This window comes from Leifsonia poae, assembly GCF_027921845.1.
Classification (GTDB): domain Bacteria; phylum Actinomycetota; class Actinomycetes; order Actinomycetales; family Microbacteriaceae; genus Leifsonia; species Leifsonia poae.
This window is the reverse complement of the sequence record NZ_BSEN01000012.1, coordinates 1-110358: the sequence shown is the minus strand read 5'-3', so window position 1 is coordinate 110358 and position 110358 is coordinate 1. Positions and strand designations below refer to the sequence as shown.

120 protein-coding genes are annotated in these 110358 nt (G+C 69.8%); 69 read left to right on the top strand and 51 right to left on the bottom strand.

What is annotated here, in order from left to right:
- Positions 1 to 27 precede the first annotated feature (27 nt).
- The 6 genes from PKE84_RS12485 to PKE84_RS12460 all read right to left on the bottom strand — a co-directional run bounded on the left by PKE84_RS12485 (position 28) and on the right by PKE84_RS12460 (position 3956).
- Positions 28 to 291 (bottom strand): DUF7218 family protein, encoded by a 264-nt coding sequence (locus PKE84_RS12485; protein ID WP_271177577.1) that lies wholly within the window; start codon positions 289 to 291, stop codon positions 28 to 30.
- A gap of 314 nt (positions 292 to 605) precedes the next feature.
- Positions 606 to 770 (bottom strand): cytochrome c-type biogenesis protein, encoded by a 165-nt coding sequence (locus PKE84_RS12480; RefSeq protein WP_271177576.1) that lies wholly within the window; start codon positions 768 to 770, stop codon positions 606 to 608.
- 165 nt (positions 771 to 935) lie between these two features.
- Positions 936 to 1604 (bottom strand): hypothetical protein, encoded by a 669-nt coding sequence (locus PKE84_RS12475; protein ID WP_271177575.1) that lies wholly within the window; start codon positions 1602 to 1604, stop codon positions 936 to 938.
- A gap of 69 nt (positions 1605 to 1673) precedes the next feature.
- Positions 1674 to 3194, bottom strand: a complete 1521-nt coding sequence (locus PKE84_RS12470; protein WP_271177574.1) for an FAD-dependent oxidoreductase — start codon at positions 3192 to 3194, stop codon at positions 1674 to 1676.
- Between the two features lie 4 nt (positions 3195 to 3198).
- Positions 3199 to 3474, bottom strand: a complete 276-nt coding sequence (locus PKE84_RS12465; protein WP_271177573.1) for a hypothetical protein — start codon at positions 3472 to 3474, stop codon at positions 3199 to 3201.
- Between the two features lie 143 nt (positions 3475 to 3617).
- Positions 3618 to 3956: a hypothetical protein gene (locus PKE84_RS12460; protein WP_271177676.1), complete on the bottom strand. Its 339-nt coding sequence runs from the start codon at positions 3954 to 3956 to the stop codon at positions 3618 to 3620.
- 119 nt (positions 3957 to 4075) lie between these two features.
- Here PKE84_RS12460 and PKE84_RS12455 point away from each other — a divergent pair, with 119 nt between their 5' ends.
- The 4 genes from PKE84_RS12455 to PKE84_RS12440 all read left to right on the top strand — a co-directional run bounded on the left by PKE84_RS12455 (position 4076) and on the right by PKE84_RS12440 (position 6964).
- Complete coding sequence (locus tag PKE84_RS12455) at positions 4076 to 4702, top strand: flavodoxin family protein (protein ID WP_271177572.1); 627 nt, start codon at positions 4076 to 4078, stop codon at positions 4700 to 4702.
- A 50-nt stretch (positions 4703 to 4752) separates the two neighbouring features.
- The gene (locus PKE84_RS12450) at positions 4753 to 5553 is read left to right on the top strand and encodes a putative protein N(5)-glutamine methyltransferase (protein ID WP_271177571.1); all 801 of its coding nucleotides are present in this window, start codon (positions 4753 to 4755) and stop codon (positions 5551 to 5553) included.
- Positions 5554 to 5564: 11 nt separating this feature from the next.
- Positions 5565 to 5945: a hypothetical protein gene (locus tag PKE84_RS12445; RefSeq protein ID WP_271177570.1), complete on the top strand. Its 381-nt coding sequence runs from the start codon at positions 5565 to 5567 to the stop codon at positions 5943 to 5945.
- Between the two features lie 95 nt (positions 5946 to 6040).
- A complete protein-coding gene (locus PKE84_RS12440; protein ID WP_271177569.1) occupies positions 6041 to 6964 on the top strand; it encodes an AEC family transporter in 924 nt (307 codons plus the stop codon).
- Positions 6965 to 7009: 45 nt separating this feature from the next.
- Here PKE84_RS12440 and PKE84_RS12435 read toward each other — a convergent pair whose 3' ends face one another.
- A complete protein-coding gene (locus PKE84_RS12435; protein ID WP_271177568.1) occupies positions 7010 to 7315 on the bottom strand; it encodes an NIPSNAP family protein in 306 nt (101 codons plus the stop codon).
- Positions 7316 to 7438: 123 nt separating this feature from the next.
- Here PKE84_RS12435 and PKE84_RS12430 point away from each other — a divergent pair, with 123 nt between their 5' ends.
- Positions 7439 to 8569, top strand: a complete 1131-nt coding sequence (locus PKE84_RS12430; protein ID WP_271177567.1) for an FAD-dependent oxidoreductase — start codon at positions 7439 to 7441, stop codon at positions 8567 to 8569.
- A gap of 49 nt (positions 8570 to 8618) precedes the next feature.
- On the opposite strand, the gene PKE84_RS12425 is transcribed toward PKE84_RS12430, so the two are convergent.
- Both PKE84_RS12425 and PKE84_RS12420 read right to left on the bottom strand, forming a co-directional pair.
- Positions 8619 to 9158: a tetratricopeptide repeat protein gene (locus PKE84_RS12425; RefSeq protein WP_271177566.1), complete on the bottom strand. Its 540-nt coding sequence runs from the start codon at positions 9156 to 9158 to the stop codon at positions 8619 to 8621.
- 4 nt (positions 9159 to 9162) lie between these two features.
- Positions 9163 to 9513, bottom strand: a complete 351-nt coding sequence (locus tag PKE84_RS12420) for an iron chaperone (protein ID WP_271177565.1) — start codon at positions 9511 to 9513, stop codon at positions 9163 to 9165.
- Between the two features lie 116 nt (positions 9514 to 9629).
- Between PKE84_RS12420 and PKE84_RS12415 the strand changes: the two genes are divergently transcribed.
- Complete coding sequence (locus PKE84_RS12415) at positions 9630 to 9944, top strand: ferritin family protein (protein WP_271177564.1); 315 nt, start codon at positions 9630 to 9632, stop codon at positions 9942 to 9944.
- A 111-nt stretch (positions 9945 to 10055) separates the two neighbouring features.
- Here the strand turns inward: PKE84_RS12415 and PKE84_RS12410 are convergent, their stop codons facing one another.
- From PKE84_RS12410 to PKE84_RS12395, 4 genes are all read right to left on the bottom strand, one after another.
- The gene (locus tag PKE84_RS12410; RefSeq protein WP_271177563.1) at positions 10056 to 10874 is read right to left on the bottom strand and encodes a COG4705 family protein; all 819 of its coding nucleotides are present in this window, start codon (positions 10872 to 10874) and stop codon (positions 10056 to 10058) included.
- Between the two features lie 121 nt (positions 10875 to 10995).
- Positions 10996 to 11319, bottom strand: a complete 324-nt coding sequence (locus PKE84_RS12405) for a GNAT family N-acetyltransferase (RefSeq protein WP_343881047.1) — start codon at positions 11317 to 11319, stop codon at positions 10996 to 10998.
- A 46-nt stretch (positions 11320 to 11365) separates the two neighbouring features.
- A complete protein-coding gene (locus tag PKE84_RS12400; RefSeq protein WP_271177562.1) occupies positions 11366 to 13657 on the bottom strand; it encodes an FUSC family protein in 2292 nt (763 codons plus the stop codon).
- Between the two features lie 78 nt (positions 13658 to 13735).
- Entirely contained in the window at positions 13736 to 14398 is a 663-nt protein-coding gene (locus PKE84_RS12395) for a TOPRIM nucleotidyl transferase/hydrolase domain-containing protein (RefSeq protein ID WP_271177561.1), read from the bottom strand.
- Positions 14399 to 14672: 274 nt separating this feature from the next.
- Between PKE84_RS12395 and PKE84_RS12390 the strand changes: the two genes are divergently transcribed.
- The 3 genes from PKE84_RS12390 (at position 14673) to PKE84_RS12380 (ending at position 20852) form a co-directional block, all read left to right on the top strand.
- On the top strand, positions 14673 to 15371 hold the full coding sequence (locus PKE84_RS12390) for a hypothetical protein (protein WP_271177560.1): 699 nt from the start codon (positions 14673 to 14675) through the stop codon (positions 15369 to 15371).
- 139 nt (positions 15372 to 15510) lie between these two features.
- A complete protein-coding gene (locus PKE84_RS12385; protein WP_271177559.1) occupies positions 15511 to 19488 on the top strand; it encodes a Pls/PosA family non-ribosomal peptide synthetase in 3978 nt (1325 codons plus the stop codon).
- The gene (locus PKE84_RS12380) at positions 19485 to 20852 is read left to right on the top strand and encodes a M1 family metallopeptidase (protein ID WP_271177558.1); all 1368 of its coding nucleotides are present in this window, start codon (positions 19485 to 19487) and stop codon (positions 20850 to 20852) included. The genes PKE84_RS12385 and PKE84_RS12380 overlap by 4 nt, the downstream gene beginning before the upstream one ends.
- Here the strand turns inward: PKE84_RS12380 and PKE84_RS12375 are convergent.
- Positions 20830 to 21420: a 4'-phosphopantetheinyl transferase family protein gene (locus PKE84_RS12375; RefSeq protein ID WP_271177557.1), complete on the bottom strand. Its 591-nt coding sequence runs from the start codon at positions 21418 to 21420 to the stop codon at positions 20830 to 20832. The genes PKE84_RS12380 and PKE84_RS12375 overlap by 23 nt on opposite strands.
- 221 nt (positions 21421 to 21641) lie before the next feature.
- On the opposite strand from PKE84_RS12375, the gene PKE84_RS12370 reads away from it, so the two are divergent.
- Positions 21642 to 21917, top strand: coding sequence for a hypothetical protein (locus tag PKE84_RS12370; RefSeq protein ID WP_271177556.1), 276 nt, complete (start codon positions 21642 to 21644; stop codon positions 21915 to 21917).
- A gap of 11 nt (positions 21918 to 21928) precedes the next feature.
- Here the strand turns inward: PKE84_RS12370 and PKE84_RS12365 are convergent, their stop codons facing one another.
- From PKE84_RS12365 to PKE84_RS12355, 3 genes are read right to left on the bottom strand one after another with little or no spacing between them, the layout of a single operon-like run.
- On the bottom strand, positions 21929 to 22507 hold the full coding sequence (locus PKE84_RS12365; RefSeq protein WP_271177555.1) for a hypothetical protein: 579 nt from the start codon (positions 22505 to 22507) through the stop codon (positions 21929 to 21931).
- Positions 22480 to 22842 (bottom strand): hypothetical protein, encoded by a 363-nt coding sequence (locus PKE84_RS12360; protein WP_271177554.1) that lies wholly within the window; start codon positions 22840 to 22842, stop codon positions 22480 to 22482. Before PKE84_RS12360 ends, PKE84_RS12365 begins: the two co-directional genes overlap by 28 nt.
- Before the next feature lie 50 nt (positions 22843 to 22892).
- On the bottom strand, positions 22893 to 23204 hold the full coding sequence (locus PKE84_RS12355) for a hypothetical protein (RefSeq protein ID WP_271177553.1): 312 nt from the start codon (positions 23202 to 23204) through the stop codon (positions 22893 to 22895).
- 140 nt (positions 23205 to 23344) lie between these two features.
- Between PKE84_RS12355 and PKE84_RS12350 the strand changes: the two genes are divergently transcribed.
- On the top strand, positions 23345 to 24274 hold the full coding sequence (locus tag PKE84_RS12350; protein ID WP_271177552.1) for an aldo/keto reductase: 930 nt from the start codon (positions 23345 to 23347) through the stop codon (positions 24272 to 24274).
- A gap of 16 nt (positions 24275 to 24290) precedes the next feature.
- Here the strand turns inward: PKE84_RS12350 and PKE84_RS12345 are convergent, their stop codons facing one another.
- The 5 genes from PKE84_RS12345 to PKE84_RS12325 all read right to left on the bottom strand — a co-directional run bounded on the left by PKE84_RS12345 (position 24291) and on the right by PKE84_RS12325 (position 29085).
- Positions 24291 to 24953 (bottom strand): DedA family protein, encoded by a 663-nt coding sequence (locus PKE84_RS12345; RefSeq protein WP_271177551.1) that lies wholly within the window; start codon positions 24951 to 24953, stop codon positions 24291 to 24293.
- Positions 24954 to 25015: 62 nt separating this feature from the next.
- The gene (locus tag PKE84_RS12340) at positions 25016 to 26569 is read right to left on the bottom strand and encodes a glycosyltransferase family 39 protein (RefSeq protein ID WP_271177550.1); all 1554 of its coding nucleotides are present in this window, start codon (positions 26567 to 26569) and stop codon (positions 25016 to 25018) included.
- 154 nt (positions 26570 to 26723) lie between these two features.
- On the bottom strand, positions 26724 to 27704 hold the full coding sequence (locus PKE84_RS12335) for a sensor histidine kinase (RefSeq protein ID WP_271177549.1): 981 nt from the start codon (positions 27702 to 27704) through the stop codon (positions 26724 to 26726).
- Complete coding sequence (locus PKE84_RS12330) at positions 27701 to 28363, bottom strand: response regulator transcription factor (protein WP_271177548.1); 663 nt, start codon at positions 28361 to 28363, stop codon at positions 27701 to 27703. Before PKE84_RS12330 ends, PKE84_RS12335 begins: the two co-directional genes overlap by 4 nt.
- Before the next feature lie 11 nt (positions 28364 to 28374).
- The gene (locus PKE84_RS12325; RefSeq protein ID WP_271177547.1) at positions 28375 to 29085 is read right to left on the bottom strand and encodes a phosphatase PAP2 family protein; all 711 of its coding nucleotides are present in this window, start codon (positions 29083 to 29085) and stop codon (positions 28375 to 28377) included.
- 113 nt (positions 29086 to 29198) lie between these two features.
- On the opposite strand from PKE84_RS12325, the gene PKE84_RS12320 reads away from it, so the two are divergent.
- A complete protein-coding gene (locus PKE84_RS12320; RefSeq protein ID WP_271177546.1) occupies positions 29199 to 29957 on the top strand; it encodes a COG4705 family protein in 759 nt (252 codons plus the stop codon).
- Between the two features lie 16 nt (positions 29958 to 29973).
- Here the strand turns inward: PKE84_RS12320 and PKE84_RS12315 are convergent, their stop codons facing one another.
- Both PKE84_RS12315 and PKE84_RS12310 read right to left on the bottom strand, forming a co-directional pair.
- Positions 29974 to 31365, bottom strand: coding sequence for a pyridoxal phosphate-dependent decarboxylase family protein (locus PKE84_RS12315; protein WP_271177545.1), 1392 nt, complete (start codon positions 31363 to 31365; stop codon positions 29974 to 29976).
- Positions 31366 to 31591: 226 nt separating this feature from the next.
- Positions 31592 to 33187, bottom strand: a complete 1596-nt coding sequence (locus PKE84_RS12310) for an MFS transporter (protein WP_271177544.1) — start codon at positions 33185 to 33187, stop codon at positions 31592 to 31594.
- 62 nt (positions 33188 to 33249) lie between these two features.
- Between PKE84_RS12310 and PKE84_RS12305 the strand changes: the two genes are divergently transcribed.
- A complete protein-coding gene (locus PKE84_RS12305; protein WP_271177543.1) occupies positions 33250 to 34098 on the top strand; it encodes an alpha/beta fold hydrolase in 849 nt (282 codons plus the stop codon).
- On the opposite strand, the gene PKE84_RS12300 is transcribed toward PKE84_RS12305, so the two are convergent.
- The 3 genes from PKE84_RS12300 to PKE84_RS12290 all read right to left on the bottom strand — a co-directional run bounded on the left by PKE84_RS12300 (position 34095) and on the right by PKE84_RS12290 (position 36331).
- On the bottom strand, positions 34095 to 34901 hold the full coding sequence (locus PKE84_RS12300) for an esterase/lipase family protein (protein ID WP_271177542.1): 807 nt from the start codon (positions 34899 to 34901) through the stop codon (positions 34095 to 34097). The two genes, PKE84_RS12305 and PKE84_RS12300, sit on opposite strands and share 4 nt — an antisense overlap.
- A 121-nt stretch (positions 34902 to 35022) precedes the next feature.
- Positions 35023 to 35379 (bottom strand): hypothetical protein, encoded by a 357-nt coding sequence (locus PKE84_RS12295; protein WP_271177541.1) that lies wholly within the window; start codon positions 35377 to 35379, stop codon positions 35023 to 35025.
- Between the two features lie 79 nt (positions 35380 to 35458).
- Positions 35459 to 36331 (bottom strand): serine/threonine-protein kinase, encoded by an 873-nt coding sequence (locus tag PKE84_RS12290; RefSeq protein ID WP_271177540.1) that lies wholly within the window; start codon positions 36329 to 36331, stop codon positions 35459 to 35461.
- A 236-nt stretch (positions 36332 to 36567) separates the two neighbouring features.
- Between PKE84_RS12290 and PKE84_RS12285 the strand changes: the two genes are divergently transcribed.
- Positions 36568 to 36741 (top strand): CsbD family protein, encoded by a 174-nt coding sequence (locus tag PKE84_RS12285; RefSeq protein WP_271177539.1) that lies wholly within the window; start codon positions 36568 to 36570, stop codon positions 36739 to 36741.
- Positions 36742 to 36860: 119 nt separating this feature from the next.
- On the opposite strand, the gene PKE84_RS12280 is transcribed toward PKE84_RS12285, so the two are convergent.
- On the bottom strand, positions 36861 to 37889 hold the full coding sequence (locus PKE84_RS12280) for a PHP domain-containing protein (protein WP_271177538.1): 1029 nt from the start codon (positions 37887 to 37889) through the stop codon (positions 36861 to 36863).
- 65 nt (positions 37890 to 37954) lie between these two features.
- Here PKE84_RS12280 and PKE84_RS12275 point away from each other — a divergent pair, with 65 nt between their 5' ends.
- Entirely contained in the window at positions 37955 to 38278 is a 324-nt protein-coding gene (locus PKE84_RS12275; protein WP_271177537.1) for a hypothetical protein, read from the top strand.
- Positions 38279 to 38316: 38 nt separating this feature from the next.
- Here the strand turns inward: PKE84_RS12275 and PKE84_RS12270 are convergent, their stop codons facing one another.
- Positions 38317 to 39618 carry a serine/threonine-protein kinase gene (locus PKE84_RS12270; RefSeq protein ID WP_271177536.1) on the bottom strand — a complete coding sequence of 434 codons (1302 nt, stop codon included), beginning with the start codon at positions 39616 to 39618 and terminating at the stop codon, positions 38317 to 38319.
- Positions 39619 to 39756: 138 nt separating this feature from the next.
- Here PKE84_RS12270 and PKE84_RS12265 point away from each other — a divergent pair, with 138 nt between their 5' ends.
- The 3 genes from PKE84_RS12265 to PKE84_RS12255 all read left to right on the top strand — a co-directional run bounded on the left by PKE84_RS12265 (position 39757) and on the right by PKE84_RS12255 (position 40851).
- Entirely contained in the window at positions 39757 to 40257 is a 501-nt protein-coding gene (locus tag PKE84_RS12265; RefSeq protein ID WP_271177535.1) for a MarR family winged helix-turn-helix transcriptional regulator, read from the top strand.
- Between the two features lie 126 nt (positions 40258 to 40383).
- Positions 40384 to 40548 (top strand): hypothetical protein, encoded by a 165-nt coding sequence (locus tag PKE84_RS12260; protein WP_271177534.1) that lies wholly within the window; start codon positions 40384 to 40386, stop codon positions 40546 to 40548.
- Between the two features lie 45 nt (positions 40549 to 40593).
- Positions 40594 to 40851 carry a DUF6458 family protein gene (locus PKE84_RS12255; RefSeq protein WP_271177533.1) on the top strand — a complete coding sequence of 86 codons (258 nt, stop codon included), beginning with the start codon at positions 40594 to 40596 and terminating at the stop codon, positions 40849 to 40851.
- A gap of 149 nt (positions 40852 to 41000) precedes the next feature.
- Here the strand turns inward: PKE84_RS12255 and PKE84_RS12250 are convergent, their stop codons facing one another.
- Positions 41001 to 42452, bottom strand: a complete 1452-nt coding sequence (locus PKE84_RS12250) for a basic amino acid/polyamine antiporter (protein WP_271177532.1) — start codon at positions 42450 to 42452, stop codon at positions 41001 to 41003.
- A gap of 211 nt (positions 42453 to 42663) precedes the next feature.
- Here PKE84_RS12250 and PKE84_RS12245 point away from each other — a divergent pair, with 211 nt between their 5' ends.
- Entirely contained in the window at positions 42664 to 43167 is a 504-nt protein-coding gene (locus tag PKE84_RS12245) for a hypothetical protein (RefSeq protein WP_271177531.1), read from the top strand.
- On the opposite strand, the gene PKE84_RS12240 is transcribed toward PKE84_RS12245, so the two are convergent.
- Positions 43168 to 43377 (bottom strand): hypothetical protein, encoded by a 210-nt coding sequence (locus PKE84_RS12240; RefSeq protein WP_271177530.1) that lies wholly within the window; start codon positions 43375 to 43377, stop codon positions 43168 to 43170.
- A 274-nt stretch (positions 43378 to 43651) separates the two neighbouring features.
- Between PKE84_RS12240 and PKE84_RS12235 the strand changes: the two genes are divergently transcribed.
- Complete coding sequence (locus PKE84_RS12235) at positions 43652 to 44128, top strand: aromatic ring-opening dioxygenase LigA (RefSeq protein ID WP_271177529.1); 477 nt, start codon at positions 43652 to 43654, stop codon at positions 44126 to 44128.
- Positions 44129 to 44224: 96 nt separating this feature from the next.
- On the opposite strand, the gene PKE84_RS12230 is transcribed toward PKE84_RS12235, so the two are convergent.
- Positions 44225 to 44824, bottom strand: a complete 600-nt coding sequence (locus tag PKE84_RS12230; protein ID WP_271177528.1) for a helix-turn-helix domain-containing protein — start codon at positions 44822 to 44824, stop codon at positions 44225 to 44227.
- Positions 44825 to 44907: 83 nt separating this feature from the next.
- On the opposite strand from PKE84_RS12230, the gene PKE84_RS12225 reads away from it, so the two are divergent.
- The gene (locus tag PKE84_RS12225) at positions 44908 to 45933 is read left to right on the top strand and encodes an NAD(P)/FAD-dependent oxidoreductase (protein WP_271177527.1); all 1026 of its coding nucleotides are present in this window, start codon (positions 44908 to 44910) and stop codon (positions 45931 to 45933) included.
- A 145-nt stretch (positions 45934 to 46078) separates the two neighbouring features.
- Complete coding sequence (locus PKE84_RS12220; protein WP_271177526.1) at positions 46079 to 46771, top strand: GntR family transcriptional regulator; 693 nt, start codon at positions 46079 to 46081, stop codon at positions 46769 to 46771.
- A 4-nt stretch (positions 46772 to 46775) separates the two neighbouring features.
- On the opposite strand, the gene PKE84_RS12215 is transcribed toward PKE84_RS12220, so the two are convergent.
- The 3 genes from PKE84_RS12215 to PKE84_RS12205 form a co-directional block, all read right to left on the bottom strand.
- Positions 46776 to 47636: a phosphotransferase gene (locus tag PKE84_RS12215; RefSeq protein ID WP_271177525.1), complete on the bottom strand. Its 861-nt coding sequence runs from the start codon at positions 47634 to 47636 to the stop codon at positions 46776 to 46778.
- Positions 47637 to 47761: 125 nt separating this feature from the next.
- Positions 47762 to 48496 (bottom strand): alpha/beta fold hydrolase, encoded by a 735-nt coding sequence (locus tag PKE84_RS12210; RefSeq protein WP_271177524.1) that lies wholly within the window; start codon positions 48494 to 48496, stop codon positions 47762 to 47764.
- The gene (locus PKE84_RS12205) at positions 48493 to 49668 is read right to left on the bottom strand and encodes an alcohol dehydrogenase catalytic domain-containing protein (protein WP_271177523.1); all 1176 of its coding nucleotides are present in this window, start codon (positions 49666 to 49668) and stop codon (positions 48493 to 48495) included. The genes PKE84_RS12210 and PKE84_RS12205 overlap by 4 nt, the downstream gene beginning before the upstream one ends.
- 151 nt (positions 49669 to 49819) lie before the next feature.
- On the opposite strand from PKE84_RS12205, the gene PKE84_RS12200 reads away from it, so the two are divergent.
- Positions 49820 to 50779 carry a S1C family serine protease gene (locus tag PKE84_RS12200; RefSeq protein ID WP_271177522.1) on the top strand — a complete coding sequence of 320 codons (960 nt, stop codon included), beginning with the start codon at positions 49820 to 49822 and terminating at the stop codon, positions 50777 to 50779.
- Positions 50780 to 50783: 4 nt separating this feature from the next.
- On the opposite strand, the gene PKE84_RS12195 is transcribed toward PKE84_RS12200, so the two are convergent.
- Together PKE84_RS12195 and PKE84_RS12190 are read right to left on the bottom strand one after the other, a co-directional pair.
- Positions 50784 to 50993: a hypothetical protein gene (locus tag PKE84_RS12195; RefSeq protein ID WP_271177521.1), complete on the bottom strand. Its 210-nt coding sequence runs from the start codon at positions 50991 to 50993 to the stop codon at positions 50784 to 50786.
- Between the two features lie 115 nt (positions 50994 to 51108).
- Positions 51109 to 51675 carry a TetR/AcrR family transcriptional regulator gene (locus PKE84_RS12190; RefSeq protein ID WP_271177520.1) on the bottom strand — a complete coding sequence of 189 codons (567 nt, stop codon included), beginning with the start codon at positions 51673 to 51675 and terminating at the stop codon, positions 51109 to 51111.
- A gap of 105 nt (positions 51676 to 51780) precedes the next feature.
- On the opposite strand from PKE84_RS12190, the gene PKE84_RS12185 reads away from it, so the two are divergent.
- Positions 51781 to 52689: an SDR family oxidoreductase gene (locus PKE84_RS12185; protein ID WP_271177519.1), complete on the top strand. Its 909-nt coding sequence runs from the start codon at positions 51781 to 51783 to the stop codon at positions 52687 to 52689.
- Between the two features lie 4 nt (positions 52690 to 52693).
- Here PKE84_RS12185 and PKE84_RS12180 read toward each other — a convergent pair whose 3' ends face one another.
- Entirely contained in the window at positions 52694 to 52930 is a 237-nt protein-coding gene (locus PKE84_RS12180; RefSeq protein WP_271177518.1) for a CDGSH iron-sulfur domain-containing protein, read from the bottom strand.
- On the bottom strand, positions 52927 to 53964 hold the full coding sequence (locus PKE84_RS12175; protein WP_373877141.1) for an iron-containing redox enzyme family protein: 1038 nt from the start codon (positions 53962 to 53964) through the stop codon (positions 52927 to 52929). Before PKE84_RS12175 ends, PKE84_RS12180 begins: the two co-directional genes overlap by 4 nt.
- A gap of 97 nt (positions 53965 to 54061) precedes the next feature.
- Between PKE84_RS12175 and PKE84_RS12170 the strand changes: the two genes are divergently transcribed.
- From PKE84_RS12170 to PKE84_RS12155, 4 genes are all read left to right on the top strand, one after another.
- Positions 54062 to 55189 carry a carboxylate-amine ligase gene (locus PKE84_RS12170; RefSeq protein WP_271177517.1) on the top strand — a complete coding sequence of 376 codons (1128 nt, stop codon included), beginning with the start codon at positions 54062 to 54064 and terminating at the stop codon, positions 55187 to 55189.
- 11 nt (positions 55190 to 55200) lie between these two features.
- Positions 55201 to 55530, top strand: a complete 330-nt coding sequence (locus PKE84_RS12165) for a hypothetical protein (RefSeq protein WP_271177516.1) — start codon at positions 55201 to 55203, stop codon at positions 55528 to 55530.
- 101 nt (positions 55531 to 55631) lie between these two features.
- Entirely contained in the window at positions 55632 to 56051 is a 420-nt protein-coding gene (locus PKE84_RS12160) for a YciI family protein (protein WP_271177515.1), read from the top strand.
- A gap of 35 nt (positions 56052 to 56086) precedes the next feature.
- A complete protein-coding gene (locus PKE84_RS12155) occupies positions 56087 to 57295 on the top strand; it encodes an RNA polymerase sigma factor (RefSeq protein WP_271177673.1) in 1209 nt (402 codons plus the stop codon).
- A gap of 25 nt (positions 57296 to 57320) precedes the next feature.
- On the opposite strand, the gene PKE84_RS12150 is transcribed toward PKE84_RS12155, so the two are convergent.
- Together PKE84_RS12150 and PKE84_RS12145 are read right to left on the bottom strand one after the other, a co-directional pair.
- Complete coding sequence (locus PKE84_RS12150) at positions 57321 to 59909, bottom strand: S8 family peptidase (RefSeq protein ID WP_271177514.1); 2589 nt, start codon at positions 59907 to 59909, stop codon at positions 57321 to 57323.
- Between the two features lie 238 nt (positions 59910 to 60147).
- Positions 60148 to 60348, bottom strand: a complete 201-nt coding sequence (locus PKE84_RS12145) for a hypothetical protein (protein WP_271177513.1) — start codon at positions 60346 to 60348, stop codon at positions 60148 to 60150.
- Positions 60349 to 60462: 114 nt separating this feature from the next.
- Here PKE84_RS12145 and PKE84_RS12140 point away from each other — a divergent pair, with 114 nt between their 5' ends.
- From PKE84_RS12140 to PKE84_RS12120, 5 genes are all read left to right on the top strand, one after another.
- Complete coding sequence (locus PKE84_RS12140) at positions 60463 to 61239, top strand: isocitrate lyase/PEP mutase family protein (RefSeq protein ID WP_271177512.1); 777 nt, start codon at positions 60463 to 60465, stop codon at positions 61237 to 61239.
- A gap of 123 nt (positions 61240 to 61362) precedes the next feature.
- Positions 61363 to 61500 (top strand): hypothetical protein, encoded by a 138-nt coding sequence (locus PKE84_RS12135; protein ID WP_271177511.1) that lies wholly within the window; start codon positions 61363 to 61365, stop codon positions 61498 to 61500.
- 31 nt (positions 61501 to 61531) lie between these two features.
- Positions 61532 to 62488 carry an NAD-dependent epimerase/dehydratase family protein gene (locus PKE84_RS12130; protein WP_271177510.1) on the top strand — a complete coding sequence of 319 codons (957 nt, stop codon included), beginning with the start codon at positions 61532 to 61534 and terminating at the stop codon, positions 62486 to 62488.
- 100 nt (positions 62489 to 62588) lie between these two features.
- The gene (locus PKE84_RS12125; protein WP_271177509.1) at positions 62589 to 62720 is read left to right on the top strand and encodes a hypothetical protein; all 132 of its coding nucleotides are present in this window, start codon (positions 62589 to 62591) and stop codon (positions 62718 to 62720) included.
- A 282-nt stretch (positions 62721 to 63002) separates the two neighbouring features.
- Positions 63003 to 63278 carry a hypothetical protein gene (locus PKE84_RS12120; RefSeq protein ID WP_271177508.1) on the top strand — a complete coding sequence of 92 codons (276 nt, stop codon included), beginning with the start codon at positions 63003 to 63005 and terminating at the stop codon, positions 63276 to 63278.
- 10 nt (positions 63279 to 63288) lie between these two features.
- Here PKE84_RS12120 and PKE84_RS12115 read toward each other — a convergent pair whose 3' ends face one another.
- The 4 genes from PKE84_RS12115 to PKE84_RS12100 form a co-directional block, all read right to left on the bottom strand.
- Complete coding sequence (locus PKE84_RS12115) at positions 63289 to 64071, bottom strand: PspA/IM30 family protein (protein ID WP_271177507.1); 783 nt, start codon at positions 64069 to 64071, stop codon at positions 63289 to 63291.
- The gene (locus PKE84_RS12110; RefSeq protein ID WP_271177506.1) at positions 64068 to 64682 is read right to left on the bottom strand and encodes a hypothetical protein; all 615 of its coding nucleotides are present in this window, start codon (positions 64680 to 64682) and stop codon (positions 64068 to 64070) included. The genes PKE84_RS12115 and PKE84_RS12110 overlap by 4 nt, the downstream gene beginning before the upstream one ends.
- Before the next feature lie 109 nt (positions 64683 to 64791).
- Positions 64792 to 65589, bottom strand: coding sequence for a hydroxypyruvate isomerase family protein (locus tag PKE84_RS12105; RefSeq protein WP_271177505.1), 798 nt, complete (start codon positions 65587 to 65589; stop codon positions 64792 to 64794).
- A gap of 141 nt (positions 65590 to 65730) precedes the next feature.
- Positions 65731 to 66678 carry an aldo/keto reductase gene (locus PKE84_RS12100; RefSeq protein WP_271177504.1) on the bottom strand — a complete coding sequence of 316 codons (948 nt, stop codon included), beginning with the start codon at positions 66676 to 66678 and terminating at the stop codon, positions 65731 to 65733.
- Positions 66679 to 66730: 52 nt separating this feature from the next.
- Between PKE84_RS12100 and PKE84_RS12095 the strand changes: the two genes are divergently transcribed.
- Entirely contained in the window at positions 66731 to 67087 is a 357-nt protein-coding gene (locus PKE84_RS12095; RefSeq protein WP_271177503.1) for a MerR family transcriptional regulator, read from the top strand.
- Positions 67088 to 67181: 94 nt separating this feature from the next.
- Here the strand turns inward: PKE84_RS12095 and PKE84_RS12090 are convergent, their stop codons facing one another.
- Positions 67182 to 68705, bottom strand: coding sequence for an ATP-dependent DNA ligase (locus PKE84_RS12090; protein ID WP_271177502.1), 1524 nt, complete (start codon positions 68703 to 68705; stop codon positions 67182 to 67184).
- Between the two features lie 32 nt (positions 68706 to 68737).
- Positions 68738 to 68917: a hypothetical protein gene (locus PKE84_RS12085; protein WP_271177501.1), complete on the bottom strand. Its 180-nt coding sequence runs from the start codon at positions 68915 to 68917 to the stop codon at positions 68738 to 68740.
- A gap of 176 nt (positions 68918 to 69093) precedes the next feature.
- Between PKE84_RS12085 and PKE84_RS12080 the strand changes: the two genes are divergently transcribed.
- The 11 genes from PKE84_RS12080 to PKE84_RS12030 all read left to right on the top strand — a co-directional run bounded on the left by PKE84_RS12080 (position 69094) and on the right by PKE84_RS12030 (position 80370).
- Complete coding sequence (locus tag PKE84_RS12080; RefSeq protein ID WP_271177500.1) at positions 69094 to 70032, top strand: NAD-dependent epimerase/dehydratase family protein; 939 nt, start codon at positions 69094 to 69096, stop codon at positions 70030 to 70032.
- A gap of 104 nt (positions 70033 to 70136) precedes the next feature.
- Positions 70137 to 70907, top strand: a complete 771-nt coding sequence (locus PKE84_RS12075) for an SDR family oxidoreductase (RefSeq protein WP_271177499.1) — start codon at positions 70137 to 70139, stop codon at positions 70905 to 70907.
- A gap of 44 nt (positions 70908 to 70951) precedes the next feature.
- Entirely contained in the window at positions 70952 to 71851 is a 900-nt protein-coding gene (locus PKE84_RS12070) for an RNA polymerase sigma-70 factor (protein WP_271177498.1), read from the top strand.
- Positions 71852 to 71904: 53 nt separating this feature from the next.
- Entirely contained in the window at positions 71905 to 73281 is a 1377-nt protein-coding gene (locus PKE84_RS12065; protein ID WP_271177497.1) for an NAD(P)/FAD-dependent oxidoreductase, read from the top strand.
- The gene (qcrB, locus tag PKE84_RS12060; RefSeq protein WP_271177496.1) at positions 73271 to 74917 is read left to right on the top strand and encodes a cytochrome bc1 complex cytochrome b subunit; all 1647 of its coding nucleotides are present in this window, start codon (positions 73271 to 73273) and stop codon (positions 74915 to 74917) included. The genes PKE84_RS12065 and qcrB overlap by 11 nt, the downstream gene beginning before the upstream one ends.
- Positions 74898 to 75293: a sigma-70 family RNA polymerase sigma factor family protein gene (locus PKE84_RS12055; protein ID WP_271177495.1), complete on the top strand. Its 396-nt coding sequence runs from the start codon at positions 74898 to 74900 to the stop codon at positions 75291 to 75293. The genes qcrB and PKE84_RS12055 overlap by 20 nt, the downstream gene beginning before the upstream one ends.
- A 101-nt stretch (positions 75294 to 75394) precedes the next feature.
- The gene (locus PKE84_RS12050; protein WP_271177494.1) at positions 75395 to 76147 is read left to right on the top strand and encodes an SDR family oxidoreductase; all 753 of its coding nucleotides are present in this window, start codon (positions 75395 to 75397) and stop codon (positions 76145 to 76147) included.
- A 42-nt stretch (positions 76148 to 76189) separates the two neighbouring features.
- On the top strand, positions 76190 to 77926 hold the full coding sequence (locus PKE84_RS12045; protein WP_271177672.1) for an L-aspartate oxidase: 1737 nt from the start codon (positions 76190 to 76192) through the stop codon (positions 77924 to 77926).
- Positions 77927 to 78012: 86 nt separating this feature from the next.
- Positions 78013 to 78744, top strand: a complete 732-nt coding sequence (locus tag PKE84_RS12040) for an alpha/beta fold hydrolase (RefSeq protein ID WP_271177493.1) — start codon at positions 78013 to 78015, stop codon at positions 78742 to 78744.
- A 76-nt stretch (positions 78745 to 78820) separates the two neighbouring features.
- Positions 78821 to 79732 carry an alpha/beta fold hydrolase gene (locus PKE84_RS12035; protein WP_271177492.1) on the top strand — a complete coding sequence of 304 codons (912 nt, stop codon included), beginning with the start codon at positions 78821 to 78823 and terminating at the stop codon, positions 79730 to 79732.
- Positions 79729 to 80370, top strand: a complete 642-nt coding sequence (locus PKE84_RS12030; protein ID WP_271177491.1) for a hypothetical protein — start codon at positions 79729 to 79731, stop codon at positions 80368 to 80370. The genes PKE84_RS12035 and PKE84_RS12030 overlap by 4 nt, the downstream gene beginning before the upstream one ends.
- Before the next feature lie 106 nt (positions 80371 to 80476).
- Here the strand turns inward: PKE84_RS12030 and PKE84_RS12025 are convergent, their stop codons facing one another.
- Positions 80477 to 81661 (bottom strand): DUF5005 domain-containing protein, encoded by a 1185-nt coding sequence (locus PKE84_RS12025; protein WP_271177490.1) that lies wholly within the window; start codon positions 81659 to 81661, stop codon positions 80477 to 80479.
- 193 nt (positions 81662 to 81854) lie between these two features.
- On the opposite strand from PKE84_RS12025, the gene PKE84_RS12020 reads away from it, so the two are divergent.
- Entirely contained in the window at positions 81855 to 82886 is a 1032-nt protein-coding gene (locus tag PKE84_RS12020; protein WP_271177489.1) for a LacI family DNA-binding transcriptional regulator, read from the top strand.
- A gap of 842 nt (positions 82887 to 83728) precedes the next feature.
- Positions 83729 to 84184 (top strand): VanZ family protein, encoded by a 456-nt coding sequence (locus PKE84_RS12015; protein WP_271177488.1) that lies wholly within the window; start codon positions 83729 to 83731, stop codon positions 84182 to 84184.
- Positions 84185 to 84223: 39 nt separating this feature from the next.
- Here PKE84_RS12015 and PKE84_RS12010 read toward each other — a convergent pair whose 3' ends face one another.
- Positions 84224 to 85096: a sigma-70 family RNA polymerase sigma factor gene (locus tag PKE84_RS12010; protein WP_271177671.1), complete on the bottom strand. Its 873-nt coding sequence runs from the start codon at positions 85094 to 85096 to the stop codon at positions 84224 to 84226.
- A 79-nt stretch (positions 85097 to 85175) separates the two neighbouring features.
- Here PKE84_RS12010 and PKE84_RS12005 point away from each other — a divergent pair, with 79 nt between their 5' ends.
- Positions 85176 to 85556, top strand: a complete 381-nt coding sequence (locus tag PKE84_RS12005; RefSeq protein ID WP_271177487.1) for a DoxX family protein — start codon at positions 85176 to 85178, stop codon at positions 85554 to 85556.
- A 73-nt stretch (positions 85557 to 85629) separates the two neighbouring features.
- Here PKE84_RS12005 and PKE84_RS12000 read toward each other — a convergent pair whose 3' ends face one another.
- Positions 85630 to 86082: an anthrone oxygenase family protein gene (locus PKE84_RS12000; RefSeq protein ID WP_271177486.1), complete on the bottom strand. Its 453-nt coding sequence runs from the start codon at positions 86080 to 86082 to the stop codon at positions 85630 to 85632.
- Positions 86083 to 86169: 87 nt separating this feature from the next.
- Between PKE84_RS12000 and PKE84_RS11995 the strand changes: the two genes are divergently transcribed.
- From PKE84_RS11995 to PKE84_RS11960, 8 genes are all read left to right on the top strand, one after another.
- A complete protein-coding gene (locus PKE84_RS11995; RefSeq protein ID WP_271177485.1) occupies positions 86170 to 86742 on the top strand; it encodes a TetR/AcrR family transcriptional regulator in 573 nt (190 codons plus the stop codon).
- Positions 86743 to 86839: 97 nt separating this feature from the next.
- Positions 86840 to 87772 carry an ROK family protein gene (locus PKE84_RS11990; RefSeq protein WP_271177484.1) on the top strand — a complete coding sequence of 311 codons (933 nt, stop codon included), beginning with the start codon at positions 86840 to 86842 and terminating at the stop codon, positions 87770 to 87772.
- Entirely contained in the window at positions 87769 to 89544 is a 1776-nt protein-coding gene (locus PKE84_RS11985) for a class I mannose-6-phosphate isomerase (RefSeq protein ID WP_271177483.1), read from the top strand. The genes PKE84_RS11990 and PKE84_RS11985 overlap by 4 nt, the downstream gene beginning before the upstream one ends.
- A gap of 178 nt (positions 89545 to 89722) precedes the next feature.
- A complete protein-coding gene (locus PKE84_RS11980) occupies positions 89723 to 90982 on the top strand; it encodes an ABC transporter substrate-binding protein (protein WP_271177482.1) in 1260 nt (419 codons plus the stop codon).
- Entirely contained in the window at positions 90982 to 91857 is an 876-nt protein-coding gene (locus PKE84_RS11975; RefSeq protein WP_271177481.1) for a carbohydrate ABC transporter permease, read from the top strand. Before PKE84_RS11980 ends, PKE84_RS11975 begins: the two co-directional genes overlap by 1 nt.
- A gap of 9 nt (positions 91858 to 91866) precedes the next feature.
- Positions 91867 to 92691, top strand: coding sequence for a carbohydrate ABC transporter permease (locus PKE84_RS11970; protein ID WP_271177480.1), 825 nt, complete (start codon positions 91867 to 91869; stop codon positions 92689 to 92691).
- An 18-nt stretch (positions 92692 to 92709) separates the two neighbouring features.
- Positions 92710 to 94848, top strand: coding sequence for a glucosidase family protein (locus PKE84_RS11965; protein ID WP_271177479.1), 2139 nt, complete (start codon positions 92710 to 92712; stop codon positions 94846 to 94848).
- Positions 94845 to 96032 carry an SGNH/GDSL hydrolase family protein gene (locus tag PKE84_RS11960; RefSeq protein WP_271177478.1) on the top strand — a complete coding sequence of 396 codons (1188 nt, stop codon included), beginning with the start codon at positions 94845 to 94847 and terminating at the stop codon, positions 96030 to 96032. The genes PKE84_RS11965 and PKE84_RS11960 overlap by 4 nt, the downstream gene beginning before the upstream one ends.
- Positions 96033 to 96052: 20 nt before the next feature.
- Here the strand turns inward: PKE84_RS11960 and PKE84_RS11955 are convergent, their stop codons facing one another.
- Positions 96053 to 96589 carry a cupin domain-containing protein gene (locus tag PKE84_RS11955; RefSeq protein WP_271177477.1) on the bottom strand — a complete coding sequence of 179 codons (537 nt, stop codon included), beginning with the start codon at positions 96587 to 96589 and terminating at the stop codon, positions 96053 to 96055.
- 165 nt (positions 96590 to 96754) lie between these two features.
- On the opposite strand from PKE84_RS11955, the gene PKE84_RS11950 reads away from it, so the two are divergent.
- The 13 genes from PKE84_RS11950 to PKE84_RS11890 form a co-directional block, all read left to right on the top strand.
- Positions 96755 to 98350, top strand: a complete 1596-nt coding sequence (locus PKE84_RS11950) for an ABC transporter substrate-binding protein (protein WP_271177476.1) — start codon at positions 96755 to 96757, stop codon at positions 98348 to 98350.
- 124 nt (positions 98351 to 98474) lie between these two features.
- A complete protein-coding gene (locus tag PKE84_RS11945) occupies positions 98475 to 99497 on the top strand; it encodes an ABC transporter permease (RefSeq protein WP_271177475.1) in 1023 nt (340 codons plus the stop codon).
- Positions 99494 to 100399 carry an ABC transporter permease gene (locus PKE84_RS11940; RefSeq protein WP_271177474.1) on the top strand — a complete coding sequence of 302 codons (906 nt, stop codon included), beginning with the start codon at positions 99494 to 99496 and terminating at the stop codon, positions 100397 to 100399. The genes PKE84_RS11945 and PKE84_RS11940 overlap by 4 nt, the downstream gene beginning before the upstream one ends.
- 5 nt (positions 100400 to 100404) lie before the next feature.
- Complete coding sequence (locus PKE84_RS11935; protein ID WP_271177473.1) at positions 100405 to 101223, top strand: ABC transporter ATP-binding protein; 819 nt, start codon at positions 100405 to 100407, stop codon at positions 101221 to 101223.
- On the top strand, positions 101223 to 102056 hold the full coding sequence (locus PKE84_RS11930; RefSeq protein ID WP_271177472.1) for an ABC transporter ATP-binding protein: 834 nt from the start codon (positions 101223 to 101225) through the stop codon (positions 102054 to 102056). Before PKE84_RS11935 ends, PKE84_RS11930 begins: the two co-directional genes overlap by 1 nt.
- Positions 102046 to 103293 carry an amidohydrolase family protein gene (locus tag PKE84_RS11925; RefSeq protein ID WP_271177471.1) on the top strand — a complete coding sequence of 416 codons (1248 nt, stop codon included), beginning with the start codon at positions 102046 to 102048 and terminating at the stop codon, positions 103291 to 103293. Before PKE84_RS11930 ends, PKE84_RS11925 begins: the two co-directional genes overlap by 11 nt.
- Positions 103290 to 104984 (top strand): DUF885 domain-containing protein, encoded by a 1695-nt coding sequence (locus PKE84_RS11920; RefSeq protein WP_271177470.1) that lies wholly within the window; start codon positions 103290 to 103292, stop codon positions 104982 to 104984. Before PKE84_RS11925 ends, PKE84_RS11920 begins: the two co-directional genes overlap by 4 nt.
- Positions 104981 to 105439: a nuclear transport factor 2 family protein gene (locus tag PKE84_RS11915; RefSeq protein ID WP_271177469.1), complete on the top strand. Its 459-nt coding sequence runs from the start codon at positions 104981 to 104983 to the stop codon at positions 105437 to 105439. The genes PKE84_RS11920 and PKE84_RS11915 overlap by 4 nt, the downstream gene beginning before the upstream one ends.
- Complete coding sequence (locus PKE84_RS11910; RefSeq protein ID WP_271177468.1) at positions 105436 to 106368, top strand: dihydrodipicolinate synthase family protein; 933 nt, start codon at positions 105436 to 105438, stop codon at positions 106366 to 106368. Before PKE84_RS11915 ends, PKE84_RS11910 begins: the two co-directional genes overlap by 4 nt.
- Positions 106365 to 107567, top strand: coding sequence for an NAD(P)/FAD-dependent oxidoreductase (locus tag PKE84_RS11905; RefSeq protein WP_271177467.1), 1203 nt, complete (start codon positions 106365 to 106367; stop codon positions 107565 to 107567). The genes PKE84_RS11910 and PKE84_RS11905 overlap by 4 nt, the downstream gene beginning before the upstream one ends.
- Positions 107560 to 107841: a (2Fe-2S)-binding protein gene (locus PKE84_RS11900; RefSeq protein WP_271177466.1), complete on the top strand. Its 282-nt coding sequence runs from the start codon at positions 107560 to 107562 to the stop codon at positions 107839 to 107841. Before PKE84_RS11905 ends, PKE84_RS11900 begins: the two co-directional genes overlap by 8 nt.
- A 1-nt stretch (position 107842) precedes the next feature.
- Entirely contained in the window at positions 107843 to 109300 is a 1458-nt protein-coding gene (locus PKE84_RS11895; RefSeq protein ID WP_271177465.1) for an FAD-dependent oxidoreductase, read from the top strand.
- Positions 109301 to 109448: 148 nt separating this feature from the next.
- Positions 109449 to 110358: ABC transporter substrate-binding protein (locus PKE84_RS11890; RefSeq protein WP_271177464.1), on the top strand; the 910-nt coding region annotated here is incomplete at its 3' end.

Genomic DNA, 110358 nt, shown 5'->3' with positions numbered 1-110358 from the left:
GCGTGTGCGATGGTGCGGGGCCGGCCGTCAGTGGTTGCGCAGCGCCGTGATCAGCTGCGACTTGTTCTTCTTCGAGTAGCCGGTGAGCCCGATCTCTTTGGCGCGCTTCTTGAGGTCGGCGACGGTCCAGTCGTCGTACGATCCGGATTCGCCTCCCTTGCGTCCGACCGAGGAGCGCCCGCGGGCGGCGGCGGCGTTCGAGATGCGTGCCGACTTCTCTTTGGAGTTGCCCTCTTTTCGGAGGTCCTCGTACAGTTTCTGGTCCTTCAGCTGGGGTTCGCTCTGCGGCATCGCCGGCTCCTTCCGTCACTCGGGATCGCTGGGTCCGGGTGTCCGGGGTCCGGCGATCCGGCGATCCGGCGCGGACGGTACTCGCGCCTGCCCGGTGGTTCTACCCCGCGGCTCGGCGCGGCTGCCGGAAAGGCGGCTGCGTAACTCCGGAAGGTCGGCGGCGAGGACGGCGTGTCCGGGCGTAATTCCGGAACGTCGGGGCGGTAGCGCGCGGAGTTCCGGAGTTGCGGGCGGTGACTCCGAACGGCTGACCCCCTTAACGGCGAAACCCCCGGATGCACGAGCATCCGGGGGTTCGACGTTGCTGTCGGCGGTCAGACCGAGCGACGGCCGCTGATCATGCGTACCAGCCACACGATGACGGCGAACACCAGGAGGATGATTCCCACCCAGAGCAGCCAGTTGAGGGCCTGAACGAACCCACCGGTGAACAGGAGCACGATCGCGACGATCGCGATGATGATGAGCAGAATGTTCATTGCCGATACCTGCTTTCTACGTAGCGGGCCCACCTGGGGATCGGAGGACCGGAAGCGACATTAGGCGCATCGTCGAATCGGGTCGAGGCCTTGACCCGGCATCCCGCTCGTGGTTGGGTCCGCGCACGTAGCGCGCGGACCCAGCACGGGCAGGTCGTCCGTCGATCAGACGCGCGGCGCCTTGGAGGCCTTGACCGCGGCGAAGTAGGCCGAGGCCGGCTTCAGCCAGATCAGGATGGTCGCCACGATCGCGAGCACCACCTGCAGCGCACCGGCGCCGAAGCCCCAGGGCACGTTGATCAGCGAGAGCACCGTCAGGATCGTGAGGATGATCCGCGACCAGTTGGCGCCGCGGCGCATGAACCAGGCGAAGAGCACGAAGACGATGGCCCAGAAGATCAGCGTGATGATCGCGAGGGTCGTGCCGACCGCGATCGACGCGTCGGCGAGCTGGTCGATGGTCATGCCGTTCGTCTTCACGTTGCTGTTCTGCAGCGAGTCGATGGTCGACTGACGGCTCGAGCCGAGGATCACGACGGTGATGATGCCGCTGATCACGCTGAGCACGGCCGCACCGATGTAGAGCCAGAACGCGATGTTGACCTGGCTCGGCAGGGTCGTCGGAGCGGCGGCGGGCGCGGCGGGTGTGGCCGCATAGGAGGGGAAGGCGCCAGGAGCGGAAGCGGGCGGCGCGGGCGGATACGCGGCGTCGGGCGCCGGCGGGGCCGGCGGGACCGGGGCGGCGGGAGGAACGGACCCGGCGGCGTCGGGCGCCGGCACGGAGCCGTCCGAGGCGGGCTGGTCCGGCTTGCTGTCGTCGTTGGGAATAGTCATGCCGCGACCCTACTGCGGGACAGACCTTGCTGACCACCCCCCACGCGCTGGATGACGCACACCGGTATTTCAGTCGTCTTCGTCGATGGGTGCCAACGGCTTCGTGGCCGGTCCTTCGAGGTTGGTGCCGTCCGCAGCGAACCGGGATCCGTGCAGCGGGCAGTCCCACGAGAGTTCGGCGTCGTTCCAGCGCACGACGCCGCCGAGGTGCGTGCACACCGCCGACAGCGCGCACGTGCGCCCGTCGACCGTGGAGACGGCGACCGGAGCGGCCCCGCGATGTCCGACCACCCCGGTGCGCTCGGGCGGGGGCGTGGTGTGCGCGCCGAGTGACGGGCCGGTCTCCGCCGCAGCCCAGTGCGTCGCCGCCTCCTTGCCGACCGCCGCATTGAAGCCGGCCCCGGTCGCAAGATCGACCGGATGCGTCACCCGGTGGTGGAGGACACGCGCCCACTCCGGCTCTTCGTCATCCGTGAGGCTCGCGCTGAGGCTGATGGCGGCCGCGATCGCGTTCGTCAGTCCCCACTTGTTGTAGCCCGTCGCGAGGTAGAGCCGGCCGCGGCCGCGGGGCAGCCAGCCCACGAACGGCACCTGGTTCGCGGAGCGGTAGTCCTGCGCCGCCCACCAGTGCGTGCGCTCCGCGCCGGGGAAATGCTCCTGCGCCCACAGTGTCAGGTCGGCGAGCAGTTCGGCCGGCGAGTCGGCGCGCCCGGCCGGATGCCCGTTGCCGCCGACGAGGAGCAGTTCGCGGCCATCCAGGGCCGCCACCGCAGCCGGCGCCGTGGCGGTACGGAGCGAACGCGTCGGCGCATCCGCCGACAGGTACATCCCGGCCGGGATGTCGCCGGGCACCGTGAACGCCGTGAGGTAGGAACGCAACGGTTCGAGCTTGGCGAAGTACAGTCCGCGGTCGAGGATCGGCGTGCCCGTCGCGAGCAGCACCCTGCCCGCGCGCGTGCGTCCGGAGGTGCTGGTGACAACGGCGGGATCGGAGGCGGAGACATCCGTCACCCGCTCGCCCTCCACGATCACGCCGCCGAGCGCCCGTACGTCTTCTGCCATCGCGCGCAGAACCGCCACCGGGTCGAACTGCGCCTGATCCGCGAGACGCACGGAGGCCGTCACGGTGAAGGGCAGGTCTCCCGGCTCATCGTCGACGGGAAGGCCGGCGATGAGGGCCGCCTCGGCCTCGGCCCGGATGGCCCTGGCGCCGTCGTCGGTGGTCGCGTAAGTGAACGCATCCCGCACGTCGTAGGGCACGCCGCGGTCCTGCAGGTAGTCGAGCAGCCAGCCCTGGCCGTCGGTGTTGCCGTCGACATAGGCGCTGAGCACGCGGTCTGAGGCGTGGCGCTTGATCTGCGACAGCACGGTGCCCTGCAGCAGGCTGAGCTTTCCGGTCGTGTTCCCGGTCGTCACCGCGCCCACCGTGCGTGCCTCGAGCACGGCGACCCGCGCCCCGCGACGGGCGGTCATCAGGGCGGTCGCGAGTCCGGTGATCCCGGCGCCGACGATGACGACGTCGTACTGCCCGTCGTCCTCGAACGGATCGGTCGGGATCGGGGCGGTGGCGTCCAGCCAGAGGGAGGTCATTTCGTTACGACAGGGAATCGAAGTCGAACCAGAACGCGTCGTCGTCCTCGTCCCCTTCGCCGGTCCCGGCGGACTCGCGTGGGATGCTCGCCGTCTCGATGCGAATCTTCGTGGCGCTGGTCACGAAAACCTCGCTGGGCGGACGGCTCGACTGCGTGATGGGCACGAACGCACCGGCGGCCCGGCTCGCTTCGACGACGCGCTCCTTCAACTGCTCGACAGGAGCTCGATCGACGAAAGTGAACCGCAGGTCGTCGATGTAGACATGGTACACCTGCATGCCCTCTCCCCGTTTGCTATCTGGTGCGGGATAGTACGCGCGCCACGCGATCGCACCAGGGGGTCGGGCCGAAGTGATCGGTTCCGCTCAGCGATCCCAGGGCTTCTGAGGCGCGTTCTCGGCGTCTTCTCGGCGCTTTCCGCTCAGAGGTAATCGAGGTCGAGCCCCGCTGTCTCGTCGGTTCCGTCGGCGACGTACTCGGCCCGCCGCGGGCCCAGCGCCCGGATCTCCTTCTCGCACGCGGCGACGAAATCGGCATCGACGATCTCCGGATGCTCGGATGCCTCCTCTTCGGCGAGCATCTGACTCGCCGGCCCCAGCAGGAGGAGAACAGGCTTCACGAGTCCGTCGTCCGCGAGAGCCGGTGCGCGCACCTCCGCCGCGGACTCGTTCGTCGCGAGTACGGCTGCGTAGCGGAGCAGGACCTCGGCTATAGCGTCGCCGGTCAACAGCGAGCCGCTGGCGTAGTGGATGCGTTTCATCACCCAGTCATACGAGGGTGTCGGCCCGTGGTCAAGGGCGCACGGCTGCGTGTTTGCGGAACTGCAAGCTCTCACGCAAGCCCCTTGCGCGCTCCGGAGGCCGGGCGTTCACTGCCCCCATGACCGATTCGACAACGAGCACCGCTCCGCTCAGCGCCATCGCCCTCGTCTGCACGCTCAAGCCCTCTCCGGCGGAATCCAGCAGCCAATTGCTCGCGACGCAGATCCTCGACGAGTTGGCGGCGAACGAGGTCACCGGCACCGCGGTGCGCCTCGCCGACTACGACGTGAAGGCCGGTGTTGAACTCGACGAGGGCGACGGTGACGCATGGCCGCGCATCCGGGAGCAGATCATCGCCTCCGACATCCTGGTCATCGTCACACCGACGTGGATGGGTCACCTGTCGAGCATCGCCCAGCGGGCGCTCGAACGACTGGATGCCGAACTGTCCGAGACCGACGACAAGGGCAGGCCACTGGTCGAGGGCAAGGTGGCGGTCGTCGGTGTCGTGGGCAACGAGGACGGAGCGCACGCGATCGCCGCGGACCTGTTCCAGGGGCTCAACGATGTCGGGTTCAGTATTCCGTCGCAGGCATCCACCTATTGGAACGGCGAGGCGATGGGGAGCGTGGACTACAAAGACCTGGACGAGACCCCCGAGTCCGTCGCGAGCACGACGGCCTCGATGGCGAAGAACGCGGCGCACCTGGCGCGGGTGCTGCGCGCACAGCCCTACCAGCACTGAGGTCACGGCGCTAAGGTCCCGACCCGGTCGCGGGGATAGCATGAGGCCTCGTGACCGATCCCGATCCCACGCTCGTGGCGCGGCTGCGCGCAGCCGGATGCGTCTTCGCTGAAGACGAGGCGCTGCTGCTCGCAGAGGCGGCCGACTCGCCCGAACGGCTCGAGGAACTGGTCTCGCTGCGCGTCGCCGGGCATCCCCTCGAGACGTTGCTCGGGTGGGCCGAGTTCTGCGGACTCCGGATCGTCGTCGAACCGGGCGTGTTCGTCCCGCGCCAGCGCACCGAGTTCCTCGTCGATCTCGCCGTCGGTCTGGGCACGCCGGAGTCGGTGGTGCTCGATCTCTGCTGCGGAGCCGGGGCGATCGGCGCGGCCATCGCATCCCGGCTGGGTTCGGGAGTCGAGCTCGTCGCCGCCGACATCGAGCCCGCCGCCGTGCGGTGCGCGCGGGCGAACATCGAGCCGGCCGGGCGCGTGTTCGAGGGGGACCTCTACGATGCGCTGCCGCCGGAGCTGCAGGGGCGTGTGGACCTGCTCGCCGTCAACGCGCCCTACGTGCCGACGGACTCCATCCGGATGATGCCCCCGGAGGCGCGCGACTACGAGCCGGCGATCGCGCTCGACGGCGGCGCCGACGGCCTGGACGTGCAGCGCCGCGTGGCCGCGGGTGCGCCGACCTGGCTGGCGCCGGGCGGCTCTCTGCTCATCGAGACGAGCATGCCGCAGGCCGAGCGGTCGGCCGCGCTCTTCGCGGCTGCGGGGCTGGAGAGCCGGATCGAGCACTCGGACGATTTCGATGCGACGGTGGTCGTCGCCACCAGGCGCCGGCTCGGCGACACCGCGCGGCGCGGCTAGGCTCAGTCTCCATGGCATCCGGTCACGAGTTCTTCAGTAATGCCTCTCCCGAGCAGGTGCGTTCGGTGGTGGCGCAGGCCCTCACCGAACGCGGGTTCACGCTCGAGTCGACGCCAGCGGGCGGGTTCGTCGCGAAGCGCGGCAGCGTGCTGATGACGGTGCTGTTCGGAGGCCTCTCCGGCCGCCAGCTCGCCATGTCGTTCACCGTGCAGATCATGCACCTCGACGGTCAGATCGTCACGCGGCTCGGACGGGTCGCAGCCGGCGCCGTCGCAACGGGCGGAGCGCTCGGGGCCACGAAGACCGACACGGTGTTCAAGGAGACCGCCAATGCCATCGGCGCCGCGCTCGCTGCCGCCGGCATCCTGGCGTCGTCCCGCCAGGTCTCCTAGCGCGGCAGCCTTCCTTACGGGCGGAGTCTTCCGCCCGTCGTGGCAACGGCCGCGGCAACGTCTCGGCGCCGTTCGATTCGCCCTAGGCTGGGCGGATGGGCGGTGTGGTGGTCGGATTCGCGATCATCGCGTTCGTCATCGTCGTCGGTTACTTCGCGGGGCGATTCGGCATCGGCGGCCCGCAGGCGGCGTTCGTGCTCAACCGCATCGCCTTCTTCATCACCAACCCGGCGCTGCTCTTCGTCACCCTGGCCAAGGCCGACCTGCACGTGGTGTTCTCTACGCAGGTGGTCGTCGCTGCGGTCGCGGCCCTCGTCGCCGTCGGAGCGTTCGTGCTGCTGTCGCGGCTGTTCTTCCGTCGCGGCGCCGCCGAGACGACGATCGGCGCGCTGGGCGCCGGCTACGTGAATGCGAACAACATCGGTCTCCCGGTCGCGGTCTACGTGCTCGGCAACGCCTCGTACGTCGCGCCGGTGCTGCTCCTCCAGCTGATCGTCTTCGCCCCGATCGCCCTCACGGTGCTCGACGTGTCGTCCCGCGGAAGCGTGTCCCTGCGCTCGATCCTGACGCAGCCCATCCGCAACCCGATGATCATCGCGTCGGTGGCCGGCATCCTGGTCGATCTGAGCGGCCTGACGATCCCGGATGCCGTCTTCCAGCCGTTCGTGCTGCTGGGCGGCGCCGCCGTGCCGCTCGTGCTGATGGCGTTCGGGATGTCGCTCTACGGCTCGCGTCCGCTGCGCGCCGACCAGGGGCGAGTCGAGATCATCACGGCGGCCGTGCTCAAATCGGCGGTGATGCCGCTGGTCGCGTTCCTGGTCGCCTCGCTCGTCTTCGGGCTGCACGGACAGAGCCTGTTCGCCGCGGTCGCGCTCGCGGCGCTGCCGACGGCGCAGAACGTCTACAACTTCGCGGCGCGCTACGAGCGGGGCGTGGCGATCGCCCGCGACACGGTGCTGCTCACGACGGTGCTGGCGATCCCGGCGCTGCTGCTGATCGCGGCGCTCCTGGCCCCGTGACCGGGCTGCCCGCACCTGCGTTCCGTCGCAAATGAGGGGTCCCGGCTACTCGAAGACGGGGGTGACGAAGCGCCGCTCGTAGCGACGGATGCAGCCGGTGTCGCGAGCCAACTGCAACGCCGCCTGGCACTCCGGATCCGTGGTGGCCGCCGTGCGGTAGCGCTCGTACTCGGCGAGCGACGGGAAGGTGAACAGCGCGAACGCCTCGTCGCTGTCGCCCTCGCTCGGCATGAAGTAGCCGTGGTGGTTTCCGCCGAGCTTCTCGACGAGCCGGATCCAGCGCTTGCCGTACTCGGTGAAGTCCGCCAGCTTGTCGGCGTCGATCTCATAGCGGAGGTGCACGGTGATCACGATCGATCTCTCTTTCGTCGTCCAGTCGGTGTGATCTCATCCTGGCAGGCGGTGGCGACAGCGCGCCGTCACGATGCGTCACGGGTGCGTGCCTGGGCGATGCGCATCGCCTAACCTCGACGCATGTCGTACGACCAGATCGTCATCGGCGCCGGAGTCGTCGGCGCCGCGACCGCGCACGCACTCGCCGAGGCGGGAGCATCCGTGCTGCTGCTGGAGGCCTTCGAACGAGGGCACGACCGGGGATCGTCCCACGGCGGCTCCCGTATATTCCGTCACGGGTATGCGGAGCAGGACTACATCGAGCTCTCCCTGCGAGCCCGTGACGGATGGCGCGCGCTCGAGACCGCGACGGGCGGGAGCATCCTGCAGCTGAACGGGGCGATCGATCACGGCGACCCCGAGTCGGTCGGCGCCGTCGAGGCCGCGCTCGGCCGGGCCGGCATTCCGACCGAACATCTCACGGCTGCCGAGGCGGCGGCGCGCTGGCCGGGGCTGCACTTCGAGACCGATGTGCTGTTCGCGCCCTCCGGCGGTCGACTGCTGGCGGATGTCGCGATCGAGGCGCTGCTGACAGAGGCCGAACGGGCCGGTGCCGAGCTGCGGTTCGAATCGCCGGTCGACGGCATCGAGGTCACCGACGGAGGCGTGGTCGTCAGCGTCGCCGGGCAGCGTCTCGAGGCAGCGGGGGTGGTGATCGCGGCGGGGTCGTGGACGCCCGGGTTGATCGGCGACTGGCTCGCCGCGCAGGGATCGCCGCTGCCGCCGGTGCGCGTGACCGAGGAGCAGCCGGCGCACTTCCCGCCGCTGCAGCCTGACTCCGCGGATGACAGCGCGTGGCCGAGCTTCGTGCACCACCGCCTTCCCGATGCGAACGGCGTGCGTCCTCCCGGCGTCTACGGACTGCTCACGCCAGGCGAGGGCGTCAAGGTCGGGCTGCACGGAACGGGACCGACCGTGGATCCGGCACGACGCGACCGCACCATCGACCCGAACCGGCTCGCCGACCTCACGGCGTACGTCGCCGAGTGGCTGCCCGGCGTCGACGCCACTGCGCCAACGCCGATCAGCTGCCTCTACGACAACACGGACACCGAGGACTTCGTGCTGGACCGGGTCGGTCCGGTCACCGTCGCCACCGGGTTCTCGGGCCACGGTTTCAAGTTCGGGCCGGCCCTCGGCGACATCCTGGCCGGGCTGGCGCTGCACGGAACGCCGGCGGCCGCGCGGTTCCGGCTGCCACGGAACGCCTGAGGAACGGGAACGCGCCGGCGAGGCCGCGCCACGCGGTGGGTTCGCGCGCTCAGCTCTGGGCGGATGAGGTCGGTGACGCGTCGAGCCCCCACAGGTACTCCGCATTTCCGCGAACAGCCGCCTCGTACCGCAGCAGATCTTCCGTGCGGATCTCGTCGACCGCCAGCTCCATGAGCGCAGCCACGGCCGCGTCGCTGCGTCCGGCCGCGTGCAGGGAGAGCGCGTGCCACATCCGCACCGACTCCGACTGCGGGTAGAGCTCCAGAGCCCGGTCGAGCGCCGCCAGCGAGTCGTCGTAGCGCGCGAGGTTGCGCAGCGTGCTGCCGTACTGCAGCAGGCAGCGCCGCAGGGTGTCGCCCGAGAGGCCGGCCGCCATCGCCCGCTCGTAGTAGCCGAGAGCGGTCTCCTCCTCGCCGGCGGTGTCGTACGAACCACCCACGTCGTAGAGCACATACGCGTTGTCCGGATGCTCGGCGAGCACGTCGAGGAAGGCGTCGATCGTCGGCTGCATGTGAGTGCGGTCGCGTCCCTCGAAGATCGTGCGGAGCCGCTGCTCGAGTTCGGGCGTGATGTGGGCGCTGTCGGTCATCCTGTCAGCTTGCCGTAGCGGCCAGGGCCCTCGCCACCTCGCCGACCAGCTCGAACGGGATGGGCGCGGCCAGCGGGAACTTCACGGTCGAGGTCGTCGTGCGGAACGGCCGGATCCGCTCCTCGAGCTCGGGCTCCAGGCGCGACACCGGATACATGCCGACGTGACGCTTCCACGCGGCGAAATGCAGCCAGTGCTTCTCAGCCACGGCGATCGCCGGCATGTCGTAGCGGACCTTCTCCGGAGCATCCGGCACCGCGGCGTGGATGGTCTCGCGCAGCCGCGTCAACGCCTCTCGGGCGGAGGGGTCGGCCGCGGCGATGTACTCGTCGACGGTCTCGAAGGTTCGCGCCATCCGGTCCTCCTCGGGCGGGATCGCTCGGGATGCCCCACGATACGTCAGGCGTACAGTCGCGGGCGACTGCGAAGCAGCGAGCAGAAGAAGCAGCAGAAGAGCGAGAGGAGCATCCCATGTCCACCGACCAGTATCACGAGCCGCCGGCCGAGCTCAGCGAGGAGACCCGGACGTTTGCGCGCATGTGCGCGAGCCTGTCCGAGGAGGCGGAGGCGATCGGCTGGTACGAGCAGCGCATCGCCGTCGAGAAGGACGAGGTCGCGAAGGCGATCATGCTCGACTCGCTCGGCGAGGAGTACAAGCACTTCAGCATGGAGCTCGAGTTCTTGCTGCGCGCGAAGCCGAAGTGGCGCGAGACCGCGCAGGGCATCCTGTTCACGAGCGGCGACATCGTCGAGCACGGCGAGGCCGCCGAGGAGGCCGCCTCCTGACGCGATCTTTCCGAGGCGACCTCCTGACGCGAGAGGTGCGCAATGTCGCTCATTCCGGTCGAATGGCCGACATCTCGCACCTCTCGGCGAACCGGGCCGACGGCGGCAGGGTCAGCGCTCGACGGATTCGTATCCGGCCGAGGTCTCGAGCAGCAGGGCGTCGGCCGCCGCACGGCGCTGGCGCACCGTGAGATACACGACCAGCGCGAGGATCAGCGCCAGGAACAGGGCGCTCGTTCCGATCGTGCCGATTCCGAGACCACCGTCGGCTCGCGGCTGCGACAGGAAGTCGCCGAGCGAGGCCCCGAGCGGTCGGGTGAGCACGTACGCGATCCAGAAGGCGACCACCCCGTTGAGCTTCAGCACGAAATGGGCGAATGCGGTGAGCCCGATGGCGGCGCCGAAGATCGCGGCCGAGAGCAGGTAGCCGAGGTTCAGCTGCTCGGCGATGAGGTCTCCTGCGGCCGTTCCCAGGGCGAACGTGAACAGGATGGCCAGCCAGTAGAAGGTCTCCCGGCGTCGTGTATCGATCTCGTGGATCGAAAGGGTGCGCTCCGAGGCGAACCAGGCGATGAACGTGGCTGCAAGCGCCGCCGCGAACACCGACGTCGTAACGACCAGGCTGATCCCGAGGTTGTCCGTGAGGTTGTCGGTGATCAGCGTTCCCACGACGCTGATCAGCACCACGGTCAACCAGTAGATCGAGGGACGGTAGCAGGTCGCCCGGAATTGGGCGACAAGGGCGATGATGAACACGCCCGCCATCACGACGGTGGTTCCCGTGAGCCCGAGATGCAGGGTCGAATCGAGGAAATCGGCTGCGGTCTCGCCGACGGTGGTGGCCAGGATCTTGATGATCCAGAAGGTGGCGGTTGGTTCGGGGACCTTGTTGCGGGTGCGGCTGGACAGCGTGAGTGTCGCATCGCTCATGGATGTGCTCCGGACGATCGGTGGATACGGTCGTGCCGACGCTATAGAGAGCGCTCTAAGCGATCGCTAAGGACATCCGGAGGGGCTGGCTCGCGCGAGGCTGGCTCGCGCGAGCGGGCCGTCAGACCGCCTTGGAGGGGACCCCGGGATACGCGGCGTCGACCACATCGGCGTAGTCCGGATGGTGGTCGACGAATGTCCGCACCGACGGGCAGATGATGGTGGCCGTCGCCCCCTCGTCGCGGATCGTCTGGAGCACCCCGCCGATCAGTCGATTGCCGATCCCGTGGTGCTGGTACTCGGGGAGGACGGCCGCGTGGGTGAGCAGGTAGCGCTGCCCGTTCCTCTCGTACACCACGACGCCGACGAGCTGGTCGCCGAGCCACGCCTCGAACTTGCCGTCGGCCTGGTCGTTGCGGATGTCGATCTGCGAGTCATCCGTCATGTCGTGCTCCTTATGAATGCGGCTGCCGGGAGCAGCCCGATAGCGGTCAGGCGACGGCCGCCCGCAGACGACTGCGGCGCCGCACCGGGAAGAGCCAGGCGTTCCGCGCCACCCCCATCTCGACGGCGGCCGACACCGCCGGCGCGATGTCCCGTGCGATGACGGCGGCGACGCGGATGTGGTGGTTGGTCCAGGCCAGTTTGAACGCGGTGAGCGCCTGGTCGGCATCCGGTACGCCGAGGTCGCGCCGGAACGCGTCGAGCAGCCGGCTGGCGGTCACTCCCGACCCGGCGGGCGGATCCGGGGCCGGTGCGTTCTGCGCCAGGGCCGCCGCCGCGTGGCGGTACCAGCCGACCACGACGGCCTGCGACAGGAGGATCTCGCTCCTCGCCGCCGTCTGCGGATCTCCGGCGCCCTCGTCGTCGCGCTCCCAGAGGTCGCAGATCGCCGTGGCGAGCCTGCGCACCGACGCGATGGCGACGACCAGGGACGTGAGCTCCGACAAGTCGATGCTCTTCGCGCCGCGCTCCGAGAGGAACTGGCGGAACGCGTCGTCGAGGCGGCGGGCGGAGTCGGCGGCGAACGCGCGGTCGTCGTCGGGCGGCGGCGTCAGCTCTGCCTCGCTGTACCCGCGGAGGAGCGCGAACTGCGTCGCCCCGCTCAAGAACTGCGCCGCCGTGTCGAAGCCGTTCGAGAGCGCCTGGTTGAGGCCGGCCGCCGCTCCACGTGGCCACAGCAGCAGCGTCACGAGCACGCTCACCGCGCATCCCAGCGCCACGTCCTCGATGCGCACGATGCCGATCTGCAGGCCCACCGGTTCGACGACTCCGAACAGCAGCAGCAGGGTGACGGTGAACGAGGCCTGCCCGACGGTGAACGACAGCGAAGACGCGATCGCCGTGAACGCGACGGCGATCGGCAGCAGCATCCAGTTCACCGAGACCTGCCCGCCGATCGCCAGCACCAGAGGGATGCCGATCACGAGTCCGAGGAGCGTGCCCGCGATCGCCCGGATGGCCGACTGCCCCGTGTTGGCGGCGTTCGAGCGCAGTACCGCCAGCGTCCCGAAGACCACCCAGAAGGCATGCTCGACGCCGAGCAGGTCGGCGACGAAGACGGTCGCCGCGAACCCGAGAGCACCACGGATGCTGTTCCGCAGCCACACGGAGCGACGGTCGACGTGGGCGCCGATCCTGTCCCTGGCCGATGATGCGGCCGACCGGTCCATCAGCTGGTGCCACCACGAGCGCTGCCGCGCCTCGGCGCAGCTCTGCACCTGTTCCACGATCGCGTCGGCGATCTGCGCGGCATCCTGTGTGGCGAAGGCGGGCTCGAGCTCGTCGAGCATGGCGATCATGGCCGCCGAGCGCGGTTGTCCGGATGCGCCGGCCAGCGCATCCGGGATCGCGTCGACGACCGCGCGCTCCGCGTTCTCGCGGGCGCGCCGGAGTTCGGTACGGCACGGGCGCAGGGCTTCGAGGTCGGACCGGTCCGACGCGAGGACCCCGCCGGAACGCTGCAACGCGACCCCGATGGCCTCGAACGTCGCGCGTTCGCCCTCTCTGTCGTGTTCCGAGCGGCGATCGAGCCCCGCGTGCAGGGCGATGACCTGCTCGGCGATCTGCACGACCGCGCGCGCCGAGCGACTGAGCCCGGATGGCCGGTAGGGAGCGGCGAAGAACGTGTTCCGCAGGGCCGCGACGGCGGCATCCGACGCGGCCTGATCGTCGCGGGCTTCGGCCGCATCCGTGGCGGAACCCGTTCCTCGCGCGGAGAGCTCCTCGCCGAGCCGCGCGCAGGCCTCCGCGGCGAGGGAGCGCAGCGGCTCGGGCTTGCGGTGCGGCGGGATCAGCAGGATCGCGACCCCGGAGACGATGCCCGCGAGCAGCCAGCCGAGCATCCGGTCGGGGATGAGGTCGACGGGCGCCGGAAACGTGACGGGCAGCAGGAAGCTGATCAGCACGGCGGGTTGGGCGCCGGCCAGCACCGAGCTCACCACGCCGGAGAAGAGCACCGCGAAGGCGACGATGAGCGTCACCGACGTCGCCAGCCAGATGTTGCGGGAGCACAGGGTGCCGAGCGCGACGAAGAACAGGCCGGCGATGACGAGGCCGGCCTGCGACTGCGCTCGCTGCCGGATGCTCCCGCCGAAGTCGACGAACAGCAGCATCGACACCGACCCGATCGAGGCGAACAGCCCGATCGTCGCGCTGCCGAGGAGCTGCGTGCCGATCGCGAACACACCGGGGATGACGATGGCGGCGCGCAGGGCTCGGAAGAGGACCGGCCGGGGGACGACGGCTCGGCGGACGGACTGAGCGGACGGCGTCCTGGCCACGGTCCGATGCTAGGGGAACACTCCGCGCAGGGGAACGGGGCGAGCGTTCGCGATCGGCGGGTGGCATCGCCGTGCGGCTCAGAGCGAGTCGAGCAGGCGGTTCAGGGGTGCAGGGACCCGCTCGACCCCGGCGGCGAGCACGAGCTCCCGCGCGTAGTGCTCCTTGCGTCCTGACGTCGTGCCGAAGAAGCGATGCAACTGCTTCTCGGTGGATCGCGGGCGCTGCGCCGGCTGCTGCTGAAAGGTGCGGAAGAGTCGGAGGTCGCCCTGCGCGGCGAGCACCGCCTCGATCCGCGGGAGTCCGAGCGCCCGGATGAACTCGCCCTCGAGGTCGGGCTCGCACACCTGGTAACCGTCCGCGGGCATCCCGGCACGCTCGAAGAAGCCGACCTCGTGGGCGTCGCACATGCCGCGGAGGCGCATCCCGAAGCCCGACGGGCCCAGCAACCCCACGAAGCGCCGGATGCTCATCGCTCCGCCCATCGGAAGCACAGCGACGCCCTCCGCGGCGAGATCCCGCTGGTGCAGCTCGGCCAGGGCGAGCAGGGCTGCGCGGTCGCTCGTGCCCTCGACGAGCACGGCGGTGGTGGCGGCGGCGTGCGTGGTCGCGTCGGGCGTGGCGCCGGCGGACCGGCTGCTGACCCAGCGCTGAGCCGCCTGCTCGAACCGGCGGACCGCGTCGGCGCGCGTGTCACCGCGGGCGCCGTCGCAAGTGCCCCGGATGCTCGCCGCCTCCGTCACGCAGCCATTCTGGCACCCTGCGCCGTGTCCGGCTCCGCCTCCGGCTCCGCCTCCGGCTCCGCCTCCGGCTCCGGCTCCGGCTCCGCCGACCGTCATTTGCCAGTAGTGGTGGCCCCCACGCCCCTATAACCACCACAACTGGCAAACGACGGCGAAGGCAGGCCGGTGGGCGGCGCGGATGACGGTTGATGGCGCGGACAGGTGCGTGCGCGCGGCGGCGGTGCCAGACTGGGCACGCCGAGCACCCGCCCGACATGCGGTCGAAGGGAATCACATGGCGAAGAAGTCCAAGCTCGAGAAGGCGGCCGAGACCGCCCTCGCAGCGGCCGAGGCAGCGATCGCGGAAGCGAAGAGAACCGCGAAGAAGGTCGACAAGAAGGCGCGCCAGAAGGCGGACGACCTCGCGGCCGAAGCGAAGAAGCTGCGCCGCCGGTCGGAGAAGGATGCGGCTGCCGCGAAAGCCGCGCTGGAGAAGGCCGCCAAGGCGAAGAAGTCCGCGAAGTCGGCGCCCGCGAAGTCGGCACCCTCCAAGTCGTCCTCCTCGAAGTCGGCCAAGTCCCCAGCGCTGAAGTCGTCGAAGCCGTCGGCGTCCAAGGCGTCGAAGGCGTCCTCCTCGACGTCGACCACGGTGAAGGCGAAGTCCGGGTCGGCACCGAAGCCGGCCTCGACCGTGTCGCCCGCCGCCAGAGCTTCCGCCAAGCCCGCTGCCAAGCGTGCTGCTCCTGTCAGGGAGGTGCCGGCCGTCGCATCCGCGCCTCGCACGCCTGCGCCCGCGCGAACTGCACCCGCCCCGGCACGAACCGCACCGGCCGCGGGCGCGCCGCACGCCGACGCGCCGCACACCGACCCGAACCTCACCGTGGCGATGCTGCGCGGACGAGCGAGGGCGGCGGGCATCCGGGGCTATTCGACGCTGAGCAAGGCCGCACTGGTCGATGCGCTCTCGGCTCACACCGCCACTGCCGACGCCTGAGACCTGCCGGCCATGACGGTTTCCGCACGGGACTGAGCCGGCTCACGATCGAGTCCGTTCACCTCCCGGCTACCGCCGCTGGGTACCGTTCCCGCGACGTGCCTGTTCGAGCGGGCACCGCGGCGACCGGAGTTGAGACGTGACCGAAACCCGAGCGGGGATCCTCGATCGACGCGCCGACGCGCCCGCGCCGCGCACCCTCCTGGACATCCTGCGGGCGACGGCGGCCGCGCATCCGGATGCGTCCGCTCTCGAAGACGCGGACGGCGCTCTCAGCTATCGCGAGCTCATGGCGCGCGTGGTGGTCGTCGCCGCCCGGCTCACGCTGGCCGGGGTGCGTCGGGGCGATCGGGTGGGCGTGCGGATGGCGTCGGGGCGCCGCGAGCTGTACATCGCCATCCTCGCGGTGATGGCGGCAGGTGCCGCGTATGTGCCGGTCGACGCCGACGATCCGGATGAGCGTGCGGAGCTGGTGTTCGGCGAGGCGGCCGTTCGCGGTGTGATCGGCGGCGACGGCGAGTTCGTGCCGTCGGCCCCCGCCCACCCGACCCCCGCCGCCTCGGCCGCAGCCGACCCCACGCCCAGACCCGCCGCCCTCTTCTCCGGCGCACCCGCGCATCCGAGCACGTCCGCGACCCCGATCGTCTCCGCCCCGCAGCCCGACGAGGACGCCTGGATCATCTTCACCTCGGGGTCCACCGGCACCCCCAAGGGCGTTGCTGTCTCGCACCGCTCCGCGGCCGCCTTCGTCGACGCCGAAGCGCGACTGTTCCTGCAGGACGAGCCCATCGGCCCGGGCGACCGGGTGCTCGCGGGGCTCTCCGTCGCCTTCGACGCCTCCTGCGAGGAGATGTGGCTCGCCTGGCGGCACGGCGCCTGCCTCGTCCCCGCGCCGCGCTCCCTCGTGCGCAGCGGCATGGATCTCGGTCCGTGGCTGACCACGCGGGGCATCTCGATCGTCTCCACCGTTCCGACCCTCGCCGCCCTCTGGCCGGCCGAGTCGCTCGAGAACGTGCGGTTGCTGATCTTCGGCGGCGAGGCCTGCCCTCCGGAACTCGTCGAGCGACTGGCGGTCAGCGGCCGCGAGGTGTGGAACACGTATGGGCCGACCGAAGCGACCGTTGTCGCGTGCGCGGCCCTGCTGCATCCGGGCGACCCCGTGCGCATCGGACTCCCGCTCGACGGCTGGTCCCTCGCGGTGGTCGACGGGGACGGTCATCCGGTCGCCGATGGCGAGGTGGGCGAGCTGATCATCGGCGGCGTCGGGCTCGCGCGCTACCTCGATCCCGTCAAAGACGCGGAGAAGTACGCACCGCTGCCCTCGATCGGCTGGGACCGCGCCTACCGGAGCGGCGACCTCGTGCGCTTCCATCGCGCAGGCCTCCTCTTCCAGGGGCGCGCCGACGACCAGGTGAAGGTCGGCGGTCGCCGCATCGAGCTCGGCGAGATCGAGTCGGCGCTGCAGAACCTGTCCGGGGTCTCCGGCGCGGCCGCCGCCGTGCGCACGACCGCGGCGGGCAACCAGGTGCTCGTCGGATACCTCGCGGTCACCGATCCGTCGTCGTTCGACCGCGGCGCGGCCCTGGCCCGGCTGCGGGAGGAGCTGCCCGCCGCGCTGGTCCCGGTGCTCGCCGTCGTCGGCGACCTGCCGACGCGCACCTCCGGCAAGGTCGACCGCGCCGCGCTGCCCTGGCCCCTGCCCGACGACGACGGCTCCGCCGATCTCGACCCCGGCGTGCGCGAACTGGCCGCCGACTGGCAGGCAGTTCTGGGGCTCCCGGCGACCGCGCCCTCCGACAACTTCTTCGACCTCGGAGGCGGGTCCCTCGCGGCCGCGCAGCTCGTGAGCCGCATCCGGCAGCGCGATCCGGAGTTCACCGTCGCCGACATCTACGCGCATCCGAGACTGGGTGCGATGGCCGCCGAGCTCGCCTCGAGGGAATCGTCCAACCCGCCCGAGCCCGAGTCGACCCACATCGTTCCGCCGACACCGGCCCGGATGCAGTGGCTCCAGTCGCTGCTGGGCGTCCCGCTCTTCGTCTTCAGCGGCATCCGGTGGGTGGTCTGGCTGCTGACCGCGAGCGCCATCCTGCACGCGTTCCCCGGCTTCGGCTTCCTCCCGTCGACGCCGCTGTGGGTGCTGCTGATCGGACTGCTGCTGTTCGCGACGCCCTTCGGCCGGATGGCGATCTCGGTTGTCTGCGCACGCCTGCTGCTGTCCGGGGTGACGGCGGGTGACTATCCGCGCGGAGGCGGGGTCCATCTGCGCCTGTGGCTGGCCGAGCAGGTCGCCCACCAGGTCGGTGCGGTGAGCCTGGCGGGCGCACCCTGGATCACGTACTACGCCCGTGCCCTCGGGGCCCGCATCGGTCCGGATGTCGACCTGCACTCCCTCCCGCCGGTGACCGGGATGCTGCGGATCGGCGCCGGTGCCGCGATCGAACCCGAGGTCGACCTCGCCGGCTACTGGATCGACGGCGACCTGCTGCGCATCGGGGCCATCCGGATCGGCGCGAACAGCACGATCGGCGCGAGGAGCACCCTGCTGCCCGGGGCGCGGATCGGCAAGAACGCCGCGATCGCGCCGGGCTCCGCGGTGTTCGGCCGGGTGCGCGCAGGCGAACGCTGGGCGGGATCCCCGGCCGAGCGCGTCGGCCCGGCCACGGCGTGGTGGGAGCCCGAGCGCCCGCCGCGTCACACGCGCTGGCTTGCGGCCTACGCCGCCTCGGCCATCGCGATCGCCCTCGTGCCCGTCATCGCCTTCGCGGCCGGGGGCGTGCTCGTGGCGATCTTCATCGCGGGTTCGGACTCGCTCGCCGAGGCAGCGGTGCGATCGATCGCAGCGATCATCCCCGCCACCCTCGTCGCAGGCCTCGTGCTCGCCGTTGCGGTCGTCGCGGGAGTCCGCCTGCTCGGACTCGGCCTCTCCGTCGGCACGTTCCCCGTGCGTGGGCGGGTCGGCTGGCAGGTCTGGACGACGGAGCGGCTGCTCGACCTCGCGCGCACGCTGCTGTTCCCCCTCTACTCGAGCCTCTTCACCCCCGTCTGGCTCCGGATGCTCGGAGCGCAGGTCGGCCGTGACGTCGAGGCCTCGACCGTGCTGCTGCTCCCGGCGATGACGGTCGTCAAAGACGGCGCCTTCCTCGCCGACGACACCCTCGTCGCGTCGTACGAACTGGGCGGCGGGCGCGTACGGATCGCCCGGGCGGAGATCGGCGCCCGCGCCTTCCTCGGCAACTCCGGCATGGCAGCGGCCGGGCACCGGGTTCCGCGTGACGGGCTCGTCGCCGTGCTCTCCGCCGCACCCCGTAAATCGAAGCCCGGATCGTCGTGGCTGGGCTCGCCGCCGGTGCGGCTCAGGCGCACGGCGGCGGAGGGCGACGCCAATCGCACGTACAACCCGTCGACGGGGCTCCGGCTGGCGAGGACGCTCTGGGAACTGTGCCGGATCGTGCCGGTCTTCGTCACCTGCGGGCTCGGCCTGGCGGTGCTGTTCGCCCTGGCCGCGCTCGCCGACGCGTGGAGCGTGCTCGCGGCCGTTCTGCTGAGCGGCGTGGTCATGCTCGTCGCAGGTGCGGTCGCCGCTCTGGTCAGCACCGCGGCCAAGTGGGTGCTCATCGGCCGCATCCGGGCGGGCGAGCATCCGCTCTGGTCGTCGTTCGTGTGGCGCAGCGAGGTGTCCGACACGTTCACCGAGATGGTGGCCGCCCCGTGGTTCGCGCAGGCGGCAGCCGGAACCCCCGCGCTCGTGTGGTGGCTGCGCAGCCTCGGTGCCTCGATCGGCCGCGGAGTCTGGTGCGACAGCTACTGGCTGCCGGAGGCCGACCTCGTACGTCTGGGCGACGCCTCCACGGTGAATCGTGGCTGCGTGGTGCAAACGCACCTGTTCCATGATCGAATCATGAGCATGGACACGGTGACCCTCGAGACCGGTGCGACCCTCGGGCCGCACAGCGTGGTGCTGCCGGCGGCGCTCATCGGAAGGCACGCGACGGTAGGCCCGGCATCGCTCGTGATGCGAGGCGAGCTGGTTCCGGACCGCAGCCGGTGGAGCGGCAACCCCATCGGTCCGTGGCGCGAGGTCACCATCGCCGACTACCACGCCGTGGTCTCGTGACGACGGCGAAGAGCGCGGGTGCGCACAACGCGGGGGACCCCTATCTGCCGCACTCCGGCAACGGGGGTTACGCGGTCGACTCGTACGACCTCGACCTGCGCTACCGGGTCGCGACGAACCGGCTCGACGCCACCGCGGTGATCGTGGCGCGCAGCACGCAGGAGCTGACGTCGTTCAGTCTCGACCTGGTGCGTCTGCGGGTCTCCCGCGTGCGCCTGACCGGTGAGAAGCGCACCCGGTTCCGCCAGACGCCGTCGAAGGTGGTCGTGACGCCCGCCCAGCCGATCGCGGCCGGCGAGGAGTTCACCGTCGAGCTCGCGTACGCGGGGTCACCGGCTCCGCGTCGCAGCCATTGGGGCCTCGTCGGGTGGGAGGAGCTCACCGACGGTGTCATCGTCGCGGCGCAGCCGAACGGTGCGCCCACCTGGTTCCCGTGCAACGACCACCCGTCGGACAAGGCGCGGTACCGCATCCGGATGTCGGCGGAGGAGCCGTACACGGTGGTGGCGACCGGGCGGCTGGTGAGTCACGGGTTCGCGTCGGGTCGCGGCACGTGGCTCTACGAGTGCGACGAACCGACCGCGACCTACCTCGCGACCGTTCAGATCGGCGGATACCTGCGCCGGCACGTCGAGGTGGCCCCGACGCCGGTGGTGTTCGTCTTCCCGGCCGAGCTCGAGGCGCGCGTGCACGCCGACTTCGCGCCGCTCGCCACCATGCTCGAGACCTTCTCCGACGCGTTCGGTCCGTACCCGTTCCCCGACTTCACCGTGATCGTGACGGAGGACGAACTGGAGATCCCGCTCGAGGCCCAGGGCTCGGCGATCTTCGGGGAGAACCACGTGGACGGCGAGGGCGGCTCGGAACGGCTGATCGCGCACGAGCTCGCACACCAGTGGTTCGGCAACAGCGTCGGTCTCGCCGCCTGGAAGCACATCTGGCTCAACGAGGGCTTCGCCTGCTATGCGGAGTGGATCTGGTCGGAGCGCGCGGGGCGCGACACGGCCGACCAGCTCGCGCGCCGCTACCACGCGGGTCTGCGGACGCTTCCGGCGGATCTGCTCCTCGCCGATCCCGGCCCAGCGCTGATGTTCGACGACCGTGTCTACAAGCGGGGTGCGCTCACGCTGCATGCGCTGCGGCTGACCGTCGGCGACCCGGCGTTCTTCGGGCTGCTCCGTGCGTGGACCGAGCGCCGCCGATTCGGCACGGCGGTGACGGACGACTTCCGCGCGCTCGCCGCCGAGGTGACCGGCGCGCCCGCCGACGTGCTCGACGCGCTGTTCGACGCGTGGCTCGATGCGCTGCCGGTGCCCGACCTGCCGCCGGCGCCGGGCCGCGTCAGAGCTCGCGCGCGACGCTGACGACCAGGCCCTCGACGGCGACCTCGGTCACGATGTAGCGGCGCGTGTCGCCGGGCACGGATGCGCGCCAGCCGCTGGTGTGCGGAGCGCGCGGGTCGGCCGGGTCGGCCGGGTCGAGCGGCTCGAGTGGGTCGAGCGACACGGTGGCCGGGTCGACGCGCAGCCCGCGGCCGTCGGCCTTGAGCACGGCCTCGATGGCCGTCCAGCGCCGCAGTGGATCGCCGTCGTGCCGGCCGATCAGCTCCCGGATGCGCTGGGCGCGCTCACCGTCGGCCAGCGCATCCGCCGACTCGGCGTCGACACCGACGGACCGGTCGGCGCTCGCGACCCCGACGACGGTGTCGCCGACGTGGCTGAGGCTGACGTGGATGTGCCGCGCGGCATCCGGGGCCATGACGACGGGACGCCCGTGGTCACCGCCGCAGTCGGGGCATCGGGCATCGATGATCACGGTGTCGGGGTCGATCGGCGTGGCTCCGGCGAGCTCCGCGACCAGCGCGCGGAGCAGCGCGCGCCCGCTGGGCGTGCCATGCACCACACCCAGCGCCACCCCGTTCCCGTCGATCACCGGCCCAGTCTCCCATCGCCGCCCCCGGCCGGCGGCCCGCCGGCCGCCGCCCGCGGCCCGCCCGCCGTCGTTTGCCACTTGCGGTGGTTATCCGGGGCCTGGCCCCACCACTACTGGCAAACGACGAACACGGCCCGATTGCAAGCCCTGTCGCGCGGCGGGGATCGCGCGTACGGTTCGTCGGGTCCGGAACATCCCCCGTCATCTCACGAGGAGAACCCATGAAATTCATCATCTTCCTGGCCGGCGTCGGCGTCGGCTACGTGTTCGGCTCGAAGTCCGGGCGACAGGCGTACGAACGCATCAAGCGCCAGGTCAACGGCTTCACCCAGTCGGCGCCCGTTCAGCAGGTCGCCGGCGATGTGAAGGACCTGGCAGGCAAGGCGGCGAGCGAGCTCGGCGACCGCGTGAGCGACGTCGTCGACAAGGCGAGCGACAAGCTCGACGACATCACGGGCAAGGCCGCCAAGCCGTCTTCGGGCACGGCGACGAGCTGATTCCGACCGCGCTACGCGCCCTGCGGCGGTGACACCAGCAGTTCTACGCGCTCGGCGAGGTAGCGCGCGAAGTCGACCGCGTCGGCATCCGTCGCCGTCGGGCTCCAGCGCACGAGCGCGCGTCCGTTGCGGAGGAACAGCGGTCCGGCGGTCGAACGCAGGCCCTCGGCGTCGAGGTCGATGACCTCGGTGTCGTAGTTCACCGTGGCACCGGACGCGAAATGCCCGCGCTGCGCCGCTGCCCGGTAGGCGCGGCGCGTCTCCGCGGACTGCGATTGATATGCCGGCCGCCCCGGCTCCGTCGCCCGCGTGATGGCCCCGGTCGCTCGCAGAACGCCGTCGGCGTCGAGCAGCAGCACGCCCAGGCGCCACACTCGTCCGACCGGTTGCAGCACCGGCTCGCGCGCGATGAGCATCCGGAGCTGTCGCGGGATGAACGTGGCCAGCTCCTCCTGTCGCGCCCCCGCCTCCGAGAGCCGTGCGACCGCGTCGGCGACGAGCGACCTGATCCCGTCGACGGCGCGTTCGTCGGCGTTCGCCGGCGTCGCCGCGAGATCGTCGCTCATCGGCGTCGCGCGCCAGCCGCCCACCAGGCGAAGCCGAGTGCCGCGACGGCGCCCGCGATCAGAGCGGCACGCGTCAGCGCGGTCGGCGCGTCGAGGTGGAAGCCGCCGTTGCGGTCGGCGCCGTCCGCCCGCCACGAGAGCCGCGAGAAGCTGGACTGGCCCGAGAGCAGCGAGCCCGCACCCTGGAAAGAGTGGGACGAAACCGCCGACATGGCCGACGCGAACGATCCGATCGAGGCGAAGGAGGCGACCGATCCGATCGACAGGGCCGAACCCACCGAGCCGATCGAGAGCACCGACTCGGCGGACGCGATGCTGAGCACGGAATTGCGCGACCCGATCGACCAGAGTGACGTCATGCACCCACGATAGAACTCGGGGCCCGGCCGTGCACCGCCTCGCGGCCTGCCTAGTCGGTGCTGTCGGGAGCGCGGAGCTGGAACGCGTGTGCGTTCTTGCGCACGACGTTCGCGTCGATGTAGAGCATCACGAGACCCGCCCCGATCACCGAGGCGCCCAGGTACGGCAGAAGGCTGCCGACGACCTGCACCACGACCCGCAGGATCCACATCAGCGACTGGTCGATGTCGGTCGTCGCAGCGCCGATGTCGTTGATCGGATACAGCAGCGTCGGCACCAGGATCTGGAAGAGCACCCCGCCTAAGGCGATGCCGATCCCCCAGCCGATCACCGCTTTCGGTCGAACTCGCCGTGACGTCATCGTCCACCCCTCTTCGTCCAACGTGCCGGGTCCCACCGCCCGGTTCCGGCAGCCCGGTTCCCGCAGTGTAGCGGGGAGCAGCCTCGCGGCACAGGATGGCAAAGGGTGGCGTTCTCGGGATTGAGCGGGAGGATGGAGACATGAAGACATTCACGCTGCCCGGCACCACTCTCGAGGCCCCGAACATCATCCTGGGCCTGATGCGCATCTCGAAGCTCAGTGACGAAGAAGTCCGCGAGCTCGTGGGTTCGGCGCGCGACGCAGGGATCAACTATCTCGATCACGCCGACGTCTACGGCGACGAGCCGCACGGCTGCGAGCGCCGCTTCGGTGACGCCATGCGACTCAGCCCGAGCGAGCGCGAATCGTGGATCATCCAGTCCAAGGTGGGAATCCGCGAGGGATCCTTCGACTTCTCGAAGGATCACATCCTGACGTCGGTCGACGAGTCGCTGGAGGCCCTGCGCACCGACCACCTCGACGTGCTGCTGCTGCACCGTCCCGACACCCTCGTGGAGCCGGAAGAGGTCGCCGCCGCGTTCGAGACGCTCCACGCCGCCGGCAAGGTGCGCAACTTCGGCGTCTCCAACCACACGCCGGGGCAGGTCGAGCTGCTCAAGCGGTTCGTGCGCCAGCCGCTCGTGATCAACCAGGTGCAGCTCAGCATCACGCACGCCCCGCTCATCGCCTCCGGGATCGCCGCCAACATGGCCGGTCTCGACCAGTCGATCGACCGCGACAACGGGATCCTCGACTACAGCCGCCTGCACGACATCACGCTGCAGGCGTGGTCGCCGTTCCAGAAGGCGTTCTTCGACGGGGTCTTCCTGGGCGACCGCGAGAGCTACCCCGAGCTCAACGACGTCATCGACGAGCTGGCCGCTGCCTACGATGTGCCGCCCGCAGCCATCGCCGTCGCGTGGATCACGCGGCACCCCGCGCAGATGCAGGTGGTGCTCGGTACGACGAACCCGGGCCGCGTGCGCGACTCGGCGGCCGGCTCCGACATCCCGCTGACCCGGCAGGAGTGGTACCGCCTGTTCACCGCAGCGGGCTACATCCTGCCGTAAGCCGCCCGACGGGCGGTCAACTGTCGGCGTCGACCTTGCTGCGGCGCATCCGGAGCACGATGGCACGGACGATCACCGGTCCCACCGACAGCACGACGACGCCGATCAGGATGAGGTCGAGGTACGTCGCCACGAAGTCGGCCACACCGGGGATGTGCCCGAGCCCGTAGCCGATGAGGATCACCGCGGCCGACCACACCACGGCGCCCACGATGTTGTACGCCGTGAAGGTGGAGCGGCGCATCCTGCCGACACCCGCCGCCACCGGCGCGAAGGTGCGCACGACGGGGACGAACCGGGCCACGGTCACCGCCGCCGGGCCGAAGCGGTCGAAGAAGCGCTGGGTGCGTTCCACGCTCGCGCGGCTGAACAGCCCGGATTCCCGCCGTTCGAAGATCGCCGGGCCGCTCTTCCTCCCGATCAGGAACCCGACCTGGTCGCCGAGGATCGCGGCCACCGACACGCACAGGATGATCAGCCAGAGCGGTTGCGGGATGTGGCCGGAGAGCGTGAGAACGCCGGTGAAGAACAGCAGGGTGTCGCCGGGCAGGAAGAACCCGATGAGCAGGCCGGACTCGGCGAACACGATCGCGCACACGCCGAGCAGCGCCCACGGTCCCGCCCCGTCGATGAGGGCCTGCGGGTCGAGGAGTCCGGCATGGATGGCGATGGGTGACACAGGGTCCTTTCGGGTGGTGGTCGGTCGGCGTGTGCGGCGGAACCTGCGGCCCCGCCGGGTTGTCAGCGCTCGAGCTCGATGATGAGTTCGCGATGGGTGGCGATGCGCGTGCCCGTCTGAACGAACCCCTCGCGTTCGAGGGTGTCAAGGCCCCAGCTGTCCGGGGTCGACGGCGTGGCGGCGAACTCGACCAGCCACACGCGTTCGATACCGACCAGCCGGTTGCGCTCGTCCGCCTGGGCGACGGAGTAGGCCCGGTCGTGCCAGGTGTCGTTCTGGGTGAACGGCACGTCGAGGGTGACATCGGTCAGACCCGCGAAGCCCGCCGGATAGGTGTGCAGCGCCAGGCGCGGCCTCCACGACGGGCGCACCGACTCGTCGAAGATCACGCCGTCGCCCGGATGCGCGTTGGCCCCGATCTCGGCGCTCACCTGGGCCCAGTCGCTGTCGTTCTTCGCGTACGGCGTGCGCTGGCCGATGTACACGGGAACGATGAGGGCGACGATCAGGGAGCCTGCGGCGATGCCCGCCCACCGGCGCCTGTCGGCCAGAGCCCGGATGCCGCACGCGATCAGGATCGCCGCTGCGGGCGCGCAGAACGAGACGTAGCGGGCGGTGAAGTCGGGGATCACGGCGTGGGCCGTGATCAGGATGCCCGTCGGCACGACGAGCCAGGCGATGGCGACGCCCTCGAGCGTCGGGAGGCCGCGCTTGGCGATCCACGGGGCGGGATCCGCCGTCGCCCGGATCTCGCCGCGACGCCTGCGCCATGCGACCACGACGGCGACGACGATGAGCGCCCACGCGCCCGCGGCCACCCACCACGTGCCGAACCACAGCGCGTCGAACAGCGTGGGGAGGGTCACCTGCTCGGACATCGCGAGGTAGGAGATCTGGTTCCGCTCGATCAGTCCCACCAGGCCGAGGGGAACGGACGCGAGGGCGGCCCCGGCGACCGCGGCGCCCCAGCCGATCAGGGTCGAGCGTCGCGCGCGCACCGATGCCAGGATCACGGCATGCACGGCCGCGAAGAGTGCGACGTACAGGAAGAAGTACGTGCCGACGGCCAGCACGGCCCCGTACGCCACCCACCAGCGCATCCGCACCTCGCGGCGGTGCAGGATCTCGATGAGGAGCGCGGTGAGCCAGGCGGCGGCCGCTGCGCTGAAGGCGTAGGAGCGGGCTTCCTCGCCCATGTAGGTCACGCGGGGCAGGATCACGCACACCGCGCCCGCGATGATCGCCATCCGCCGTCCTTCGAGCCGCCAGGCGACCACGACGACTGCGGCGGTCGCGAGCCCGACGGCGACGGCGCTCGGGAAGCGCAGAGCGAACGGCGAGGTCCCGAAGACCCGGATCCACCAGTGCAGGCCGAGGTAGTAGGTGCCGTGCACGGCGTCGACGTGGCCGAGCATCCCGGCAAGCGAGGGGAGAGAGCGCTCGGCGGACATGACGCTCGCGGCCTCATCGCCCCAGAGGGACGGGATCCACGACCCGGCCGCGGCGATCGACGTCGCCAGGAGGCCGGCGATCGAGGCGACGAACCAGCGCGCGCCGGTGAGCGCGCCGATGGCGGCGCGCGTGCGGGGTGTCGGCTTCGTTGCGACGAGTGACATCGAGACCTCCCCTCTGATGGCGAACGGTCTTCCCCCAGTTCAGCCCGTCCGGTCTCAGAATCCTCCAAGAGAATGCAGGGCTGATCCTTCTGAGGTGTACATCTCGGGAACTTCTGTGGAAGGTCCGCGCACGGAGCGCGGGCGGCCGCGCGCGTCAGGCGAGGGGCAGGCTCAGCTCGAGCACCGTGCCCTCCTCGCTCGTCTGCGCCACGTCGACGCTGCCGCCATGGCGCGCCGCGATCTCCCGCACCAGTGCGAGACCGATCCCGAAGCTCGGTCGCGCCTCGGCTCCTGCGGGTCGCGGCGCCCGCGCGAAACGGTCGAAGATGCGCTGCGGGTCGATGCCTTGGATGCCGGGGCCCGCGTCGGCCACGGTCAGCAGCATCCTGCGCCCCTGGGTTCTGACCGTCACCGTGATGGTGGAGGCGTCGGGCGCGTAGGTGAGCGCGTTGTCGACGAGGGCGGTCACGCAGCGTTGCAGACTCGCGATCGGCACCGCCACCGACGGCTCGCCGTCCGCGTCGAGGGCCACCCGGATGCCACGTGGTTGCGCCAGCACCCGCATCGCGTCGACGGCGCGCTCGACGGCCGGGACCACCGGGATCGGCTCGGGGGACGCATCCTGGGGGTCGGCGGCGAGGAGCAGATCGTTGACGATGTCGATCAGCGCCCGGGTGTCCGCGCGCAGCTCCTCGACGATCGGCGAGGAGGGGTCGTCGGCCGGGAGTCTCCGTTGCAGGATCTGCAGCCGCGCGTCGAGCACGGCGAGGGGCGTGCGGAGCTCGTGGCTCGCATCCTGCACGAAGGCTTTCTGCATGTGGAGGGCCCGGCCGAGCGGGCCGACCGCTCGGCGCGTGATGATCAGGCTGGCCACGCCGGCGACCGCCACCGCGAGCACCCCGACCACGATGAACGCCACCAGCGCCTCGGTGGTGTCGATGTAGATCTTGTGCTCACCAGGGCGCGGCTTCTCCGCCAACTCCGACGGCCGCAACTGGTCGAGCACGAAGAAGAACGCCACCCCGATCGCGGCGATCACCAGGGCGCCGGAGGCGATGGTGATCTGCAGGCCTACGATCCGCGAGGCGCGTCGGACGGCCGTGGCGTCGATGTCGGTCTCGGAGCGGCGGCTCACGGCTGTCCCAATCGATACCCCTCGCCGCGCACTGTAGCGATGAGGTCCTTGTCGGTCTTGCGGCGCACGTAGTGCACGTAGGTGTCGACCGATCCGGGCTGGTCGTTCTCGAACACCTCACGGAGGATCTGGCGGCGCGTGAAGGTGCGGAGCGGGTTCTCGGCCAGCAGCCGCACGAGCGCGCTCTCCCGCACGGTGAGCTGGATGCGCCCGTCGTACGGCGAGTAGATGCAGCGGCTCTCCGGATAGAACTGCCACTCGCCGATGGGCAGCGCCGGTCCCTCGCCGGTGAACGTGCGGGTGAGCGCTCGCAGCCGCGCGAGCAGTTCGTCGAACTCGAACGGCTTGACCAGATAGTCGTTCGCGCCGGCGTCGAGCCCGTTCACCCGGTCGGCGACGGCGCCGAGCGCGGTGAGCATCAGGATGGGCGTGACCACCCGGCGCGCACGGAGCGTCTCGACGATGGTCACGCCGTCGGTCCCCGGCAGCCGGCGATCGACCACGATGACATCGAACGGGTCGGCCAGCCCGACGCGCAGACCTTCGTCGCCGTCGGCGACCAGAGTGACGTCGTAGGTCTCGGCCAGGACCTGCTCGATCAACGGTCCGAGGCGCGGGTCGTCCTCGACCAGCAGCACCTGTTGCCGTTCACGCTCCATGACTGCTCAATCTACTGGGGCGGTCCGGGTACTGGGCCGGTCCCGCTACTGACCCGTTCCGCCCCCACCCGGGCGTACGCCCACTCGACCAGGGCGTTCACCAGGACGACGGCGGCCGTCGTATAGACGAGGCTCGCGACGACATCGGTGAGGTAATGGACCCCCAGGTACATCCGCGAGAACGCCGTGAGCAGGGGCACCACGACCGCGATCGCGGTGAACAGCGGCCGAAACCGACCCCCGCCGACGCTGATGAGCAGGGCCAGGCAGTACGCCGTAGCGAAGGCGACGTGACCGGAGGGGTAGCTCAGCGACGACGGCGTGCCGACCAGCGAGTTGGACAGCGCGGACATGTCCGGACGCGGTCGTTGCACGATCGCCTTGATGAGATCGTTCCCGAGCCACGGGATCATCACCAGCGTGAGGAACGTGACCATCGGCCGCAGGCAGCGCGTTACCGCGAGGACGATCGCGGCGGTGACGACCACGATCACGGCGGCGATCACGGGGGAGAAGAGCCAGTTGATCCCGAGCGAGAGCGCGTCGAGCCAGGGTGTGTGGGCATCGCTCAGCGCCTGCAGGATGCCGAGGTCCCACGAAGTCACAGCCGCCGAATCGCGGATGATCAGCCCGGCCAGCACGACGGCCAGGATCACGACAAGGGACACGACGACCGTGAGGGGTGTGAGCGGTCGACGCGGCCGGGGAACAGCACGGGGCACGGGAGATCCTTTCGACAGTGCCCGAGTCTCGTCGTCGCGCTACAAGACGCGGCTAAGAAAGCCTGGCCCGCCATCTCAGCGGTTTCTTAGTGCGGGGGTGGCACCGTGTTGCCGTGCTGCGCAACAAAGTTCCCGAAGTGACCGCCCTGTTCTGGGTGGCCAAGGTCCTCACCACCGCGATGGGCGAGACGACGTCCGACTTCCTGGTGCACCAGATCGATCCGCCGGTCGCCGTCGCCGGGGCCGCCGTGGTGCTCGCCGCGACGCTCATCCTGCAGTTCGCGGTGCGCCGCTACATCCCCTGGGTCTACTGGCTCGCGGTGTTGATGGTCGCCGTATTCGGAACGATGGTCGCCGACGTGATCCACGTGCAGTTCGGCGTGCCGTATCTGGTCTCGACGTCGGCCTTCCTGGTGATCCTGGCCGCCGTGTTCGCCGTCTGGTACGCCACGCAGCGCACCCTCTCTGTGCACCACATCGATACACGCCCGCGCGAGTTCTTCTACTGGGCAGCCGTGATGACGACCTTCGCGCTCGGCACGGCCGTCGGCGACCTGACCGCGGTGACCTTCAGCCTCGGCTACCTGGCGTCGGGCATCCTGTTCGCCGCGCTGTTCGCGCTGCCGGGCGTCGCTTACCGCTGGTGGGGGCTCGGCGCGACCGCCGCGTTCTGGATGTCGTATGTGCTGACGCGTCCGTTCGGCGCGTCCCTCTCGGACTGGCTGGCCCTGCCGCCCGCTCGCCACGGACTCGGTTTCGGCACGGGCGCGGTGAGCCTCGTGCTGTTCGCCGGCATCGTGGTCTGCGTCGTGGTGATGTCGGTGCGCCGCCGCACCCCGACCGGCGAACTGCCCGACGCCGTCGCCGCGTGACCGGCCGGCCGCGCCGTCAGACCATCGTGTCGAGGATCCCCACGAGCTGCTCGAACGTCGTCATCGGGTTCAGGATGGCGAACCGCGTGTTCGGGCGCCCCGCGTGCGAGCTCGGCGTGACGAACGCGCGCTGCTCGTCCAGCAGCCGGGCCGACCAGGCCGAGTAGTCGGCGCGGTCCCAGCCGTCGCGCTCGAACACCACCACGGAGAGCTGCGGCTGTCGCACGAGGCGGAAGCCCTCGCGCGACTCGATCTCGGCCGCGATGCGCTGGGTCAGCCGCAGCGACGCGCTGACCGCCTCGCGATAGGCGTTCTCGCCGTAGGTCGCGAGCGAGAACCAGAGGGGAAGCCCGCGCGCACGCCGGGTGAGGTGCGCGGCGTAGTCCGACGGGCTCCACTCGGCGGTCTCGGTGAGGGTGTCGAGGTATTCGGCGTGCTGCGTGTGGGCGCGGCGCCCCGCCTCGGGGTCGCGGTAGATGAGCGCGCAGGCGTCGAACGGGGCGAAGAGCCACTTGTGCGGGTCGACGATGACGGAGTCGGCGTGCTCGACGCCGGCGAACCGGTGGCGGGCGAGCGGGGAGAGCATCCCGGCCAGGCCGTAGGCGCCGTCGACGTGCAGCCAGAACGTGAACTCGGGGCGCAACGCGGCGATCGTGGCGATGTCGTCGACGATCCCGAAGTTGGTGGAGCCGGCGGTGGCAACGACGGCGAATACGGCAGCGCCGTGCTCCTCGAGCGCCGGGCGCACGTTCGCGCCGCTCAGCATGCCGCCCTCGGCGGGGGTGACCGGCACCACGTCGACGTCCATCACCCTAGCGGCCGAGGCGATCGACGAGTGGGCCTCGGCGCTGCAGACTATCTTCCATCGTGCGGGCAGCTCGGCGCCGGCATCCGTCAGGGTTGCGCGGGCGTGATCGCGGGCCGCGACGAGCGCGGACAGGTTGCCGAGCGTGCCGCCCTGCACGAAGACGCCGCCGGCGGTCTCGGGAAGACCGAACTCCTTCGCGAGCCACGAGAGCACCTCGTTCTCGGCGTAGACCGCTCCGGAGCCTTCGAGCCACGAGCCGCCGTACACCGCGCTGGCCGAGACGACCAGGTCGAACGCCGTGGCGGCCTTGGTGGGCGCGGTCGGGATGAACGACAGGTACTGGGGGTGGTCCGTGGTGATGCAGGCGGGAGCCAGCACGTGCTCGAAGAGCGCGAGGGCGCGCTTGGCGCCGATGCCGTTGTCGAGGATCGACGAGCCGGCCAGCCGACGCAGCTCCGGTTCGGCCATCGGCTTGTCGAGCGGGGTGTCACTGCTCAGGATGCGCCGGCGCGAGTAGTCGAGCACGAGGTCGACGATCTCCTCGGTCTCGTGGGAGACGGCGTGCATCCGGGTGGCGGGCGTCTCGTTGTGGCGTTCCATGGTGTCCTCTCTGGGCCGCGCGGCGCGTGCGACGGCTGGTGGCTGCGGCGACGGCGGGTGCGGCTACGACAGGCTGCCACATCCGGATGCGCGAATGCACATTTGCGAGCGCAAGGCTCCGTTCGGCGATTGAATCGTGCGCCATTCAGTGCTTTGACGCAGAAAACGTGCGCTACGCCGCTTCGGCTCGCCATGCGCCCTCGGCTCCTCATGCGCCCTCGGCTCCTCACGCGCCCTCGGCGGCGGTGTAGTGCCGGACGACGACGGGCTCCGACGACAACGCCGACGCTGCGCGCACGAGGTCGAGGTCGTATTGGGTCTGGCGGTCCTCGTGCTGGGCCAGGTGCTCCCGCCACGATCCGGTGCTGAACTCCTCGAGGTAGGTGTTCTCCGCGTCGCGGCTGCGGTACAGCACCCAGTGCCGCGCGCCCGTGCGCCGGCGGCTGCGCTCGAGCATCCGCATCGTGTCGAGGAAGTCCGCCTGCTTCTCCAGCGGGATGACGTAGGTGAGCAGCACCAGCGTCGCCGCCTCGTCGGACTCGTCGCCGACGGGGACGCCCGGCAGCTCGCTCAGCGGCAGCGGCGCGGTCGACCGGTCCATGCCCTCCGTGCGGATCAGCGGCCAGATCAGCTGCGACGCGGCGGCCGCGACGATGATGACGGACGCTCCGACGATGACCGCCGGGATCCCGAACACCTGCGCCAGGATGCCCGACAGGATGGCGCCGGCCGCCGTGCTCCCGAAGAACACCAGCTGGTACACGGAGACGCCGCGGGTACGCACCCAGACCGGCAGGAACGCCTGCACCGCGCCGTTCAGCGACGCGACGACCCCGATCCAGGCGACGCCGATCACGACCAGCACGGGGATGATCAGCAGCAGCGGCGCGTCGAACGCGAGGACGAGCATCCCGATCCCGTAGATCGCGGACGCGACGAGCGTGAGCGTGTTGAGACCCCAGCGGGCCCGGATGCGCGGCAGCAGCAGGGACCCGCCGATGGCGCCCACGCCGAGTGCGGTGAGGAGCAGGCCGTAGCCGCCGGCGTCCAAGTGCAACCGCCCCTCGGCGACCAGCGGAAGCAGCGCCCACATCGCGTTGGCCGGGATCACGAAGAGCGCGAGGCAGATGATGATGCGCCGCACAACGCCCGCGTTCCAGACGTACCGGATGCCCGCGCGCGTGGCGTCGACGAACGGCTCGGCACGCTGCGGCGGGGGATGGTAGCCGCGCCACCCCAGCAGGATCACGAGGAACAGTACGAACGTGGCCGTGTCGATCAGGAACACGGCGGGAACCCCGATGAACGCGATGAGCGCTCCGGCGACGGCAGGCCCGATGGCCCTGGCGACGTTGACGCCGATGGAACTGAGCGCGGCGGCGTTCGCGATCTGCGCGCGGGGCACCAGCTCGGGGACGAGCGCCTGATACGCCGGGAGCTGCACCGCGCTGCCGGCGCCGAGCAGGAACGTGAGGGTCAGCAGCAGGCTCGGCGGCATCGCCCCCAGCCAGGTCAGCACGGTGAGCAGCAGGCCGACGACCACCTGGAACGCCTGAACCGCGATCAGCAGGCTGCGCCGGTTGAGGAACTCGCCGAGCACGCCCGAGGGCAGGCCGAGCACGAGGAACGGCAGCGCGGACGCCGCCTGCACGAGTGGCACGAGCGCGGTCGCGTTCGGCTGCTCCACCAGCAGCCACTGGGCGCCGACGGTCTGCATCCACGTGCCGATGCTGCTGACGACCGAGGCGATCCACAGCGCGCGGAAGATCGTGACCCGCAGGGGCGCGAGCGCCGAGAGCGATTCCGTGCTGCTGTCGTTCATCCGTGCCCTCCGACGGCCTTCAGCGATAACGTCGGGGGAATACTACGACGACGAGGTGGCGGATGGACGACGGGGCGGAACTGACGGTCGGCGATCGCGCGGTGCGGTACTACGACACCGGGCCGGTCGGCGCCGCGCCCGGCGGCGGTGGTCTCACCGCGTTCTGGCACCACGGGACGCCGCAGACCGGCCGGCTCCTCGCGCCGGTGGTGGAGGCGGCCGCCGAGCGGGGCATCCGGATCGTCTCGGTCACGCGCCCGTCGTACGAGGGGAGCTCGCCGCTGCCGGGTCGCTCGATCGCCGCTGCGGCGCGCGACGTGCTCGCGGTCGCGGATGCGCTGGGCATCCGGAAGTTCGCGACCGTCGGGGCGTCCGGTGGCGGGTCGCATGCGCTCGCCTGCGCCGGCCTGGCTCCCGACCGCGTGTTCGCCGTCGTGGCGCTCGCCGCGGTCGCCCCGTACACCGACGAGATCGGCTGGTTCGACGGGATGGCGGCGGACGCCGCCCTCCGGTCTGCGCGCGAGAGCAGGGACGCCCGCGCGCGGTTCGCCGAGACCGCCGAGTTCGACGAGAGCAGCTTCGTCGGCGCCGACTGGACGGCACTCGAGGGTGCCTGGGGCGTGCTCGGCGCCGACGCGGGACGGGCGGGAGGCGCGGGACCGGGCGGCGAGATCGACGACGACGTAGCCTACGTGAACGACTGGGGCGTGGAGCTCGCCGAGATCGAGGCGCCCGTGCTGCTCGTGCAGGGCGGCCTCGACCGTGTCGTGCCGGCCGCGCACGCCCAGTGGATGCTCGGACGCCTGCCGCGCGCCGAGCTCTGGCTGCGCCCGCGCGAGGGACACATCTCGGTGCTCGGTGCACTGCCGGTGGCCTTCGACTGGATCGTCGACATGGAACGTCCGGCCTAGCCTGCGGGATCGCCGCCCTGCTCGCCGTCCTGCTCGCCGTCCTGCTCGTCGGGGCGTTCCGGGTCGCCGAGGCAGTCGTCGATGAGCGCGAAGAGTTCCGCGCTGGCCAGGATGCGGAAATGACCGCCGACCGGCAGCTGCACATTCCGCGCGCCGTCGAGCGCGCTGCCGTTCGGGATGTGCGGGTCGAACCACCCGGAGACGGAGACGATCCGGGCGTTCGCATCCGACGCGAGGGCCAGCTGCCGCAGGGCTTCGTCCGACGGCTGCAGCGACCGCACGCTCTGGAACGGCACGAACCGCGCCAGGGTCGATCCGGAGAACGGCGTGCACACCGCGACGAGCAGCCGCACGCGACCGGTCACCTCGGGGATCCCGAGCAGTTGCTTGGCGATGAGGCCGCCCTTGCTGTGCGCCACGATCGTGACGTCGCGCAGATCGTGCCGCTCCAGGTACTCCGCGACCGTGCGGGCGCCGTCGGCGATCGAGCCGAGGTTGCGCTCGAGCGCGGTGATCACGTGGACCGGATGCCCGCTCTCGTGCACGTGCCGCGCGAGCGGCCGCAGGAAGCGCCACGTCTCGAAGATGCCGGGCAGGAGCACGACCGGCGCGCGATCGCCCTCGATCTCCACGAGCGCCTCCGGGGTGCCGCGGTCGAACTCGGCGCGCACCTGGTGCCGGATGGCGTACTCGTAGTCGGCCGCCACAACGCCCGCTCGCCGCAGCAGTCCCAAGCCGCGACGGCCCCAGTCCTGCGCGACGGCGGCTGCCGCCCCCGCCTGTCGTGCCGGTCCGTCCGTCATCCGGACTCCCTTCCTCCTGCACCGCCGTGCCCGCGCACCCAGCGAACTCTGTTTCGCCGTCGTTCGCCAGTACTGGACCGATGAGTGTTCACCATCGGGATGCCCGAGGCGACGCGGCGCGTCAGCGCAGCGGGCGCAGGTGCGCCGGGGCCGGCCAGGCCAGCGTGTACTCGATCCGGGGCGCCCCGACAGCGCTGGCCGCGCCGAACTCGTCGTTCAGCAGCCGGATGCCCTCGGTGCTGACCTCCGTGATCCGCACGCGCCTGCGCTCGCCGTCCTCGAGCTCGAGCAGGTACGGCTCCGCGAGGAAGCCGAGGCCGCGCTCCTCGAGCTGCTCCTCCGCCGACAGCCAGTCCGTCGCCGCGCTCACGTCGCGCCCGAGCAGGTCGACCGGCACGAACGACTCCCCCTCCGGGCGCATCCAGCCCACGAGCTCTCCGTCGTGGCGGCGGTGTTCGATCCAGTCGGTGATGTCCACCGCACGACGCTACCGCTCGGCGGCCGGCGCCCGCATCCGTGTGACAGCGAAGCAGTTCCCCGGCGCTACGCTCCCGGCGCTACGCCTCCGGCTGACGGTGCCTGCCGACCGCGGCGATGACCGCCTCGCGGAACGCCAGGGCCAGCTCGGCGGCATCCGGCCGGTCGGCCGGCTCGCGCGCGGTCATCCGGGTGAGAAGCACGCTCCAGTCGTCCGGGAGGTCAGGCGGGATCGGCGGGTCGTTCTGCAGCCGGGCCAGTGCCGAGTCGACGATGCCGCCCGGGAACGCGATCGAGCCGGTGAAGCATTCGAGCAGCACGAGACCGAGCGAGTAGATGTCGCTCGCCGTCGTCGCCTGCTGATGCGAGGCCTGCTCCGGGCTGAGGTAGGCGGCGGTGCCGGTGGTGACGCCCGACTCGTCGGGATGCGGCTCCGACGTGTCGACCGCGATGCCGAAGTCGGTGAGCCGGGCGCGGGCGCGGAAGGCCGACGTGCCGTACTCGACGAGCATGACGTTGGACGGCTTGATGTCGCGGTGGATGACGCCCTGCGCGTGCACGTACTCGAGCGCTTCGGCGAGGTCGAAGGCGATCTCGCTGATCTCCCGCACCGACAGCCGGCGCTGGGCGAGCGTGGTCGCGAGGTCGGAACCGGAGACGAGCTCCATGACGAGGAACGGACGGGGGTCATCCGGTGCCGAGTAGTCGACGCCCGCATCGATCAGCGACACGATGCCGTGGTGACTGAGGCGCGCGAGAGCGCTCAGCTCCGTGTGGTGCTGCTCCATATCGGCCTGCCCGCCGGAGCGGAAGACCTTCAGTGCGACCTCGCGCCCCAGGATCTCGTCCCGGGCACGGAAGATCGTCGCCATGCCTCCCCGGCCGACGAGGCTCTCCGGTCGGTACCGGCCGAGCAACGCAGGAACGGTCGGCTCCGATAACGCTGCCATCATGCCTCCGCTCGCCAGTGTAGAGAACGATCCGGGAGCCCGCGCATCGGAGCGCGGGGGTTGACATGCGCGCTCCGGATGTGCGATTCGGCCGGAACTCCGGCGAACCCGTGCACTTGCCGAAAGGTTCGTCTACCCCATAGAGACACCCGGATGCACGGCGTACGTTCCCCAGTGTTGTCGCTCCGGGCAACGCGAAAGCACGGTTGCCGAACCGGGCAACGGGGAAAGGACATCACATGGGTGCATCGGACAAGATCGAGAACGCCGCTGAAGACGTCAAGGGCAAGGCCAAGGAAGCAGTGGGCCACGCCACCGGCAACGACGAGAAGGTCGCGGAGGGCAAGGCCGACCAGGCCAAGTCCGACGTCAAGCAGGCCGGCGAGAACGTCAAGGACGCGTTCAAGCACTGATCCACGTGCCGTGCGCGGCGCCTGCCGATCGCGTGCCGCGTCGAGAGAAGGGTGAGACTCCGTCCACGGGTCTCACCCTTCCTCTGTGTCTGGGGGTCAGCAGTCGCGGTCCGGGCGGGTCAGCGGTTGCGCGGTGAGCCGAGCCAGTCCAGCAGGCGGTCGAGCGGCCACGTCGTCACGATCCGGTCGAGCGGCACCCCGTTGGATGCCGCGCGTGCCGCCCCGTACTGCAAGAAGTCGAGCTGGCCGGGGGCGTGCGCATCCGTGTCGATGCTGAACACGCAGCCGGCGTCGAGGGCGAGGGCGATGAGGTCGTCGGGCGGGTCCTGACGCTCCGGACGCGAATTGATCTCGACCGCGACATCGTTTTCGGCGCAGGCGGCGAACACCGCTGCCGCGTCGAATTCCGAGGGCGGCCGCGTTCCGCGTGAGCCCTCCACGAGGCGTCCGGTGACGTGCCCGAGCACGTTCGTGTTCGGATCCCGGATGCCTGCGAGCATCCGGCGCGTCATGGTCGCGCGGTCCGACCGCAGCTTGGAGTGCACGCTCGCGACGACGACGTCGAGGCGGCCGAGGAGCTCGGGTGTCTGGTCGAGTTCGCCCGATTCGAGGATGTCGACCTCGATGCCGGTCAGCAGCGCGAAGCCGTCGCCCGCTTCGGCGTCGAGCCGTTCGACGAGCGCGAGCTGCTCGGTCAGTCGTTCGGCATCGAGGCCGTTGGCGACCTTCAGGTTCGGCGAGTGGTCCGTGATCGCCTGGTATTCGCGACCGAGCGCCTGCGCCGCCGACGCCATCAGCTCGATCGGTGTGCCGCCGTCGGACCACTCGCTGTGACTGTGCAGATCGCCTCGCAGCGCGGCGAGCACGTCGCCCCCGCCATCGGCCAGCGGATGCGCACCCGACTCGCGCAGGCCGGCCAGGTAGTCGGGGACGCGCCCCTCGAGCGCCTGGGTGATCACCTGGTACGTGCGGTCGCCGATCCCCTTGGTGCGCTTGAGGCGGCCGTCGTCTGCGCGACGCTGCAGCTCATCCGGATCGAGGGAGGCGATGATCGCCGCCGCACGCCGGAACGCCTGCACCTTGAAGCTGGGCGCCAGCTCGCGTTCCAGCCAGAAGGCGATCTCGTTGAGCGCGTCGACAGGGTTCATCTGCCCATCATCCCCGTGTGCGCCGGTGTGGGCTACTGTGGCACTCACCCACAGAGGAGGATCACGTGAGCGAACGCGCCGAAATCGCCTTCGAAGGCCTGCTGGAAGAACTGCTGCAAGACCCGGATGACGACGTCGCGGCCACGGAAGGCGCTCTGTACGTGCATGGTCGGCTCTTCGCGCGCCTCGACGGAGACGCGCTCGTGGTCGATCTGCCCGCCGAACGCACGGCCGACCTCATCGAGCGCGGCGTCGCCGAGCCGGGATCCGCCGGCGTGGTCGAAGCGCGGGGCGCCTGGGCACGCGTCGGCGACACCGAGGACTGGCCCGAACTGGCGAGCGAAGCCCACCAGTTCGTCGGTGAGCCCGCGGTCGGCAAGGACTCGTAGCACCGGAGTCGTAACACCGCGATAGCACGGTCGGGGCGTCAGCCCTTGTCCTTCTTGACCTTGCCCTTCCCGGGGCCGGGGCCGTCGTCGTTCCCGGGCTTCCCGTTGCCCTTCCCGTTTCCCTTGTCGCTCGGTGTCGTGGTGGGCGTCGCGGGAGTGGACGCCGGCGGTGTCGTGACCGACGGGGTCGGCCGTGGGCTCGGGGGCGTGCTGCTCACGGGGGCGACGGGTGCCACGGTCTGCGACGGTGTGTGCGAGGGGCCGGCGGCGGGCGCGTTGGCGCCGATCCACGCGCCGACGCCGATCACCGCCGCGACAGCGACAGCGACCACGGCGACGGCGACGATGGCGCCGATGAGTCCGCGGCGCGGACGCCTGGCGGGCGGCTCCGCAATCGGCGGCGGGGCCGACGCCTGTGTGAGCAGGAGCGTCGGGTCATCCGGCGCGGCAACCGCGGCAACACCCGCACCTGCGGCGCCCGCCACGACCGTCGCGGGCGCCGTCTCATCCGCTCCGGGCGCCCACCCGTCCAGCTCGGCGGCGTGCTCCCTCGCCCGTACGGCGACCTCGAGCGCATCCGGTCGTGCCTCCGGCGGGCGCGCCGTCATCGCGGTGAGCAGCTCCGCCCACGCGGGCGGGAGGTTCGATGGCACCAGCGGATCGCGCACCACCCGGGCGCCAAGCGACTCGGCAGCGGTCCCCGGGAAGGCGCGGTTTCCGGTCAGCGCCTCGATGAGCACGAGGCCGAGGGAGTAGATGTCGGCCGGCGGGCCGGGTTCGGCGCCGTGGGCCTGCTCGGGGCTCAGGTAGGCGGCCGTGCCGATCACGATGCCGTTGCTCGTGATCCTCTCCGATCCCACGAGATGGGCGATGCCGAAGTCGGCGAGCTTGCCTCGGTAGGGCACCGACGGCAGGCCGGTGAGCGCGAGCAGGATGTTCGCCGGCTTCAGATCGCGGTGCACCACCCCGGCCGCGTGCACGGCCACGAGTGCCTCAGCGAGTTCGACCGCCAGCGCGGCGACCTCAGGAGCCGGCAGCGGACCGCGCTTCAGCTCGTCGCGCAGGCTCGGTCCGTCGACCAGTTCCATCACCAGGTAGCTGGGATCCTCGTCGGCGTCGGACGCCGCGAGGTGCGCATCGAAGAGGGTCACCAGGTTCGGGTGGTTGAGCCGGGCGAGCAGCTGGGTCTCGGCGCGGCGGCGTGCATCGTCGCTGGCCTCGCCTGCCGCGAACACCTTGACGGCGACGGCCCGATCGAGCTGCAGGTCCTGCGCGCTGTAGACGGTGGCCATACCCCCGCGTCCGATCACGCGGACGAGTTGGAACCGTGCACCGAACACGCGTCCGGTCGGGTGGTCGATCGTGGTGCTCCTTTCGTGAGCCCTAGAGTCCGGACCACTGTAGACGCCTCCGGGCCGATCGCACAGTCACAGGGAATACCTAGATTAACTAGCGATTTCGGGTCTTGAATGGATGGCGTGACAGACGCTCCACCTCCTCCAGGCGACGCCGGAGGGTTCCCCGACTCGCCGGGAACCCACGCCGTGCTGAACGCACTGCGCGCCTACCGCGCCGCCGAAGCGGCGATGCGCAGGCGCAAGGGCGTCACGATGAACATGAGCGAGAACGACTTCCTCGCGCTGCGATTCATCCTGGCGAACGACCAGACCGGCACGGTCACCAACGCCAAGGACATCGCGCACTACCTCGGCATCTCGACCGCGTCCACGTCGGCGCTCATCGGGCGCCTCGTGCGCGGAGGCTACGTGCAGCGGCGGGCGAGCCGCACCGACCGCCGCTCGGTGGAGATCATCCCTCTCAAGGCCGACGATCCGGGCATCCGGGATGCTGTCGGCGACACGCACTCGCAGGTCATCCTGGCGGCGGAGTCGCTCAGTCCGGAAGAAATGCAGGTGGTCACGCGATTCCTTGACCGGATGCGTTCGGCGGTCGACGAGATCGACGACAGCAAGGCCTAGACCCTTACTCCGATTTCCATGAGATTTCTATGCCCCTCTCCCCACTTGCTAGTTTCGTGAACTAGTTGTTGCATGGGTGCGCTGACGGATCGCAACCGCGATCCGCATAAGAAGGAGTTCCCCACAATGAACATTCTCCTGATCGTCATCGCGATCATCGCGATCATCCTGCTTCTCACCGGAGGCTTCGTCTCGTCCCTCAACTTCCTGCTCTGGGTCGGCATCGTGCTGCTCGTCATTGCAGTGGTCGTGTGGCTGGTGCGGATGCTCACCGGAAGCCGTCGAGTCTGAGGACGGCCTGACGAACGACAACAGAACGACAAGGAAGGGAAGCTCATGAGCCTCGGAACCGGAATCGTGCTCTTCGTCGTCGGCGCCATCCTCGCCTTCGCGCTCAACGTGCAGGTGTCCTGGATCGATCTCCACCTCGTCGGCTACATCCTCATGGCCGCCGGCGTCGTCGGAATCATCCTGGGTATCGTCCTGATCACGCGTCGTCGCACTGCAGTTTCGACGACGCGCCAGGGTGTCGACCCCGTCTCGGGCGAGCGTGTCACGCGCCGCTCGACGGACGTCGACGACACGACCATCTAGACCTGGGAGTCCACAACCCCCGAAACGAGGCCCTTACCGACCCCTGGGGCCTCAACGGCGAGCGGGCGTGCTTCGGCGCGCCCGCTCGACCATTTAAGCGGCGTCTTTTCGCCGTGCGTCGCGCGTCCGCACCGGCGATCGGTGCCGGGTCAGATGACGATCGCCCCTGTGGCCAGTGCCACCACGGCGGCCGCCGCCAGGGCGATCGCGGCGATGCAGATCACCAGCTCCCAGCGCGTGAAGACGCGCAGCCCGCGTTCGCGTCGCGCGATGACGTAGAGCACGGTGCCGGGCGCATAGATGATGAACGACACAAGCAGGTAGGTCGGCCCGCCGGCGATCACGAGGAACAGCGCGTAGATCGTCGCGAGTGCCGCCACCGCGAAGCCGCGCCGCGAGCGGCCGGCCGGGTCGTCGCCGGCCCGCGTCTCGAGCTTCAGGGCGTAGCCGGCCGTGAGCAGATACGGGATGAGCGCCAGCGAACTGCACAGCTTGAGCATGAAGTCGAAGGCGTCGTTCGAGAAGATCGTGACGATCAGCAGCGCCTGCACGAGTGTCGTCGTGAGGAGCATCGCCGCGATCGGCACCCCGCGTCTCGTCGTGCGGGTGAGGAACCGTGGGGCATCCTCGCTCTTCGCGGCCGTGTAGAGCACCTCGGCCGCCATCAGGGACCACGCGAGGTAGGCGCCGAGCACCGAGACGATGAGGCCGATGCTGATGAACCAGTAGCCCCACGGGCCCACGATCGCCTCGAGCACCCCGGCGACCGACGGCTGCCTCAGCCCCGCGAGCTCTCCGCGGGGCAGCACCCCGAACGACAGGATGCTCACCAGCACGAACAGCGCGAGAACGCTCAGGAATCCCAGGAGCGTCGCGCGCCCGACGTCGCGGCGGCAGCGGGCGTAGCGCGAGTACACGGTCGCGCCCTCCACGCCGAGGAACACGAAGACGGTCACCAGCATCGTCGACTGGATCTGTCCGAACAGTGCGCCGGCATCCGGAGTGGCGCCGCCCCAGAGGTTCGCAGTGAAGGTCTGCCAGTTGAACCCCGCGATCGCGACGACGACCACGAAGAGCAGCAGCGGCAGCAGCTTCGCCACGGTGACGATGGAGTTCAGGATCGCCGCCTGCCGCACTCCGCGCGTGATCACGAAGTGGAACAGCCAGAGACCACCGGTCGCGACGGCGACGGCCACCACCGTGTTGCCCGCGCCGAACGCGGGGAAGAGCCCGCCGAGGGTCGAGCCGATCAGCACCCAGTACGTGACGTTGCCGGCGCAGGCGCTCGCCCAGTATCCGAACGCGGAGAAGAACCCGACGTAGTCGCCGAACCCCGCCTTGGCGTATGCGTAGATACCGGCGTCGAGCTCGGGTTTTCGCACGGCGAGGCGCTGGAACACGAACACCAGGGTGAGCATCCCGAGCCCAGCGATCGTCCAGGCGATGGCCGCACCGACCGCGCCCGTGGCCGCGGCGAAGGTGCTCGGCAGCGAGAAGACGCCGGCTCCGACCATCGAGCCGACCACCATGCCTGCGAGAGCCGGCACCGGGAGGCCGCGGGTCGGCACCGGTTCGACCTCGGTGGTGCTCGCCGTGCTCATGAGGCCTCTCTTCGTCCGCGCGGCGTCACGGACTGTGGAACCTGTCGTGATCGCGGATGCGCCACCACCGACAGTAGAGCTCCCCACCGCCGCTGCGCGACCTCGCCCGTCCTCTCCGGCTGTCCCGGCAATCCTTCACGCTACGAACCGGCCGGCGGTGTTGCCGAATCGTCGGATGCTGACGCACACTGAGACCGGCAAGGAGGAGCCCATGACGCAACCCGACCTGAGCGCTGTGCGTGATCTGATCGACGGTGCTCTGCGCGCCGAGAGCGGTCTCGCCAGCCTGTGGGACCCCGAGCCCGCCTGGTATGAGAAGCTGCTGACCGGCGTCGCGCTCGCCGTCGGCGACGATCCCGTCGCCTACATCGACGCGGGGCTCCAGCGCGACGACAGCACGCTGGCCTTCCGGATCGTCGTGTACACGGAGCGTGCTCTTGTGCTCGGAACGGCCGACATCCCTGCGCCCGGTGACGCGGCCCGGATCAGCGCGCGGCTCTATCCGCGCAGGGGACTCGCGTACATCAACATCACCGCGACCGGTCGATCGATCAGCGATGAGGACGAGGTCGAGTGGCCCGGGCGGGTCACCGTCCACGTCGTCTACGGTTCGGGTATCGAGCTGACGATGCCGGCCGGCGACGTCGGGACCCCGGAGAAGCGGGCGCGGTTCCTGCGCCTGCTCGACACGCTCCGGGACGATCTCACGAACTGACTACTCCTGACAGTGCGACCACTCGGAGCGCGGCAGTCGCCGCTCCTCGCCGAGGACGTCGATCACCCACTCGTCGCCATCCAGGCGCTGATGCCGGCCTCTGACCGTCTCGGACCCCCATCCGTCGAGGGAGCGGACCCAACGCACCAGGGTCACCCGCTCGCCGACATGAGGGGCGTTCCCCGTTGGTGTTACCCATCGCTCGCTCACGATCCCATTCAAGGGGAGGGTGACGCGCGTCGAGCAGACGACACGCGAACGGGGGTCAACAAGTGCCTGAACACAGGGCTTCCGAGGAGTGACGCGTCGGTTGCACGTAGATGGGCCACTCTTCGCACGTAGACGGCCCGCAGATGCGCACGTGTCCGGCGGACCCGTCGCTGCACGGCCGCCACACCCCGGATCGCGACTTCTACAGAGCGTAGAATTTCTTCCGTTCGCCGACGAACGCGAACAGAATCCACTACCGACGAAGGGTCTTCCTGTGACCGACATTTCGACTTCTACCGCCTCTGCTGGCACCCGAGGGCTCACGCGGCACCGGTTCATCCGGTGGACCGGATTCCTCTCGATCCTCGCCGGTGTCGTCATGCTCGTCGCGGGCGGCGTGGTGTGGGGTGTCGTCAGCAGTCAGCTCGCCGACCAGCACATCACGGTGGCCTCAGACTCCGAGTGGTTCCCCGGAGCGAACGTCACCGACCCGTTCACCGCGCTCGCCGAGGCGAACATCATCAACGAGCACGCGCTGCACTCCTCTGAAGGCAAGACCTACGCCCAGCTCGACAAGGAAGACCCGCTCCGCGCGACCGTGATGAACGCGTCCTTCCTGCGGGCGTCGCTCTTCACCTCCGTCGTGTCGTTCGGTGTCTCCTTCTTCGCCATGGGAGTCGGCCTCATGTTCGGGCTCTTCGGCGGCTCGCTCGTCGCGCTCACCCAGCGTGCGCGCCCGGGTACCGTATAGCAGCCCGATAGTGCCCGTCACCGGGCCGAGATCGAGGGCCCCGCGAGACGTCGCGGGGCCCTCTCCCGTTGTCGTCGCACGGTCTCGGGTGGCTGCTCAGGCCGGCGCGCCCTGCGTGAGCGGTGGGGCGGCCGCCCGCACGTGCATCCGCTGGCCCTGGCTGTTGAACAGGCAGAGCACCTCGAGCACACCGGGGCCGGGGTTGCCGAACGCGTGCGGTGTGCGGGTGTCGAAGTCGGCCGCCTCGCCCTCCTCCAGAACGAAGGTCTCGTCTCCGAGCCACAGCTTCAGGCGACCCGAGATCACATAGAGCCAATCCCACCCCTCGTGAACGCGCTGCGTGTACTCGGCGTCCGGTCGCGGCGGAAGGATCTGCTTGAACGCGCTCCATTCGCCGCCGCTGCGCGAGAGCGGGATGGTCGTCACGCCGTTGCGCAGCACCGGGCGCGGATGCACGCGCGGGTCGCCCGTCGCGGGCGCGCCGACGAGATCGTCGAGCGGCACCCGGTAGAGCCGGGCGAGTGGCAGGAGGAGCTCGAGGGTCGCGCGACGGCTCCCGGACTCGAGTCTCGAGAGGGTGCTCGTCGAGATCCCGCTGGCCTCGGCTGCGGCGGAGAGGGTCAGCGCGCGGCTCTCCCGAATGGCCCGGATGCGTGCGCCCGCGGTGGCGAGCACCTCCCGGATGTCATCGGTCATCGTGGTGCCGCCCCGTCTCTCGGAATTTGCTGTTTCAGCAACCAAGCTTGCCAGAACTGCAGCCCTAACGCCAGGGTCGAAGCATGGGAAACGACACTGCAGAGACGCACATGACCGACGTCGACATCGCGATCGTGGGCGGAGGGCCGGCCGGGCTGAGCGCTGCTCTGGCGCTGGTGCGCGCCCGCCGCTCGGTGATCGTGATCGACGGCGGTCAGCCGCGCAATCGCTTCGCGCCGCACATGCACGGCGTGCTCGGGCACGACGGACTGCCGCCGGCCGAGCTGCTGCGCCTCGGGCGGGCCGAGGTCGAGGGCTACGGCGGTATGTTCATCTCGGGGGAGGCGACCACGGCGTCGGTCGGACGGGACGGCATCCGGGTGGCTGTCGAGGGTAGGGCCGTGCGGGCACGCCGCCTGCTCGTGGCGACCGGCCTGCGCGACGAGCTGCCCGACATCGACGGGCTGCGCGAGCAGTGGGGGCGCGGGGTCGTCGTCTGCCCGTACTGCGACGGCTGGGAGCGCCGCAACGGCGTGATCGGCATCGTCGCCACCTCGCCGCAGAGTGTCGAACAGGCGCAGCTGCTGCGCCAGTGGTCCGACCGGATCGTCTACTTCGTCAACGGCGTGGGCGACCCGGATGACGAGGCGACGCGCCGGCTGCTCGCGCGCGGCATCCGTATCGAGCGGCGCGCGATCGCCCGCATCCGAACCGATCGTGACGATCGCCTCACCGGCGTCGAACTCGTCGGCGGGTCCGTGGTCGAGGTCGGGGCCGTCTTCACCGGACCGACGATGCATCCGCGTGACGAACTGCTGCTGGCTCTCGGGGCCGCCACTACCGAGGCGCGCGGGATGCGCTGGGTCGCCGTCGATGCGGACGGGCGGACGAGCATCCCGGGAGTCTGGGCCGTGGGCAACGTCGTCGACCCGCGGGCCAACGTCCCGGTGTCGCTCGGCGCTGGAGCGTTGATCGCCGGCGCCATCAACGCAGGGCTCGTGGACGAGGACGTGGCTGCGGCGCTCGACCCGGCCAGAGAGCCCCAGGCCGGTCGGAGCCCGGGGTCCTCTGGCGGCTCGCTCTCCGTGAAAGAGGCGAGGTCGAACTGAGGTGCGATGCGCATCGCTGCCGAAGGGGGGGGTCATCGGCAGCGCCCAATCTAGCTGAAATTGAAACAACAATCTAGACCTCCAACCGCACCCCGCCCGCCGAGCGGCGTATCTGGCAAGCTGGGCGGAACGAAGGAGGTCCGCCGTGCCCATCCCTGCGGCGCCCGAGGAGCGCAAGCCGCGCCGGCTCATCCGCGACCAGGCGTACGACGCCATCCAGAAGGCGATCCTCGACGGTGACCTCAAGCCGGGCGAAGTGCTCGACGATGCCGAGCTGCAGCGATGGCTCAAGATCTCGCGCACTCCGATCCGCCAGGCGCTCTACGCGCTGACGCTCGAGGGACTGATCGAGACGGCGCCGCAGGCGCACACCAGGGTCGTTCGTCCCCGGCCGGAGCAGGCCGTCGACTACCTGCAGGCGATCGGTGTGCTCGTCGTCGGGGCGACGACGCTCGCCTACCGGGTCGCGACGCCGGATGACCGGGCCGGGCTGATCGAGGCGGTGCACGTCTCGGTCGGTCACCTCGAGGAGCACGACGGACGCGCCTTCGTCCACACCGTCGCGCGGTACTTCGCGAGCGTCAACCAGCTGAACCCCAACCTGACGCTGCGGCGCCTGGTGGCGCAGTCGGCGGTCGCCCTCGGCTACAACCTCACGGTGGTGGTGCAGAGCATGGACATGCCGTGGGAGGAGATCGCCGCGGGGTACCGCGAGCTCGCCCGGGCCTGGGAGACGGGTGGTTCCGACGCGGTGGAGCGCGCGACCAAGCTCGTCTTCCGGCTCGACGAAGACGCGCTGGAGCATCCACTGATCATCGGGCCGCCCACCGGCGCCTGAGCACTCAGGTGATCGCGGCGTGCAACGCCGACGCGTTCGCGGTCAGCCACTGGCCGCGGCGGAGGATGCGGTCGCCGACCCCCTCGTCCCACATCCGCTGCCAGCCGCCGCCGCGCTCTGCGGCGTTGCGCTTCATGAGATGCCAGGAGCGCTCGGCAGCGTTGCGCGCGACGTCGACGACCCGCGCGCGATCGTCGGACTCGAGGCCGTAGGCGTCGAGGAGGACCGCGCCGCGGCGTGCCGCGTCGATCCCCTGCTGCGGCGGGTAGCGGTCCTCGGGCGGCATCCAGGCGGCCCACCAGAGCAGAAGGTTCACGAGCTCTTCCACGCGGGTCGCCGGGCGGATGAGGTCGAAGTCGATCAGTGCGTGAGCCCGGCCGTCGCGGAACACGACGTTCTCGGGCGTGATGTCCATGTGGGCGATGAGGGTCGGTGCTCCGGCGACGGGCGGAGGGCATCCCGCGGGGTCGGACGGACGGGCAGTGCGCGACCACTCGGGTGTGCCCAGTGTCGAGACCGCGTCGTCGTAGCGTCGCACCAGCCGGGCCACGCTGACCGCGCGCTCCTCGTCTCCGACCCACAGCGGCCACGGCCGGCCGGCGACCTCGCCCTCGACGAACGTGAGCACATCCCGGTCGGAGGCGTCGACCCCGAGGAAACGCGGGGCGCCGTCGAACCCTGCCGCGTCGAGGTGCTCCAGAACCCGCCGCACCCGCTCGGACGACTCGCTGACCGGTCGGCGCACAGTGTCCGCGACGCGCACCACGCCCTCGGTCACGTCGCCTCCGAGCAGCGGCGATTCCGGATGCACGCCCGCAGGCTCGACGTAGCGGAGGCCGTCGTCGGCCCTGGTCTCAGAGGTCATCTCCCCATCCTGCCAGCAGCAGCATGCCCATCGGGCGAGGCTGAGGTGCACCGAATCGTCGTTACGGCACGCGAATGGCGACGATTCAGGGCACCTCGGCTCCCGCGGGCCCTCACAGGGGCGCGTCAGTGCGCCGGCTGCGCGAGGAGGCGGAGCTGCCGCGCCGTCTCGGCCGGGTGAGAGTGGATCACCAGGTGGCGGGCGCCCGCCACCTCGACAGCGGTCGCCGCGGGGCCGCGTTCGGCGAGCATCCGGAGCCAATCGGTGCGCGCGATCGGGTCTCCGGCGCCGCGGATGAGCGTGACGGGTGCCGTGACCTCGCGCAGGTCGTCCTCGATGCGGTAGGCGAGCATCGAGGGGAGTACAGCGAGGTACCAGGGCAGCCCGCAGCGCAGGTAGTCGCTGAGCACCAGCCAGTTCGCGCGCGGACGCTCCCCGATGGTGTCCTGCGCCAGTCGCAGCCCGGAGACGACGGCGCTGCGTTCGCGCGCGTCGATGACCGGCCCGATGAGGGCGAGCGCCGCCACCGCATCCGGTCGCCGGAGCGCCAGCCGGGTCGCGACCTGCGAGCCCATCGAATGGCCGACGACGACGCAGGAGCCGAGCCGGAGCCGATCGACCACGTCGGCCACTACCTCGGCGAAGTCCTCGACCGTGTACGGGCGGTCCGGCTTCGGTGCGCGCCCGAAGCCGGGCAGGTCGATCGTGACGACCCGTCCGTTCGGCGCGAGCCGCGGCACGAGGCGCTCGAAATAGCGGGAGCTCACCCCGATGCCGTGGATGAGGAGGTAGACCGTGCCGTCGCCACCCGTATCGGCTGTGACGACGGCAGGACTGCGCGTGAGGTTCGCCGGACTCACGGGGTGAGGACGACCTTGATGCAACCGTCCTCCTTGTCCCGGAACAGGTCGTACATGCGCGGCGCCTCTTCGAGGCTTACGCGGTGGGTCACCAGGTCTTCGGTGCCGAGCGGATCGCTCGGGTCTTCGACGAGCGGCAGGATGTCGGCGCGCCAGCTCTGCACGTTGCACTGGCCCATCCGCAGCGCGAGCTGCTTGTCGAACATGGTCATGAACGGCATCGGATCGGCGACGCCGGAGTAGACCCCGCTCAGCGAGACGGTCCCGCCGCGGCGCACTGCGTCGATCGCGAGCATCATGGCCGAGAGCCGGTCGACGCCGACGGTGGTCATCAGCTTCTTCGCGACCGCGTCGGGCAGGAATCCGACCGCCGACTGCACCGCCGCCGTGCCCGGGTTGCCGTGCGCCTCCATCCCGACCGCGTCGATCACGGCATCCGGGCCGCGCCCGTCCGTCGCTTCGCGCAGCCAGTCCGCGGCGTCGTCGCTCAGGTCGAACGTGTCGACGCCGTGCCGCTCCGCCATGGCCCGCCGCTCCGGTACGGGGTCGACCGCGACGACACGGTGACCGCGTTGCACGGCGATGCGGCTGGCGAACTGGCCGACCGGACCGAGCCCGATGACCCCGAGCACGCCGCCCTCGGGCACGTTCGCATATTCGACCCCCTGCCACGCGGTCGGCAGGATGTCGCTGAGGAACAGATAGCGGTCATCCGGCAGCTCGGTGCCCACCTTGAGCGCGTTGAAGTCGGCGAGCGGAACGCGCAGACGCTCGGCCTGACCTCCGGGGACCGAGCCGTAGAGCTCGGTGTAGCCGTAGAGGCTCGCGCCGGTGCCGTGGTCGTGGTTCTGCGTGGTCTCGCACTGGGTGGTCAGGCCGAGGCGGCACATGTGGCATTCGCCGCAGGCGATCACGAACGGGATGACGACGCGGTCGCCGACGCTGAGCGTGCGCACGTCGGACCCGACCTCCTCCACGATGCCCATCGGCTCGTGCCCCAGGATGTCGCCCGAGGCCAGGAACGGCCCGAGAACGTCGTACAGGTGAAGGTCGGAGCCGCAGATCGCCGTCGAGGTGATGCGGATCACGATGTCGGTCGGCTGCTGGATGCGCGGGTCGGGGGCGTCCACGACTGCGACGCGCTTGGTTCCCTGCCAGGTGAGTGCTCTCATCTGCCGAGTTGTACGCCGCGCAACGCCGGCACGTTAGGGGCTTGCGCAATGGCGCCGTTGAGGAGTGGCATCGACGCGCGCTGAGCACACGCTTAGCTGGGAGCGAACGCGGGCTTCGGGCATCCGGGCGCGGCGTACGCTCGTGATCCTCATGACCGAGTCGAACGACGAGAACGGCGTTCCTGCGATGGACGACGACGGGCTGCTCGACGCGTACTCGCGCACCGTCGTCGCGGTGGCCGCGCGTGTGCTCCCGAGCGTCGCGAGCGTCACGGTGCGCAGCAGCCGCGGCTCCGGTGCCGGCAGCGCGAGCGTGATCACGGCCGACGGCTTCCTCCTCACGAGCGCCCACGTCGTGGTCGGGTCGCGGTCGGCCGACGCCGCCTTCGGCGACGGGACCACGACGCAAGTCGATGTCGTGGGTCGCGACACGCTCTCCGACCTCGCCGTGCTGCACGCGCGCGGGTCCGTTCCCGAGCCGGTCGAGTTCGGTGACGCCTCGCACCTGCACGTCGGCCAGGTCGTGGTCGCCCTCGGCAATCCGCTCGGGCTCGCCGGCAGCGTCACGGCCGGCATCGTCTCCGCACTCGGGCGTTCGCTGCCCACGCCCTCCGGACGGGTCATCGACGAAGTCATCCAGACGGATGCCGCCCTCAACCCCGGCAACAGCGGCGGCGTGCTCGCCGACAGCGCGGGCCGGATGGTCGGCGTGAACACGGCCGTCGCGGGAATCGGCGTCGGCCTCGCCGTTCCCATCAACAGCACGACCCGCGAGATCATCGCGACCCTGATGGCGAAGGGGAGGGTGCGGCGGGCGTGGCTCGGGATCGCGGGCGCGCAGGTTCCGCTCTCGCCGGAGCTCACCGCGCGCATCGGCTCGCCGACCGGATTGCAGGTCGCCGGCATCGTCGCCGGGAGCCCCGCCGATGATGCGGGGCTCCGTCGCGGTGACATCGTCGTCGAACTCGCGGGTCAGAAGGTCGTGACCACGACGGCGGTGCAGCAGTTGATGGTCGAGGATGCGATCGACCGCCCCATCGAGATCACGGTGTGGCGCAACGGCGCGCTCGTCGACGCGATCACCGTGCCGCGCGAACTCGACGAGGGCTGAGCCCTCAGCCGTCGTCGCCGGGCGGTCGCGCCGTGCCCAGCCACCACATCCCGACCGAGGCCGCACCGAACACGCCGGTGACGAGCGCACCCCAGTTGCTGTAGGGGGTGAGCGCGATCACCGAGACGCCCGCGACGATGCCGACCGAACACACCACGATGCTCGCCAGGCGCCAGCGCCGGAGCCCCTGCGGGTCTCGCTGAGCACGGGTCATGCTCGTGGTCTCCTTCGGGTCGGAGGCATCGCCTGGTCGAGGCGAAGTTCGCGCCAACAGTAGGCCGGGTGCGGCGCTCGGGCAACCCGCCATCGTCGCGGAACTGCCCGGGCGCTCACGCGTCGCCGGTGAGCGCCTTGAGCTCGGCGAGCGACTCACGGATGTGCAGCGCGAAGTCGTCGACGGCGCCGTCGGTGAGCCACTTCTCGAACCCGACCGAGAAGAGCGTCACGCCCGTCTGCGCCGCCAGGCTGGCGGCGGGTTCCGCGACACCGCGATCGCGCAGCGCCTCCGCGGCCGCGGCGGCCAGACGCCCCAGCTTGAGCAGCTCGCGCTCGTGCAGGCTCGGATTCGCGGCGATGGCCGTGGCGCGCAGCCGCGAATAGTCGCGGTTGCCCTGAAGGAGGCCGGCGCCGGCCTGCATCGCGGCGGCGACCGTCTCGATCGGGGGCGTTCCCGGCTCCGCCGACGCGATCGCCTCGATGACGGTCGCCTGCAGCACCTGCGAACCCTCGAACAGCACCTCGCGCTTGTCGGCGAAGTGACGGAAGAAGGTGCGCTCGGTGACGCCCGCGCGTTCCGCGATGTCGGCGACCGTGGTCTGGTCGAAGCCGCGTTCGCTGAACAGCTCGATCGCGGCCGCACGCAGGCGACCACGCGCGTCCGGCTCCCAGCGTCCCATGATCCCAGTCTAGTGATGACAGGGACTGACATGAGGGTGTACTGTGATGACAGTAACTGACATCAACCGCCCGGCCGCGACGACCGGACGAGAAGGAGGTCTCCCATGCGGGTATTCGTCACTGGAGCATCCGGCTGGATCGGCTCAGCCGTCGTCCCCGAGCTCATCGCCGCCGGCCACGGGGTGACCGGGCTCGCCCGGTCCGACGCCTCGGCCGCGGCCCTCACCGCCGCCGGCGCACAGGTTCAGCGGGGTGATCTCGGCGACCTCGACAGCCTGCGGGCGGGCGCCGAGAACGCCGACGGCGTCATCCACCTCGCCTTCAACCACGACTTCTCCGACTACCTCGGCGCCGGTCGCACCGAGCGGGCCGCCGTCGAGACGTTCGGCGACGTGCTGGCCGCATCCGATCGCCCGTTCCTGTTCGCGTCCGGCGTCGCGCTGCTCGCCCCCGGTCGTCTGGCGACCGAGCGGGACGTGTCCCCCATGGTCGGTCCCGACTCTCCCCGCGGTGGCGGCGAGAACCTCGCGCTCGGCTTCGCAGACAACGGGGTGCGCTCCGTGAGCCTGCGGTTCGCGCCGACGGTGCACGGCGAGGGAGACCACGGTTACGTGTCCACGCTGGTCGGCGTCGCCCGCGAGCGCGGAGCATCCGGATACGTCGGAGACGGCTCCAACCGGTGGCCGGCCGTCCATCGTCGCGACGCGGCCCGGATGATCGCGCTCGCGCTCGAGAATGCCCCGGCGGAAAGCAACCTGCACGCTGTCGGCGAGGAGGGCATCGCGACGCGCGACATCGCTGAGGCGATCGGCCGCGGTCTAGGGGTTCCCACCGTGTCGATCGCGCCGGATGACGCCGAACAGCACTTCGGCTGGATCGGCCGCTTCTTCTCGGTCGACGTGCCGGCATCGAGTGCGGTCACGCAGGAGCTCCTCGGCTGGACGCCGACGTATCCGACGCTGCTCGAAGACCTGGAGGCCGGTTACTACTTCCGCTCGGCCGCTGCGGCCTAGCGCGTCACTCCTCCAACTGCGGGTCCGTGCGGAAGTTCACCAGCTTGTGAGTGCCGTCGCAGAAGGGCTTGATGGTGGACACGCCGCACCGGCAGAGAGCAACGGTGCGGCGTGTCTGCTCGATGAGCCGGCCGTCGGAGCCCTCCAGGCGCACGGGGCCGCGCACCAGCAGCGGCCCGTCGGTGCAGGCGACGATCAGTGTTTCGTCGTCCGTCCCCGCCGTGCCGGTCACGCTGGTCACGCCGCCACCTCCGACGCCTCTCGAAGCGAGCTCGCGCCCGCCTGCCAGCGCTCCAGCAGATGGGCGCCGACCAGGCCGTCCGCATACAGGCAGGCCTTCGCGCCGAAGACGATGTCGTCGAGCAGTTCCGGATGCTGCTCCGCCAGCCCGCCGGCCAGGTCGCGGCCCGCGATCTGCTCGTGCACCGCATCCGCCTCGACGTGCTCGTCGAAGTACCAGGTGACGTTCTCGCCGTAACCGAGGCGGCGGAAGCCGTTCCCGTAGAGCCGGTTGGGGATCGAGGAGGTCATCTCGAACGCGGCGAGGTGGCCGACGATCGCGCCGCGCAGGCGCCGGTTGATGCCGAACATCGACATCATGTTGAACGATGCGAGCGTCACCGCCGGTACGCGGTCGATGTAGGCGCCGTAGCTGTCGTCCAGTCCGAGGCCGAGCATCGTGCCCGCGAAGATCGTGGCGTGCACGCGCTCCGGGCGGCCACCGCCGTACTCGTCGGACTGCACCTCGACGAGAGCGGCCTTGGGGCGCCCGGTGAGGCGGGGGATCGCCCAGGAGTGCGGGTCGGCCTCTTTCAGGGTGTAGATCGAGCGCTGGATCACGAACTCGCGGGCCTGCTCGTCCGTCGCCTTCTTCGCGAGGTAGCGGGAGAGGCTCGGCCCGCTGTCGTCCGCGGTCAGCGCGAACAGGTACGACGCGACCGCCTCCGCGTTCGCCTCCGGAAGGTCAGCAGAGCCGACCCGGTCGCGCAGTTGCCGTTCGAAGAACTGCTCGATCGGGCCGCGCACGGCCAAATGTGCGGGATGCCACTCCCACGCCTCATCCGCGTCGCCGATATCGCCGTAGGAGAGGCCGTAGCTGAGGAGCAGGGCGAGCTGGAGGTCGTCGTCGGTGACGAGGTCGGGTTCGGCGGCGAGCGCGTCGTTCGTGAGCGCGGCCGCGAGCTCCATCGCTGCGATGCCGCGGTCGGGAGCGGTGCGGAGCGCCTCGGCCAGCTGAGCGCTGACCGGGCCGCGCGGGGTGATGCGAAGTGTCATGTCTCGACACTCCCGCCGCATTCTCACACCGTCAACGGGTTGCCAGGGGCGCTGCGTCATGCGTACCGTGCGGAGCACGACCGGGACAGGAGCGCACGTGCAGACAACGTTCGGGATCGAGGAGGAATTCATGCTCCTCGATCCGGTCACCCTCGTGCCTGTCGAAGCGGCGCGCGCGGTGATGGCGGCACTCGGCGCCGACGGTGCGCGAGGCGGCGCCGGCAGCAGTGCAACTGGCGAGTCTCATGGCAGCCCGACCGGGGAGTTCTTCGCGTCGCAGATCGAGCATCCGTCGCCGGTGTTCACCCGCCTCGAGGAGGCGCGCGCCGCGCTCGGGGCGTTCCGGGACGACCTCGCGTCCGCCGCCGGGGGCCTCGGGCTGCTGGCCGCGAGCACGGGGGCTCCGTTCTCTATGCGCGACGACGCGGCGCTCTCACCCGAGCACCGGTACCGGGCTATCGCCGAGCAGTTCCGGGCGATCGTCCCCGACCACCAGATCAACGGACTCCACGTGCACGTCGGCGTCCCGTCGAGGGAGGCGGCCGTCGTCGCCATGAACCGGCTGCGTCCGTGGCTCCCCGCCCTGCTCGCCCTCTCCGCGAACTCGCCGTTCTGGCGCGGGAGGGACACCGGCTTCGACAGCTGGCGCGCCATCCACAGCCGACGCTGGACGACGTACGGGATCCCTCCGCGGTTCCGGGATGCCGCCGACTACGACGCGCGCACGGCGGCACTCCGCGGGGTCGGTGGCACCACGGACGCGGGCACTCTCAACTGGGTGGCGCGGCCGTCCGAGCGCTTTCCGACGGTGGAGGTGCGCGTGTTCGACGCGCAGACGGATGTCGAGAGCAGCATCGCCCTCGCCGCCCTGACCCGTGGTCTCGTCGCCTCACCGGAAGATCCGCCGGTGGTGGAGGCCGAGCTTCTGGATGCGTCGCTCTGGCACGCGGCGAGAGACGGTATCCGCGGTCAGCTCCTCGATCCGACATCCGGAACCATGCAGCCGGCGCCGGTCGTGATCGACGCGCTCGTGCGGGCCGCGAGCACGGGGCTCGACGCACACGGCGACGAGGAGACGGTCAGGACGTTCGTCACCGCCGTGTTCGCGGACGGCAACGGCGCCGAGCGGCAGCGGGGCGCATACGCGGCCGGCGGCGTCTCCGGGCTGGCACTGCATTCGCGGGCGGGTGCCGCAAGGGGTGGCGTCGCCGCGGGGTTGGGGTAAGACTCGCGGGTATGCGCAAGGTCATCTACGCGGGTACCGCGTTCTACACCGGAGACAGGATCTCCGCCGCCATCCTCGAGTACGCGAGCGCGCTCGCGCGGCAGGGGATGTCGGAAACGGCGTTCGTTCCCGCGCGCACGGTGACCGGGGAGTTCGGTGACGTGGAGGTGCTGCTCGGCCCGGCGAGCCAGCTCGTGAGTGAACCGTCGGACAAGGACTGGGACGACATCGTCGACGACGAGTTCGCCCAGCATCTCGAGCAGTCTTCCGCCAAGCTCGCGCCGATGCGTCCGGGATTCCTCCCCGAGAACCAGGCGACGTCGCAGTGGGACGACTTCTAGAAAAGAATTCCGGCCTGGTGTCGATCCCGCTCTCGCGCGTTCGACCTTGGGATGAGAGGGTCGACAAGAGCACCCTCCAGACCGAGAAGGAACCACACATCATGCCCAAGTACATGCTCATCATGCGCGCGACCGACGAAGGCCTCGCGAAGTTCCAGAACATCGACTTCACCGAGATGATCGATGCGATGGGGAAGTTCAACGACGAGCTCATCCGGGCCGGCGTGCTGCTGGCCGCCGAGGGACTCGACGACGCGGCCAACGGCGTTGTCGTCGACTTCACCGGTGAGGCGCCCGTCGTGACCGACGGCCCCTACGGCGAGACGAAGGAGCTGTTCGGCGGCTTCTACATCCTCAACGTCGCTTCGCAGGAAGAGGCGGTCGAGTGGGCGAAGCGGCTGCCGTACTCCTCCGGAACGAAGGCCGAGATCCGCCGGGTGCCGTCGATCGACGAATTCCCGCAGGACAACGAGTACATCCAGAAGGAGCGCGCCTGGCGCGAGGCCACCGGGCAGCTGTGAGCGAGGCGAGGCGCGCCGTCGAGGCGGTGTGGCGGATGGAGTCCGCCCGCATCGTCGGCGCACTCGCCCGCTACACCCGCGACTTCGCGCTCGCCGAGGACGTCGCGCAGGAGGCCCTCGCGGAGGCCCTGGTCGGCTGGGAGACGGGCGGAGTCCCGAACGATCCCACCGCCTGGCTGCTGGCTGTCGGTCGCCGGCGGGCGATCGACGCCTTCCGCCGCAGGGCTGCCGGTGACGAACGGTATGCGCTGCTGGCGCGCGGTCTCGACGAGACGACGCCCGGTGCCGACGCGCTGTTCGACCCGGATGCGATCGACGACGACGTGCTCGCCCTGATGTTCACGGCCTGCCACCCGGTGCTGTCGCGCGAGGCCAGGATCGCCCTCACCCTGCGGGTGGTGGGCGGCCTCACGACCGACGAGATCGCTAAGGCGTTCCTGGTGCCGGTGGCCACGGTGCAGGCGCGCATCACGCGCGCCAAGAAGACGCTCGCCGCCGCGCAGATCCCGTTCGCGCTGCCCGAACGACAGCAACGCGCGGAGCGGCTCGGCTCTGTGCTGAGCGTCGTCTACGTGATCTTCACCGAAGGGTCGTCGGCGTCGGGCGGCGACGCCTGGATCCGCACCGACCTCGCGGAGGAGGGGCTCCGGCTGGCGCGGGTGCTGACCCGCCTGGCGCCGGAGCCGGAGGTGTGGGGACTGCTCGCGCTGATGGAACTGACGGCGGCGCGATTTCCCGCGCGACTCGACGCGCACGGGCATCCGGTGCTGCTGGCCGACCAGGACCGGCGGCGGTGGGATCGGTCGGCCATCCGGCGAGGCCGCGCGGCGCTCGCCCGCTCGGCGGCAGCCGGTCGCGGGCTCGGCCCGTACGGCCTGCAGGCGTCGATCGCCGAGTGTCACGCTGTCGCCGTGTCGGTGGACGAGACGGACTGGGGACGGATCGTGGTGCTCTACGAGGCCCTGGGTCAGGTCGCCCCGTCGCCGGTCGTCGAGCTGAACCGCGCGGTGGCCGTAGCGATGGCGTCGGGCCCGGCATCCGGTCTGGAGATCGTCGACGACCTCGCGTCACGCGACGAGCTCGGGCGCAGCCACCTGCTGCCGGCGGTGCGCGCCGAACTGCTCGCGCGCCTGGGGCGACGCGACGACGCGCGCGTCGAATACGAACGGGCGGCGCAACTGTGCGACAACGCCGCCGAACGCGCCGTGCTGGCGGGCAAGGCGGCGGCGCTGCAGCAACCGTAGGCCCGCGCCCGAACCGGATGCCTCCCTACTCGAGCTGCAGGGGAGGTTGCGCCGTGAATCCGAACGGCGCGCCCTCGGCCGAGGTGATCCTCAGAACGTAGGCGCCGGGCTCGAGGCCCTCGAGCGCGAGCGACCGCCGGCCGGCGACCTCCGTGCCCTGGCGCACGGTCTCTCCCGCGTCGTCGAGGAGCTCCACCAGCACCGATGAGGGCAGCTCCGCGCTCACCCCCGCGCCGAGCACCAGCTCGCCGTCGCCGAGCAGATCCTCCCCGATCAGCACCCCGCGCAACTCTTCAGGATCGATGACCCAGTCCGGATGCACGTCCTCCCACCAGTCCGGCAGGATGCGCAGCTCCTCCTGCCAGTTGCGGCGCAGGGCGTCGCCGTCGAGCTTGGTCCCCACCCAGAGCGAGTACCGCGTGTGCGTCGGGCCGGAGACCCGCACATAGAAAGATCTGCCGCGTTCGAGCAGGAGCTGCACGGCACGGTCGTGCTTGGTGACGAGCGGGGTTCTTGCGCTGTCGTACAGCGTCACGTCGACCTTCTCGTCGCTGCCGATCGAGATCTGCGGGATCTGCAGGGAGCCGATCGAGGCGGGGACGTCGACGTGGAAGTAGTCCTGATCGGCGGTCGCCGGGCCGGCGCCGAGGCTGTGCAGCGTGAGCGGGAAGACCCCGGGCCCGTGATCGGTGCGGAAGTACTCCTGCCAGACCAGTCCCGCCGGCTTGGCGACCCGCAGGCGCGTCGCCGTGTCGAACGAGTCGTTCACCTCGAACGAGTCGGGCGCCAAGGTGCCCGGCCGGATGCGCCCGGAGAGCACGTACGCCGTGGGGCCACTGCCGCGCACGACCAGCCGGTAGCGTCCGGAGCCCAGGTCGGCCGTCAGATGGGAGGCGCCAACGGCGGGTGAGGTGACCACCGCATCCGGATCGACGGCGTTCGGGTCGGTGCTCTCGAGGGCCAGGCTGACCTTGGACAGGCGGTCGTACCACTGCAGGTCGACGGTCACCGTGGAGAACGAGGCGACATCGAGCAGGAACTCGTCGCGGTCGCCGGTGCGGTTGACCGCCCAGTTGAAGATCGGCTCGAAGGTGCCGTCGGCGCGCGGGAACAGTCGTTCCGGCGCGCTCTCGGTCGACGATTCGGCCATCTTGGCGGACATGGCCGACCAGACCGCCGCGTAGGCGTCGAGCCCCTTGCCGCCGGGGCCCGCGCCGTCCCATCCGGTGTTCACCAGGGTGTCGCGCAGCTGGTCGACCGTGAGGGAGGGGTTGGCTGCGCGCATCATCGCGGCCACGCCGACGACGAGGGGCGCCGAGAACGACGTGCCCGAAACGAGGGAGCCCGCCAGGCTCGTCGGCACGTTGGTCGGCACGACCGGGATGTTGACGCCCGGAGCCCACAACTGCACCGAGCTGCCGTAGTTCGAGAAGCCCGCCTTCGTACCGTCGTCATTGAGCGCGCCGACCGTGAGCGTCCGCGGGGTGCGCGTGGCGGGGCGCAGCACGGAGTCGTCGGGGAGGTCGATGTTGTCGTTCCCCGCCGACGCCACCATGAGCACGCCGTTGTCGGCCGCCCAGTTGAACGTGTCGTTCCAGGCGCTGGTGCCGAAGAAGAGCTCGGTGGAGGTGAAGCCGCCCGAGTACACGACGAGCGGGATGCCCCACTGGGCGCACCGGATCATCGCGGTCTTCGCGGAATCGGCCGTCCGGTCGTCGTAGAAGTAGCAGGCACGCGCCACACTGCCGCCGGATCCCGCGGCGCCGGCGGTGTTTCCGACGACGGCGGCGGCCGCGCTGGCGACCATGGTTCCGTGATAGCTCGAGCGGCCGGGACCGGTGGGGATCCCCGCGGTGTCGTCGACCGTGTTCCAGCGCAGGGTGCCGGTGCCGAGGTCGCTGATCGTCTGGGCTCCGCCCGAGCCGGGTGTGGTGGGCGCGTCGAACCAGAAGCCGCTGTCGACGACGGCGATGAGCACGGGGCCACCGCCGGCGAAGCGCGTGAGCTTGAGGGTCTCGATGAGCTGCCAGGCATCGGCGATCCGCGAGCGCCCGGTCATCGACGGCCAGGTGAGCGGGTCGGAGCCGAACACGAGCCCGGCACCCTCCGTCGGGCGCCGCAGCGGCAGCGTGCGGTGGTCGACGCCGACCTCGTTGAGCCAGACGCCGCGGCCCTCCGCGCGCATAGGGGCGATCAGTGCGGTGAGGGCGTGGCCCGCGGGATCCGAGTACCGGATGCGGTCCGCCGAGAGACCTGCCCGTTCCAGGACCGCCCCGAGGTCGACATCCGTGGAGTCGGGGAGCTGCTCGAAGCGGATCTTCACGCTGCGGGGGAGGCCGGTCGGGTCGACGGGCTCCTCGCGCCCGAGGCCCGCGCGGCGGAACCGCTTGGGCAGCTCCGGATCGGAGGCGTCGCGCACGACGCGGCCGCCGCGGGCGATGAGCTGCTCGATCAGGTCGCGATCCTCCGCATCGACGATCACCTCGTCGGCCACGAAGCTGGTCGGTTTCGCGTCGTCGATCGTGAACGCGGTGACGCGCCTGCCGATCTTCCACGATCGCGCGAGAGCGAACCGCGCGAGCGCGGTCGGTGACTCATCGACGCCGATATCCATGATGACTGTCCTTTCGCCGCGTCCGGTGGGCGACGGATGTCGCATCCACGGTCGGTCAGACGGACCGGGCCTCGATCTCCGGTGCGCGGCTGCGGGATGCGCGGAGCGGAATGCGCGGATGTGGACTGCGCGGATGCGGGGTCATGGAGTGCGCACCGGTAGAACGCCCGGTGCATGCCTACGGTCCCGATGGTACCGAGGGGCCGCAGGCGGGGTCAACGGAAAGATGAGAGATCGTTCAGGTTTGCGGATCGCGCGGCTTCCGCCGGAACAGGCGGCGCCACCAGGCGCCGAGGCGCGCGGTCTGGCGGTCGGTGAACTCGTTGGAGAGGCTCTGGGTCTCCTGCCCGAGGTCGCCACCCTTCATGATCGACTCGAGAGCGCTCAGTGCGCGCTGCTCCTGCTCGGCGGCCCGCCGGCGGCGCTCGTCGTCGTCCATCTCCCCAGCCTACGGACCGTCGTCACCCCGCCGTCGTCACCTGGACGGGCCGGGGCCTCGCGGAGGCCTCGCGGAGGCCTCGCGGAGGCACGGGCGCGGACGTATGGTGCAGAGATGACCGACATACGAGAACGCGCGACCGAACTCCGCCGCTTGCACGATGCCACCGAACTGCTTCAGGTCGTCAATGTCTGGGATGCCGTGAGCACCACGGTGATCGCCGGCCTCCCTGAAACGCGCGCCATCGCCACTGCCAGCCACTCCATCGCCGCGTCCTTCGGCTACGAAGACGGCGAGAAGATCCCCCTCGACCTGATGCTCGACGCGATCGCGCGCATCGTCGACGCGACCGACCTGCCGGTGAGCGCGGACCTGGAGGCCGGATACGGCGACCCGGGCACGACCATCCGGCGGGCGATCGGTGTCGGTGCCGTCGGCGCGAATCTGGAAGATGCCAAGCGCCCGTTCGCCGAGGCGGTCGCCGCTGTTCGTGCGGCGGTGGCCGCGGCCGACGCCGAGGGTGTTCGGTTCGCTCTCAACGCGCGGACCGACGTCTTTCTGGGCGAGGACCCGCGCCCGGCGGAGGAAAAGGCACGCGAAGCGATCGAGCGCGGTCGTGCGTTTCTCGACGAAGGGGCCACATGCGTCTTCGTGCCCGGGCTGCTCGATGAAGCGACGATCGAGACATTGGTCGGCGGTCTGGGCGAGCGCAAGCTGAGCGTGATCGGCGTTCCCGGCTCCGTTGCTCCCGCGCGGCTGCAGGAACTCGGCGTCGCCCGAGTCTCGTACGGCCCGTGGACGCAGAGGGTCGCCCTCACCGCGTTGCAGGATGCTGCGCGGGAGCTCTACGCCGGCGGTGCGCTCCCCGAGGGCACCCGGCCGCTGAACTGACGCGTGCCCCGGCCACCGCAGGTGCGCGTTGGCCGCGAATCCCGCAGAACCGTAGGTGCACGGTCCACGAGGGCATAGCCTTCGGATTACCGAGCCATCGTGGCTCCCGATGGAGGAATCACAATGGGCGAGAAATCATCACGCAAGACGACCGCCACGCCGGCAGCGCGCTCCCTCAAGGAGAAACGCGCGGACAAGCACGCGAAGCGCGACGCGCAGGACCACGCCGCCGACGTCGTGAGCAACGTCAAGAAGAGGTAGCGCAGGCGCGCTTCCGTCCACGAGGAGCAGTATGAAGGTCGTCGTCATCGGTGCGACAGGACACGTTGGCGGATACCTGATCCCCCGACTCGTCGGCGCCGGCCACCAGGTCGTCGCTGTGAGCCGGGGGACATCCGCTCCCTACCGGGACGACCCGGCCTGGAGTCACGTCGAGATCGTCACGGCCGACCGCACGGCCGAGGATGCCGAGGGAACCTTCGGCGCGCGCATTGCTGCGCTCGACGCGGATGTCGTGGTCGACATGATCTGCTTCACCGCCGACTCCGCGCGGCAGCTCGTCGACGCCATCCGGGGTCGTTCGCGGCTCGTGATGTGCAGCACGATCTGGGTCTACGGAACGCTCGCGGCGGTCCCGGCCACCGAGTCCGAGGCGGAGAGCAGCCCGCCGTGGGGCGACTACGGAGTCGGCAAGGCCGCCATCGAGGCGTTGCTGCGGCACGAGGGCGAGAACGGCTTTCCGAGTCAGGTGCTGCGACCCGGCCACATCAGTGGTCCCGGCTGGAAGATCATCAACCCGCAGGGCAACCTCGACCTCGGTGTCTGGGAGGCCCTCGCCAGCGGCGGCACGCTGCTGCTCCCGAACTTCGGGCTCGAAACGGTGCACCATGTGCACGCAGACGACGTCGCTCAGGCGTTCGCGCTCGCCGTCGATGCCCCACGCTCAGAACGAACCGAGTTCTACAACATCGTGTCCGAGCGCGCTCTGACGCTCCGCGGCTTCGCGGAAGCGGCGGCCGGCTGGTTCGGACGCGACGCGTCGATCGAGTACCTCCCGTTCGACGAGTTCCGTTCCCGGATCGCGGACGACGACGCGCGAACGACCTACGAGCACATCGCGCGCAGCCATTCGATGAGCATCCGGAAGGCGCGCGACGAGCTCGGCTACGCACCCGCTCACACGAGCCTCGAGGCGGTGCGCGAGGCCGTCGACTGGCTGCGCGCCGACGGGCAGCTCTCGGCCGAGTAGGGGCGCTTGCCCCTACGCCCACCGATCACTAGCACTCGACACGCGACACATCATCGAAGACCTGATGTTTCACGACTCGAAGCGATCGCAGTGGACACATATGGCTGACCTCGTCGCCTACACCGCGTACGCCCACGTGAACAAGCATTCGCTCAACGAGTTCGCCTGGGACTGGTACACGCGATACCTTGCCGCGAACGATCCGGCGGGGTCTCCGCAACAGATTGTTTAAACAGCAAGGCCCGCCTGTCCACGAGCGTGGGGCGAGCCTGCCTAGCGATTTTACCGCGTCCGTGCCGTCGCTGTGCCGGGCAGTTGTTGAACGCATGTATTCGTACGTCTGTCGACTGCATGCAGCGCTCGGCAGGCTCAAATTGTCTTCAACGCGTAGACGGCGGCAATTCGGACGGGTCCGTCCGCGTCGCCGCACGTGTTAAAGCGTCAGGCTCTGATCGCGTCATGTTGTTCCGCCAGGGTGGTCGGATGCTGCTGCGGCTCGATGGGGAGGCGATGGATGACGCGCACGCGATTGACCCCGAGGGTGGTGCTGTGCTGGGGCATCGCCGTGACCGTGGCCGCCGTGGCACTCGACCTCTTCTACCTCCCGGTGTCGTACACGATGCAGACGCTGGGCGCGACGGGCGTCGACGCGGGATTGCTGTCGGTGGTCCACGCCGTGCTCGGGGTCGCCAAAGAGCTCGTTCCCCGCATCGGAGCCGCGCTCATCGCGGCGAGCATCGTGATGTTCCATGGCGAACGGCTGGCGCGGGAGCGCCCGCCGACCGCCTGAGCGTGCGATGTCAGGGGGCGCTGGAGCCCTGGCCGATACTCTTCCAGCTGTCGGGGTCGTTGGGGTTCGATCCGGCGCCGTCGCGGGAGCCGGCCGCGGCCGCATCCTTCATCGACTGCAACTGACGTTCGACGTCGGCTTTGGCGGCGCCCGCCGCGAGCTGCCGCTCGAGGTCGGAGTCGGCCGGCGCCGTCAGGTCGTTGAGGGCGCCGCTGGCGAGCAGTTCCTCGGTCGCCGAGGCGCGCGCCTGCATCTGCGCGATCTTGTCCTTCGCGCGGTTGAGGCTCGCCCCGGCGTCGTTCATCTGGGTGCTGATGCCCGCAGCCACCTCGTTCGCCCGGGCCTGCGCCTGCGATGCCGTGTAGGAGGCCTTCATCGTCTCCTTCTCGACCCGGAAGGCTTCGAGGCGCTCGGTGAGACGGCGCTCGTTCTCCTGCAACTGCGCCTGCTGCCGCTCGAGCATGGCGTGCTGATCGCGCAGCGCGGCCACCTGGCCCTCCAGGAGGGAGCGCCGTTCGAGTGCTTTTCTGGCGAGGTCCTCGCGGCCCTGGGTCAGCGCCTCCTGGGCCTGCTGCGCGAGGCGCTGATAGCGTGCGCCCATCTCCTGGCCCTGCAGCTCGATGCGCTTGCGGGCCGTCGCGACTTCGGCCAGCCCTTGACGCACCTGCTGCAGCATCCGGACCTGCTGGTCGTAGCTGTCGTCGAGGGCCTCGCGGGGGTCCTCCATCCTGTCGAGTGCACGTGAGGTCTTGATGCGGAAGATGTCGCGCATCCTGGACGTGTTGCTGCTCATGATTCGTTCCCCCCGTAGAGTCGGTTCGTCGATGGTTGGCGGCGAGGCTGGGGCAGGCCGTCGTAGGCGTTGAGGGTGTGCAGTTCCTGCACTCCGGCGTGCAGGGCGGCGACCTCGCGGTCGACGTCCGCTCGCAGCGCGACGAGCGCATCGTCGCTGAGTTCCCCGAGGCCGGACGAGACCGCGGTACGCAACCGGCGCACGATCCCCTCCATCTGCTCGACCCGGTCGCGTGCGGTCGGGACCTCCGCGGCGAGCACGGCGGTGTCGGTCTCGCTCTCCATCAGCCGCAGCTGCGTGTCGAGCGTCGAGCCCTCGGCCTGGATCCGGCGGAACAATCGCACGAGTTCGCCTCGCGGGCCGGAGCCGCGCAGGGCGATGTCCACGGCGGCCCGTCCGCTGTCGAGCGCGTCGTTGAGCCGCATCCGGAGCTTGAGCACCTGCTGCTGCGGGCCCCAGGTGAAGGCGGTGCGCGTGCGGAGCACGGCATGGTTCAGGGCGCGGTTGCGGCGGATCCGCTTGTAGATCGCCCGAACGATGAGCACACCGACGAGGATGCCCGTGAGGGCGATGAGGGCGAGTGCGATCAGCACTCCGGCTAGCACCATCATGGGCGTCACTGAGCTCCTCTGCAGTCTGGTACAAACGCGATGTATCGCGTTTCGGCAAAGGTACGCCCATTGGGCGCAAATTGCATGCGGCAATCGTCCAGGTTCGCGGTCAGTGAGGGCGGGGGACCCGTCCGTCGACGCGCTCGGCGATCTCCTCCACGGCGGCGAGCGACGCGACGGTCTCGGTCGTCGGCGTGTATTCCATCCCGAACCGCCCGGTGTAGCCGAGGTCGCGGAGCGTGCGGAACTGCCGCTCCCAGTCGATCGTGCCCGTTCCCGGCTCGTGGCGACCCGGGGCATCCGCCACCTGCACGTGGCCGACGAGCGCGATGTCGCCGCCGACCGCCTCCGCGAGGTCCTCGTCCATCATCAGTGCGTGGTACGCATCCAGCAGCAGCCGGATGTTCGGCGACCCGACCTCGCGCACGATCTCCAGCCCCTCGCGGGTCGACGACAGGTAGGTGCCGACGTGGTCGACCCGGGTGTTCAGCGGCTCGAGCAGGATCGTCACCCCCGTGCCGTCGAGGATGGCGGCGGCCGCCGACAGCACGTCGACGATGGCCGCGTGCTGGGTCGCGCGGTCGACACCCGCGATCTCGTCGCCCGAGACCGCCACCAGATACGGCGAGCCGAGCCGCTGGGCTGCAGCGAGCGAGTCGCGCACGTCATCCAGGTAGCCGGCGTGCGTGGCGGGATCGGCGAGGTCGGCTTTCGGGTCGACGATCAGCGACAGCAGCGTGACGCCGGTGTCGTCGAGCGCCGCGGCGATCGCGTCGAGATCCTTCTCGCGCCATCCCCAGATCTCGACCGCGTCGAGCCCGTGGGCGGCGGCGGCCCGGATGCGCGATGCCGTGTCGTCGCCCGCCTCGGTGAACAGCCACTCCAGGTTGGCGGCGATGGACGACATGGGCGCTCCTCGGGTTTCGGCTTCCCGCGATGCTATCCCGGCACGCGCCCCCATCCCCAGGGTGCCTTTCGTTGACGGGTGGCAAATCGGCCTAAACACGCCGATGGTGCCCGCGTTCGCCACCCCTCAACGAAGGTGCCGCTAGGCAGCCGCGTCGTCGAGCAGGGCGCGGTGCTCGGCCGAGAGCTGCAGCGCGACCCCGGCGAGGGCGCTTTCGAGCTGATCGAGCTTGCTGCCGCCGAGGATCGGCCGGATCGCCGGGCTGCCACCCGCGAGCCACGCGAGCACGACCTGGCCGCGGGCGACGCCGAGCTCCGACGCGACGCGATCGAGCGCTTCCAGCCTGCGGTCCGAGCCCGGGTGCAGGTACGCCTCGGGGATCTTCTTGGCCGGGTTGTCGTATGCACCGCTCAGAAGTGGCGTGTATGCCCAGAGCTCGAGGCCGTTCTCGACCGCGTAGTCGACCTGCTCGTCGCTCATCAGCCCGAAGCGATGGTCCTGGCCGGCGGGCACGGCGCCCGGCCGCGTCGACAGGAAGGTGCGGCTCAATTGCAGCGCCGAGAACGGATGCCCCCCGAGCCCGGCCAGATGTGCCCGCGCCCGTTCGACACGCCAGGCCGGATGATTGGACGCGCCGATCCTGCCGGCGATGCCTTCGTCGACGAGGGCCGAGAGTGCTTCGGCGGTCTCCTCGATGGGCACCGAGCGGTCTTCCATGTGCGCCCACAGGAGTTCGACGTGATCGGTACCGAGCCGCTCGAGGCTGCCCGCGGTGGCCTCTCGGATCGCGCGCGCGGACAGCCCTTCCCGGGAGGCGGGCCAGTCCCCGGCGACCGTGGGCTCGGCGCCGACCTTCGTCGAGATCCTGACCCGTTCGCGCATCCCGGGCCGTGCCTTCAGCCAACGGCCGAGGAGCGCTTCGCTCTCGCCGCCGTAGCCGCTGTCGCTGGCCCAGAAGCTGTAGCAGTCCGCCGTGTCGATCCAGGAGCCTCCGGCCTCGACGAAGCGGTCGAGGATGGCGAACGAGGTGTCTTCATCGATGGTGACGCCGAACATCATGGCGCCGAGGACGAGTGGCGATTCAGTCATGGGGCAAGCCTGACTCCTGGAGTCCACTCCAGATCAAGGGCAGGATGTGACCATGACGGATTACACGCCGGCCGAGGTGGTCGAGAACACCGGATTCAGCCTCGACACCCTGCGCTACTACGAGAAAGAGGGACTGCTCGGGCCGATCGAGCGCACGGCGGGCGGCCGCCGACGATACCGGCAGGCGGACGTCGACTGGCTCGGGCTGGTGCGCTGTCTGCGCGACACCGGGATGCCGATCGCCGACCTCAAGGAGTACAGCAGGTTGTCGGCGGACGACACGACGCTTCGCGAGCGTTTGGCCCTGCTCGAAGCGCACGACGCTCAGGTGCAGGCCGACATCGACCGGCTGCGGAGCCAGCAGGATCACCTGCGCGAGAAGATCGACTGGTACCGTCAGCAGCTCTGAGGGGCCCGCTTTCGTTGAGGGGTGGCAAACGCAGGGTCTGTCGGCGTGTTTAGGCGGATTTGCCACCCCTCAACGAAAACCGGGGTGGAGGGGATTACTCGCGGAGGAGGGCGCGCAGCGTCTGGATCGTGTCGGCCTCGCTCGCCGGCTTGTCGTCGCGGTAGCGCTTGACGCGCGCGAACCGCAGCGCGATGCCGCCCGGGTACCGGCTCGAGCGCTGCACCCCGTCGATCGCGATCTCCACGACCGTGGTCGGCGCCACCCACACCGTGCCGGCCGAACTCCGCACCTCGATCTGCGGAAAGTACTCGGTCTGCCAGCGCAGCAACTCGTCGGTGAGCCCCTTGAACGTCTTGCCCACCATCACGTAGCCGCCCGGTTCGCCGAACTCGCCGGTCGGGTCGAGCGCACCGAGATGGAGGTTCGAGAGCCAGCCCTTGCGCCGGCCGTATCCCCACTCGCTGGCGAGCACCACGAGGTCGAACGTGTGCACCGGCTTCACTTTGATCCAGCTGGAGCCACGGCGGCCCGCCGCATACGGTGAGCCGATCGCCTTGACGACGACGCCCTCCTGCCCGGCTTCGATCGCGTCGCGCGAGACGCGCTCGGCGACCTCGGGATCGGCAGTGACCTCGCCGGGGATGCGGTGCGCGCCGGCGACCCGCTCGAGCTCGGCCAGGCGGGTCGAGAGGGGTTCGTCGAGCAGGTCGCGCCCGTCGACGTGCAGGATGTCGAAGAACCACGGATGAAGCACCGTCTCGCGCGCCGCGTCGGCGCCGAAGCGCGACATCGTCTCCTGGAACGGACGGGGCGCGCCGTCTTCGTCGAGCGAGAGCGTCTCGCCATCGAGGATGACATCGCGCACCGGCAGATTGCGCACCACCTCGACGACCTCGGGCACGCGGTGCGTGATATCCGCCAGGCTGCGGGTGAACACCCGGATCTCGTCGCCCGCGCGATGCACCTGGATGCGTGCGCCGTCGAGCTTGTATTCGACGGATGCCTCACCGGTGGTCTCCAGTGCAGCGGAGGTGCTCGCCGCGGTCGCCGCGAGCATCGGCAGTACCGGACGGCCCACCACGAGGCCGACTGCGTCGAGCTCCTCGGCGGTACCGGTCAGGGCCAGCCGTGCGGTCTCGCCGAGGTCGCCGGAGAGCATCGCGGCGCGGCGCACGACGTCGCCGGGGCGGTCGGCCGCGCGGGCGACCGCGTCGGTGAGCACGCCCTCGAGTGCCCCGGTGCGCATGTCGCCGAGCAGCGCTCTCGTGATGAAGTCCTGTTCCCGCTCGGTCGCGAGCGCGGTGAACTCGCCCAGCTCGCGGCTGCGATCGCCCGCAGAGCCCGCTCCGGATGCCTCGGCCAGCCGGTCGAGCAGAGCATCGAGGTCGGCGATCGTGAGGCTCGATTCGGCGGCGGGCGCGCCCATCGCGGCGGAGAGACCCCTCCAGCCGACGCCGACGCGGCCCTGGCGCGGTTTGCCGAGGAGGAACCCGACGGCCGGCGCGATCTCGTCGGGCTCGAGCTGCGCGAGCAGGCCGGCGAGCGCCTCCACCTTCGCCAGCCGGGACCGGGTGGACGCGACGGCATCCGTGGTGTTCACGAGCGCATCGAGCAGCACGACCTCAGTCTGGCACCACCCTCCGACGTCGCTCAGTCGCGGCGCAGCAGGAACCCGATCTGACCGATGCCCATCGGGCGGGTCGCGTTGACGACGTCCCAGCCCTCCGAGACGTAGACCGCGTTGAGTTCGGCCGAGGCGTGCTCCTCGACCTTCGAGCTCTGGATCTCTTTGCGCGCGGTCGGAAGGCTCACGTACTTGTACTCGGTCATGCCGCGATCGTACTGGTCGGCCGGGCCGGCAGCGCTGCATGGGGCGCGACCGAGCGGTCGACGGGCGTACGTTGGGCACCGACGTGCGCAGCACGTCGTCGGAGATGGAGCCCCGGAATGACCATGGCACCCGCGAATCGCTTCCCGGCACAGACCTCTGCGGTCGGAGACCTGCCGTGACCGCGCCGCGGCACGTCGTCTTCGGCTCGGGAGCGGTGGGCATGGCCACACTCGACGCCCTGCGGCGCCGCGGCGAGACCGTTCGCATCGTCAACCGGTCGGGCAGGGCCGACGTGCCCGACGACGTGGAGGTCGTGGCCGGCGACGCCCGCGATCCCGCCTTCACGATCGCCGCCGGCGCGGGGGCGGGCGTGATCTACCAGACGCTCAACCCGCCGTACGCGGAATGGACAGCGCAGTTCCCCGCCCTGCAGGCCGGCGTCCTCGCCGCCGCCCAGGCGTCGGGCGCGCGGCTGGTGAGCATGGAGAACGTCTACATGTACGGGCGGCCGGCGGGGCGGCCCTTCACGGAGGATCGCGCGTACGACGCCGACACGAAGAAGGGCCGGCTCCGCGGCCGGATGGCCCGCGACCTGCTCGAAGCCCACGCTGCCGGCCGGGTCGAGGTGGCGATCGGCCGGGCATCCGACTACTTCGGGCCGCGCGGCGGGGCGCAGTCCAATCTCGGCGATCGCGTCTTCCCGGCCGCGCTCGCCGGCAAGGCCGCCAGCGTGCTCGGCGATCCCGACCAGCCGCACACGTACAGCTACATCCCCGACATCGGCGAGGGCCTCGCGGTGCTGGGCGAGCATCCGGATGCCGCCGGCGCGGTCTGGCATCTGCCGAACGACCCGAACACCAGGAGCACGCGTCAGCTGGTCGAGCTGATCTACACCGCTGCCGGCCAGCCCCGCGCACGCGTGCGGGCGATGCCGCCGTTGCTGCTGCGCACGATCGGCCTCGTCAATCCGACGGTGCGGGAACTCGTCGAGATGCAGTACGAGTTCGAGGAGCCTTTCATCGTCGACAGCAGCAGGATCACCGAGCGGCTCGGCGCGCGGGCCACGCCGGTCGAGGATGCGCTGGCCCATACACTCGACGCCTACCGCCGCTGACGCCTACTGCCGCCGCCGTGTCACACCCGGCGCGGCTGTCCGGTCATAGCTGGAGAACGCCCTCGGAGCGACCGCTCCCCGCGGCTCCCAGCGAAAGGACTGACATGAAGATCGTGGTCATCGGAGGCACCGGACTGATCGGGCGCCGGCTCGTCGAACTGCTGACGCAGGCGGGACACGAGGCCGTCCCCGCGTCGCCCTCGACCGGCGTCGACACCGTCACCGGTGCCGGTCTCGCCGACGTGCTCGCGGGTGCCGACGTCGTGGTCGACATCCCGAACTCCCCGTCGTTCGAAGACGGCCCGGTCATGGAGTTCTTCCAGCGTTCGACCGGCAACCTCGCCGCGGCCGCGGAGCAGGCCGGCGTCGGGCACCACGTGGTGCTCTCGATCGTGGGCGCCGACCGGATGCCGGACATCGGGTACATGCGCGCGAAGGTCGCCCAGGAGGGCATCGTGACGAGCGGCGCCGTACCGTTCAGCATCGTGCGCGCGACGCAGTTCTTCGAGTTCATCCCCGCGCTCGCCGAGGGCGGTGCGAAGGGCGACACGATCCACCTCTCGCCGGCGCTCATGCAGCCGATCGCCGCAGCCGACGTCTCGGCTGCCCTCGCCGACGTCGCGACGGGTGAGCCGACCGGCGGCGTCTCCGAGCTGGCCGGCCCCGAACCCCTCCGTCTCGACGACCTGGGGCGGCGGGTGCTCGCGTTCCGCAACGACCCGCGCACCGTCGTGACCGACCTCGACGCCGGATACTTCGGCGGCCAGGTCACCGACACCTCCCTCACTCCGGGCAATGATCCCGCGATCACCGAGGTGCGCATCGCACCGACGAGGTTCGAGGAGTGGCTGAGCGGGACGGTCGAACCCAACTGAACAACCACCGGGGGCGTGTGCTGCGCCCTGTGTACGATCAGGTCATGCCTGAACAGCCGTCGCCGAGCGAAGACCTCGATGACGCCGCTGAGGTGTTCCTGCGCACGCGCCCCCGGTTGTTCGGCATCGCCTACCGCGTGCTCGGCAGCGCGGCGGATGCCGAAGACGTCGTGCAGGAGGCGTGGCTGCGCTGGCAGAACTACGACCGGTCGACGGTGGAGGAACCGGCCGCGTTCCTCGCCACCACGACGACACGACTCGCCATCAACGTCGCTCAGTCCGCGCGGGCCCGGCGGGAGACGTACGTGGGTCCCTGGCTGCCAGAGCCGGTCGATACGAGTGCCGACCCGACCCTCGGCGCCGAACGCGGCGAGGCCCTGAGCGTCGCCGTGCTGATGCTGATGGAGAAGCTCCCCCCGACCGAGCGTGCGGCGTACGTGCTGCGCGAGGCGTTCGACTACCCCTATCCGCAGATCGCCGAGATCATCCAGTCGAGCGAGGCGAACGCGCGCCAGCTGGTGAGCCGCGCACGCAAACACCTGGCGTCGGAACGTCATCTCGACGCTCCCGACCCCGCCGAGCAACGGCGGCTGCTCGAGGCCTTCGTGGCTGCGGCGCAGTCCGGCGACCTGAGCAGGCTGGAGAGCCTGTTCGCCGCCGACGTCGTCAGCTTCTCGGACGGCGGCGGGATCGTGCGCGCATCGCGCATCCCGGTACGCGGCCGGGAGGTCGTCGCGAAGTACTACCACGCGTTCGCCAGCCGGTTCTGGGCGGGCGTCTCGGTGCATCCGATCGAGCTGAACGGGCAGCAGGCGGTCTCGCTGATCCTCGACGGCGCCGTGCTGGCGGTCGTGACCGTCACCGCGGACTCCGAGGGCATCGGTCGCATCCTCTGGGTCATGAATCCGCAGAAACTCACGGGCATCCCGACCCTGTCCTCCTGACTGTCACAATCCGGGGTCCTATCCGGTCTTAGTGAGTGAGACAGGAGGACATTGTGCGAAGGATTCTTGTGGTGGGCGGCGGTTATGCAGGCTTCTACACGGCGTGGAAGCTCGAGAAGAAGCTCCGCCCCGATGAAGCCGAGATCACGATCATCGACCCGCGCCCGTACATGACGTACCAGCCGTTCCTTCCGGAGGTGGCGGCGGGATCGATCGAGGCGCGGCATGCCACGGTCTCGCTACGGAGCCACCTGCGGCGCACCACGGTGCTCGCCGCGACCGTGACGTCGATCGAGCACGCGACCAAGACCGTCACCGTCACACCGAACGAGGGCGCGGACTTCACTCTCGGCTACGACATCATCGTCGTGACCGCGGGCGCGGTCACACGCACGTTCCCGATCCCCGGTCTCACCGAGGAGGCGATCGGAATGAAGCACGTCGAGGAGGCCGTCGCGATCCGCGACCGGCTGCTCACGGGATTCGATCGCGCCTCGGCGCTGCCGCCGGGGCCGGAGCGCTCGCGGCTGCTGACGGTGACCGTCGTCGGAGGGGGCTTCTCCGGTGTCGAAGGGTTCGCCGAGCTCCTCTCGCTCGCGACGGCGCTGCTGAAGTCGTACCCCGAGCTGCGGTTCTCCGAGCTGTCTTTCCATCTGGTCGAGGCGAACAGCCGCATCCTGCCCGAGGTCACCGACCGGCCGGGAGCATGGGTCGTGCGTTCCCTCGAGGAGCGCGGTGCGCAGATCCACCTCAACAGCCAGTTGCTGTCCGCCGAGGGCGGCCACGTGGTGCTGTCGTCGGGTGAGGAGTTCGACTCGCACCTGATCGTCTGGACCGCCGGAAACGCGGCGAACCCGACCGTCGCGACGCACACCGACCTGCCGGTCGATGCGCGCGGCTCGGTGATCGTCCGCGCCGATCTGCAGGTCGGAACCGATGACGCGCCCGTGCCGGATGCGTGGGCCGCCGGTGACGACGCAGCGGTCCCGGATCTCGCGGCTCCCGTCGCCGGCGCGCGAACGGTGCCCAACGCGCAGCACGCGGTGCGGCAGGGCAAGCGTCTCGCGAAGAACATCGCGGCGACGATCCGGGGCGAGCGCACCAAGGACTACGTGCATCACAGTCTCGGTGTCGTCGCGACACTCGGCATCGGCCGTGGGATCTTCCAGTACCGCGGCATCGTCATCACCGGGTTCATCGCGTGGGTGATGCACCGCGGCTATCACGTGCTCGCGGTGCCGACCTGGGAGCGCAAGGTCCGTGTGCTCCTGGTGTGGCTGACGGCCGTGCTCTTCGGGCGCGACATCGTGTCGCTGGCGTCGGTGCAGCATCCGCGGGACGCCTTCGTCGGCGGCGGCGTGCCGCGGCGGGCACCCGGAGCGGCGCTGGGGGTCGCGCCCGTCGAACGGGAGACCGCTGATGCCCGTTGACCGACGCCCGGCGAGAAGGTCGTTCACCGACCGGGCCCACGGACTCGTCACCCGGACGGCTCTCGGCCGGCGGCTCGCCGCGCTCGCCGAGGAGCTCGGGCACCGTCGGGTACCACTTCACTGGACGAACATGTTCGGCGTCGTCTCGCTGGCGTGCATCGCGGTGATCTTCATCAGCGGGCTCTTCCTGATGTTCTTCTACGCGCCCTCCAGCACGCCGGTGGTCTACCGCGGCGGGTACGAACCGCTGGACGGCGCCACGATGTCCAAGGCCATGCGCTCGACCCTCGCGATCTCGTTCGAGGTGCAGGGCGGCCTGCTGATGCGGCAGGCGCATCACTGGGCGGCCCTGCTGCTTCCGGCAGCACTGATCATGCAACTGCTGACGAGCTTCTTCACGGGGGCCTTCCGTCGACCCCGCCGCCTCGGCTGGGTGCTGCTCTTCCTGCTGCTCATCACGGCGCTGGTCGGCGGGTGGAGCGGCTACGCGCTCCCCGACGACATGCTGTCGGGCACCGGCCTGCGCATCGTCGAGGGCATCGTGCTCGGGATCCCGGTGGTCGGCACCTGGCTGTCGACGCTGCTGTTCGGCGGCGAGTTCCCCGGCCAGATCATCGAGCACCTCTATCCCGTGCATGTCGCGATCGTCCCGGCCCTCCTGATCGGACTGCTCGCGCTGCGCATCCGGGCGGGCTATCTGCAGAAGCCGGCGCAGTTCGCCGGCCGCGGGCGCACGGAGGACAACGTCGTCGGGGTTCCCGTGCTGCCGAACGCGGCCGCGCGGGCGGGCGGGCTGTTCCTGATCGTGACCGCGGTGATCCTGCTGGTGTCGGCGACCGTGACGATCAGCCCGATCTGGCTCTACGGTCCGTCGTCGGGCGGGAACGCCTCGGCCGGCAGCCAGCCGGACTGGTACACGGGCTTCCTCGACGGCGCGCTCCGCCTCGTACCGCCCGGCTGGGAGTTCGTGTGGCTGGGGCGCACCTGGACGCTCGCGATCCTCGTGCCGCTCGCCGTCGTGGGCGTGTACCTCGCTGCGGTGCTGCTGTACCCGTTCGTCGAAGAGTGGATCACCGGCGACGACCGCGACCACAACATCCTCGACCGCCCACGCAACACCTCGACCCGCACGGGCATCGGCGTCGCGGGCATCGTCTTCTACGGAGCCCTCTGGGGAGCGGGCAGCGCCGACCTCGTCGCGACGCACTTCCATGTCGGCGTCGAATCCGTCGTCGCCTTCTACCAGGCCGCGGCGGTGCTCGGCCCGGCCCTCGCGTTCGTCGTCACCCGCCGGGTCTGCCTGGCGCTCCAGAAGAAGGACAGGCAGATCCTGCTGCACGGCTACGAGACCGGGCGTATCGTCCGCCTGCCGGGCGGCGAATACGTCGAGATCCACCAGCCGGTCGACGCGCACGAACGCTGGCGGCTGGCGAACACCGGCGACGGAACTCCCGTGCTCGCGCGACCGGATGAGCGGGGCCACGTCGGACTGGGCGCCCGCGCCCGTGCCGGTCTCTCACGGTTCTTCTTCGAAGACCGTCTCACCCCGATCCCGCCGGACGAGCTCTCCCAAGAGCTCCGGCAGCTGAGCGACGACGACGTCGACGAAAGTGCGTATGAGGCGAGCATCCGATGAGCGCGGAGCGCCGGAGCACCCGCATGCCGCACTCGTGCGTGCGTTCGGGCGTGCTCTGGAGCTGCGCGACATCGGCGCGCTCGCGCGACTCCTCACCGCCGACGTCACCGTCGTCGTCGACGGTGGCGGGACCGGCAGCCCGACGGGCGGTCCGGTCTGCGGCATCGGAGACGGGATCGCCCTCCTGCTCCGGATGGCCGCAGCGCAGCCGGAGTGCGTGATCGCCGAGCATCCGGTCAACGGGCATCCGGGTCTGGCGGTGCGCGACGAGGCGGCCGTCGTCGTCGCCGTGATCAGCGTGGAGGTCCGGCGAGGACGCGCCTGCGGAATCTGGGTAGTCACGAACCCCGGGAAGCTCGCACACTGGAATCGGTGATGCATGTGATCGAGCGGTCGATGTCACAACGGACGTCGACGCCCGGTCGTAGCTGGTAGCCGGAGCATCGTCAGGCCCGGCATCACAACGAAAGGGAGATCATGAAGATCGTCGTCATCGGGGGAACCGGGCTGATCGGGTCCAAGGTCGTCGCACAGCTCACCGCCCAGGGGCATGAAGCCGTGGCGGCTTCGCCCGCGTCGGGCGTCGACACGCTCACGGGAGACGGGCTCGCCGAGGCGCTCGCCGGAGCCGCCGTCGTTCTGGATGTGTCCAACTCGCCGTCGTTCGACGAGGACGCCGTGATGAACTTCTTCACCACGTCGACGCGCAACCTGCTCGCGGCGGAGAAGGACGCGGGCGTCGGCCACCACGTCGCCCTGTCCGTCGTCGGCACCTCGCGGCTGACCGACAGCGGGTACTTCCGGGCGAAGATCGCCCAGGAGCAGCTCATCGAAGACGCGGGCATCCCGTACTCGATCGTGCACGCGACGCAGTTCTTCGAGTTCGTGAAATCGATCGCCGATGCCGCCACGGTGGGCGACACGGTCCGTCTCGCCCCGGTGAGGATCGAGCCCATGGCCGCCGAAGACGTGGCGACCGCCGTCGCCCGCGCCACGGTCGGCCGCCCGCTCAACGGCATCGTCGAGGTGGCCGGGCCCGAGCAGTTCCAACTCGACGAGCTCATCCGCCTCGGCCTGCGCGCCCGCAACGACGCGCGCACCGTGATCGCCGACCCCGATGCGACCTACTTCGGAGCCCGGCTCAGCGAGAACGAGCTCGTCCCGGGAAAGTTCGCGACGCACTACGACACCCGGTTCGAGGAGTGGCTGGCGCTCGAGCCGGTCCGTTGACCGCGCCGGAATGATGAGAGGGGCAGAACACCTGTGAACGACATGCACGCGGCACCGACGGAGAAACGGATCGCGACCTCCGTGCTGGTGATCGGTTCCGGAGGCTCCGGCCTCCGTGCCGCCATCGAGATCGCCGAACGCGGCGGTGATGTGGTGGTGGTCGGAAAGCGGTCGAAGTCCGACGCCCACACGTCGCTCGCCGCCGGCGGCATCAACGCTGCCCTCGGCACGATGGATGCCGGCGATTCATGGCAGCAGCACGCGGCCGACACGATCAAGGAGAGCTATTTCCTGGCGAATCCCCACACCGTGGAGATCGTAGCCAGGGGAGCCGAACGCGGGATCGACGACCTCGTGAACTACGGGATGCCGTTCGCACGCGAGGAGGACGGGAGGATCTCCCAGCGCTTCTTCGGCGCGCACACCTACCGCCGCACGGCGTTCGCGGGCGACTACACCGGGCTGGAGATCCAGCGCACGTTGGTGAACCGCGCCGCGCAGCTGGAGATACCGATCCTCGACACGGTGTACATCACTCGCTTGCTCGTGACGGACAACACGGTGTTCGGCGCCTACGGGTTCGATGTCGAGACCGGCACGCGTCACGTCTTCACCGCCGACGCGGTGATCCTGGCCGCGGGCGGTCACAACCGCATCTGGCGCCGCACTTCGTCGCGCCGGGATGAGAACACGGGCGATTCGTGGCGGCTCGCGGTCGAGGCGGGAGGGCGCATCCGGGACCCGGAACTGGTGCAGTTCCATCCGTCCGGCCTCATCGAACCGGAGAACGCCGCAGGAACGCTGGTCTCCGAGGCCGCCCGCGGTGAGGGCGGGATCCTGCGCAACGCGCTCGGCGAACGCTTCATGGCCAGGTACGACCCGGAACGCATGGAGCTCTCGACCAGGGATCGGGTGGCCCTGGCCGCGTACACCGAGATCAAGGAGGGGCGCGGGACGCCGAACGGCGGCGTCTGGCTCGACGTCTCGCACCTGCCGCGCGAGACGATCATGCAGCGGCTGCCGCGCGTCTATCAGACCCTGCTCGAGCTGCAGATGCTCGACATCACCACGGACCCGATCGAGATCGCCCCGACCGCGCACTACTCGATGGGCGGGGTGTGGGTGCGGCCCGACGACCATCGCACCGATGTCGAGGGGCTGTACGCGATCGGCGAGGCGTCGAGCGGCCTGCACGGCGCGAACCGGCTCGGCGGCAACTCCCTCATCGAGCTGCTCGTCTACGGCCGGATCGTCGGCGCCGCGGCGGCCGCCTACTCGGAGCACCTCCCGGCGCAGAGGCGGTCGGAGACCGCTGTCGAGCAGGCGCGCGCGGAGGTCGACGGGTTGCTGGGCAGCGACGGCGCCGAGAACGTGCGAGCGCTGCAGCGTGCCATCCGCAACACGATGACGGAGCACGCGGGAGTCGTGCGCGACGAGGCCGGACTGCGCGCCGGGCTCGCCGAACTCGCGGAGATCGAGACACGGATGCGCGACATCGGCGTGCATCCGGATATCGCGGGCTACCAGGACCTCGCCCACGCCTTCGACCTCAAGTCGGCAGCGCTCGCGGCCAGGGCGACGATCGAGGCCGCCCTCGAACGCCGCGAGACGCGCGGGGCGCACAACCGGTCCGACTTCCCGGCGCTCGACGACACACTCCGGGTCAACCTCGTCTGGTCGGGGCCCGGGCGCATCGCCCACGAGCAGATCCCGCCCGTTCCGGAGGAGATCGCCGCCCTCATCCGCGACGTGTCGACCGCTGGAAAGCTCGTCGAGTAGGTCGCCGTCGCGCCGCGACCGTCACATCCGGGGCGTCCATCCGGTCATAGCTGGCAGAGCTGAGCAGCTCGGAAAAGGAGCAGAACATGAATGACCAGAAACCCGCCGTCGTGCTCGTGCACGGGGCATTCGCCGACGCCTCCAGCTGGAACGGCGTCATCGAGAGACTCCAGCAGCAGGGCGTCGAGGTCGTCGCCGCGGCCAACCCGCTGCGGAGCGTCGCGACCGACGCCGCCTACGTTCGCGACGTGATCGCCGGCATCGGACGCCCGGTCGTGCTCGTCGGGCACTCGTACGGCGGCTTCGTGATCACCGAGGCAGGCGCGGCGAACGACGCCGTGGTGGGCCTCGTGTACGTCAACGCCTTCGTTCCCGATCACGGAGACACCGCCTTCGATCTCTCGACCAGCCTGCCGGGCAGCACCCTCGGAGATGCGCTCACCGCCTATCCGGTCTCGACCGGCGGCGACGAGTTCGTGATCCGGCCCGAGCTGTTCAACCACCAGTTCGCCGCCGACGTGCCCGCCGCCCAGGCCGCCCTGATGGCCGCCACGCAGCGTCCGGTCACGCAGGCAGCCCTGACCGAGCCGCTCCCCGCGGAGGTGCCGGCCTGGCGCACGGCGCCGTCGTGGTTCGTCTTCAGTGACGAGGACCTCAACATCCCCGTCGCCGTGCACCGCGTCGGAGCAGAACGCGCGTCGTCGCGGGGGACCCGTGAGGTCGCCGGAGCGTCGCACGCGATCAGCGTGTCCCGACCGGATGCCGTGGCCGAGTCCATCCTCGAGGCCGTCTCGGCCCTCGCCCCGGTGTCCGCCTGACATCACAGAAGCCCGGTGGGGTCCTCGGCGCACACGTGGCGGGGGCCCCGCCGATCGCACAGAACGGAACGATGACATGAACAGCGACCCGCTCGGTCCGGTGAGGCACCTCACGACCACGGCCCTGGATGTCGGGTATCACGAACTCGGGGAACCGGGCGGTGCGCCGGTGATCCTGCTCCACGGTTTCCCCTACGACGTCGGCAGCTATCGCGACGTCGCGCCCGCCCTCGCCGCCCGCGGCCATCGGGTGATCGTGCCCTATCTGCGCGGTCACGGTCCGACGCGGTTCCTGGATGACGCAGCGCCGCGGTCGGGCCAGCAGGCCGCCCTCGGGGCCGATGTCATCGAGCTGCTGGATGCGCTGGACATCCCGCGCGCGACCCTGGCCGGGTACGACTGGGGTGGCCGGGCGGCGTGCGTCGCCGCCGCGCTGCGGCCGGAACGCGTGAGCGGGCTGGTGTCGGTGAACGGCTATCTGATCCAGGACATCGCCGCATCCGGCCGGCCGTTGGCGCCCGCGCTGGAGGCCGGCTTCTGGTACTTCTTCTACTTCCTCACCGAACGCGGACGTGCCGGTCTGGCGGCGCATCCCCGGGAGGTCGCCGAGGTCATCTGGCGTCGCAACTCACCCGAGTGGGCGTTCAGCGACGACGAACTCGAGCGCGTGAGTGCGTCGTTCGCCAACCCCGACTACGTCGACGTCGTGATCCACTCGTACCGGCATCGTCTCGGCGCGGCGCCCGGTGCTCCCGGGTACGACGCGCTCGAGGGGCTGCTGGCCGCCTCCCCGCCGATCGCCGTTCCGACGATCACGCTCGACGGGATGGCGGACGGCAACTTCCCCGCGACCGACGGCACCGCGAGTGCCGCGCACTTCACCGGGCCGCGCGTGCACCGTCAGGTGCCCCACGCCGGTCACAACCTGCCGCAGGAGGCGCCGGACGCGTTCGCGCAGGCGGTCATCGATGTGGGGACGCTCGCATGACCGACACGACGAGCACCGACACGACGGAGGCGACCACCGACCGCAGCGAGAGCCCGGCCGTCGACGGCGCGCTCATGAGCGCCCTCGTGACCGAGCACTTCGTGCTGCAGTCGGCCGCCGGTGCGACGATCAGCGAGAGCGGAAGCCGCGCGTCCATCTACCTGGCCTCCCTCTCGAGCTGCCTGGTGGCGATCGGGTTCGCCGGGAGCTCGCCGAAGACGCTGATCGTGCTGGCGTGCACGCTCTTTCCGACGGTGTTCGTGCTCGGCTGGTTCACACTCGTGAGACTCATCGACACGGCGATCGAATCGATCGTTGCGCAGCGCCGCATCGAGAAGATCCGGCGGTACTACGCCGGCCTCACCCGCAGCGCGGCTGAGTACTTTCCGCTGGAGGACGCCACGACGGGAACGCTGGGCGTTCGCTACCGCGCGCGCTCGTTCCTCTTCACGACAGCGACGATGATCGCCGTCGTCAACGCCGTGCTGGGCGGCGCGACGACCGCGTTCATCGTCGCGAGCACCGCGATCGCCACCGATGAGCTGTCCGTGGTGATCGGCGTGCTGTGCGGGCTGCTCTTCCTCGGACTGGCCATCGCGTACCAGGAGAGCCGCTTCCGTCCGGTGCGCCCGGCCTAGCGGGCCGCTCGTCGGCCTAGCGTCGGCCTAGCGTTGGGCGCGAGCGGTGCCGAATGTCGCTCATTCCGAGCGAATGAGCGACATTCGGCACCTCTGGGCGACTCGACTAGTGCCGGATGCGCACATCCACGTCGATGTAACGCGGCCGGTAGTTGTCGACGTTCGCGTACACGTCGGCCGTGTCGAAGCTGTTCACGTTGTAAGTGACGAGCAGGGTGTCGCGGTCGCCCAGCTCCGGGTGCGCTTTCGCGTTGTAGGTGAAGACGTTGCCCGACGTCTCGGGGGTCGTGTAGAGCACGGTCTTGTTCAGGAACGGTCCCGTGAGCGAGTCGCCGCGGTACATCACGATCTTGGCGCTCAGGGCTTCGGTCGAGTCGCCGGTCACCAGCGTGTACTTCCCCTGGAACTTCGTCACGCTGAACTCGTTGGCGACCCCGTCCATCACGCGGGCCGACGACGACTCGTCGGTCGACCATCCGCTGCCGGTCCAGTACTGCCGGGTGCCGGTGGTGAGATGACCGCTGCGCACCCGCGAGACGTGCAGGTACTTGGTCGACTGCAGGTCTTCGACGCCGTAGACGTACGTATACTCGCCGTCTTCGTAGATCGCCGAGCCCCACTGCACGGTTCCGGCGGGTCGCTGCGTGATGCCTTCGAACCGCATGCTCGGCAGCGAGAACGAGGCGACCGCCGTGCGCTGGAAGGCGAAGTCGAACGGTCCGGTTCCGGTCTTGGCGAACTCGAGCAGCGAGACGCGCAGGTGGTTCCCCTCGACGGTGCCGTCGCCGAACCAGTACCAGTCCTGGTTCTCGTCTCCGCCGGGCACGCGCACCAGCGATTCGGGTGCCGTCGCCGTGCCGCCCGTGTACGTGGTCAGCTTTCCGTGGCGCTCGACGACGATCGAGTTGTGGATGAACGGCGAATCGGTCGGCCGGGAGTGATCGGCGTTCACGGTGCCGAGGAAGGTGTCGGAGTAGAGCCAGGCGGTCGCGCCGCCGGGGAGCGGCACGCTGTAGGCGGAGTCGGCGCCGGTCCAGCGCCCGGCCGTGTCTCCGTAGTGCCCGAACGTTCGGGTGAGCGGCTGGTCGACGGTCGCCTTCGTGGTGATCGTCTCGGTGCCGCCGTGGCGGCCATCCGGTTGCGCGGAGGAGGTGTGCGCCGGTGCCGCGTTGGTGGGCGCCGGCGCCGAGTGGGCGGGCGACGCAGACGCCGCGAGGGGTGCGGCGGCGGCGAGCGCCCCGCCGAGGAGGAGGGCGGTCGCGGCGCGGAGCCGGGCGCGATGGAAGGTCATGTCTCTCCGATCGTCAGATCGGCCGCCCGGATGCTCGGACGGCGCTGTCCAGTGCGATAACGAAACTGATATCGTTACCAATGACGGTCAAGCTACACCGATGCGGCGGCGCTGTACAGCAATCCGAGCGGAACATGCGCGCCGTAGTAGGTTGAGTCCCGACCCGTGCGGCCGGTCAAGACGAGGAGCGAGCATGACCACGACTCCGCTGAGCGGCGCGGCCAGGCAACCGACGATCAAAGAGGTCGCCGCTCTCGCCGGCGTCAGCCCGATGACCGTCTCGCGCACGCTCGCCGGCGGCAAGAACGTGCGTCCCGACGTGCAGGATCGCGTGTTCGAGGCGGTGCACGCGCTCGGCTACCACCGCAACGAGAACGCGCGGAGCATCCGGCCCGGTCAAGCCAGTGGACTGGTGGGCGTAGCCATCACGAATCTCGGCAACCCGTACTACGGCAACTTCGCGCTGGGGGTCGAAGAGATCGCCTTCCAGTTCGGCCGCCGGATCGTCCTCGGCAACACCGGCGAGGATGTCGTGCGCGAGCGACAGCTCATCGCCGATTTCATCGGGCGCCAGGTCGAGGGCCTGATTGTCGTGCCCTCCGGCGGTGACGACGCGCATCTGCAGCGTGAATCGCTGCGTGACACGCCTTTGGTGCTCGCGTCGCGCACGGTGCCCGGGGTGACGGCCGATGCGGTCGTGCTCGACGACATCGGCGGCGCGTACCGGGGCACGTCCACGCTGCTCGACGCCGGCCACACCCGCGTGGCGTACCTCGGCAATGTGACGAGCGTCTTCACGGGACAGCGCCGGTTCGAGGGGTACCAGCGCGCGCTGGCCGACCGCGGCATCCCGCTCGACCCCGAGCTGGTGCGCCGCGGGCAGCAGGATGCGGAGACCGCGAGCGCGGCGATGCGCGCGCTGCTCGACCTCGCCGAACCGCCGACCGCAATCTTCAGCGCCAACAACCGCAATTCCATCGGCGCGCTGCAGGCGATCGCCGCGCGGCTGCGACAGGACCCGGATGCGATGCGGCCGTCCATCGTCAGCTTCGACGACTTCGAGCTCGCCGAGCTGATGCCGGTGCCGGTGACGGTCGTCGACCACGATCCGCGCGAGCTCGGGCGGCAGGCCGCGCACCTGCTCTTCACGCGGTTGCTCGAGACACCGGATGCGCCCGCGCACGAGATCGAGATGCCGACGCAGTTGCGGGTCGCCCGCGCCTGACTCGGCCTGCTCCGCGGATCGGTCTCGCCGAACATGCGCTGACCCGACATCATGTGCAAGGGTGGCGGCCAGGCGACTGGTGCCACGTCCCCGGCTACTCACTTAAGGCGGAACGAAACCATGCGTAGTGAGGCGACGTCGCTCTTCACCTTGCTGCTCGCGATCGCTATCTCGGTCGCGCTTCTCGGGATGGCCCTTATTGGTTGGAGCAGCTACTTGCGACGCCAATGGACAAAGGTTCGAGGTCTTCGCCCCGGCAGCGATCTCATATTCTTCCGAGCTGACGGCTCGACGTGGGAGGCAATACGTCCAGAGGTTGCCGTTCAGCCCATACTGCCCACGGTGGGCGTTTTGGAGATCGGTGACGGCGAACTCTTGGTCTGGCGAGCACGATGGGCCCCGACGATTGTCAGGAGAATTGGATCGGGAGACATTGCCTCGTTGTCTGTCCTACAGAAACGATCGGGTGCGGGGAGGATCTCCGTCATGAAAATCGAATTTCGCGGCGATCCTCGACCGCGAGTACTTCGCCTCACCCCTATGCGCGCGCTCTGGTATTTCACTTCCGATCTGAGCTTGACGGCTGTTCGGGCAATTGAGCGTCGACTCCGGTCCCGACTACAGCTCACGCCAGCAGATTCCGACGACTCGCGCTAATCAAATGGCTCGGGCATGATGTGGTCGATACTGGTGCACCCACCACCCGCACCGGCCCACTTCGCGGCCTTTCGCTGCGCAGTACGTCCCGCCACCGGGCCCCTTCTGCGATGTCATCCCTCCGACGGAGCGGCGGCCGTCTCGTGGCGGATGTGCGCGCGGCGCATCCCTGGTGATCTGGATGAATGCGCATCCCTCCCACGGCACATCGAGCACTCGTCCGGAACCGGTGGCTCCTCACCGTGGCCGGTGCGGGCTGGCTGCTCGTGGTGATGGTGCTCACCGTGGGCTTCTCGCATGGCACCGGGAGCACGGTCAACCTGCAGCTCGGCCATCGGCTCACCCGGGATGATGTCGCCAATGTGATCATGTTCCTTCCCGCCGGAATCCTGCTGGCCCTCGCCGGCGCGGGCTGGCCGTCGTCACTCATCGTCGGCTTTCTCGGCTCGGTGGCGATCGAGACCACCCAGTACGTCGCCCGGATCGGCCGGGTGAGCGACGTCAACGACATCCTGACGAACACCGTCGGAGCCGTGCTCGGCTACGTGCTGGTGCGACTCCTGAGTGCTGCGCGGTCCGTTGGCAGGAGCGGGCTGCAGCCCGAAAGGGACGGCCGTTCGCCGGCATCGCGCTCAGGTTGAACCGACCGCTTCTCTCGATGGCCGGATGCGAAGCGTCGTTCAATCGGTGATGTCGAAGGCGGCGAGGCGGTCCGGATCGGTCACCGACACCATGTCGACGATGCGGTCGTCGACCACGATGCACACCATGACGGCGAGTGTCTTTCCGTTCAGGTCTCGTGCGACCACGCCGGGTTCGCCGCCGACGAGGACCGGGCTCGTCGTACCCCGCACGTGCGACCCCTGCAGCGCCTTGCCGGCGACCGCATCCGCACCGCGCCGAATGATCACGCCGCGCGCGGTGTAGGTGCGCCAGGTGACATCCGGATCGAGAACCCTGAGCAGGCCCGCGAAATCACCATCCCTCGCGGCCGCAAGGAAAGCGTCGACCGCCGCGCGCTCTGGGCGACGTCCTTGTGTCGGACGCCGGCTGTTCTGGACCTTGCGCCGGGCACGGCTGGCAAGCATCTTGGCCGCGTCCGGGGACGTGTCGAGGATCTCTGCGATCGCGTCGAACGACAGTGCGAACATGTCGTGGAGAACGAAGGCGAGACGCTCCCGAGGTCGCAGCGTGTCGAGGATCACCAGCAGCGCGAGCCCGACCGATTCGGCGCGCACGGCCTCGTGCTCCGGCCCACCGTCACGGTCGTCTCGCACCTCGAACTCGGGTACGAGGTGATCGTAGAGAGATTCCCGCCTGGCCTCGCGCGAGCGCAGCATGTCGATGCAGATCCGCCCGATCACGGTGGTCAACCAGCCGGGGAGGCTCTCGATCGCAGCGGTGTCCTGTCGCGCGAGTCGCAGCCATGCTTCCTGCACGGCATCCTCGGCGTCCGTCTTCGATCCGAGCATCCGGTATGCCACGGCGAAGAGCCGGCCGCGCTCCGCCTCGAACGCGCGTGTGCCGGCGTGATCGGTCGTTGACTCGGACAGGTTGTTACCTTTCGCTCGCGCGCTCCGTCATCCATTGTGACGTCCCCGGATGGCCCGGGCGAGGGTTGAGGAGCTATTCATGAATGTCGCACTCTGGATCACCGCGGGACTGATGGCGGCGGTGTTTCTGATCGCGGGCTTCAACAAAGTCTTCATCCCGAGACAGAGACTCGCGAAAGCGCCGGGAGCGAAGTGGGTCGACCATTTCAGCGCCGGGTTCATCAAGACCCTGGGGGTCCTCGAACTCCTGGGCGCGGTCGGTCTGATCCTCCCAGCGGTGCTCGGAATCGCGCCCATCCTCGTGCCGCTTGCCGCCACAGGCCTGGCGGTGATCATGGTCGGAGCGGCGGTCGTCGAGTTCCGGCTGCACGAGCCCAGGCACGCCCTGCTGAACCTGACGTATCTCGCGCTTCTCATCTTCGTCGCCTGGGGACGGTTCGGGCCGGAATCCTTCGCGTAGGGATGCGTCCCGATGCGTCCGGTGCGTCCGATGAATCACGCGCCAGGACGAGCCGGCGCGATCTGCGCCCGAGTCAGAGCGCCGTGACCGCGACGGCGACGAGCACGAAGGCCGCAACGAGGATCGCGACGCGCGCGTAGTGCAGGCGGTCCCAGCGCTGGTGCTGCTCCCTCCAGTCGTCGGGGTGGTCGTCGGCGGTCCACGTCTTCGAGCGGTTGTTGATCGGCACCAGCAGAGCGATGGACAGGATGACGCTGACGGCCAGCAGGGCTGCAGCGACGACGGCCACGACGGCGGTCGTCGTGCCCCAGGTCGCAGCGGCGAGGACCGCTGTGAGGATCAGGGAGCCGAAGTACCAGAACGGCATCACCCGTCCGAGCATCCGACCGCCGTGCGCTCGTGCTGACAGGGAGGCGCCGACCGGCAGCCGCGTCATGATCGGGTTGATCACGAACGCGACCGAGAACTCGACGCCGACCATGAGGCCGACGACGGTCGTGGTGATGATGGCGAGAACGGGGGCCATTGGATCTTCCTTTCGGATCTAGCGACGCTAGAAAAGCTAGCAGTGCTACCATAGAGCGCGACGACCCGGACCGCAAGAGGAGCACCGATGGCAGATCAGACGGCACGGCAGCAGCGCAACGACGAGCGGCGCCGCGGCATCCTCGCTGCCGCACGGGAGCGCGCCGACGCCGACGGATGGGCGGCTGTGACGACCCGCCATCTCGCCGACGCCATCGGATACACCCAGCCCGTGCTCTACGGTCACTTTCCCGGAGGCAAGTCCGAGATCATGCTGGCCGTCGCCATGGAGGGCTTCGTCGACCTCACGCGGCAGTGCCGCGCAGCGCTCGGCGGCGAGCGGGGGCGGCACGCGATCGAAGCCGTCGCGGTGGCCTATCTGGATTTCGGCAGCGAGCATCCCGCGGTCTACGAGGCCATGTTCCAGCAGCCGATCGACACGCGATTCGCCAGCGAAGACACCGACCCGAGCCTCCGCGCGGCGTTCCACGTGCTGGCGGATGCGATCGACGACGACGGCGACGGCGCGGCCACCGAAGTGTTCTGGGGTGCCCTTCACGGGATCAGCCTGCTCGAGCGCGCCGGCCGCATGCGCCCGGAGCATCGCGCCGACCGCATCGCCGAGCTCGGCGCCCGCTTCGCGGCGGACGTGAGCAGCTGACCTCTCCCTTCGGCCGCGTCGACTTGACGGCAGGTCACCGATGTGCGCTATGGTAACGATACCAACAACGACGATGTCGCCGAACGAAGGAGAGACGATGACCGCGCTGTGCATCGACTTCGGCGGCACCCGCATCAAGGTGGGCGTTCTCGACGAGGGGCACATCCTGGCCGCGACCGAGCTGCCGAACACCGGGCGGGAGAGCGACCTCGAAGCCGTGGTCGCCGCGGCCACGACGCTGTCGGAGCAGGCGGCCGGGTACGAAGGAATCGGCATCGCGCTGCCCGGAGTCGTCGACCGCTCTCGCGGGGCGCTCGTCGCCGCGCACGACAAGTACGACTGGGCCACCGGTCGCGATCTCCGCGACTGGGCGGGAGCCGCGTTCGGCGCCCCCGCCGTCGTCGAGAACGACGCGCGGGCTGCGCTGCTCGGCGAGACGACCTACGGATGCGCGGTGGGGGCGACGGACGCCGTGCTCCTGACCCTCGGCACCGGTATCGGCACGGCGGCGATGATGGACGGCGTTCTGCTGCGCGGGGCACGCGACCATGCGGGCATCCTCGGCGGCCACATCACGGTCGACCTCGACGGGCCGCCCTGCAACTGCGGCAACGTCGGTTGCGCCGAAGCCGTGGCGAGCACGTGGGCGCTTCGGCGGGATGTCGCGGCCGACGCAGACCTCGCCGAGGCGCTGGCCGACGACGGCGTGCCGTCCGCCGCGGTGGCCCCCGGCCTCAAGGACCTCTTCGAGCACGCCGACGATCCGCGCGTCGCGCCGACGGTCGACCGCTACCTCCGCGCCTGGAGCGCCGCCATCGTCGGGCTCTGCCACGCCTACGACCCCAGCGTCGTCATCGTCTCGGGCGGCGTCATGCGTTCAGCAGGCCTCGTCCTTCCCCGTCTCACCGAACTCGTGCACGGCCACCTGTGGTCGTCGTCGTATCGCCCGCCGCTGGTGACCCCGGCGGCACCGGAGCACTCGGTGCTCCTCGGCCTCTCGGCCGCTGTCTCTCGAAAGGACCTTCCGTGACGTCATCCCCCTCGACCTACGACAAACAGCCGTCGGTGCCGCTGCCGCCCGGCAGTCGCGTGTGGCTGGGCGCCGAGGCGTGGCAGCAGCTCGATGACGCAGCGCGGCGTGCCGCAGGCTCCCGCGCCCCCGTCGTGGCCGTGGACTGCTACCCCGGCGTCGACGTGGCCGCCGTCGTTGCGGAACTCAGCGAGGCGCTCCCGGCGTATGCCGTGATCGACATGGAGGGGGCGGCGAAGCCCATCGAGCAGATCGACGCCCTCATCGGCCGCTCGCTCACCGACGACCGGGTGTTCGGCGTGATGAGCCACTTCACCCTCGACGAGTTCTACGTCGAGGCCGAGCTCGACGCCCTCGCAACTGCCGTCGCGGACAGCGGCACGCCGACGATCCTCGTCGGCTGGGGCGCCGCGCTCGTCCCCGTCGCGACGGACGTGCTCGTGCTCGCCGACCTGGCGCGGTGGGAGATCCAGCAGCGTCAGCGCCGCGGCGCGACGAACTGGCACACCGACAACGCCGGCGAAGACAATCTGCGCAAGTACAAGCGTGGCTTCTTCGTCGAGTGGCGCACCGCCGACCGGCACAAGCGCACGCTGTTCGACCGGGTCGACTTCGTGCTCGACACCAACACCAGCGTGCGGGAGGCGGGGCTCATCACGGGCGACGCATTCCGTGGCGCGCTCGAGCACGCCGCCACCGCGCCGCTGCGCGTCGTGCCGTTCTTCGACCCCGGCGTCTGGGGCGGCCAGTGGATGAAGGAGCGCCTCGACCTCGACCCCTCCGCCGACAACTACGCCTGGTGCTTCGACTGCGTTCCCGAGGAGAACTCCCTGCTGCTCGAGGCGGACGGACGCGTCGTCGAGATCCCCGCCATGGACCTGGTGCTCACGCAGCCTCGGGCCCTGCTCGGCGAGAAGACCTTCGCGAGATTCGGCGCCGAGTTCCCCATCCGGTTCGACTTCCTCGACACCATGGAGGGCGGCAACCTCTCCCTGCAGGTGCACCCGCTCACCGACTACATGCTCGACACGTTCGGCATGCACTACACGCAGGACGAGAGCTACTACCTGCTCGATGCGGCGCCCGGCGCCGAGGTGTATCTGGGCATCAAGTCGGGCACCGATCCGGATGCGATGGTCGCGGCGCTCGAGGCGGCTACCGACGGCGAGCATCCGTTCATCGCGGAGGAGTTCGTCAACACCTTCCCCGCCCGCAAGCACGATCACTTCTCGATTCCGGCCGGCACGGTCCACGCCTCCGGTGCGAACGCCATGGTGCTCGAGATCTCCGCGACGCCGTTCATCTTCACGTTCAAGCTCTGGGACTGGGGCCGCGTCGGCATCGACGGCATCCCTCGCCCGATCCACCTGGAGCACGGCCGTAAGAACATCCAGTGGGACCGCGACACCGAGTGGGTCACCGAGAACCTCATCGACCAGGTCGAGGTGATCCGCGAGGGAGACGGCGTGCGCGAAGAGCGCACCGGCCTGCACGGGCTCGAGTTCATCGAGGTGCGCCGCCACTGGTTCGACACCGAGGCCGCTCTCGACACGGATGGCACGGTCAACGTGCTGAACCTCGTGGAGGGCGACGTGGTCGAGGTCGCGAGTCCGACGGGCGCGTTCGAGCCGTACCGCGTGCACTACGCCGAGACCTTCATCGTGCCCGCATCCGTCGGGCCCTACCTGATCCGCCGCACCGTCGACTCGACCAGCGAGACCTTCGCCACGGTGGTCGCCTCGGTACGCGGTACGCGCATCACCGATAACTGAACAGCACCACAGCACCACAGCACCACAGCACCACAGCACCACAGCAATACGAGACAATCACCCGTCCTTGCAGGGCCCTCGGAATCCTGCTAGCTTTGCTTGCGGAATTGGTAACGATACCAAACAAGGCGGGGCGTAAGCGCGACCGACCGGTCGCGCACGAACAAGGGAGTTCAGGATGAACAGAAAACGCACCATCGGACTGGTCGCCTCCGTGCTCGCGACCGGCCTCCTCCTCGCCGGCTGCTCCGGCAGCGGCGCGAGCAACGCCACGACCGGAACGCTCAAGTTCTACACGGACAAAGCCGCGTGGAAGCCGCAGTTCCAGTCGCTCAACCCGACGTCGCAGAAAGACGTCAAGATCAGCCTCAACACCACCGGCTACTCCGACGAGAACCAGTACCAGGCGTTCGTCAAGCAGTCGTTCCGCACCCAGCAGAGCCCCGGGCTCTTCACCTGGTCGACCGGTGACAATCTCAACCAGCTGGTCGACCAGAAGCTCGTCGCCGACACCTCCTCCATCTGGAAGCAGGCGATCGCCGACGGCAACGTGAGCCAGGACCTCGAGAAGTACTACACGATCGGCGGCAAGCAGTACTGCGTGCCCATGAACATCGCGTACTGGGTCATGTATTACAACAAGAAGATCTTCGACAAGTACGGCATCGAGAAGCCGACGACGTGGCAGGAGCTGATGGACGACGCCGCGAAGCTCAAGCAGAACGGTGTGACGCCGTTCTATCAGACCAGCACGCTCTTCACCTTCCCCTGGTTCGAGACGCTGGTGGCCGGTACCGACCCCGCCCTCTACAACGGGCTCGCCGACGGCTCGGTCAAGTACACCGACCCCAAGATCGTCGCGATCATGAACGAGTGGCTGGCGCAGGAGAAGAAGGGCTGGTTCAGTGACGCGGGCAGCAAGACCGACCCCGCGCAGATGCTGAAGCAGGGCGACATGGCCATGATCAACTTCGGCACGTTCTTCGGCGCCTCGCTCGACGGCGTGGGCATGAAGGCCGGCAGCGACTACGACTACTTCGTCATCCCCGCGGTCGACCCGAGCCTGTCCAAGACGCCTGTCCCGGTCGAGACCGGCCCGATGTGCGTCGCTCAGAGCTCGAAGCAGAAGGACCTGGGACTCGCCTACTCCAAGTGGTGGATGACCCCCAGTGCCCAGAGCGCCTGGGGCAACGCCCGCGGTGACGTGCCCTTCAACCCGAAGGCCGAGACCAAGGACGCCGGCCTCAAGACGCTCGGCGAAGACGTCGCCAAGGGTCCGTACCAGCTCGTGACGCGCTACTTCGAGGCGGCGCCGACGCCGATCCTGAACGTCGCGCTGGAGGAGTTCGGAGCGTTCTCCGCCAACCCGGGCAACCCGCTGCCGCACCTGCAGAAGATCCAGGCCGCTGCTGACAAGTACTGGGCAAGCAAGAAATAGTGAGCGCCAAGAAACCGCAGTACCGCTGGGCCGCCCGGGGCTTCGTCGCCCCGGGCGTGATCCTGGTGGCCGTACTCCTCTACCTCCCGCTGCTCTGGACGGTGTTCCTGAGCTTCACCGATTACAACGGCCTCGGGGATCCCACCTGGACCGGGCTCTCGAACTACCAGGAGATGTTCGAGGACCCCGACTTCCTCAACTCGCTGTTCAACACACTGCTGTGGGTCGCGGGCACCCTGATCATCCCGGTCGGACTCGGCCTCGCCCTCGCGCTCCTCACCTGGAACCTCCGGGGCGGGGTCTGGCTCCGGCTGCCCTTCCTCATCCCGTACGCCATCTCCGGAATCGGCGTCGGCCTCATCTGGTCGTTCGTGCTCCAGAGCAACGGAGCCCTCGACCAGGCGCTGCACTTCTTCGGGATCGCCGACACGCCCCGCTGGCTGCTGGATGCACCCCTGAACACGATCGTCATGATCGTGGCCGCGGCCTGGCAGGGCGTCGGCGTCAACGCGCTGCTCTTCACCATCGGGCTGCAGTCCATCCCGAAGGAGCCGCTGGAGGCGGCACGTCTCGACGGGGCGCGCGGCTTCCGCCTGTTCGGCAGCATGCTCTGGCCGATGCTGCGGCCGTTGACCACCGTCGTGATCGGTCTCTCGATCGTCGCCAGCCTCAAGACCTTCGACATCGTGCTCGGCATGACCAAGGGCGGGCCCGGGCGCGTCTCCGAGACGCTCGCGCTCACCATGTACAACGACACCTTCGTGAACAGCCAGTACGGGCTCGGGTCGGCCATCGCGGTGTTCCTCACCGTCGTGACGCTGCTCGCGAGCATCCTGTACCTGCGTCAGCAGCTGTCGAAGAAGAACGAGATCTAGGAGCACCCGATGTCATCGACCGCATCCCGCGCCTGGCGCACCGCCGTTCTCATCTTCTTCGGCCTCATCTGGCTGCTGCCCGTGTACCTGCTCGTCATCAATGCGAGCAAGTCGCCGCAGGCCTACGACTCCCGTCAGTCCTGGATCCCGAACGGCACCGACCTCATCAGCAACATGGTGGACGCCTGGAATCTCAGCAACCTCGGCGGCAGCCTGGCCAGCACCGTCATCTACTCGATCGTCTCCCCGCTGGTCGCCGTGATCGTCGGCGCCGCCGTCGGCTTCGCGATCGTGGCGCTCGGTCTCAAGCACGGCTTCTGGTGGTTCGTCTTCATCTTCGGCGGAACCGTCTTCCCGCTTCAGATGATCCTGCTGCCGCTGTTCGACGGCTACTCCCGCACCGGACTCTTCGACACCCAGCTCGGTATGGTCATCGTGTACACCGCGATCTCCATCCCCTTCTCGGCGTTCGTGATGCGCAACTTCTTCACCGGCATCGCGCACAACGTGTTCGAGGCGGCGGTGGTCGACGGTGCCTCGAGCTGGCGCATCTTCTTCCGGCTCTACCTGCCCATGGCCACGAGCGCACTGATCGCGGTGTTCATCCTGCAGGCCACCTTCATCTGGAACGACCTGCTGCTCGGCCTCACGCTGAGCCAGTCCGACAACGTGCGGCCCATCGTCACCACGCTGGCCGGAATGCAGAGCACGTACGGCGGCGCCCAGCTGTCGACGGTGCTCGCGGCCGGCATCCTGGTCTCGCTGCCGACGGTCGTGCTGTTCCTGTTCACTCAGAAGTTCTTCTCCCGCGGTCTGGCACTCGGCCAGTACTGACCTCAGCTAGGAGCATCCATGCCCCGCACCATCCCGACGGTCGACGACCTCGCCGCCGACGTGATCACCCACCACTACGACGACCTGATCGCGCCTCCCGGGCTCACCAACTTCCTCGGCACGACGGTCGTCGGGCACGACCTCGTGTCGCTGCAGGCGGTGACCTTCCCTCCGGTCTCGCAGGGCCTCGCGCAGACCGGGGCGCTGTTCGTCGACGGTCGCGTGTTCGAGTCGTACGGCATCCCGATCGCGCACGCGTGGCGGCCTGATCGCGTCGTGCGCAGTGCGTCGGTCGGCGACCTCGACATCGAGACGACTACGGTGTGCGTGCCCGGCGAGACGGCGGTCGCGGTCGACGTGCGTGTGACGAACCGGAGCGGGGCCGCTCGATCGGTGACGCTCATCCTGGCGGTCAACGCCCGGGTGACTCGTGCCGACGGGTCGTGGGGCGACGCGGAGTCGCCGAGTGAACGCAACGAGGTCGAGGTGGATGGCGACGGCAACCGGCTGCTCTTCGCGGCGCCCGGGCAGACCGCGTGGAGCGTGCAGGGCATCGACCGGATGGCGCGGGTCGCCAAGAGCGCTGTCCCCCCGACCCCGGTGGACGAGTTCGAGGTCGGGATCGGCGGCGCGGGCCGCGGCGGTGAGCTGTCGACGGTGCTCGAGCTGGAGCCGGGTGCGACCGGCCGATTCGGCTACGTACAGGCGACGGCGACCACTCGCGCCGCGGCCGTCGCCGTGTTCGACCGCGTCGCGGCCGACGTTCCCGCGGCCGTCACGGCTGCCGAGACCATGTGGAACGGCCAGCTCGCAGCGATCTTCACCCCCGGCAACACCGAGTACTCCGGCCATCTGCCTGCGCTGGCCACGAGCTCGGAAACCCTCCGCCGCCTCTACTGGTGGGGAGCGCTGGGCGTGATCTGGTTCCGCCGCGAGTTCGACGGCAACGTCCTCGGCCGCAGCTACGACACCCTGATGCCGCACTACTGGGCGACGACCACCTTCATCTGGGACTACAGCCTCAGCTCGGTCGTGCACTCGATGCTCGATCCGGATGAGATGCGGCGGCAGCTGCTGCATTGGATCGCCAGCGACATCCACACCCACTTCGGAACCTCCTCGCTCACCGGCGACCCGGTCGGCCGGTGGTATTCGGTGAACGACTACGCCATGACGCGCCTCGTCGACGACTACGTGCGGCACACCGGCGACGCGGGCTTCCTCGAGGAACTCGTCGGAGCGGGCGATCGCGAGGCGGCCCCCGTCGCCGACCACGTGGTCGAGTGGGCGGACGCCTGGAAGGGGCTGCGCGGCGCGAGTGCGCTCGCCGACTACGGCGAGATCGACAACCTGCTCGAATGCGTCAGCTCGTACACGCACGAGGTGGCGAGCCTCAACGCCGCGAACGTGTGGAACCTGCGCACGGCGGCCGACCTCCGCGAGCGTCTGGGCGACGCCGACGGGGCGGAACGGCTGAGGGCCGACGCCGAGCGCCTGCTGCCCGACGTGCTCGCGCTCTACCTCGACGGCACCGGCCATTTCGCCGCCGGCCAGCCCGACGGCACGCGCATCCCGGTGAAGCACTGCTACGACTTCAACATCGTCGGCACCACGATCGCGGCCGATCTCGACCCGCGGATCCGGCAGGAGATGGTGCGGTTCTTCGAGCACGACCTGCAGACCGACAACTGGATGCGCGCCCTCTCTCCGTGGGATCCGGATGCGAGCTTCAGCGTGCGGCCCGACCACCAGTGGAACGGCGCGTACCCGGCGTGGCCGGCCGACGCAGCCCGCTCGCTCATCGCGCTCGGCGCCGAGGACGTCGCGCTCCCGTGGCTCGACGGTCTGGTGCGCTCGACGAACCAGGGGCCCGCCGGCCAGGCGCACTTCGTGGAGGAGGCCCTGCCCGGGATCAACGGAGGTGCGCGCAAGGCTCCGCCGCAGCTCCCGTACATCAACGACTGGTCGTGCTCGTCGTCGGGCGCGTGGGTGGCGATGATCCTGGAGTCCGTCTTCGGGGCGCGGGTCGGCATCGACGGCACGGTGACGGCCGACGGATGCGCCGCGCGTCTCGACCCCGACGCGACTCTGACGGGGTATCGGGCGGCCGGACGCAGCTACACGATCCACGCCGACGGGCGCGTGGAGGAGGAGTGACCCGCGAGGCGGCGACCGACCCGAGCATCCTGATCGACGCGCCGCTCGAGGGGGGTGCCGTCGAGATCCGCGGCGCCATCCGCGTCGAGCGGACCGCACGCGGCCTGCTCCCGCGGAGGCTCGGCGCCGCCCAGTGGGAGCAGATCCCCGACGACTTCATGCTGGCCGCGGTGTCGCAGAGCGCGGGCATCCGTCTCGCGTTCCGCACGACGGCGACGGTGATCGAACTCGACGTGCTCGCCACCAAGATGATCGAGAGCGAGACGGCGCCGATGCCGGATGCGCTCTACGAGCTGGTGGTCGATGGCGAACTGGTGCAGGCGCAACCCTCGTCGGCGGGCAACCGTTTCGTCTTCACCTTCGAGCGGCCGGACGCCTACGTGGTCGCGGGCGAGGCGGACACGCTGCGCTTCACCGGGCTGGGCCCGGATCCCAAAGACGTCGAGCTGTGGCTGCCGTACAGCGACGAGATCGAACTGCTCGCGCTCAGAGCGGATGCCCCGGTCGAACCGCCGGCGCCGGTGACCACGCTGCGCTGGCTGCACCACGGCTCGTCGATCAGTCACGGCTATGCGGCGACGCGCACCAGTCGCACCTGGCCGGTGACCGCGGCCCGGGCATCCGGTGTCGAGCTCACCAGCGTCGCCTTCTCAGGCAATGCGATGCTCGATCAGCTCACGGCGCGAACGATGCGGGATGCTCCGGCCGACGTCATCAGCGTGAAGGTCGGCATCAACATCGTGAACGGCGACCAGATGCGGTTGCGCGTGTTCCGCACGGCCGTGCACGGCTTCCTCGACACCATCCGGGACGGCCATCCGGATGCGCCGCTACTCGTGATCTCGCCGATCTTCTGCGGCCCGGTCGAGGAGTCGGCCGGCCCGACGATCCAGGACCCGACGCGGAGCGATCTCTGGACGATCTCGGCCGGAACGCCCGCGGAGGTGCTCGAGGGCAAGCTCAGCCTCACCGTGATCCGCGCGGAACTGCTGCGGATCGTCGGCGAGCGCTCCCGCACGGACGCGAACCTGCACTACCTCGACGGCCTGCGGCTGTACGGCGCGGACGACAACGCCCGGATGCCGATGCCCGACAATCTGCACCCGGCCGACGACGTGCAGCAGCTCATGGGCCAGCGCTTCGCGCGGCTCGCCTTCGGGCCGGACGGCCTGCTGCGCCGCTGAGGCCACCTCTCGCGGCGAGGCTAGGGCGTGGGCGGGGTGACGGCGATGACGATGGAGGTCTCGGAGTCGGAGGCGTTCACGTAGCGGTGGCCCTGGCGGGAGTCGAACGTGATCGACTGGCCGGCGCCCAGCGTGTACTCCGTGTCGCCGATCTCGACGAGCAGCTCGCCCGAGATGACGAAGGCGCATTCCGTCGACGGGTGCGCGTGCAGCTTCGGTGAGCTGGCGAGGCCGGGCGGGATGGTTGCCGTCAGCATCTCGAGATCGCCACGGCCGGGAGTGAGCCGCTCGTAGAAGAATTCTCCGCCGGTGGTGCCGAGCGTCGGCCGCTGGTCGGGGGACGACACGTGCACGAGCGGGGCATCGGGATCCGTGAACAGTGACGAGATCGCGGCCTCGAAGACACCGGCGAGTTTGCGGAGCGATACCAGGCTCGGATCGGCGGTTCCGTTCTCGATCTGGCTGAGCATCCCGACCGAGAGCCCCGAGAGCTCCGCGAGCTGCTTGAGGGTCATTCCGCGTTCGAGCCGCAGTGCCTTGAGTCTGTCTCCCAACACGTCGTTGGTCCCCTTCGTTGTGTAACAAGTTCAATGCAGATTAACAAATTTCAATGTACTTGAACTAGGCTGCCGGAAATCGCCCTCCTGCACCATCAGCTGAGCCGTCCAGGAACTCTATCGCCCCGGGCGTTCTCCGAAATCACAAGGAAGTATGGACCGAGAATGATGAACAAATCTCAACGAGTGCTCGCGGTCGTTGCGGGTCTCGCCGCGATCCCGATGGCGCTCACTGCATGCGCGGGTACCTCCTCGTCCGCTGGCGGCGGATCGAAGACCCTGACAGTCGACACCTCGTTCGTGCTGAAGACGCTGGACCCCGGAATGGTCTACGAGCAGACCGGTGCGACCGCGGTGCACAGCATCTACGACACGCTCGTCACCTTCGCCGGCTCCGACGTCTCGAAGATCCAGCCCGACCTCGCCTCGTCGTTCGACTCCTCGTCCGACGCGAAAACGTTCACCTTCCACCTGCGCGACGACGTGACCTTCTCCGACGGCAGCAAGCTGACCGCAGACGACGTCGTCTTCAGCCTCAAGCGCCTCCAGAACCTCAAGGGCAGCGCGTCGCAGACCGTCGCCGGACTCGCATTCAGCTCGACCGACGCGAAGACGGTCGTGGTGACGTCGGACATCCCCAACCCGGATGTCCCGACGATCCTGGCGATGCCGAGCACGGGCATCCTCAACTCGGCGGAGGCGAAGAAGCACGGCGCGACCGACGCGGCCGACGCCGCGACGAGCGACACGATCGGGACCTACCTCGACACCCACTCGATCGGCTCCGGCCCCTACACGATCGGCAGCTACGACCCCAGCTCGAAGGTCGTGCTGAAGGCGAACACCAAGTACTGGGGCACGGCTCCCGCCTACAACCGGGTCGTCCTGCAGAACGTCGACGTGCAGAACCAGAAGCTCACGATCACCAAGTCGGCCGGCGACGAGATGGCGCTCGACCTGTCGGGTGCGCTCTCGGAGGGCCTGCCGTCGACCGTGCAGGTGTCCGGCGTTCCCGACACCTCGTACTTCCTGAGCCTCAACCAGGACCCGTCGGTCTCGAAGATCACCTCGAACCCGGCCTTCGTCAAGGCACTGCGCGCCTCGATCGACAACGTGGGCATCGCCAAGCTGTTCGGCAAGGACGCGACGCCCGCAGCGGGTCTCGTGCCGCCCGCGTTCGCCGGCGCCCTGCCCGAATCGGATGCCCCCAAGCGCGACGTCGCCCAGGCGAAGTCGCTCCTCGCCGGCGCCGGTCTCAGCAACCCCAAGGCCAAGCTCATCTACCCGGCCATCACGTACCGCGGCGTGGACCTCGGCACCGTGGTCACCAAGGTCCAGTCCGACGCCAAGGAGGCGGGCATCGACATCGAGCTGACCCCGCAGCCGATCAACGTCTTCCTCGACTCGCAGTCCGCCGGTAAGAACGAGATCGGGTTCTCGCCGAACAGCCTGAACTATCCGGTCGCCGCATCGCTGGTCAACAACATGGCCCCGGGAGCGAGCACCTCGCTGCGCACCGGCTGGACCGTCGAGCGCGCCGACGCGTCGGCTGTGGCAGCAGGCAAGGCCGTGCTGGCGGCCACCACCGCGGATGCCCGCAGCGCGGCGATGCAGGAATGGCAGAAGGTCATGAACGCCACCTCGCCGTACATCCCGCTCGCCAACAACTCCGGCATCGTCGTGGCGGCGGGCAACCTGAAGGGCGCTGTCTACTCGCCCGCCGGCTGGACCGTCGACCTCGCTGCGGTCAGCAGCAAGTAGCCGGTCCCCCTGAACGCGGTGCCGGCGGGCCTCCTGTGCGGCGCGCCGGCACCGTATCCCCTTCCTCCGTTCCACACACGCTCTGCGCAGCCCCGACCTGCGCGCGATTCCCGAAAGACCTGACATGCCCCCTCTCGTGAAGACGATCGCGAAGCGTGTGCTCACGACGATCGTGCTGCTCTGGGGTGTCACCGTCGTCACGTTCATCCTGGTGAGCGTGGTGCCCGGCGACCCGGCGGCGGCGAACCTCTCGCAGCAGGCGTACGACGACCCGGCCATCCGGGAGGCGTTCCGCCAGAAGTGGGGTCTCGATCAGCCCCTGATCGTGCAGTACGGCCGCTACCTGTGGAACATCCTGCACGGCGACCTCGGCACGTCTCAGCAGACGCATCGTCCAGTCGTGCAGGATCTCGGCCAGTACATCCCCGCGACGATCGAGATCGCCGTCCCCGCGATGATCATCGCCATCGTGATCGCGGTCGGCCTGGGCATCCTCTCGGCGATGCGCAAGGGCAGCGCGACCGACAACGGCATCCGGGTGCTCTCGCTCACCGGTCTGTCGACGCCGCCCTTCTGGCTCGCGCTCGTCGCGCTCTACATCTTCTTCTACGTGCTCGGCTGGGTGCCCAACGGCGGTCGCCTCAGCAACAGCTTCGACCCGCCGCCCACGATCACCGGCATGTACACGGTGGACGCCCTGCTCTCCGGCCAGCTCGACGTGTTCTGGGATGCCGCGTGGCACCTCGTGCTGCCGGTGGCCATCCTGGCGTTCCTCACGATCTCGGGGCTGTTGCGCTTCGTCCGGTCATCCATGCTCGAAGTCCTCGACTCGGACTACATCCGCGCCGCTGTCGCCAAGGGTCTGCCGCGTCGCACCATCACCTGGCGACACGTCTTCCGTGCCGGCCTGCTCCCGGTGCTGACCGTCTCGGGCCTCACGATGGCGTCCCTGCTGGGAGGCGCTGTGCTTGTCGAGCAGATCCTGAGCTGGCCCGGGCTCGGACAGTACGCCTACAAGAGTGCGCTCTCGCTCGACCTCCAGTCGATTCTCGGCGTGACCCTGTTCGTCGCGCTCGTCTACACCCTGATCAACCTGCTCGTCGATGTGCTGTACAGCGTCGTCGACCCCCGGATCGGATCGAAATGACCGCTATGCCCCCTCCCGCCGAGACCCTCGTGCGTGCCGGCCGCCGTGCCGGTACCGATCGCCTGCTCCGGTCGCAGTTCAGCTCCGTCTGGCTCCGCCCGTGGACCGTCGTCTCGATGGCCGTCATCGCGATCTGGGCCCTGCTGGCCGTCTTCGCGCCCTGGATCGCGCCGTACGACCCGCTCAAGACCGTCGGCGCAAATCTGCAGCCGCCGACCGGGGCCCACTGGTTCGGTACCGATGAGCTCGGGCGCGATGTGCTCAGCCGGGTGATCGTGGGCACCAGGCTCTCGCTGCCGCTCGCGGTCGTGATCGTCGCCCTCTCACTGCTGGTCGGGGGCATCATCGGCCTGCTCGCGGGATACCTCGGCCGCGCCGTCGACACGGTGGCGATGCGCCTGGCCGACCTGGTGCTGGCCTTCCCGCAGATCATCCTCGCGATGGCCGTCACGGCGGCCTTCGGGCCGAGCACCGGGAACGCGGTGCTCGCGCTGGTGATCGTGTCCTGGCCGCTGTACGCGCGCATTATCCGGAGCTCGGTGCTCAGCGTTCGCGAGCAGGAGTACGTGGTCTCCGGGCACCTGCTCGGTTCGGGCACGATCAAGTCGATCGTCAAGGACGTGATCCCGAACAGCGCCGGCCCGGCACTGGTGATGGCGACCATCGAGCTCGGCAACGCGATCCTGATGCTCGCGGCGCTCTCGTTCCTGGGCCTCGGCCCGCGCCCGCCGGCGGCGGAATGGGGCGCCATGATCGCGCTCGGCTCGCAGAACCTCTCGAACTGGTGGATCAGCCTGTTCCCCGGGCTCGCGATCCTCACCATCGTGCTCGCGTTCAACATGCTCGGCGACAGCGTCCAGGACTACTTGGATCCGCGCAACCGGACGGGGAGGCTGCGATGAGGCCGATGATGACCATCGACGCGCTGAGGGTCTCGCTTCCGACGTCGTCGGGTTACGTCGACGTCGTGCGCGACGCCACCCTGACCATCGGCGAAGGCGAGATCGTCGGACTCGCGGGCGAGAGCGGTTCCGGCAAGACGATGACCTCCTCGGCCATCCTCGGCATCCTGCCCACGGGCGCGCGCACCTCCGGGGCGGTGACGTTCGAGGATCGCAACCTGCTGACGCTGGCGGAGCGCGACCTCGGTCATGTGCGCGGCAACCGCATCGCAATGGTCTTCCAGGATCCGACGGCGGCACTGCATCCACTGCTCACGATCGGCACCCAGATCACCGAGCACATGCGGCACCACCTGGGGATCGGCAAGAAGGAGGCCGTGGAGCGCGCCGTCGACCTTCTCGACCAGGTGCGGATCGCCGAGCCGCGCAAGGCGCTGCGTTCGTACCCGCACCAGTTCTCCGGCGGCATGCGGCAGCGCGCCGCCATCGCCATCGCTCTGGCCTGCGAGCCCCGACTGCTGATCGCGGACGAGCCGACGACGGCACTCGACGTGACCGTTCAGGCCGGCATCCTGCAGCTGTTCGATCGGCTGCGCGACGAGACCGGGGTGTCCGTGCTGTTCATCACGCACGACCTGGGCGTGCTCTCGACGATCGCCGACCGCACCTATGTCTTCAAAGACGGGGCAGTCGTGGAATCGGGTGAGACGGAGGACGTGCTGCTGCGCCCGGAGCACGAATACACGAAGGCGTTGATAGCGTCGCGGGCACAGTCGCTCGCCCAGGAGCGAGAGGCCGAGGCGGCCGTGGAAGGGACCTACTGATGAACGTGCTCGAGATCGATGACGTGCACGTGACCCACCAGCGCCGCGGGCAGGAACCGGTGCGTGCGGTGCGCGGCGTCAGCCTCGCTGTCGCCCCGGGTCAGATCGTGGGACTGGTGGGGGAGTCGGGCTGCGGCAAATCGTCACTCGCTCGCGTGGCCGTCGGGTTGGCGGCTCCGACCAGCGGTGCCGTGCGGTTCGAGGGCCGGCCGCTCGCGGCCTCGCGGCTCCGAGCCCGCGCCAAAGACGCGCTCGGGCTGCAGATGATCTTCCAGAACCCGTATGCCTCCCTCAGCCCCCGCCGCACCATCGGCAGCCAGCTGCTCGACGGCGTGCGCACGCCGCTGTCCGGTCCAGAGCGTGCGGCCGAGGCGATCCGGTTGCTGCAACTGGTCGGGCTCGACCCCGACAGCCGCGGCCGCTACCCCAACCAGTTCTCGGGCGGCCAGCGCCAGCGTCTCGCGATCGCGCGGGCGCTCGGTGCCCGCCCGTCGCTGGTCATCGCCGATGAGCCGGTGACGGCGCTCGACGCCTTCTCGTCGGCCCAGATCGTGACACTCCTCACCGGGCTCGTACGCGAACTCGACATGGGGATGCTGTTCATCTCCCATGACCTCTCGCTGGTGCGCGCCATCGCCGATGAGACGGCGGTGATGTACGCCGGTGAGATCGTCGAACGCGGCCCGTCGGAGCGCGTCTGGAACGAGCCCGCCCACGACTACACCAAGACGCTGATCGCCGCGATCCCGGTGATCGGCCCCAAGACCGTACGCCGGAAGGCCGCAGGCGCGACGTCGGCGGCCATCCAGGAAAGGAACACCCATGTCGGTTGACACCATCGTCGACGCCTCGACCGGAACGCTGCTGACCGGCGCCCGCCTGTTCGACGGCACGAGCGGCGAGCTCCTCACGGGACACGCGATCGAGATCGACCGGGAGGGGACGATCGTCGCTCTCGGTGAGGAGGCGGACGTCGTGCGCGCCGCAGCACCGGATGCCCGCCGCATCGATCTCGGAGGCCGGGTGCTCTCGCCCGGGCTGATCAACATGCACGTGCATTTCGGGCTGGCGCTCCCTGGCACGGCGGGCGACCTCGTCTCCGGCGGCTCCGACGGCGACCTGCTGCTGGTGATGGCCGACTCGGCCAGACGCACCCTGCTCGCCGGCGTGACGACGGTTCGACTCGTCGGAGAGAGCCGCTATCTCGACTTCGCGCTGCGCCGCGGCGTGCGCGCCGGAGCGGTCGACGGACCACGCATCTTCACCGCCGGCCACGCTCTGTGCTGCACGGGAGGCCACGGCTGGGAGTCCGATGCGCTGGAAGGCGATGGACCCGACGACTTCCGCAGGCTCACGCGGCTCCAGATCCGCGAGGGCGCCGACCTCATCAAGGTGTGCGTGTCCGGCGGCATCGCGGGAGAGCACGAGCAGATCGACACCCCGCAGCTGTTCGACGACGAGATGGCGGCGGTCATCCAGGTCGCCCACGACTGGGGCCGCAAGGTCACGGCGCACGTCGGCCCGTCGTCGACGCTCGACCGCGCCATCCGGCTCGGCCTCGACTGCGTCGAGCACGGCTACGAGCTGACCCGCGAGACGACCGACCTGATGGCCGAGCACGGCGTCTGGTACGTGCCGACGATCACGGTGAGCCGGTGCGCCGACTTCTTCGATGAGCAGGGCGTCCCCGCATGGATGAAGGAGCGGGCGCTGGGGGCAGGACCCCGGCACTGGGAGAGTCTGGAGAACGCCATCGCCAGCGGCGTCAAGATCGCCATGGGCACCGACATGCCTCCCGCCGCCGGCTTCGACGGAACCACGGCGACCGTTCGCGAGATGGAGTTCATGGTCGACGCCGGCATGTCGCCCCTCGATGTGATGCGCTCGGCGACGTCGCGTGCAGCCGAGCTGATCGGCGACGAGTCGTTCGGCACGATCAGGGTCGGCGCCCGCGCGGACTTCGTGGCGATGGCCGACGACCCGACCAGCGACGTCTCGGCGCTGCGTGGAATCGACTGGGTGATGAAAGACGGCCGCGTGTACCGGGACGACCAGGAGGCCACCCGATGAGCGCGGTGCGCGCCATCGCCGACCGCTATCTGGACTCGCTCGCCCCGCATGAGCCGGCCGCCGCACAGGCGCTCGGCCGGCAGGCGGCGGACCGCCTGCCCGATTTCACGCCCGGATGGGCCGAAGCACGCCGGGCGCTGGACGAGTCGACCGCCGCAGAGCTCCGTGCCCTCGATCCGAGTGAGGTGAGCCCTGGGGATCGTGGCCTGCACGCCGCGATGATCGAACGCCTCGACAGCGAGGTGTCGCTGTTCGACACCGGGTTCACGCCGCGCCTCCTCGCCCCGTTGGCGACCCCGGTGCATTTCATCCGCGAGGCGTTCGACGACACGGTGGTGACCGCAGACGCCGCCGGTGATGCCGTTCTGGCTCGCCTGGCCGCAGTGCCCGCGACCCTCGCCGACCTGCGTCGACGGCTCGAATGGTCGCGCGACGAGGGCGCCCGCGGTCGGTTCAGCGGGGGCGGGGTCGCGGGTGCGACCCAGGTCGCTGTGGTCGCCGACCAGATCGCGTCGTGGATCGATCCCGACGGCATGGACTACTTCGGATCGCTGCGAACCGAGGGGCTCGATGCCACGCGCACCGCCCGGCTCGCTAGCCTCGCGGCCGAGGCGAGTGCGGCCTTCGCCGCCTTCGAAGAGTTCCTCAGATCCGACCTGTCCGCCGACGCGCCCGTGCAGGATGCGGTGGGCGAAGAGGTCTACCAGGCCACCTCGCGCGCCTTCCTCGGGAGCGACCTGGACCTCGACGAGATCTACGCCTACGGATGGAGCGAACTGGAGCGCCTCGTCGGCGAATCGCGCCGTATCGCCTCCGAGCTCACGCAGACCCCGGTGGACGCCGACGTCACCCGCCGCGCCGTTGCACTGCTGGAAGCGACCGGAGAGCAGGCGCTCTCCGGTCGCGACGAGATCTCGGCGTGGCTGCGCGATCGTGTCGACCAGACCATCGCGCAGCTCGACGGCACGGCCTTCGACCTTCCGTCCGACATCGGCGAGGTGGAGTGCGTCGTCACCGAGGCGGCCTCCGGAGTCGTCTACTACCTGCCCGGCGCGCCCGACGGGAGCAGCCCGAGCAAGATCGTGTGGACCATCCCGCGGGGCAGGTCGTCGATCGCCACCTGGCACGAGGTCACCAGCGTGCACCACGAGGGCGTTCCCGGCCACCACTTGGAGCACGCCATCAACCGGGCGAACGCGTCACTGCACCCGTGGCAGCGCTACCTGTGCGAGGTGCACGGGTATGCCGAAGGCTGGGCGCACTACGCGGAGGGTCTCGCCGACGAGCTGGGCCTCATCCGGACGCCGGCCGAACGTCTCGGTATGGTGTTCGGCCAGATCTGGCGTTCGGTGCGCATCGTCGCCGATCTGGGGCTGCACACGAACCGTCCGATCCCCGGGAACTCGCTCACCGACGCGACCACCTGGACCCCGGAGCTCGCCCGCACCTTCTTGCGCGACCTCGCGATGACGGATGACCACACGGCGATCTTCGAGGTCGACCGGTACTTCGGCTGGCCGGGCCAGGCGCTGGCGTTCAAGGTCGGCGCCAAGCTCTGGCGCGACGCCCGCGAGCAGTCCCGCGAGCGCCTCGGCGCCGACTTCGATCTCAAACGATTCCACAGCGACGCCCTGGGCGCAGGCCCGATGGGCCTCGGCCCGCTCCGCGCCACGCTCCTGGCCGACCGATGACCACGAAAGGCACCACTGTGCAGTACACCGATCCCGCGGATTCGTCCGTCGACGAACTCCACGGGTTCGTCGCCGACCTTTATGCCCACCTCGCCGATCGCGGGGCGTTCGACGCTCGGCTCGACCCCGGCGTGACCGTGTGGGAGACCGCCGATCCGCGGCTGCTGCACGGCATCGCCGAGCTCGACGAGCTGCGTGGACCGGCGATCGCTCCGGAAGACCGCACCACGCCCCTCCCGCTCGTCGAGCCGACGGGTGTCGTCGCCGATCGCTGGGGCGACACGGGGGTGATCCGCTATCTGCTCGAAGTGCGGGCAACGGCGGGCGCGCCGGTCACCGAGCTGGTTCGTGTCACCGACGTCGTCCGCCGCGGCGACGACGGCTGGCGGATCGTTCACCACCACGCCACCGATATCGACCCGACGGACGCGCCGGCCGGAGAGGACAACCGATGAACCGCGACAGTGTGGAGTGGCACGGCTACATCCCGGCCATCACGACCCCCTTCACGCGGGACGGCGAACTCGATTTCGACGCGTTCGAGCAGCAGCTCGGATGGCTCTCCGCTGAGCGGATGCACGGTGTCGTGCTCGCCGGGACCACCGGGGAATGGTTCAGCCTGAGCGAGGCGGAGCGCGCGGAGCTGTTCCGCCAGGGCGGTCGGATCGCCGGCTCGTCGATGTGGGTGCTGGGCGGCTGCAACGCCTTCACCGCCGCCGAGGCGATCCGTCATGCGCACGCCGCCGAGCGAGCCGGTCTCGACGGGATCCTCCTCACCCCTCCGCCGTACATCGTGCCGACGAGGCGCGAGATCGTCGCCTTCTATCAGGAGGTGTCCGATGCGACGGACATCCCGATCTGCATCTACAACTGGCCGCGCGGCTGCATCGTCGACCTCGACACCGAGCTGCTCACCGAGCTCGCCGAGATCGAGAACGTGGTCGCCATCAAGAACTCGACGGGCGACACCGCCGGCTTCCTCAACGGCCTCTACGCGCTGGCGGATCGCGTGCGCTACTTCGGCATCCCGACCAGCGAGCTCGGCGCGGATCTCGTCGGTCTCGGCCACGGCGACGGCTTGATGGGCTCCGGCGCCCCGCTCGGCTCCGATCATCCCGACTTCTGGCGGGCGCTGGCCGCCGGCGATCGTGACCGGGCGCTGACCCTCGGGGCGCGCGACCGCGTCGTGATGCAGCGCTGGTTCACCCAGGACTACGGGGCGCAGTTCGGAAACGCGCAGGCGATCATGAAGACCGCGCTGCGGCTGCGTGGCGTGCCGGCCGGTTACGTGCGCCGTCCCCTGCTCGAGCTCACGGACGACCAGGTTCAGATCGTGCGTTCGACGCTGGAAGGTCTCGGCGTCGACACCGTTCCACTCTCGTGAGCACGGTCGTCGACTCGGTCGTCGTCGGCGGTGGACTGCTCGGCTCTGCTCTGGCCTGGATGCTCGCTCGCGACGGGGCGGACGTGGTGCTGCTCGAACGCGATCAGCTCAACCAGCACGCATCGGGGCAGAACGCGGGCAGCCTGCACTTCCAGCTCGAATACCGGATGGTCGAGCACGGTCTCGAGGCGGCACGGCAGGCCGCAGAAGCCATGCCGCTGCACCTCGACGCCGCCGATCACTGGGCTCGTCTCGGCGACGAGCTCGGGGAGTCGGTCGGGGTGGTTCAGAACGGCGGCCTGATGCTGGCGGAGAACGCGGAACAGGCCGCTGTTCTCGAACGGAAGGCCGAGCTCGAGCGGTCGTGGGGGCTCGACGTGACCCTCCTCGACGGCGACGAGGTGCGCTCCATCGCGCCGTACCTGTCGGAGTCCGTGGTGGCCGCCGCCTTCTGCCCGCTCGAGGGCAAGGCGGACACCCGCCGGGCCGGGCCGGCGCTGGCGCGCGGCGCGAAGCGGCTCGGAGCGAGCATCCTGACCCGCACGAAGGTCACAGCGATCGAACGCGACGGGCTCCTGTGGCGGGTCGAGACCTCGTCGGTCGACGCCGATGGGAGCAGCACGGCGCGCTCGTTCCACGCTCAGACCGTGATGCTCGCCGGCGGCGTGTGGACGTCGGAGCTCGGAGCGATGCTCGATGTGCACCTGTCGACGATCCCGTTGGCGCTCACGATGTCGGTCATCGCGAAGACGCCCTCGTTCATCCCGCACCTCGTTCAGCATGCGGGGACCCGGCTGTCGCTGAAACAGTCATCCGACGGAACCGTGCTCGTCGGGGGAGGATGGCCGGCGCGACTCGCCACCGATGCCGACGGGCGCCCCGATCTTTCGGCGCGACCCCACCTGATCCAGGAGTCCGTCGCCGGCAACGCGCTGGCCGCCATGCGCGTGGTGCCACGTCTGGCGTCACTTCCGGTGCTGCGCACCTGGGTCGGCACGACCACCGTCACGCCCGACCAGCTGCCGCTGGCCGGCGAGGTGCCCGGGCGGCCCGGTGTCTTCGTCGCGACGGGCGGCTCGGCCTTCACGCTGGGTCCGAGCTTCGCGCGCATCCTGACCGATCTGGCCCAGGGGCGCAGCACGGCGATCGAGATGGCTCCCTATCAGCCCCTGCGATTCGGAGGTCTCGCCCATGTCTGAGAGCAGGCGACTGCCCCGCGAACGCCAGCAGCCGGTCACCGTTGACGTCGACGGCATGCCGGTGGCGTGCTTCGCCGGCGAGACGATCGCCACCGTCCTCCTGGCCGACGGGGTGACCGCGTTCGCGACCCGCGGCGGCGAGCCGCGGCAGCCGCTCTGCAACATGGGCACCTGCTTCGACTGCTCGGTGGTCGTCGACGGCATCCCCCTCACCCGCGCCTGCCTCACCCCGGTGGCCGACGGGATGAGCATCCGCACCGGACAAGGAGACTGACATGCACGACCTCGCTGTGATCGGTGCGGGACCCGCGGGCATCGCGGCCGCCCTCGCCGCTGCGGAGCAGGGCATCCGAGTCGTGGTCATCGACGAGCAGCAGCGCCCGGGCGGCCAGATCTTCCGCCGGCCTCCCGTGGAGTTCGGCGGAAGACCGGCAGCGTCTCCCGCCGGCTATCCGTGGGCGGCCGATCTGCTCGCCGCCGCCGACGCCCATCCCGGTATCCAGTGGCTGTCAGGGGCGACAGCGTTCGGCGTCTTCCCCGAGACCTCGGGTGGCAGAACCACGCTCAGCATCGGTCTGGTCGGCCCGGACGGCTCGAAACGGATCCGCGCGCGCCGCCTGCTCATCGCGACCGGCGCATACGACCTCCCCGTCGCCTTCCCCGGCTGGACGCTGCCCGGAGTGATGATGGCCGGAGCCGTCCAGGGCTTCGCGAAGAGCCAGCGCCTGCTGGTCGCCGAGCGCCTGGTGCTGGCGGGGTCGCATCCGCTTCTGCTCGTGGTGGCGGAACAGCTCCGCGCGGCGGGGGCGGACATCGCCGAGATCGCCTTCGCGCGAGGATTGCCCGGGTTCGGCGAGGCCATCCGCGCGCTGCCCGCGGTGCCGGGGCACGTCGGACTCTTCGCCGAGACGGCGGCGTCGGTTGCGCGGCTGCTCCGGGCCGGAGTGCGCATCTCGACGCGCACCATCGTGACCGCGGCAGAGGGCGATGGGCACGTGGCGGCAGTGCGGCTCGCCTCGGTCGACCGTCAGTGGCGCCCGACCGGAGAGTCCCGAGCGGTGCCGACGGATGCGCTGGTCATCGGCTACGGGTTCCAGCCTTCGACCGAGCTCGCGAGGCAACTCGGTTGCGCACTGCGCTGGGACTCCGCGAAAGGCGGCTGGATCGTCGAGCACGACGAGGCGATGGCGACCTCGATCGCCGGCGTGTACGTCGCGGGCGAGCCGACCGGCGTCGCCGGGGCCGAACAGTCCAGGGCCGAGGGACGACTCGCCGGGCTCGCGATCGCAGCCGACCTGGCCGCAGCGGACGGCCGGGCCGACAGCGGCTCGATGGTGTCCGGCCTGCGTGACGCCCGCCGGGAGATCCGGCGCGCCCGCCGGTTCTCGCGCGTCGTCGAGACCATGTTCGAGCCGAATCGCGACGCCCTCCTCGCCCTGGCCACCCCGGCGACCACGGTCTGCCGCTGCGAGCTGGTCAGCCGGCGCACCATCGAAACGGTGCTCGACAAGAACCCGCACCTCGACACGGCCAGCGCCGTGAAACTCGAATGCCGCAGCGGCATGGGACCGTGCCAGGGCCGCTATTGCGAGACGGCGGTCGCCGCCATCGTCGGTGCCCGCAGCGGTCGCTCGATCGATCAGGTCGGCCACTTCTCCGCCCACGTGCCGGTCAAACCAGTACCGCTGAGCGCGTTCTCCGCGCTGGGAGAGGAGGAGTCAGTGCAAAACTGATCTCGGACGAACACCCGACATCCATCGTCCCCACCCCCGAATCAGCCAGCGGTCGCGGTTCGCCGTGCGCGTGCGCTCCCGGGGTCACTTTTGTCCAACGCGGTCAGCGCATCGGCGCATCATCGCGCACTTCACAGCAGGAGGAACATTGCATTTCAAGGGAAGTAAGGTCAGGTACGCGGTCAGCGCGGTCGCTCTCGCGGGCGTCGCAGCTCTCGCGTTGTCTGCCTGCACCACGTCTGCCAGCCCGGCCGGATCGACGGCGTCGAAGGGCGGCACGGTGTCGGTCGCGGTCGTCAACGACCTGACGTCGCTGAACCCATCGACGCCGCAGGGCAACGTGGACACCAACGGTCAGGTCGGTTACCTGGATGGCTCGTATGGTTCGGGTTTCCAGTACATCGATGACAACTTCAAGATCGTCCACGACAACACGTTCGGTAAGTTCGAGAAGACGTCGGATGACCCGCTGACGGTGAAGTACACGCTGAACAAGGCGGACAAGTGGTCCGACGGCCAGCCCATCACTGCTGATGACATGGTCCTCGGTTGGGCGATGCAGTCCGGGTACTACGACTCGGCGACGCTGGACCCGGCGACGGGCAAGGTCCTGAAGGGGACCCAGTACTTCACGCCTGCTGCCGGTACGGCTGGTATCGACCAGACCGCGTACCCCGAGGTCAGCGACGACAACCAGACGATCACCTTGAAGTACGCGAAGCCGTTCGTGGACTGGGAGCTGTTCAACCCGATCGCGCAGCCGGCGCACATCGTGGCGAAGAAGGCCGGCCTGTCGTCGGCTGCTGACCTGACGAAGCTGCTGAAGGGTCTGCCGAAGGGCGACAAGGCTGCTCCGGCCGCCCCGGACGCGACGCTGAAGAAGGCTGCTGACTTCGTCAACACCGGCTACGACATCACCGCGTACCCGACCGATAAGGATCTGGTGGTTTCCTCCGGCGCGTTCTACGTGTCGGCGTGGACGCCGGGTCAGTCGATCACGATGTCGAAGAACAAGTACTACAACGGTGGCATGAAGCCGAATGTGGACAAGATCGTGT

Coding starts and splice junctions, on each gene's coding strand:
- PKE84_RS12485 (WP_271177577.1), bottom strand. CDS start 291: ATGCCGCAGAGCGAACCCCAGCTGAAGGACCAGAAACTGTACGAGGAC.
- PKE84_RS12480 (WP_271177576.1), bottom strand. CDS start 770: ATGAACATTCTGCTCATCATCATCGCGATCGTCGCGATCGTGCTCCTG.
- PKE84_RS12475 (WP_271177575.1), bottom strand. CDS start 1,604: ATGACTATTCCCAACGACGACAGCAAGCCGGACCAGCCCGCCTCGGAC.
- PKE84_RS12470 (WP_271177574.1), bottom strand. CDS start 3,194: ATGACCTCCCTCTGGCTGGACGCCACCGCCCCGATCCCGACCGATCCG.
- PKE84_RS12465 (WP_271177573.1), bottom strand. CDS start 3,474: ATGCAGGTGTACCATGTCTACATCGACGACCTGCGGTTCACTTTCGTC.
- PKE84_RS12460 (WP_271177676.1), bottom strand. CDS start 3,956: ATGAAACGCATCCACTACGCCAGCGGCTCGCTGTTGACCGGCGACGCT.
- PKE84_RS12455 (WP_271177572.1), top strand. CDS start 4,076: ATGACCGATTCGACAACGAGCACCGCTCCGCTCAGCGCCATCGCCCTC.
- PKE84_RS12445 (WP_271177570.1), top strand. CDS start 5,565: ATGGCATCCGGTCACGAGTTCTTCAGTAATGCCTCTCCCGAGCAGGTG.
- PKE84_RS12440 (WP_271177569.1), top strand. CDS start 6,041: ATGGGCGGTGTGGTGGTCGGATTCGCGATCATCGCGTTCGTCATCGTC.
- PKE84_RS12430 (WP_271177567.1), top strand. CDS start 7,439: ATGTCGTACGACCAGATCGTCATCGGCGCCGGAGTCGTCGGCGCCGCG.
- PKE84_RS12425 (WP_271177566.1), bottom strand. CDS start 9,158: ATGACCGACAGCGCCCACATCACGCCCGAACTCGAGCAGCGGCTCCGC.
- PKE84_RS12420 (WP_271177565.1), bottom strand. CDS start 9,513: ATGGCGCGAACCTTCGAGACCGTCGACGAGTACATCGCCGCGGCCGAC.
- PKE84_RS12415 (WP_271177564.1), top strand. CDS start 9,630: ATGTCCACCGACCAGTATCACGAGCCGCCGGCCGAGCTCAGCGAGGAG.
- PKE84_RS12410 (WP_271177563.1), bottom strand. CDS start 10,874: ATGAGCGATGCGACACTCACGCTGTCCAGCCGCACCCGCAACAAGGTC.
- PKE84_RS12405 (WP_343881047.1), bottom strand. CDS start 11,319: ATGACGGATGACTCGCAGATCGACATCCGCAACGACCAGGCCGACGGC.
- PKE84_RS12390 (WP_271177560.1), top strand. CDS start 14,673: ATGGCGAAGAAGTCCAAGCTCGAGAAGGCGGCCGAGACCGCCCTCGCA.
- PKE84_RS12370 (WP_271177556.1), top strand. CDS start 21,642: ATGAAATTCATCATCTTCCTGGCCGGCGTCGGCGTCGGCTACGTGTTC.
- PKE84_RS12360 (WP_271177554.1), bottom strand. CDS start 22,842: ATGACGTCACTCTGGTCGATCGGGTCGCGCAATTCCGTGCTCAGCATC.
- PKE84_RS12355 (WP_271177553.1), bottom strand. CDS start 23,204: ATGACGTCACGGCGAGTTCGACCGAAAGCGGTGATCGGCTGGGGGATC.
- PKE84_RS12350 (WP_271177552.1), top strand. CDS start 23,345: ATGAAGACATTCACGCTGCCCGGCACCACTCTCGAGGCCCCGAACATC.
- PKE84_RS12340 (WP_271177550.1), bottom strand. CDS start 26,569: ATGTCACTCGTCGCAACGAAGCCGACACCCCGCACGCGCGCCGCCATC.
- PKE84_RS12330 (WP_271177548.1), bottom strand. CDS start 28,363: ATGGAGCGTGAACGGCAACAGGTGCTGCTGGTCGAGGACGACCCGCGC.
- PKE84_RS12315 (WP_271177545.1), bottom strand. CDS start 31,365: ATGGAACGCCACAACGAGACGCCCGCCACCCGGATGCACGCCGTCTCC.
- PKE84_RS12310 (WP_271177544.1), bottom strand. CDS start 33,187: ATGAACGACAGCAGCACGGAATCGCTCTCGGCGCTCGCGCCCCTGCGG.
- PKE84_RS12305 (WP_271177543.1), top strand. CDS start 33,250: ATGGACGACGGGGCGGAACTGACGGTCGGCGATCGCGCGGTGCGGTAC.
- PKE84_RS12300 (WP_271177542.1), bottom strand. CDS start 34,901: ATGACGGACGGACCGGCACGACAGGCGGGGGCGGCAGCCGCCGTCGCG.
- PKE84_RS12290 (WP_271177540.1), bottom strand. CDS start 36,331: ATGATGGCAGCGTTATCGGAGCCGACCGTTCCTGCGTTGCTCGGCCGG.
- PKE84_RS12285 (WP_271177539.1), top strand. CDS start 36,568: ATGGGTGCATCGGACAAGATCGAGAACGCCGCTGAAGACGTCAAGGGC.
- PKE84_RS12280 (WP_271177538.1), bottom strand. CDS start 37,889: ATGAACCCTGTCGACGCGCTCAACGAGATCGCCTTCTGGCTGGAACGC.
- PKE84_RS12260 (WP_271177534.1), top strand. CDS start 40,384: ATGAACATTCTCCTGATCGTCATCGCGATCATCGCGATCATCCTGCTT.
- PKE84_RS12255 (WP_271177533.1), top strand. CDS start 40,594: ATGAGCCTCGGAACCGGAATCGTGCTCTTCGTCGTCGGCGCCATCCTC.
- PKE84_RS12250 (WP_271177532.1), bottom strand. CDS start 42,452: ATGAGCACGGCGAGCACCACCGAGGTCGAACCGGTGCCGACCCGCGGC.
- PKE84_RS12245 (WP_271177531.1), top strand. CDS start 42,664: ATGACGCAACCCGACCTGAGCGCTGTGCGTGATCTGATCGACGGTGCT.
- PKE84_RS12230 (WP_271177528.1), bottom strand. CDS start 44,824: ATGACCGATGACATCCGGGAGGTGCTCGCCACCGCGGGCGCACGCATC.
- PKE84_RS12225 (WP_271177527.1), top strand. CDS start 44,908: ATGGGAAACGACACTGCAGAGACGCACATGACCGACGTCGACATCGCG.
- PKE84_RS12215 (WP_271177525.1), bottom strand. CDS start 47,636: ATGACCTCTGAGACCAGGGCCGACGACGGCCTCCGCTACGTCGAGCCT.
- PKE84_RS12205 (WP_271177523.1), bottom strand. CDS start 49,668: ATGAGAGCACTCACCTGGCAGGGAACCAAGCGCGTCGCAGTCGTGGAC.
- PKE84_RS12200 (WP_271177522.1), top strand. CDS start 49,820: ATGACCGAGTCGAACGACGAGAACGGCGTTCCTGCGATGGACGACGAC.
- PKE84_RS12195 (WP_271177521.1), bottom strand. CDS start 50,993: ATGACCCGTGCTCAGCGAGACCCGCAGGGGCTCCGGCGCTGGCGCCTG.
- PKE84_RS12190 (WP_271177520.1), bottom strand. CDS start 51,675: ATGGGACGCTGGGAGCCGGACGCGCGTGGTCGCCTGCGTGCGGCCGCG.
- PKE84_RS12185 (WP_271177519.1), top strand. CDS start 51,781: ATGCGGGTATTCGTCACTGGAGCATCCGGCTGGATCGGCTCAGCCGTC.
- PKE84_RS12175 (WP_373877141.1), bottom strand. CDS start 53,964: ATGACACTTCGCATCACCCCGCGCGGCCCGGTCAGCGCTCAGCTGGCC.
- PKE84_RS12165 (WP_271177516.1), top strand. CDS start 55,201: ATGCGCAAGGTCATCTACGCGGGTACCGCGTTCTACACCGGAGACAGG.
- PKE84_RS12160 (WP_271177515.1), top strand. CDS start 55,632: ATGCCCAAGTACATGCTCATCATGCGCGCGACCGACGAAGGCCTCGCG.
- PKE84_RS12155 (WP_271177673.1), top strand. CDS start 56,087: ATGGAGTCCGCCCGCATCGTCGGCGCACTCGCCCGCTACACCCGCGAC.
- PKE84_RS12150 (WP_271177514.1), bottom strand. CDS start 59,909: ATGGATATCGGCGTCGATGAGTCACCGACCGCGCTCGCGCGGTTCGCT.
- PKE84_RS12145 (WP_271177513.1), bottom strand. CDS start 60,348: ATGGACGACGACGAGCGCCGCCGGCGGGCCGCCGAGCAGGAGCAGCGC.
- PKE84_RS12140 (WP_271177512.1), top strand. CDS start 60,463: ATGACCGACATACGAGAACGCGCGACCGAACTCCGCCGCTTGCACGAT.
- PKE84_RS12135 (WP_271177511.1), top strand. CDS start 61,363: ATGGGCGAGAAATCATCACGCAAGACGACCGCCACGCCGGCAGCGCGC.
- PKE84_RS12130 (WP_271177510.1), top strand. CDS start 61,532: ATGAAGGTCGTCGTCATCGGTGCGACAGGACACGTTGGCGGATACCTG.
- PKE84_RS12125 (WP_271177509.1), top strand. CDS start 62,589: ATGGCTGACCTCGTCGCCTACACCGCGTACGCCCACGTGAACAAGCAT.
- PKE84_RS12120 (WP_271177508.1), top strand. CDS start 63,003: ATGACGCGCACGCGATTGACCCCGAGGGTGGTGCTGTGCTGGGGCATC.
- PKE84_RS12115 (WP_271177507.1), bottom strand. CDS start 64,071: ATGAGCAGCAACACGTCCAGGATGCGCGACATCTTCCGCATCAAGACC.
- PKE84_RS12110 (WP_271177506.1), bottom strand. CDS start 64,682: ATGATGGTGCTAGCCGGAGTGCTGATCGCACTCGCCCTCATCGCCCTC.
- PKE84_RS12105 (WP_271177505.1), bottom strand. CDS start 65,589: ATGTCGTCCATCGCCGCCAACCTGGAGTGGCTGTTCACCGAGGCGGGC.
- PKE84_RS12100 (WP_271177504.1), bottom strand. CDS start 66,678: ATGACTGAATCGCCACTCGTCCTCGGCGCCATGATGTTCGGCGTCACC.
- PKE84_RS12095 (WP_271177503.1), top strand. CDS start 66,731: ATGACGGATTACACGCCGGCCGAGGTGGTCGAGAACACCGGATTCAGC.
- PKE84_RS12085 (WP_271177501.1), bottom strand. CDS start 68,917: ATGACCGAGTACAAGTACGTGAGCCTTCCGACCGCGCGCAAAGAGATC.
- PKE84_RS12075 (WP_271177499.1), top strand. CDS start 70,137: ATGAAGATCGTGGTCATCGGAGGCACCGGACTGATCGGGCGCCGGCTC.
- PKE84_RS12070 (WP_271177498.1), top strand. CDS start 70,952: ATGCCTGAACAGCCGTCGCCGAGCGAAGACCTCGATGACGCCGCTGAG.
- qcrB (WP_271177496.1), top strand. CDS start 73,271: ATGCCCGTTGACCGACGCCCGGCGAGAAGGTCGTTCACCGACCGGGCC.
- PKE84_RS12055 (WP_271177495.1), top strand. CDS start 74,898: ATGAGGCGAGCATCCGATGAGCGCGGAGCGCCGGAGCACCCGCATGCC.
- PKE84_RS12050 (WP_271177494.1), top strand. CDS start 75,395: ATGAAGATCGTCGTCATCGGGGGAACCGGGCTGATCGGGTCCAAGGTC.
- PKE84_RS12045 (WP_271177672.1), top strand. CDS start 76,190: ATGCACGCGGCACCGACGGAGAAACGGATCGCGACCTCCGTGCTGGTG.
- PKE84_RS12040 (WP_271177493.1), top strand. CDS start 78,013: ATGAATGACCAGAAACCCGCCGTCGTGCTCGTGCACGGGGCATTCGCC.
- PKE84_RS12035 (WP_271177492.1), top strand. CDS start 78,821: ATGAACAGCGACCCGCTCGGTCCGGTGAGGCACCTCACGACCACGGCC.
- PKE84_RS12030 (WP_271177491.1), top strand. CDS start 79,729: ATGACCGACACGACGAGCACCGACACGACGGAGGCGACCACCGACCGC.
- PKE84_RS12025 (WP_271177490.1), bottom strand. CDS start 81,661: ATGACCTTCCATCGCGCCCGGCTCCGCGCCGCGACCGCCCTCCTCCTC.
- PKE84_RS12020 (WP_271177489.1), top strand. CDS start 81,855: ATGACCACGACTCCGCTGAGCGGCGCGGCCAGGCAACCGACGATCAAA.
- PKE84_RS12015 (WP_271177488.1), top strand. CDS start 83,729: ATGCGCATCCCTCCCACGGCACATCGAGCACTCGTCCGGAACCGGTGG.
- PKE84_RS12005 (WP_271177487.1), top strand. CDS start 85,176: ATGAATGTCGCACTCTGGATCACCGCGGGACTGATGGCGGCGGTGTTT.
- PKE84_RS12000 (WP_271177486.1), bottom strand. CDS start 86,082: ATGGCCCCCGTTCTCGCCATCATCACCACGACCGTCGTCGGCCTCATG.
- PKE84_RS11995 (WP_271177485.1), top strand. CDS start 86,170: ATGGCAGATCAGACGGCACGGCAGCAGCGCAACGACGAGCGGCGCCGC.
- PKE84_RS11990 (WP_271177484.1), top strand. CDS start 86,840: ATGACCGCGCTGTGCATCGACTTCGGCGGCACCCGCATCAAGGTGGGC.
- PKE84_RS11980 (WP_271177482.1), top strand. CDS start 89,723: ATGAACAGAAAACGCACCATCGGACTGGTCGCCTCCGTGCTCGCGACC.
- PKE84_RS11970 (WP_271177480.1), top strand. CDS start 91,867: ATGTCATCGACCGCATCCCGCGCCTGGCGCACCGCCGTTCTCATCTTC.
- PKE84_RS11965 (WP_271177479.1), top strand. CDS start 92,710: ATGCCCCGCACCATCCCGACGGTCGACGACCTCGCCGCCGACGTGATC.
- PKE84_RS11950 (WP_271177476.1), top strand. CDS start 96,755: ATGATGAACAAATCTCAACGAGTGCTCGCGGTCGTTGCGGGTCTCGCC.
- PKE84_RS11945 (WP_271177475.1), top strand. CDS start 98,475: ATGCCCCCTCTCGTGAAGACGATCGCGAAGCGTGTGCTCACGACGATC.
- PKE84_RS11940 (WP_271177474.1), top strand. CDS start 99,494: ATGACCGCTATGCCCCCTCCCGCCGAGACCCTCGTGCGTGCCGGCCGC.
- PKE84_RS11935 (WP_271177473.1), top strand. CDS start 100,405: ATGATGACCATCGACGCGCTGAGGGTCTCGCTTCCGACGTCGTCGGGT.
- PKE84_RS11930 (WP_271177472.1), top strand. CDS start 101,223: ATGAACGTGCTCGAGATCGATGACGTGCACGTGACCCACCAGCGCCGC.
- PKE84_RS11925 (WP_271177471.1), top strand. CDS start 102,046: ATGTCGGTTGACACCATCGTCGACGCCTCGACCGGAACGCTGCTGACC.
- PKE84_RS11920 (WP_271177470.1), top strand. CDS start 103,290: ATGAGCGCGGTGCGCGCCATCGCCGACCGCTATCTGGACTCGCTCGCC.
- PKE84_RS11915 (WP_271177469.1), top strand. CDS start 104,981: ATGACCACGAAAGGCACCACTGTGCAGTACACCGATCCCGCGGATTCG.
- PKE84_RS11910 (WP_271177468.1), top strand. CDS start 105,436: ATGAACCGCGACAGTGTGGAGTGGCACGGCTACATCCCGGCCATCACG.
- PKE84_RS11900 (WP_271177466.1), top strand. CDS start 107,560: ATGTCTGAGAGCAGGCGACTGCCCCGCGAACGCCAGCAGCCGGTCACC.
- PKE84_RS11895 (WP_271177465.1), top strand. CDS start 107,843: ATGCACGACCTCGCTGTGATCGGTGCGGGACCCGCGGGCATCGCGGCC.